Raw genomic sequence first — 97,839 nt, 5'->3', positions numbered from 1 at the left:
TTATCGTGAATATTAAAGATACTCGATTACTGCTTTTTCATTGATGCTAAAAACAATGCTTAAATCAGTCTCAAATCGAAACATCGTGCTCGCTTGCATAGCGGATTGTCCTGCGGACAATCACGCTCGCCAGCTCGCACAGTTTTTATACGAGACGTTGGCAACAAACCTCACATAATTTTTGAGAAATAAAAAATAAAAAAAATGGAGAAAAAACTACAACTAATTGAAAATCTAAATAAATACAATGAAGATTTTACCGAAAAGGAAAACATTATTACTATAAAAACTGTTGAACCTCTTATTTTTTATGTTGATTTTTCTAATAACAAAATTCAAATTGATGCAGAAGTAAAACCTTTTAATTTATTGACAGGTATTATTCGAATGAAATTCGAAAATGTCATAGGCTATATTTCAATAATGCTTATTATTTTCATGATAATATTTCTACCTCCATTACTCAACCAGGGTGGAGATGTAGGTAAAATACGGGTCATCCTTTCACTAATACCAATAATAACAGTTGTTGGATGGACTATCCTGCCAGGTGTTTTAAGTTGCTGAAACGTCTCAGATCTCCGAGTTCTGATAGAATACCAACTGCTACAATACCCCCTATTCCCGGAATGCTCCTTAACAGGTAATAATCTTTTTTGAAATGTTTCCGACAATAAGCTCTTAGTTGGCTGGAGATATCCCGAAGTTCTTTATCGATAAACCGGAAAGTTCTCATTTTACTGGCCATGGTCTCCCGCGCAGTAGGATAATTAAATTCCTGACTATCCACCCAATGACGAAAATCGTGGCTCCAGTGATCATTATCAAACTCCGCTGGAACTTTTACGCCAAAGTAGAGCAACTGCATTTTAATAACAGATTTGATTCGCCGAAGATCTTTCACCAATTCGTTACGACGGCGGAAAAGACTTCGTAGTTCTTCCCGTTCTATATCTGGAACAGTTATGCCTTCCAGGCGTCCGTCTTTAAGTTCCCGACTGATGAGTTGCGCATCGATCCGGTCGGTTTTGGTATAACGCGCCTTTCCTTTGCGATAGATGTCGGCTGGATTCACCACTAAGGATTCCCAGCCATAGCTTTTAAAGCTGCGATGGGCCGAATACCCACAACAACCCGCTTCATAAGCCGTGCTGACTTGATGGTCGGGAAAATGTTTTTGAACGTATTCATACAATTTCTCAGGCTCTGGTGGCATGGTAAAAGATTTGCCTGCAAAAAGATCGGTGCTGCAGTGTATTTTCCAGCTTCTCTTGTGAATGTCGATTCCTATGAATAACTTTGGTAAAGCAGTAACCCGGGATTCCATATCTTTAGTTTTTATCGTGAATATTAAAGATACTCGATTACTGCTTTTTCATTGATGCTATAATTTATTGCTAGTTCACTGCCGACTTACGAAAATCACTGCGTGATTTTCTACTTGTGATTTATTTGCTAAATTAGGTGCTTAAACACGCAACAAATCATAGCCAAACCGTTGGCTGTAAGGGGGAAAAATAGAACTCTAAATAGAATAACGCGAGCAATTTAATTTGTAACAAAACTTTTCCCGATATGAAATCCATAAAAATATTATTTATTATTCTGGTTAGTATTTTTTTAAATTCCTGTGATTCCGGAGATCCACTTCCTACCAGCGGTGAAAATTCTTTTGTGGCCACCTTGAATGGGGAACGCTTTGTTGCAGAAAATAGAATAAATTTTTCCAACGGTGGTACTCGATATGGGTTACAGGTTTATGTCCGAGAAAATTCCTGGGAATTATCTGTCTCAAATACTTCAGGAAAAACCATTTACTTCTATATTCATAATGTATTTGAACCAAATCTTTATTTAATAGAAGAAGGAGAAAGAAATATAATAGGGCCTAATCCGGCTGAGACACCCACTTCAGTAGTGATCCGTAATGGTAGTCTTGATCTATTATTTATATCTGATTCCCAAATTGAAAATGAATATATTCGAATAACGCGAGTTCAGGGAGATAGTATCCTTATTGGGGAATTTGAAAAAATTACATTAATAGATCCGGAAAACCCAAACAATAAAGCCATTCTTAGGGAGGGGAAGTTTAATATTAATATCGCCACCCTTAATAAAGACTGATCCAGTCTTTATTAATTGAAATTACGGTAATAAAAAAGATTAACCCTTCAATTACAGATTCCCTTAAAGGAATATAAAAACCTACAGCCAACAACATATCCTATGAAAAGAAAGCTCATATCCCGGTTCATACTAACATACGAGGCGCTTCTGCATATAAATAATATCCACTAATTAAATTTAAAAATGATGAACAACAATCAAACTATTGAAAAATTAAAATCAATGAGATTGGGCGCTATGGCCCAATTACACCTCCAGCAAATCAAAGACAACCGGTTAGATGGAATGACCTGTGATGAATACCTGGCACTGCTTACAGATCACCAGTGGGAAGACCGGGAGAACAAGAAAATAGATCGCCTTTTAAAGCAGGCAAGCTTCCGTCAAAATGCAAATCTTGCAGATATTAATTACTCCCCCGACAGGAACCTGGACAAGAATATGTTTGCCCGCTTGAGTACGCTTGATTTTATAGCCCGGAAGGAGGGTCTTATTATCTGTGGAGCATCAGGAGTCGGTAAAAGTTATCTCGCCCAGGCATTAGGCCATCAGGCCTGTCTCTCTGGTTATAAGACCTTATATACTATTACGGCGAGGATCTTTAAGAAATTAAAACTCAGCAAAGTGGATGGAACCTATTTAAAAGAATTAGAAAAATTAACCAGAACCGATCTACTTATTCTTGATGATTTTGGGCTGCAGGCTTTTGATAATCAGGACAGAGAAACACTTATGGATATCATTGATGACCGTCACAGTAAAAAAACAACTATAATATCATCACAAATACCTGTCTCCGCCTGGTATGAAATTATTGGAGGGGAAGGGACCTTGGCTGATGCAATATTGGATAGAATTGTAAACTCTTCTCATCGTATCGATTTAAAGAAAGAATCTTTAAGAAAAGGAATCCTAAAGAAGGAATAACATTAATTTTTTATATAATTGCAGTATCTTTTAAAGTGGCACTGTTTGACCGAAATCAGTGGCATGGTCCCTCCGAAATACCCAACCAATAATCTAAATTCAAAATGATATGATTTATCAAAAAATAAGAGTTATTATTATCTTAATTATTCTACTACAGACTTCTTTAGTCTATTCACAAGAAACATATAAAGATATTTTAGGAAGAACCTATACGCCTGCTGACCAAGAGTTGTATGAAACTATTGTGTCATTGGATAAAAGATTATTTGATGCATACAATTCCTGTGATATGGATACGCAAGCCGCTCTTTATTCGGAAGATTTGGAATTTTTTCACGATGAAGGAGGCTTGTCCACCTCAAAAGAAAAACTTTTAATAGCCCTCAAAAATAATATTTGCGACAAGACTACGAGAACACTAATTAAAGGTAGTATAGAAGTGTACCCTATAAAAGATTACGGAGCTGTCGAAATAGGGTATCATACTTTCAATGATAAAAAAACACCAGAAAATAAATCAAAAGCAAGTAGATTTATTTTGGTTTGGAAAAAAACGGATGAAAATTGGACCGTTACAAGAGTTATCAGTCTTCATTAAGACAAGAAATTCCAGCAGCCAATCGAGTAGACGGCTCCGCCAGTAAATGTCGGAGTGCGCCTCTCACACCACCCAGCGTACGGGTCTCGTACTGGGCGGTTCGCAATTCATCTTCCCAATCGCTCTTTACACCAATTGGAACTATTCCATACCTTGTAATTAGGCTACATAGTTTCTAGGGAATCGGTCACCCAATAATGAAAATCAATGCTCCTAATCAAATTTCAGGAAGAATTGCGTTCAGTCCTTCCCTAATTGTGAGACCTCTGTGCTTAGCACAGCTCGTTGCTTTAGGTACTATGACTTCTGCTGACTTCTCCAACAAGCCATCTCGTGGCTATGGAGACCTCCCCAGGTAAGAACATCTTCTTTCCCCTGATCCCTGCCGGATCTACTACTTCGGTATTCATTTCAAAAGAAATGTTTAGGACATCACAATGATGTGCTTGCTCATCCAACCTTGTAGCCTCATATCCGATTCCTGTTGGTCAGTACCAGGGTTTGTAGTCCCGCTTCCTTCAGTCCCAACTTCACAGTTGGCAACCTTGCGGCTTACTAATGGTTCAAGGCGTCACCCCTGCCCATAAGGGATTTGCACCCTCTAGATTAAAAATATATCTTCGATATATTAAAAGATGCCCATGCTGGGCACACACAACATATAAAAACAATGCTTAATTTGTTCTCGAATCCAAACACCCTGCTCGCTTGCTCAGCGAATTATGCTGCGGACAATCACGCTCGCCAGCTCTCACAGTTTTTATACGGGACGTTGCACTTAATGCTGAAAAAAATACAAGTTATCATTTTGGTAACTTTTTTGTATATTTGCGACAAACTATTTGACGTGAAAATATTTTCGAGAGGGACAATACGTGATTTTTGGGAAAAGCACGGCGATTGCGAACTTCAGCTAAAAACGTGGTATCGTGAAACCGAGAAATCCAATTGGTCATCGATTAACGAACTTAAAAATGAATATCCAAGCGCAAGTATTTTAAAAGATAACCGGATTGTTTTCAACATCAAAGGAAACGACTATCGGCTAATTGTTAAATTTAATTTTGAGTATCAACTTGCGTGGATAAGATTTATCGGAACGCACGCAGAATACGATAAGATTAACGCAAACGAAATTTAGGATGAAAATAAAACCGATTAGAAATGAAGCGGACTACCAAAAAGCACTCGAGCGTTTGGAAGTTATTTTTGATGCAAAAAGAGGAACTGATGAAGGCGACGAACTGGAAATTTTAGCAATCGTTATCGACAATTATGAAAACGATAATTTTCCAATCGGGATGCCCGATCCAATTTCTGCAATCAATTTTAGAATGGAGCAAATGGGCTTGAAACAAAAGGATTTGGTCGAGATGATTGGATTCAAAAGTCGCGTCAGTGAAATAATGAACAAAAAGCGCAAACTGACTTTGGAAATGATTAGAAAACTGAACGCTAAATTGCATATCCCAACCGAGGTTTTGATCCAAGATTATTGAGCAACATTGCGGATAGCACTAAGGGCAAACGTATAAAAACAATGCTTTAATTAGTCTTGAATCGAAGTTCCGTGCTTGCTTCTTAGCGGATTGTGCTGCCGCTGTTCCCTTCGGTCGGAACCTGCGGCAGCACAATCACGCTCGCCCGCTCTCACAGTTTTTATAGGAAACGTTAGCGGTCAGGCTAAAAACGACACCATACGAAATATGGAACAAGCAATAAAAATATCACGTATTCTCAGCAAAACGACATCTCAGCAAAACGATAATTGTTATGCAGTTTTCTGGATTCAAAATGAAGTGGGGGGAATAGAAATAAATAAGACCCTCTACAAGAACGTATCAAATGCGGTCTTTTTCTTAAACCCCACTTTTAATTGGAAAATCTTAAAAAAAAACACTTCTACATCATCAGGATACGTGCTATTAATCCCAAAACAAATTTTAGATCATCCCACTTTCAAAAACCTTCACATTACCGAAGTTCGTCTTTTTAGTGCCAATGAAATACCCAAAATAAACCTTTCTCCAGGTATCGAAATTCGCATACAATCTATTCTTGAGATGCTTGACGAGCTGCTTAGCACTAACCTGAAACATCGGGAAGATGCTATACTTGCCCTACTGAACACCTTTTTTGTTTACTGTGACGGTAAGTGTAATATCAAATCTGTCATCACAGACAACAATGCAAAATCGGCTTTGGTGTATAAATTCAAAAAAAGCATTAACCAGCACATAACTCAATATCACGAGGTGGGAAATTATGCCAACATCCTCAATGTATCAGACAAATACTTAAATGAATGTGCAAAGGGTGTTTTGGGTGTAAACGCAAAGCACCTTATAGACGAACAACTGGTTATGCGTTCCCGCCACAACTTGAAATTCACTGACAAAACCATTAAAGAAGTGGGGTACGAGTTGGGGTTTTCCTCTCCTGATTATTTCAGCTATTTCATCAAAAAACATACAGGTTACACCCCCTCGCAACTACGAAAGAGTTGATTTTTCCTAAATTCTAAGGAATTACTGTATTTTTCGCAATATCCGAAACTTACTCCACCTCTACCTTTGTCCAAACAATAAATGAGTAAGTTATGGACCGAAAAAAATTTATACAAACATCGGGATTAGGCCTTGGGCTTGCATTAGTTCCCGGAATAGCCAACAGTAAGCAATTGTTTGTGAAAACAGAACCTGCGGGCAATCTAAATCCTAAAATCATTAAGAACAAAGAGGGTAAAGTCCTGAACGTTCTTGGTGACGTACAGACCCACAAGCTGGCTGGTAGTGAAACTAATAATCAAATCGTGGAATGGGTTGATGATGTAGAACCGGGAGTTGGTATTCCTCCTCACATCCACACCATGGAGGATGAGATTTTCAGGGTTATTAAAGGCCATGTTGAAATCATAGTAGATGGCAAATCCACCGTTTTAGAAGCCGGAGATACAGCTTTTGCTCCCAAAAATATACCCCATTCCTGGAAAGTGATAGGAACAGAAAAGGCAAAAATGATTACAAGTGCTTTCCCGGCTGGGATTGAAGTAATGTTTAAAGAATTAGCAGAGTTACCGCCCGGACCACCCGATTTTGAAAAGGTGGCAAAAATATGCGGAAACCACGGAATCTCATTTCTGAAATAATAAAAAACAAGTATGGAAAAAGCAGTACTAATTGGTGCCACAGGTACCATAGGAAAAGCTGTTAATCAACAGCTTACTGAAAAAGGTTATGATGTGATTGCAACATCTAGAAAATTAACCCCATCCATAGATATTGAGAATAAAGAATCGATAGACAATTTTTTTGCTGACAAAAAAGATGTGGATGCCATAATTTGTGCGGCAGGAGATGCCAGTTTTGGTGCATTTTCTAACCTTACAGACGAGCAAATTAACATCGAATTAAACAGCAAGTTGATGGGTCAGGTAAATATTTGCCGAAAAGCATTGAAAGCATTGAAACCCAGTGGAGCTATTATCCTTACTGGAGGTATTTTTGCTCACAACCCTTGGCCTGAAACTACCAACATTGCTATGGTAAATGCTGCATTGGAAGGATTTGTTAAAGCACTCGCTTTAGAATTGAGCGAAGGACACAGGATTTTGGTGGTACACCCGCCATTTGTCAAAGAGACCGCCCAAGCTATGGGAATGGATGGCAGTAATTGCCCACCAGCAATGGAAATTGCCCGTGTGTATGTACAGGGTTTGGAAGGCAAAGAATCCGGAAAAGCAGTTTATGTAGATGAATATAGCCCAAACCGCCAATCGAATAGACGGCTCCGCCAGTAAATGACGGAGTGCGCCTCTCACACCACCCAGCGTACGGGTCTCGTACTGGGCGGTTCGCAATTCATCTTCCCAATCGCTCTTTACACCAATTGGAACTATTCCATACCTTGTAATTAGGCTACATAGTTTCTAGGGAATCGGTCACCCAATAATGAAAATCAATGCTCCTAATCAAATTTCAGGAAGAATTGCGTTCAGTCCTTCCCTAATTGTGAGACCTCTGTGCTTAGCACAGCTCGTTGCTTTAGGTACTATGACTTCTGCTGACTTCTCCAACAAGCCATCTCGTGGCTATGGAGACCTCCCCAGGTAAGAACATCTTCTTTCCCCTGATCCCTGCCGGATCTACTACTTCGGTATTCATTTCAAAAGAAATGTTTAGGACATCACAATGATGTGCTTGCTCATCCAACCTTGTAGCCTCATATCCGATTCCTGTTGGTCAGTACCAGGGTTTGTAGTCCCGCTTCCTTCAGTCCCAACTTCACAGTTGGCAACCTTGCGGCTTACTAATGGTTCAAGGCGTCACCCCTGCCCATAAGGGATTTGCACCCTCTAGATTAATAATATATCTTCGATATATTAAAAGATGCCCATGCTGGGCACACACACTGTATAAAAGCAATAGCGGGGGACAAGGTTATTGAAAGGTCAGAGCAATTAAGTAACTTAGTAGCGGTTTGAAAGTGGAATACTTTCGAGCCGCTACTGCTTTTATACTTGACCGTTACCCTTTATTATAAAAAAAAGCATGAATAGTTCAATATTAGAGAACTTTTCTTATATTTGTTTCATAATCGATTGAATGAAACGAATAATTGCAAAAAGTACGCTTCGGAAATATTGTGAAAAAGACGCAGATTCCGAACAGTATTTGAAAACTTGGTATGACACGGCTAAAAGTGCCAAATGGTTATCGCCTAACGATGTCAAACAAACTTATATCAACGCAAGTATTCTTAAAAACGGTCGGGTAGTTTTCAACATCAAAGGAAATTCCTACCGATTGATAGTGAAATTCAACTATGAAAAACAATGGGCATTTATTCGTTTTATAGGCACACACGCTGAATATAACAAAATAGATGCGGACACGATTTAAATAAAACATTATGGAATTAAAGCCTATTAAATCTGAAAGCGATTACCGAAATGGACTTAAACGCTTGGAGGTAATTTTCGATGCGCCAATCGACTCAAAAGAAGGAGATGAAGCGGAGATACTCTCATTGCTCATAGAAAACTATGAAAACGAGCATTATCCGATTGAATCGCCAGACCCTATCGAAGCGATAAAAATACGAATGGAGGAACTGAATATGCGCCAAAAGGACTTGGTCGGAATAATCGGTGGAAAAAGTCGCGTATCAGAAATATTAAATAGAAAGAAAAAATTAACCGTAGAAATGATAAGGGAACTGGAAAGAATACTTCAGATTTCGGCTTCTGTTTTAGTCAATAATTATCAACTCACGAAAGAATAATAAAGGGTAGCAATACCTATAGTAAATAGGGCGATAAGTGCATAATCCAAAGGCTTGGGCGTGTTTGTAAAGTCCGCCAAATCTTTTGATTTGGCTTTTAGATATTAAAAAGTAAAAACAAAATACAAAAGCTTTGGCTACGGGCTTTGGGGAATGTTCGGTGCGTGTCCGCCGCCCTACTTGCCATAACCGTACCGTTGTACAGCTTTAAAACAAACGAGATGAACAGAACAATACATATAAATCGGAATCTTATCAATTTTGGAATTCCTCTTGCGCTTTTAGGAACTCTAATTTTGCTAATAAAATCTTCATTTCTCAATGGGAATGATACTTTGAACTTTGCAATAACGGCTGACCTGCTTTTGATAGTTCCACTAGTTTACTTTCTGCTAATACGAAAATCCGAAATACCAAATACAACGGTTATTCCTGTTTTGATAATTGGACTTTTAGTCGGTTCATTTTTTTTACCGCAACAAAGCCAAACATATTTATCAATCTTCAAAACTTGGGCTTTGCCGGTAATTGAAATCTCAGCATTGATTTTTGTCATAATTAAAGTTCAGGGCGCAATCAGAAAATACAAAGCATTAAAAGGTTCTACACCGGACTTCTTTAACGCCCTTATAAATACTTGCCAGGAAATTCTACCGAAAAGACTTGTGCTACCATTTGCGACAGAAGTTGCGGTTTTCTATTATGGTTTCATAAATTGGAAAACAAGAGAAATTCGTGAGAATGAATTTACTTATCATAAAAAAAGTGGAACACCTGCTCTTTTTTATGCGGTCATTTTAATTATTGCTATTGAAACAGTTGCAATTCATTTTTTACTTACTCAGTGGAGTTCAGTTGCCGCTTGGATTTTAACAGCATTGAGTATTTATACTGCTATTCAAGTATTTGGATTTGCAAAATCACTTTCTAAAAGACCTATTTCAATTAACAAAGACAGTTTAACTTTAAGATATGGAATTTTAAACGAAGTTGAAATTCCCTTATCAGACATTGACAAAGTAGAACTATCAAGAAAATCATTAGAAAAAAACGAATTAACCAGAACGCTATCACCATTAGAAGAAACTGAGAGCCATAACGTAATAATTAGTCTGAAAGAAGAGAATGAATTGATTGGTCTTTACGGTATGAAAAAGAAATTTAATCTGCTTGGTTTACATATTGATGAACCGAACGAATTTAAAGAAAAAATCGAGAACGCCTTACAACAATGTATTCTATGAAAAATAGGCGAGATAGCAATAAATTCAGTATTTTAGCTCGTATCAAAGTTTGTGCCTAACAGAAAGTTTCGTGCTACGAAATCGCCTGCTTTTCATATACCAAACGTTGTAAAACATTCTGCAAGATGAAAATAAATTACTCGGACAAAAGGCTAAAATCAAATCTTAAACTCGGACTTCTTTTCATTTTCGTAGGCATTTTATTTACGTTGGTATCTACTTTTGTTACTGACAAATTACCATTGAACTCTGCCGGAGTGGGATTAATTGCAGGTGGCGTTTTCACTCTATTTCTTTATTTTTATGAAAGGAAAATGCAGTATCTGACCATAAAAAACGGAATGCTTATAAAGCATACTCTTTTTCCTGTAAAAATCTCTTTAGAGGAAATCTGGATGGTTAATAAATATGCGGGAGATTACATTCTAAAAACGGATAAAAAGAAAATAGTTATCGACACCCAAATAATTGATCAGGATTCCCTAAAAAACTTAGATAGCGAATTGGAAAAACTCCGAGTAAACTGGGGATGAAAACGTTTTACAACAACAGTAACCGTTGCACAAGCCCTAATTCTCATCTTTGATTTAGATATTCAATAGCATTAAAGGCTTTTTAACAATTCTTGTTTTGGGATCGGGAAATTTAAAACCCAAAAAAAGAACCTTTAGATTGGCTTGTAAGGCTAATAATTCGGCACTTATAATAGAAGCAGCGGCGGTTTTGCAATCCTTCAGAGCATTGGCCCCGGTTTTTACCTTCTTTGTTGTAAACTTCAGGTATTTCTTAAGGTTAAAAGCTATTGCGGCCAGGTGCATACATTTATTGGCCTGGCGAATTCCGATGGTGTTTACTTTTCTTAAGCCCAGGAATTCTTTGAGGGTACCAAAAACAGGTTCCACCGTGCTTTGGACACAAATAGTTCAGTTTCCTTGCTTTACCGGGTTTGACACTGATCCTTGCATCGGGATCTGTAGGGCTGTAATGCGTTTTATTACTGGTGCACCTGCTCCCTTTGTTTTTTGGCACCCGGACGCATATCCTGATCCTTGCTCCATTTCTCGTTTCGGCTTTTAATTTCCTGAAGTTCACTGTTAGTTGCTGTAATCTTCTGTTGTTCTTTAGGGGCTTTGTTCTCTTTGGCTTTTCGGTCCCTGCTGCTTTGCACACGCAGCCTGGAAAGATGCTCTTCAAGATCTTCTGCCGGGACTTTAAGCTCCAGGCTATCCATAGAAGCATTGGCCTTTACCGGGGCTGAATCAATCGCCTGAGTATGCCCGCTTACCAATCCTGCTTCTACACATAATTTAAAAATGCGGGTGAACACCTGCTCAAAAACATCATCGGTAAACAATTTACGGGTACGGCTTATGGTACTATGCCAGGGAAGCTCTTCATCTACATCGTATCCCAGGAAATAAAGAATGTCCAGCCGCATTGCGCAATGGTCCATCTCGCCATGATCTGAAGTAATATTTTCAAGGTAGCCCACCAGGCAGATCTTGAAATATACCACCAGATCAATGCTTTTCTGTCCGCTCTCCCCATAAAACTTCTGGGTGAGTGGATAGAGGAAATCAAGGTCGAGGGCCTCTTTTAATCTGCGATAAAAATTTTCTTTTGGGACCCGGTCACTTAACCTAAAGGAAGTGAAGAGTTTTTCCTGATAGTCTTTTTTGCCCTGCATACCATGAAATTAACTAATTTCGGTAACTTGTGCAACAAACACAATGGCTATAAGTAATTGCTTGTTCTTGCCTACTTTTGAAAATCCGCGAGGATTTTCAGTTTGGTGAGTACTTGCAAAGTTTGTTGCCAAACCACGCCACTTGCCTTAACCGAGACCGTTGGCTGCAACCCTGATAAAAACACAAAAATTCTAAAAAATGGAGTTTGACAAAAGAATATTATCTTTTTTAAAGCCTGATTTAGTTGATAAGATTCTGAATGAATCGACTATTATGGAATTCCCAAAAGGAACCGAAATTTTAAGGGAACAACAGTATGTTAAAGTATTGCCTATTGTTATTAATGGCCTTATAAAAGTATATTCAAGATTTGATGAGAAAGAATTATTACTTTATTACATAGAATCTGCTCAAAGCTGTGTTATGACATTCTATGCCGCACTAAAAAACACCCAAAGCAAAGTATTTGCAACAACAGAGGAAGATTCAAAAGTTCTTTTATTGCCAGTTCAACATTTACCAAATTGGTTAAAAGAATATCCTGACTTCAACGAACTATTTTATAATCAGTTCAATTTAAGGTATTCAGAACTTCTGGATACAATCGGAAGCTTGCTATTGGACAGAATGGACAAGAGACTTTATGACCATTTGAAAAAGAAATCAGAATTGATAAATCATAATTCAATTATAATGAGTCATAACCAGATAGCGAATGAGTTGGGAACTGCTCGTGAAGTGATTACAAGAGTTTTGAAAAAACTTGAAACCGATGGTAAAGTTTTACAAAAATCAGGTGAAATAAGAATTATTGGTGAGTGGTGACCACAGTCACTGCAAAATGATGAAACACTACATACCTTTGTATTGCAATAATGCAATAAATTAAAATTCTAAAAAAATGAAAAAAAATATGGGTATTGCAGACAGAATTATTAGAGTAATAATCGCTGCAGTTGTAGGAGTTCTTTATTTTACAGGAACTATTTCAGGAACTTTAGGAATAGTGCTATTAGTACTTGCAGTTGTTTTTGTTTTAACTAGCTTGATAAGCTTTTGTCCACTTTATGCATTATTTGGAATTAAAACTTGTCCGATTACAGATAAAAAATAAAACTATGAAAGCAATTAGATTAACATCAATGGTATTAGGTTTATTTAGTTTGCTATTTGTTATGTCTTGTAGTAAAGATGACGACAGCCCGAGCAACAATACTCAAACTACCTTACAAAGTAATGTCCAAAGTGGAACTTGGCGAATAACTAAATTTATAGATTCGGGTACAGACGAAACAAATCATTTCACAGGTTACAACTTAACCTTTAAGAGTTCAGGTGTCTTGAATGCAAACAATGGAACTAATAACTATGATGGTACTTGGAGTATAACAGACAGCAATAGCGATGATGATGATCAAGATGATTTGGACTTTAACATCAATTTCAACTTAACAAATGACTTTGAAGATTTAAATGACGATTGGGATTTTATTTCTCAATCATCCACAAAAATTGAACTTATTGATGTTAGTGGTGGAAACGGTGGAACTGATTATCTAACATTCGAGAAGAATTAAAGGCAGTAGACAAAAAGGAATAACACAAATTGCGGAATACCTCCCGAAAATGTCACTTTTGACTACCTTTTAAAAATAGTGCTTAACTGATAAATTTGAGACTCTCAAGCCGCATCTTGCGTTATTCGAGACCTTGTAAAACATTTGACCCAACCTTTTCCTCAATTTTGCACTTAGGTTTTAAAAAGAAAAATTATGTTTAAGAAAACTTTAAAATTTGTACTTGTGGCACCTTTACTAATGGCTTTTCAATGCGAAGACGAATTTGAAGAAAGCACTCTAGTTTTTAATTTATATAAAGTAAATGTTACAGCTCAATCAAATTTTTCACTTAATGATACTATATGGATAACTGGTAGCATATCAAGTAAGGCGTTTGATTTAACATTAAATGATTCTGTTTTTGCCGAAAATCCTCAAAGCGATATTTTTTCAATTTATAAATTTATTGAACCTACTGAAGTATCCAATTGTAAAGACGCTATTGATAAATTTGATTTAACGTATGACATGGGTCAGTTTTCGACTCTTCCAAGGTGTGAAAATGCACAATTACAAGTTATTCCCGAATTAGAAAGTGGTAATATGTTTTACACTTATAAAATAGGATTAAAACCAAACTCAACAGGTGATTATGTAATTAGCTGGCAAGATGGAGTAATTCGGAACGTAGAGAGAAATGAATTCATCATAAATAATTATCCGATTGAAAATCATCCTAATCAAATTGGTTTTAATAGATGTGATAATGTTTCGTGGAGATTTTTAAATGAATCTGAAAGAGAATATTACTTCACGGTTGAATAAAAACGTTTTACAACAATGTATCCAATGAAAAGCAACTTTAGTTTTTATAGTGAATATTAAAGATACTCGATTACTGCTTTTTCATTGATGCTATAACAAATAGCTGCTAAGTACCAACCCCAAAGTTTTTGTATATTTAAAAACTTAAAAGCAAATGGAAATGGCCTACGATTATTTGCACGCTACTTGCCATACCAGAGAACCTTGACCTTCATTGTTTCTCATACTCGAATTAATAAAATTAATAAAATAAATCAATCGAAACATGGAGTTTTTCCGAATAATTAAAGTTAAAGTACAGGAAAGTGATATTCAAAAAATTTTAACTTTAAGCAATCTTGATTCAATGAGTAATGAAATTTTCGTAATAGGCAACCAAATCAAAGACAAAGCCAGTATAGGCGGTATTTGGGGAGAGTTTACTCTAACTCGATCTGAAATAAAGGGCGGCTTACGGTTTGCATTATCAGAATGTCCAAATGCGTTATCCTGGACAATTACAACAGGCTTTCCTCCAGATCCAAACTCTATAGTAATCCATTTAACAATTAATCGTCAACAAAAAGACTCGTCATTCATTGAAGAGGTAGAGGAGTTCCTGGATGATCATAAAGATTGTTTATTGGAAACATACTCCTAAAATACAACGCAAGGCCAATAAAATAAAAAAATTATGGCGGCATCCAGCCATAAGGATTACTCCCCTTATTTTAATTAACTTAGTTCTGGTGGAAAAAAACGCAACGCTCCAGGCCGCCACATATTTTTATACATGACCGTTGCCCACAATTGCTCCTACTGAATAATATGAAAGTTCTAAATATCATTTAAAGTATAACTATTTGATAAAAAGTGCACTTATAGTTCATAAAACAAAACTAATCTCAAATAATTTTAAAAAATGGATTATTTCTTCTGAGGTTTAATTGCAATAATAGCATTCTACAGGATAAAAAATGTGGAGAAAAAAAATGAAAAAATTTATATAGGAATATATAGTTCTATTTTATAATTGGATTGGCTTATTTGTCTGGAAATCAAGCAGGGAAGTGATCAATTATTTAAGTCTTAAAACTAATAGATTAAGCCTTTTAGCGATAAAATAACGGACAATAGTACGTGCCCACTCGAATGTGTCACAAAAGTGGGTAACAATATATCAAAACAATGCTAACCAGTCTCAAATCGAAACTCCCTGCTCGCTTGCAATAGCTTAATTGTCCTGCTCGCCGGCTCGCACAGTAGTAGATTTAGTGTACCTAAAAAAGGAGAAATCAAATACTCTTATTGGTTTTTGCAATTGTGAGAAAAATATTGAACAAAATACACTGATAATTCAACCGAGAATAGAATTTCCAAGTAAAAGCGAATTAAAAAAAGGAAATAAAACATCGACATATTTTTTCCCTGGTCCCCCCAGACAATATAGATTTCAAACTATTTACCTAAAAGATTCTACAATTCAGAAAATTGAATTTTTAAAAGTGTCTGAGGAAAAGCAATTTGATAAAAATAAAATTGATTCTGTTTCTATAATAAAATACAAAATCCACATCAATACATTTAATTATAAAATTGCTCAAAATGTATGGGGAACTTATGAGCTTATTTTACCTGATGAATTTGGCTATTCAGAAAATGACACGATTATTTCGGGCACTTTTCATTGTAATAATTGGAAAGCTGTTAGATATGAAAATCTTGAGGATTGGACGGACCATCAGCCATTTATCGAGAATCAAACTTTGCCTAACAACATGAATAGGCGGTAGCATTAGAAAGAAAATAATTAACTTAACCAACAAAACTAGTCTTAATCCGACAAGAACGTGTCCCCTACTCCGCCAACTTGCGTTAACCGGTACCGTTGTAGCCAATGCTAACACACACATTTTTAACACATGAGCTCTAATATGAAAATAAAAATAAAAAATAATAGCGCCGAAGGAATTCATTATGCATTAAACGCACCTTTGAAATCAAAATTTGAAAAAGAAGGCTTTGAGTATCAAAGTGTTTTTTCAAAAGCTACAGGGAATTTAACCCTTAAAAGTTATGAGTTTGACAAAGGTTTTAATTTTAATATCCTCAGGGGAGATATTTCTTCATCATTTCAACTTGAGTTTAATGAAGACCAAAACAACTACCTGCGATTTTTCTTTATAAAAAAGGGAGAATTGATACATACAGTATCTCCCACTATAATATATCGTTTAACAGATAACTTTTCTTGCATGGTTGCCGCAAAAGGCAATAAAAATCAACTCTTTACATTTCCTGTTCAAAACAATCTTGAAATCTTCTTCCTGCAAATTGAGACAAAAAGCTTTTCGATTGATTTAAAATCAGATTTCTTCGAACTCCCAAAAGAAATCGGAACAGTGTTGAAGAACAAACACATGGAAAATCATTTTATTTATCACGGAAATTATAGCCTAAATATTTGTGATACCATAAATGAAATTTTAAATACAGAAAAGGCGGGAATTATAAAGCGTTTTTTTTTAGAATCCAAAGCATTAGAACTTTTATGGTTACAAGCTGAACAGTATAAGCAAGAAAAAAATAAAGGGCGTACTCCAAAAGTGTTAAAGGTGCACGATGTAACAATAATTAAAAAAGCAAAAGAACACATACTCGATAATCTTGATAAAAAACTCACACTCAAATCTGTCTCAAGAGCAATAGCAACAAATGAAACAAAACTTAAAATTGGCTTTAAAAAAATGTATGGCAAAACATTTACTGAAATTCTTAGAACAGAGCGATTAAATAAAGCAAAAGTACTTCTTGAAGATGACCAAATGAGTGTTAAGGAGGTTGCCAATTTTTGTGGATATAAAAGCCCTTCCATGTTCAGTGTTAGGTTTAAAGAAAGATTTGGAAAAACTCCTGGTAACTATATTAACTCTTGAAAAGGTTTAATTAACTCTCAATTAGTTCTTTTCTTTTAAAGTATTTGAAAATGAAGGGATTTCTTACGAAATTTGTACCTGGCGTCATCCGAAAAGCCTTATGAGTAGGAATTTAACATTACAGATATAAAAAAATGAAAACACTTAAGAATTTAATAATCATTGCAATTGTTGCGATAATGACCTCCTGTGCGTCAACCGCAAAATTTCCAATTTCCAGTACGGTACCTGCTGCTGAAATTACTGCCAAGAAAAAACAAGACAAGAACAATAATTATATTATTGAATTAACCGCAAGAAATTTAGCTGAAGCAAGTAGATTAAATCCTCCAAAAAACAATTATAGTGTTTGGGTTGTAATTGATAACGGTTCAATCAAAAATTTAGGCCAGTTATCCAATAAGAATGCTAAAAAGGCAGTTTTGGAAACAACAACACCTTACGATGTTAAGGAAATTTTTATTACAGCAGAAGACCAGGGTAATTTAAGTTATCCTGCAGGTCTTGAAATTTCAAGAACCTCTTTTAATGAATAAAAAATGAAATTTCTCAAATCATTAGTCTTACTGCTCTTCCTGGGAGCAGTAATACTTTTCACTTTTCAAAATTTAGAAACGGTGAGGTTAAGTTTTATCAGCTGGCATATGGAGTTGCCGCTTGCCTTTGTTAGTGCAATTCTCTATATTTTAGGTGCAGTTTCAGGTGGTTTGTTGTTTTCAATGCTTAGAAGTTTAACAATTTCAGAAAAAAAATAAACCAGGATACTAACCAGACTATTATTTTGAATCCAGTAAAAGAAATAGAACCAAAGAAGACTTTTGGCACTTTTGCAGGTGTTTTTACACCAACTACGCTTACTATTTTACCAGAATTGATGTTATGAAAGGTGAATTGCCAGGACATGTTACCCGGGAACGCAGCTCTGACATTAAAATCTCTAGCACCTTCGATAATATGAAGGTTGAGGAAATGGCTGAAATTATCAAAAAATCACGAATTTCTGGACTGTTTTGTTTAGACTCAAAACAAATTAATACAATGGTTTAATAAGTTTAATCACAATTTAAAAGAGCGGAATCCGAAAAGCTTTACGAGTAGGAAATTAAAGTATAAAAAGAATGAATAGAATAATATTATTTATCATTATTATGGCTCAAGTTTTCACAGGAGCTGTTGCACAAGAAAGAATTGTTAAAATAGATTTTGAATCAGGAACCTTTCTCAACAATCCCCAAATCCCCTTTGATGAACCACTTGTAATTATTGGTGAAACAGGAAAGGATATTGAGTTCGTTAAAGTAAATGTTTTTTACGAAGGAAAAGATTATATTTTGCATTCGTATGTTTGGAACAGATTTGAAAGCAACTTGTCTGAAACATTTAATATTGTAATTCCGCCAGTTTTAAAATCAAATACTAAATACGATTTTGAAATCATTACTTACAAGCTTATAACAAATGCACAAAAAGAACAACTTTCAAAAAATTTAGAGAATAGAATCCGGTTTCTATTAATGAACAACATATATTTTGACGGAAAAAATGTTGTTGTAAATAAGCCTAAAAACGTTTACGATCAATTAGAAGACCTTATAAGTGAGTCTTTAAAATACCAGGAATCGAAAAATTTAATACCAATTGAAGCTCCTTCTTCTCTAGTATTGCAGGAGTTAAAAAAACAGAGTGATTTCAAATTCAGCAGGTTTTTTAAAAAAGTGAACAGAACTGAAAAAAATGAGATTGCAAACCAGCTTATTGATCAAAAGGTGGGTCATCTTGTAAAATTAATCAACTCTGAACTTGCGCCCTTCTTTAATAGTGACTTGGTACAACACCACAAGCAGGTTAATATTAAATCTGTTAAAACAGATAAAGAGCCATTTACATTACCCGTAAACGTAGGTATGTACGGCTGGAACAAAACCGTAGATATCAATAACACTTCTGTAGAAAACATCAATTTTACCCCAGGAATAGGTTTAACAATACCATTTAATAACAAAGGGGAATTCGCCTCAAAATCTCGTATGTTTGATTCGTTTGGTTTTTCTGCAGGAATATTATTACAACCTATTGTAGATGCTAACGGCACTGAATATGTAACACCGGGGGTCAATCTACCCGTTTATACCGGGCTTGGTTTCAGATTATTTAAAGTTGCCCGCTTCAATGCGGGTGTGCTGATAATAGGAAAAGAAGGGTCCCAAAACTTTGATAATTTAACTCTTTTACCAACGGCTGGATTAGCCTTAGAACTCAATCTATGGATGGGAATAAAAAAATAGGGATCATTGGTTTTGCTTTTATCCTTGCAATTAGCATAAGTGCCTGCAAAGTTCAAAAACCAGCCTATGCCGGTTTGTTTGTTGACAACTCATATTCATTTAGAGACACAGTGGCACCTGTTGCCTCTCAATTAAATTTGAAGGATCCTGAAATGGTTATTGCAGCAGATTCATTAATTACTCCATCCACATACGACGTAGTATATAAAAGTACGTCGGATAGTGCATACAAGAGAGAGGTTAAGAAATTGCTTATGGGAATTTCTGATTCAATACATTTGATGAGACTTCAAATTGTTAGCTACCAGAAACAACTGGAATATGGTACAGACACGACTTTTACAAGATTTAAACCACAAGTTTTACATGCTTTAGATAGCTTGGAATCAAAAAAAGATACCATACCGCAACCTAAGAACCAACCCAAATCTCAGAAAAAACCGTTACACGAAACAGACACACTGCATTTTTTAAAAGAAGTTTCAAAATCACAGTCAACCGAAAATAATCCTGAAAATAGTGAAACTATTTATCAGACGTCTATGGTTAAAACAGATACGGTACAACAACTAAAAGAGGAATTGCAATCCCAACAAAATTTGCGACGGGAACCGGATACTGTATACATACTTAAGGAAGTGCCGGTAAGGCAAGCAGAAGGCATTCAAGATGAAAATTCTGAAGCAATCTATAAAGAGCTTAAAGTCAAAAACGATTCCATACAGCAGCTAAAAGATCGGCTGAAACTTCAACAAAACAGGAGACAGGATACAGAGATTGTTCAGGTAATTAAAGAGGTTCCTGTACCACAAGAATCAAACTATAAGGATAGGCGGGTTGAAGCTATGAATGAGGAGCTCAATGTTAAAAATAATACTATTCGGCAGCTTAAAAATCAACTAAAGACCCAACAAAACCTTCAGCCGCAAACGGATTCTGATAACGCAGTCAAAGAAGCTTTGGTAATGCAAGAAGAAAATAAGAATGTTGACGCCATTTTACAAGAGCTTAATGCTAAAACCGATTCCATTCAGCAATTAAAAAATCGATTAAAATCGGAAAAAAACACAATTCAGGAAACAGATACTGTTTTCCAGATTATTGAAAAACCCGTATTGCAACCTAAGGAGGTTGACACTGTTTTAATTACTGCGTATTATAGCTTGGGTAAAACAATACCTGACAATGATGTAATAAGCGAATTAGCAAAAATCGCGCAAAACAAATCGATTGATAAAGCAATACTGTCCGGATATACGGACGTTTCGGGCAATGCAATAATTAACAAAAGACTAACGAATTCCCGACTGGAATATCTTAAAAATCAAGTAGCAACGTTCATACCTGCCAACAAAATTTATTTACAAAACTTTGGTGATGCTTTTGCCTCCAAAAATATTGTGCAAAGCGAACGTAGGGTTGAAATTAAATTTTTTATTTCTTTAACAGGAGAATAAACAGATCTTAACAATTAAAAGGAAATGAATAAAGAAGAATTTAAAGCAAAAGCAAATCAAAAAATTGATGAAGTTTCAGCTAAAATCAACGAATTAAAGGCAAAAAGAGAGTCTGCCAAAGAAGATGCAAAAGCACAATACGATGAAGCTCTTGAAGATTTAAAAGTTAAAAAAACCGATTTGGAGCGTAAATATTCCGAGCTTGAAAATGCAGCGGACGACAAGTGGGAAGAAGTAAAAGATGCATTTTCAGCTGCATCTGATTCATTTAAAGAGGGTTTTGATAAATTAAAAACCTTATTTACAATTTTGGTGTTGGGAATATTACTGACATCTTGTGGATCATCTGACAAAGACAAGAAAACAACTTTGGAAGATGTTCAGGAAGAAGTAAATAAAGCTGTAGATGTATCTAAAGATTATATCGCTGAAAACTGGGAAGAAATTAAAGGAGATATCGAATCAAAAACAAACCAGGCAGAGGAAAAATACAACAGTTTAAGCAATGATCTTCAGGACAAATTGAAGGATCAAAAACAAAAGATGAAGGAGCAAAAAGCTGAATTAAACAAAAAGCTTGAAGAATACAATACTGCAGCCTATGAGCGAAAGGAAGCATTAAAAGCTGAAATTGATCAACTGAAAACTGCTTTAGATAAAAGTGTGTCTGTCTTTGAAAAAGAAATGAAGGAAACTAAAAAGTAAGACCTTAAATACCAAATCCAATATGAAATATTTACCTACGTTTTTTTTACTTATTCTGTCAAATTTCTGTTTTGGGCAATTCAACGAGACTATCAGAACAGGAAGGCCTGGACAGGCTATTGGTGCTTTTACAGTAGGTAAGAATGTACTGCAATTTCAGCAAGGATTAGATTATTACTCAACAGCAGAAACAAATCTTCCTGAAAGGTTTATCTTCAATAACGTAGTTAGATACGGAATTTCAGAAACCGTAGAGCTAAGTGCCCTGGTTGATTATCAATATGAAGATTCCGGGGTTGATACTGCGGCTACTACCTTGAAGGGAATAAGTAATTTGCATTTTGGGTTTAGGGTACATCTCAACGATCAAAAAGAATGGCTGCCTGCTACCGGGTTTCAAATGCGATTGAAAATGCCCGATGTGTCCGAAGATTTTGAAGCAAATCATTTAGCGCCGGCAATGGTTTTTATAGCCAACTGGTCACTACCAAAAAATATGAGCCTTGCAACAAACTGGATTTTATCCTATAACGGCAACGATCCAAATCCTACCGGGAAATATATAGTCAATTTTGGCTTTCCTATTTATAATAAATTTAGCGGTTTTGTAGAAAATTATGGTCACGTAAACCAATCAGTTTTTCAAACAAGGTTTGATGGTGGTTTTGCCTATTTGGTAAACAATAACGTCTCTGTAGACCTTTTTGGAGGATATGGACACAACCAAAATGTAACCGACTACTTTGTGAGTACAGGGATAAGTTGGAGAATAATCAGCTTTAAAAAGAATTAATTTGGAAAACGCAATTGAATTCTACGATAATGTGACTCTTTACTTTAGATTAAATTATATCAATCTGGGTATTATCCTTCTCTTCTTGGTTATAGGCTTTATTTTATCCAATTTCATACAACGCAGAATCAAATTGCGTTTAGCAAATAAATCGCCTAACCACATTACGGCTAATTTCACCTCTCAAATAGTCGGTTTTATTCTTAAAACACTGGTTGTTTTTATGACACTGTATTTGCTTGGGCTTAGTTCGTTTACCAACAAATTATTAGCGGGTGCTGGTTTATTGACCTTTGTAATCGGTTTTGCACTAAAAGATATAGGCGAAAACTTTTTGGCAGGAATTATTCTCGCATTTAAAAGCCCATTTAGATTAGACGATTTGATTGAAGTTAATGGTATTATTGGTCACGTACAAGATATTAGTATTCGTGAAACATTGATAAAAACGCCCGATGGAAAAGATGTGTTTTTACCAAATTCCATAATTCTTAAAAATCCCTTGTATAATTATACTCTCGATGGATTTTTACGATACGAATTTACCTTGGGTATTGCTTATGAGAATGATCCAACAGCAGCGATAAAGCTTATACTTGAAACGATAAATAACGTGGATGGGGTTTTAAAAGGTGATAGAAAACCAAATATATCAATTAGTGAATTAGCTACTAATACCATAAATATTAAAGTGATGTTTTGGATAGATACCTTTAAAACTACCAGACGTTCGGTTCACAATAGCATCCGTTCACAAGTGATGAATGATGTTGTTGCGATATTGGTTACAAATGGATTTAGTCTGCCCGCATCAATTGTTGAATTAAAAAATTATGAAGCATCCAATTCCTTACATCTTAAAATAGAAAGTAACGAAAAAGTCTAACTGCATATTTTCTTAAAAACAAATAAAAACCATACAAATGAAAAATTAGAAAAAATTAGGTTGCGATAGTGACCAGGCTAAAGAACTTGTGGGTTCGTTAAACACATTAATGGCAAATTACCATGTTCATTATCAAAAGTTAAGAAATTATCACTGGAACGTAGAAGGACATTTTTTTTTTGAGCTTCATGAGTTTTTTGAATTAGAGTACAACGCTGTAAAACTTCAAATTGATGAAATTGCTGAAAGAATTCGTGTTTTTGGAAAAAAGCCGGTAAGTACATTAAAAGAGTACCTGGAAATGTCTATTATTAAAGAAACAGACACTTCTTTAAACTCGAAAGAAATGGCAAAAGAGATCTTAAACGATTTTGAAACGCTTATTTCTTTGTGTATTGAAGCACACGAAACCATTGCAAATGAAGGAGATTTAGCAACATCAGATTTATTGATAGCATACATTAAAAGAACAGAAAAAAGCCATTGGATGTTAAGTTCATTTGTCAATAATTCTCAAAAAGCACCAATGCCATTGAGCTGAAAATTGAAAAATAAAATTTCAAAACGAGTACATTTAATTATAATAAATATGAAATTCATAAAATTATTATCAATCGCTGTTATCCTGTCAGTAATGACTTCCTGCTCTGAAACTATTAAGTTTCCTGTGTCTAAAATTGCACCTGCAGCAGATATCACCGCGGAAGTGAAGAAACAGGGAGAACCAAACTATTTGGTTACCCTGGAAGCAAATAACCTTGCTTCACCCGAGAGACTGGAGCCACCCAAAAAAATCTATGTTATTTGGGCTGTTTCAGCAGCTGGTGTGGTACGAAATGTAGGGCATTTCACTCAAGAGAATGCTGAGAAATCAACCTACAAGGCTTCGTTTCCCTATCAACCTGTTGAAGTTTTTATCACAGCTGAAGATGAGGAAGGAAATTGCTTTCCTGCAGGAGTAGAAATATCAAGAGCGATCCTTGTAAAGCCCAACAGAGACTAATAAACTTATAAGAAAGCGAAATCTGGAAAGCTATATGAGTAGGAATAATTAATAACACTTAAATCTTCAATAAAATGAACAAAGAAGAATTCAAAGCGAAAGCAAAACAATCAATTGATGAAGTTTCAGCTAAAATCAATGAATTGAAAGCAAAAAGAGAATCTGCAAAAGAAGAAACAAAATCCCAGTACGGTGAAGCTCTTGACGATTTAGAAACCAAAAAAGCCGACTTAGAAGCTAAATATGATGATTTGGAAAATGCAGCAGAAGACAAATGGGAGGAAGCGAAAGATGCATTTTCAGATGTTTCTGATTCCTTCACAGAAGGATGGGATAAATTCAAGTCTTTATTCTCATAAAAAAACGAGTGCGGCCTGCACAATAATTTGCAAGCCGTGCTTTTTAAAATTCTTTACATGACGAAAAAACTATTCGCTGTTTTAATTTGCTCTTTATCTGTTTTTTCTCAGCAAAAGTTGTTTTCACAAGTTTTGCATACAGAAAACTTCAACGTTATAGTTGATTCAACAAAAATTTTTAAAGGAAATTTTACGCCAAGCTTCAGGTTCAGAAATTTAAAAGAAGAATTTCTTGAAATAGAAAATACAGCTGATATTTCAATACGCATAAAAAATCATGCCTTTACAATCGCTAACAAAATTGAATACAGCTTTTTTGGTGATAAAAGTATAATGAGTGGTGGTTTTCTATATTTAGAGTATGTTAACTTATATAACAAAAAAATTGCATTTGAACCCTTCTATCAAATGCATTGGAATGAAATAAGAGGCCTGGATAGAAAATATGCAGGCGGAATGAATTTAAGATGGCGAGCATTGGTGAAAGAAAATACGGGTTTATATTTTGGTATTGGTAGTTTGTATGAATTTGAAAGATGGAATTACTCGGGAGTTCCTGATAATTTATTGCCAACAAACCTATCCTCTATTGAAGTAAACCGGATAAGAAGTAATTCTTACGTAAGCTATAAACAACAACTCGGAGATTTATTTGACTTAGATATAAGCGGATATTACCAACCCACTTTTTCGGAACCATTTAGTAATTACCGACTGGCAAGCAGTTTTGAACTGACCTACAATTTTACCGAATATTTAGGATTAAGGCTATTGTATCAAAACATCTACGATTCGTCTCCCCTTGTGCCAATAGATAAATTATATCACGATGTTAACTTTGGAGTAACTATATCATTCTAGCATGAAAAAACTACTTTTCCTTTGGAAGGAATTAATGGCCACGTTCTGGTTTGTACCGGTACTCACTATTGGTTTTGCAATTTTAATATCCATTGGTCTGGTATCATTAGACAATTCTATTTCGATTGAACGGAAAGGCTGGGTTCGTTTTTTTCTGGTAAACAGCTCTGATTCTGCAAGAAGTATATTATCCACTATATCAGGCGCAATGATAGGTGTGGCGGGAACAGTTTTCTCAGTCACACTCGTAGCTTTGACATTGGCTTCCTCACAGTTTGGCCCCAGACTTATCAAAAATTTTATGTATGTGAGACTCAATCAAATAGTACTGGGCTCTTATATTTCCACCTATTTGTATTGCCTGCTTGTATTGAATGCAATAAGAGACATTGATGACTTTAGGTTTATTCCATCCATTTCAATTTTAGTCGCAATTTTTGCTGCAGTAGCAAATATTATTTTACTCATCATATTTATTCATCAAATTGCCGTTAGCATACAGGCTGACCGGGTAATTTCAGATATTTCAGACCTTATCTCCAGGCAGGTAGAAACACTATTTCCGGAAAAAATGGGAGATGAATTGAAAGATGAAAAAGATTTTGATGAATCTGCTGCAATTTCAGCATTTCAAAATAGCACCTCTATCAAGTCTCCCAAAAGCGGATATCTCCAATACATAGACAGTGAAACTTTAAAAGAAATTGTAACCAAACATAATTCCTTGCTGGAGCTAAATCACAGACCTGGTAGTTTTCTGGTAAAAGGCGGTGAGATTGGCATTCTTTATTCAAGCACAAATTGGGAAGAAGATACTTTGGAAGACCTGTTAGATCAATTTGTAATAGGAAAAACAAAAACATCCCAACAGGATCTGGAATTTTCCATTCACCAGATGGTGGAAATCGCGGCAAGAGCGCTATCCCCCGGTGTAAATGATCCTTACACTGCAATTGCATGCATTGATAACCTGACTGCGACAATGTGCTACTTAGCTGAAGCCAAATTCCCATCCAAATATCGAGTTGACGAAGAGGGCAACCTTAGAGTTATTGCCGATGTTTTAGAATTTGAGGGAGTTTTAGATGCAGCCTTTAACCAGATACGTCAATTTTCAGAAGGCAGCACAGCAGTAATCATAAGGCTGATGGAAGCACTTACAACTATACTTTACTTTACGAAAAAAGAAAGCAACAGAAATGCTGTACTGAAGCATGCTGAAATGGTGTTAACCTTAGGTAAAACAACCATAAAAGAAATGAATGATATGAATGATTTAACCAAAAGAACAGAAAAGATATTAAAAAAGTAAAGAACCACGTGCTACAAGGCAGCCAGGTGGCCAATAAGACCTTACAGTATTAAAAAGGGGGCTTTTTTCCTTAACAAAACAGAATTTAAAATTCCCTGTAATTTGAGAATGCTGATTTAATTGACCCTGGTATAAAAACCCGTAGATACTTACCTGCTCCATTTAAACTAAAGCCTAACAGGCATTTTTCTGGCACTTTAATCAGGAAAAGACTGGCAGTATACAATATGCTCCATAAAAGCTTATAGAGGTATGCATCAAAAGAAATGACTCCACAGAATTTGAAATCTGTGAAGTCATTGTCTATGAAATGTATCTCTTACTTGGCTATGTTAACCGCTCTGGTTTCCCTTATAACTGTAACTTTAACCTGTCCGGGATAGGTCATATCGGTTTGTATTTTTTGAGAGATCTCAAAAGAAAGATTCGCCGCTTTTTCATCGGTCACCCTTTCGCTCTCCACGATCACACGAAGTTCCCTTCCTGCCTGGATTGCGTAAGCCTTTTTAACACCTCCAAAACCAAATGCAATTTCTTCAAGATCTTTTAATCGCTGTATGTAGGAATCCAGTATCTGTCTTCTTGCTCCGGGTCTTGCTCCACTTATTGCATCACAAACCTGAACCAAAGGAGAAAGTAAGGACGTCATTTCAATTTCATCGTGATGCGCTCCAATCGCATTGCATACTTCGGGTTTTTCACCGTATTTCTCCGCCCATTGCATTCCTAAAAGGGCGTGAGGCATTTCTGTTTCAGTATCCGGAACTTTTCCTATATCGTGTAATAAACCGGCACGTTTTGCAAGTTTAGGATTCAATCCTAATTCTGATGCCATTACGCCACATAATTTAGCAACTTCCCGGGAGTGTTGTAATAAGTTTTGACCGTAGGAAGATCTGTATTTCATCCTACCGACGATCTTGATCAATTCCGGGTTTAATCCGTGGATACCAAGATCTATCACGGTACGCTTTCCAATATCAATGATCTCCTCATCGATTTGTTTTTTGGTCTTCTTAACCACCTCTTCAATCCTTGCCGGGTGAATTCTTCCATCTGTAACCAATTTGTGCAATGAAAGCCTTGCGATTTCCCTTCTCACGGTATCAAAACAGGAAAGAATAATCGCCTCGGGAGTATCATCAACAATAATTTCTACACCGGTAGCAGCTTCAATAGCACGTATATTCCGTCCTTCCCTTCCAATAATTCTACCTTTTACATCATCACTCTCGAGATTAAATACCGATACGCAATTTTCTATTGCCTCTTCCGTACCAATCCTTTGTATAGTGGTAATAATGATCTTTTTTGCTTCCTGTTGTGCGGTAAGTTTTGCTTCCTCAATAGTATCCTGAATAAGGGCCATTGCATCGGCTTTTGCTGTATCTCTTAGGGATTCTGTGAGTTGTTCTTTTGCCTCTTCTGCGGAAAGTCCCGAGATCACTTCCAGTTGCATTACCTTACTGGCCTGTAGCTTATCGATTTCACTTTGCTTTTTCTCAAGATATTCATTTCGGTCTGAATAATCCTGAATCTTATCTTCAAGGTCTTTATTCAGATTCTTGTTTTTTGCAAGTTCACTGGATAGTATGGATTCTTTATCCCGAATGCGTTTTTCTGCATCGCCAATTTTTTTATCCCTACCCAGGATCACTTTTTCATGTTCCGACTTTAATTCTATAAATTTTTCCTTTGCCTGAAGGATCTTATCCTTTTTAATGCTTTCTGCCTCGGTTTTAGCCTCTCTAAGGATAGTTCCTGCCGATTTTTTAGCCCGCTGTACTATCCTGGAAGCATTTTTCTTCTCCAGAACTTTAGCGATTGCAAATCCTATGGCCAGTCCTAAAAGAACAGCGACAATTATAAAAACTATTGTATTTGTTGTATCCATATTTGTTTAAGTATTAAAATAAAAAAAGCCTGTATTAGCATTGATTTTGCATAAACTCCTTAAAATAAGTATAGGGCTAACAAGCTGATCAAGTATCCGCTCTAAGACGGCCCGCTTTTACAACTAAAACTCACCCTTTTTAAAGAATCCGTGTTGAGTTTATCAAAAATAAAATCACTAATACAGGCAGTAAACCTTTGTGTTATTTAAAAGAACTATGTTGTAAGATGATTTTGAAGCAAATCATTAAGCGCCCTTAATTTATCTTCGGCAAGTTGAACATCATTATTGGTATCTAACGATTTTTGCTCGGTTTGGGCGGCAAATTGTAAAGCGCACATCGCCAAAACATCCTGCTTATCCCTTACGGCATAACTTTGTTCAAATTGTTTGATCATCGCTTCTATTTTCTTTGCAGCTATACGCAGCCCCTCTTCCTGATGAGCCTTTATAGTTAAGGGGTAAACCCTGTCTGCAATACTAATTTTTATTTTAAGCTGATCTGACATCTAAATATTTTATTCTGATAGTTGAACAATGCATTGATCAATTTCTCGTATTAAGCCGTTTATTTTCAGCTTAGTTTCCTTTTTGTAATCGTTACTGCCTAGCATTGCGTTGGCGGATTTGAGTGTTTGAACGCGATCCTCTGAAGTCTTTAAATCTTCCAGAATTCGGATGTTCTCTTCTTTAACAGCTTTCAATTCATCTTCAACAGAATGCTGGGATTGCCTAAGAACCTCATATTTATGAAGCAACTTACTAATTCTATTTTCAAGATTATCAACTATTTCTGTCAAATCACTCATAAAAGCTCAACGTGCTACTTATTCCTACAAAGTTAACATACCGCTTGAAATTTCCCAATACTTTTAAATCTATTTTCAAAATCCCTTTAAACTAGGGTTAATGAACACCAAAACAGGGACTTATTTTCCGCAAAACTTTGTTTATATTTATCCCCCCGGAAATTAACCCTATTTTTAATTTACCTATGAAGAATTTTTTGATCATATTTTTTACCCTAACAGCCTTTTTTGTTAAGGCGCAGGCTCCTGTTCCTGCAGAATATTTCAGCAGTCCATTGGAAGTGGGCTTAGTGCTTTCCGGAACCTTTGGAGAATTGAGATCCAACCACTTTCACAGCGGACTTGATATAAAAACCCAGCAAAGGGAAGGCTTGAATGTTCTTGCATCTGCAGAAGGTTATGTAAGCAGGATCAATATTCAGCATTACGGGTACGGCAAGGCGCTTTATATTCAACATCCTAATGGATTCACTACTGTTTACGGACATTTAAAAAAGTTCTCCCCCGCAATTGAAGCCTATATCAAAAAACAGCAATATGCTAAAGAAACCTATGAAATCGAACTTTTCCCTTCTGCTTCAGAATTAAAAGTAGAAAATGGGGAATTGGTTGCATTTAGTGGCAATACCGGCGGAAGCGGCGGACCTCATTTACATTTTGAGATCAGGGATGGGCAGCAGCGTCCTATGAACCCTAAATTATTTGGTGTAGACGTAAAGGACAGCCAGGCTCCTGTTATTAATAGCCTTTTTGTTTATCCCTTGGACGAAGATGCACACGTTAACGGATCGGCTCAACGCCAAAGAATTAAATTAACCCAGCTAAATGACGGTTCTTTTAAATCTGAAGAGCTCAATGCCTGCGGAACTATTGCCTTCGGAATTTCTGCCGTAGACAAACAGGATGGCGCTTCAAACAACAACGGCATCTATAAAATAGAAGCCAATTTAAACGGGGAAACTGTTTTTGAACTGAATATGGACAGGTTTTCATTTAATGAAACCAGGCATCTAAACCAATTGATAGATTACGAATACTTCAGTTCCAATAAAAGCAGGGTCACCAAATTATTTGTTGAACCAAACAATCCGTTAAGTGTCTACAACAACGTTATAGACCAGGGAGTTATAAATGTTGAAGATAGCCTAACGTATTTATACAATATTAAAGTCCTGGATTTTGCTGGCAACCAAAGAATTGTCAGAATTCCAATCAAAGGAAAAAGGCCAGATAATGTAACTCCCAGAAATATCTTGAAAACACCTTATTTCGCTCAGGCAAATCAGGCTTTTTCAGCAGAAGAAAACGGGATAGATGTTTATATTCCAAAAGGAAGTTTATACCAGGATACCTATCTGGACATAAAATTTATGGGAGATACCATTTATTTCCATAATGATAACACCCCAATACATACCAATATCACTTTAGGCTTTGATGTAAGCAAATATAAACCTGAAACGCTTGAAAAAATGTTCATCGCACAGTTGGGATATAAAGACAGGCCCTCCTACTCCAATACCTATCTAAAAGGGAACCGGATGACCACCGGGATAAGAACTTTTGGAAAATACACGTTGGCATCGGACACGAAACCTCCATCCATAAGCCCTTTAAATTTTAAGTCCGGACAGTGGATCTCAGGAAATTCAGAATTAAAACTTCGTATTTCTGATGATCTTTCAGGAATTAAAAGTTACCGTGCTACCGTAAACGGTAAGTTTATACTCATGGAATATGAATATAAGAACAATACCATCACCCATGATTTTAGCGATGGCGTTGTAACCGAAACAGAAAATAAACTGAAGGTGATTGTGACAGATAACGTAGGAAACAGCCAAACTTTTGAAACTACTTTTTTCAGAAAGTAGAGGATGTCCAAAAAGTCATTATATTCGACATCCTGAACCTGCCCGTTCGTTCAGGCGGGTTTATTTCAGAATATAACTTATTGAAAATCATAACATTTTAGAAGCTGAAACATCCCGATAGCTATCGAGACAGCTTGACGAAAGTCGGACTTTTTAGACAGCCACTATATTCTATACAACAACATATCGGTTACAGATATGTCTGATTGCAGTTCTTAAGATTCTATAAATTCTTTTAAAACAGAAACCACGTAATCTATTTCTTCCTTTGTATTGTATTTTGAAAAAGAAAATCTGATAGATGGTTTTTTAAGATCATCCTCGTTTAAAAAAGCATTCAGGACGTGAGAACCTTTATCGCTTCCACTTTGGCAGGCACTCCCTTTTGAACAGGCTATGCCTTTCAGGTCCAGTTGAAACAACAGCATTAATGCCTTTTCCTGGGTTACCGGAAGACAAACGTTTAGTAATGTATAAGTGCTTTTGAAGGAATTCCGGCAATCCCCATTGAATTTAATATCAGGAATATTGAGTTCCAGCTGGTCAGCAAAGTAATTTTTAAGGGAAAATATGTACTCTTTTTCCTCTGGCATGTTTTCATGAGCGATTTTAAGCGCCTCTTCCAAACCTACAATATTATGAACGCTCTCGGTACCTGCCCGATGGCCCCGCTCCTGCTCTCCCCCAAAAATAAGGGGCTTAAGACCGCTGTTTTTTCTAACGAATGCAAATCCCACTCCTTTGGGCCCGTGAAACTTATGAGCGCTCACCGCGGTAAAATCTACCGGAATTTCAGCAAGATCAATTTCATAATGACCAACAGATTGTACCATGTCACAATGAAACAGCGCATTGTGTTCTTTACACATTTTTCCCACCACCTTTACATCCAGCATATTGCCAATTTCATTATTCACGTGCATAAGGCTGACGAGGGTTTTAGTGTCACTGGAATTTAGCAATTCCTCCAAATGTGTTGTGTCTACAGATCCACATTTATCAAGATGCACATATTCCACATCAATCTTAAAACAGGCTTTTAACTGATCTATGGTATATAAAACGGCATGATGTTCAATCTTTGATGTGATTATACGCTTCACACCCAAATCCCTAACGGCAGAGTTTAATGCAAGGTTATCGGCCTCGGTTCCTCCCGATGTGAATATTATTTCGGAGGCAGCCACATTTAAAAACCCGGCTACGGTCTTTCGTGCGTTTTCTATTAAAGATTTAGATGACCTCCCGTAACTATGAGCAGATGATGGATTTCCGTAAAAATCTTTCATCACAAAAGTCATTTTTTCAATAACTTCATCACGCATTTGCGTGGTAGCGGCACTGTCTAGGTATACTTTTTTCATGGGTCACAAAAATAAAAGAAATAAAATTATTAGAGCGATGCTCTCCTATAAAATCCTAAAGGTTTATTTTTGTTGAAAATTAACTTTATGCGTACTTGCTTTGCATTCGTTCTCATGCTACTTTTTCTTAGCTCCTGTGATGATGGAGACATTATCGTAACTACCCTGGATTTTGATAATCCTGAATTGAAAATGTGTGGAGTCGAAAGAAACAAAGTCTTGTATTTTATAAAGAATGAAGAGGTATTTGAAACTATTTCTTTAAAATTCAGCAATCCCAGGGTATCTCCTCAGGATGGAATATTGACAACCGATTCTACCCAAACCATTACTTTTGAATTAAATGAGACTAACCAGGTTATCTATCGAACCTATGATGGGGCTGTTCCACAAAATTACTTTTGCAACGATATTCCACCGGGATCTCCAAGAGTTCTGAAGGAGTTAAAAAGTGTTGGCGGAACCGTTACCATTACCACTATTTCTAAGCCGGTTAATGAATTGGATCATGACGGGGATGGGATTCCTTCTTTAAGGGAAGGAATGTCTACAGAACAGGATACCGATGGCGATGGAATTCCTGATTATTTAGATATAGACGATGATGGTGACAATGTTCCTACCAAAACAGAAATCGCAAATTCAGGTGGTAGTCCTACAAATCCAGAGTATCCGGATACCGATGGGGATGGAATTCCCGATTATCTTGATCCCGATGATGACGGGGATGGAATTCCAACGAAGTTTGAAGTTACTGCAGAATATCAAAATCCACGGGCGCCTCAAAATCAAAATGAGGCAGGTGTATTCCATTATTTAAATCCATTGGTTTCCGAGCGGTTTGAAGGTACACTTGACTTTACTGTGGTCAATACAATTTCCAGGAGATACTTATCTGCAATTGTGATCACGAATTTACAACTGCAAAACCAGGGAGGAAACAACGAGGAGGTCTCTTTCGCTATATATCGTATAGGTACCTTTACCTCAAGCACGGTAAACATAAACCTTCCCGCTAATACAGAGGATTAAATTAATTATTCTGGAAAAAATAGACTTCAGTGGCGCCAATACCATATTTTTGATAATCGGCATCATAAAATTTCAGGGTATCATACCTGCCCAATAAATAGTCGAGTTCGGCTTTTAAAACGCCTTCTCCTACTCCGTGAATAAAAACAATTTTTTGTATCCGTTTCCGGGAAGCGAATTCAATTTGCCTTTTGGCTGTTTCCATCTGAAGGTTGAGAATATCAAAATTACTCATACCCCTGAATGAATTAACAAGTTTTTCAATATGCAAATCCACTTCCATAGGAGGTAAATTACGATCTTTAGGTTTCACACGTAAAGATTTTGGCTTTATCGGAATTTGTTTTTCTTTGATGATATCAGACATTGAAACATCGTGCGTAGCAATCATTCTGTTTTGTTCCTCACTGGTCTTCACCAATTCCGATTGATGAAAATCGAGCATAAAACCTTCAGAAGTTTCAATAGAAACAATTTCTCCCGTAATTTTAACAACTTTTCCTTCCAGGACATCATCCAGGACTTCTACCCTATCATTTATTTCAAAACTCATTATTCCTGCCCGGTTTTATCAATATTAGTATCTTCATTTTCATCCTTATGATCATCTTTTGTTTCCACCCAATGATTGGTAGCTCTGTATAATCCAAACATAATGATCACCAAACCCAGTATTTGAAGATAACGGTTTTTATCTTCTCCTGAAATTGTGTAAATCAGAATTCCACCACCAATTACAATAAAGGCTGTATTTATTATTTGACCGTATTTTTTATTCATATGTAGCTATTTATTGTTTTTTATTGGTTCCCGATGATCCCAATACCTTTTAAGGGAGCAGGTTGCATAGTATTCATTTAAATATAACCAATTCCCGTTATGCTAATTCATTTGTGCATTTTACGGGTTTCCGGGTATTTTTTATTCCTTTTTTTATTACCAGCTTTATTTCAAAATAACCCTATTAAAAGTTCGCAGAAATCTGACTATCAAATTATGAAGACAGCCTAAGCTCACCTTTACTAAAGAACTATGCTTTTCATTTTAAATAAGCAAATCATTCATGAAGCAAATATACATCATCGTGAGCTTTTTAATGTCTATTCCTGTTTTTTCCCAACTTCACATTAAACCTTATGGAAGTCAGGATAGCTATGTATATGTAGAAAGCGGTTTTTTATTTGTTGAAAAACAAATAGATCTCAGCATCAATCCTTCCGAAGTAAAAAAAGCAAGTTTATACTTAAGAGACGAAGCCCAATTGCTTCAGGGGACCTCCAGTTCATCCAATACAGGAAACGGCATGCTATCTGTTTTTCAGGAAGGAAATGCCAGTGCCTACACCTACAATTACTGGAGCGCTCCGGTACAGGATGTTTCGGGTTCTTCTGCTTTTGGAAGTATCCTGTATGACCCATTAGATGAATTGAACAGCAAAAAAGCACTTATCACCAGTGATTTAAACGGAACTTCAAATCCGTTAAAAATATCCGATCGATGGATCTATAAATTTACTGGCGGTACTTATTCCGATTGGATCTATGTTGGGAAAAATTTTGATCTTATTCCGGGAGAAGGATTTACAATGAAGGGGGTTGATGGAACCAATACCGGGGTGAATATTTATGGTATCCCTAATAATCCAGGGAACAAACAGCGTTATGATTTCAGGGGAAAACCAAACAATGGAACCATAAGTTTAGCAGTAGAAAAAGATAAAAACAAGCTGGTAGGAAACCCATACCCTTCGGCATTAGATCTTAAAAAATTTTTAGAAGAAAACCTGAGCATTACAGGAGTAGCTTATTTCTGGGATTCAAGCCCGGTCGCATCGCATTACTTAAGCGATTATGAAGGTGGTTACGGCGTATACTCCCCGGCAGGTGGAAATAATGGATATGTCCCGCCTGTTTTCAGCAAATTTGATGATACGGGAAACCAACTGCACACAACAGGAGAAACAGGGAAGCACATAGCCAGGCGTTTCGCTCCCATTGGACAAGGATTTTTGATTGAAGGAAAACAGCAAGAAAGCCTAATTTTCAAAAATGAGTACAGGACCTATGAAAAGGAGAATTCTGTGAATTCTGAATTTAAATTAAACAGCAGTAATTCCCTGGAAACTTCCATGATAAGATTAAATGTGGAGTTCAATAAAAAATACATAAGGCAGCTTTTGCTTGTCCATCACCCGGATGCAACCAGGGGAATAGATCATGCGATGGATGCTAAAAACATTTCGGTATTGGAATCAGATTCAGGCTTTTTAATTAATGAAATGAGCTATTTGATCAATGTTCGGCCTTTTGAAAAGCTGGAAGAAATCCCTTTATTTCTAAAAGTTGCCATACCTTCTGAAGTGGTTTTTCATAAAACACTTACAGCTTTCCCAAACCGGATTTATTTATTGGACCATGAAACAAAAAATTATTATGATCTCTCGGAAAATAAATTCAGCATCTGGTTGGAACCTGGAGAATATCATCAACGTTTCAGGCTCACCTTTAACAATGGAATCGATGAAAACATGCCGGAAATCACCCCTCCTGCCATTAATGAATCCTGGATATTTCAAAATAACCTTTTTAATCGTCTGGAGATAATTTTCCCGGAAGGAAAAAGTATAAATACCGTTTTTTTATTTGATAGTTTAGGCAAAAAAATGTTTGAAACCAGGACTTTTGGTTACCAAACTTCCTACCAATTCTCCACCCAAAATTTAAGCAAAGGAATTTATCTTGTAAAAATAATAGCTATGGATGGGCGTGTAATTTCAAAAAAAGTGATAATTTCAAATTAAATAAGCTTTTTGTATTTATGGAAGAATTCCTGCTTCCTTGTTTAAATAAACATTTTTTTGGCCTTGAATGCTACGGATGTGGCGGTCAGCGGGCAATGATTTTGCTGTTAGAAGGTGAATTTATTGGCGCCTTTAAATTGTTCCCTGCAATCTACCCACTTGTTATTTTATTAATTTTTGTACTGATTAACATATTTATTAAATTTAAATTCGATTTTAGCATAAAAATTGGCCTTATAATTTTAACAGCAGGTACAATTCTATTAAATTATCTAATTAAAATGTTCTATTTATTCAACTAAACACTAACCAATCAAATTCACTTACTAATTATGGAAATTGAAAGACAACAATTACCTAACTCAACCTTGATCCTTATTTTCGGAATTTTATCTATCATAGGATGCTGCTGTTATGGCCTTGTAGGCTTAATATTTGGTGTAATTACATTGGTATTGGCTAAAAAAGCAAGCGATACTTATGCGGAAAATCCGGAAATGTATAATGGATATCAGAATGTGAAAAGTGGAAAAATTTTGGCAATTATAGGCGTATCCTTAAGTGTAATCTATATAGTTATTCTAATAGTAGGGCTAATAATGTATGGCGGTATTGAAGGGATTCAGGAATTGCAAAAAGAAATGATGGAGCAATACGGAGGATAAAAAAATCCAAAATTCAGAATAGAAAATGGTCGTTGATACTCTCAACGACCATTTTTTTATTACAAAATTCTTATTTTAAAATTTCCATTAACTTATCCAGGGAAACCTTCTCCTGCTCCCCGGTATTCATATTTTTAAATCCATAAAGTTGAAGCTCCATTTCTTCGGGACCTGTTAAAATCACGAACGGAATCTCGCGTTTATTGGCATAAATCATTTGTTTTTTCATTTTTGCAGCATCGGGATAAAGTTCTGCAGCTATTCCTGCTTCTCTTAATTTCTGAACAGCTTTTAAGCCATATAAAGCTTCCTGCTCCCCAAAATTGATAAACAGGACTTTGGTATTTAAAGTTACGGTTTTAGGGAAAAGCTCCAATTCCTCCAGGACCAGAAAGATCCTGTCTAAACCAAACGAAATTCCAACCCCGCTAATATCCTTCAACCCAAAAATCCCGGTAAGGTCGTCATACCTGCCTCCCCCTCCAATGGAACCCAGTTTTACTTCCGGAGGCGCGGCCACTTCAAAAATTGCCCCGGTATAATAATTTAATCCGCGTGCCAGGGTAATATCCAGATCTAAATGAGCGGTTTTTAAAGGCATTTCTGAAATGGCATGTTGTATAAATTCCAATTCTTCAATTCCTTTTTTACCAATTTCTGAAGTATTTAAAATTTTCTTCAGAATGTTTATTTTTTCAGAAAAGCTTCCTTTAAGACCGAAAATTGGTTGGATTTTTTTCAAAGCTTCTTCAGAAATACCTTTTTCCAGCATTTCCTTTTTTACACCTTTCTCTCCAATTTTATCCAGTTTGTCGAGCGCTACTGTAAAATCTATCAATTTTTCCTGTTCTCCGATGACTTCTGTAAAACCGGATAATATCTTCCTGTTATTTATTTTTATTTGTACTCCTGCAAGTCCAAGACCCGTGAAAACCGCATCATATAGCTGTATAAATTCTACCTCCTGCCAAAGACTATCGCTTCCAACTACATCTGCATCACATTGAAAAAATTCACGGAACCTTCCTTTTTGAGGGCGATCTGCTCTCCAAACCGGCTGAATTTGATAGCGTTTAAATGGAAATTCCAATTCGTTTTGGTGTTGCACAACATAACGTGCAAAAGGAACCGTAAGATCGTATCTAAGCGCCTTTTCGCTTATGGAAGCTGTTAATTTTAAACTGTCTTTTTCCTGAAAGGCTTTTTCATTTGCTTTGGCCAGGAAATCTCCGGAATTCAGGATCTTAAATATGAGCCGGTCCCCTTCTTCCCCGTATTTCCCCATCAAAGTTTCAGAATTTTCAAAGCTGGGTGTTTCTATCGGTTGAAAACCAAATTTTTCAAATTGATCTTTAATTTTATTTATTATGTACGTGCGTTTCGCAACTTCCAAAGGGGTAAAATCTCTTGTTCCTTTGGGGATTGAAGGTTTTTGTGCCATATTATATAGTTTGCTGTCCTGAAATTTTAGTGAGAATCCAGCTTATTACAAAGTCCTAAGCCCGGTAGCCTATCAATAGCGATAGAATTCTCCGGGTGCAAATATCTTAATTTTTGATAAGGTTCAAACAAATTTCGGTTTTTAAGTAACATTTAAGTCCTTTATGAGTCTAACCTATGTGCCAGAAATTATAAATTATGTTCCCACTCTTTAAGGAAAATATAAGAATCGCTTTTGAGTCGATTAAAAGTCAGCTTCTTAGGACCATACTCACAGTAATGATCATCGCCATAGGGATAACAGCTCTGGTTGGTATTTTAAGTGCGGTTAGCGCACTGGAAAATACGATAAGCAGCGATTTTGCCTCGATGGGCGCAAACACCTTTAATTTACAGCGCTATGAATTTACAACCCAAACCCGCGGCGGAGGGCAACGTGAAAAAGTAAATCCTATTATTACCTACAGGGAAGTTAAAAATTTTAAGGAAACGTACAGTTATCCGCTTACTCAAACCTCCATTTCCTTTACGGGAACTTCTAATGCCGAAGTGAAATATGAAAATGAAAAAACAGATCCTGAAGTTAGCATTGTAGGTGTGAATGAAAATTATCTTTCCAATTCCGGATTGGTTCTTGAGGAAGGCCGGGAATTTACTTATTTCGATATTCAAAACAATAATAATGTGGCTGTTTTGGGTGCCGATTTTGCTGATGGTTTATTCAAGAACACTTCTCCAATAGATAAAACCATCAGTGTGCGCGGGGTTAAATTTCAAGTGATAGGAATTCTGGAATCCAAAGGTTCTACCTTCGGAAACAATCAGGATCTCAGGGTATTGATTCCTGTTGAAAAAGCACGATCCATGTTCACCCAGCCAAATATCAACTATAATATTAGTGTAAGAGTAGGTGATAAGGAAATGATGGAGGGCGCTCAAAGCGAAGCGATTATCACCTTCAGAAATATCAGAGGACTTAACCCTGTAGAGGAAAATAATTTTGGACTGGAACGCAGTGATGATCTTTTAAACAGGATCTTTTCTATTACGAGCTATTTAAACATTGCAGCCTGGATTATTTCCATCATCACAATTTTTGGATCGTCCATAGCACTTATGAATATTATGCTGGTTTCGGTTACTGAGAGAACCCGTGAAATAGGAATTCGCAAGGCCTTAGGTGCAAAAAAGGGAACTATTGCCACCCAGTTTTTTATGGAAACCCTTATAATTGGTCAAATTGGGGGAATTCTGGGAATTTTACTGGGGATATTAATTGGTTATGGAGTTTCCAGTGCTGCCGATTTCAATTTTGTAACTCCCTGGAAAGCGATTTTATGGGCAACCGGGATTACTATTTTAGTTGCGGTTTTAGCCGGAAGTTATCCTGCAAATAAAGCAGCCAAGCAAGATCCTATCGATTCCCTGCACTACGAATAGTCATCAGGAATTAACAACCTTATCAAAATATTGGAACAAATCCCCTTTCGTGATCACTGCGCCTTGCTGGATTAATGCAAAGATGTCTTTGTTTCTGTCCTCGCTTAAAACCTTGGAAGATGTATAAAGGTTTACCGTATCGTCCATTAAATTCTTTTGAAGCCATTGATAACCTTCCCGTCTGGTTATATCGATCGCTTCATTTTCAATTTTAATTCCTATTAAGTGAATCTCCACCTGGGTTATCTGGAATAAAAACATTTGTTGAGTAGAGAAATGCTCTAAATAGGTGACTTTATCAAGCACACCTTCCCATATCAAATCGCTGAAAACATCCATTTCATCTTCGGCTACTTCAGGTTTATCCCTCTTTATCTCGTCCCACTCCTTAGCGGTGATGGATTGAGAAGCTAAAAAGTTGATGAATTCCTGGTGCAATTCTTCAAACTGCTCTTTTGTAAGTCGGCTGTACTTCATTTTTCAAAATATTGGTATGGTGAAACTTCTTCCTTTTAGCTTATAACCTCCATTTCAGGAATGAGAACCTTTTGGTTGAATAGTGTTTCAGCTAAAAAAATTAAAAAACCCTCAATGAGGGAAACAGAAAAGCCTACTCAATTTGAGCAGGCTTTTCTTGATATAAAATTATTTATTAGGATGCTTCAGAAACAACATCAAAACTGAATGTTGCTACTACTTCACGGTGAAAACGCAAAGTTGCCTCATATTGTCCCAATCGCTTGATAATACCACCTGCGATAGTGATAAATTTTTTGTCAAGCTCAATTCCTTCTTTTGCCAGGGCATCAGAAAGATCTGAATCAGAGATAGAACCAAACATTTTATCTCCTGCACCTGCCTTGGCATTAAGCTTAAGCTCAAGACCATTTAATTTGGCTGCTTGTTTCTTAGCTTCATCAATATTCTTTTGCTCCTTGTAAGCGCGTTGCTTAAGGTTTTCAGCCAACACTTTTCTTGCGGAAGGTGTTGCCAACTGTGCTATTCCCTGAGGAATTAAAAAATTTCTACCATAACCGTGCTTTACAGTTACAACATCATCTTTAAAACCTAATTTTTCTACGTCTTGTTTAAGTATCAATTCCATAATTGCCTCTTTCTTATTTTAATAAATCGCCAACATACGGCATTAATGCTAAATGACGTGCACGTTTAACCGCTACAGCTGTTTTACGCTGATATTTCAAAGAAGTACCAGTTAAACGACGAGGTAATAATTTCCCCTGTTCGTTTACAAAGCTCATCAACCAGTCTGCATCTTTATAATCGATATATTTAATACCTGATCTTTTAAACCTGCAATACTTTTTAGCTTTGTTGGTTTCTATATTAAGAGGAGTTAGGTACCTGATCTCTCCGTCTTTTTTTCCTTTTGCTTGTTGTTCAATTGATGACATAACTACGCTTTTTCTTTGTTTCTGTTTCTTCTCTTTTCTGCCCAGGCAATAGCATGTTTATCTAACCTTACAGTAAGATAACGCATCATACGCTCTTCTCTTCTAAATTCTACTTCCAATGGGTTAATAACCTCACCAGGAGCCTGGAATTCAAATAAGTGATAAAAGCCACTTTTTTTGTGTTGAATTGGGTAGGCTAGCTTTTTTAGCCCCCAATCTTCTTTGGCTACCATCTCAGCACCTCTAGAAACAAGAAAATCTTCGTATTTCTTTACTGTTTCCTTTATCTGGTCTTCAGATAAAACGGGATTCAAGATGAAAACAGTTTCATAATGATTCATAAAATATGATTTAAATTAAATTGGATGCAAAAGTAACATGTTTTTTCCTATTCACAAAGCCTTTATCTCAAGGTAAAGTACAATTTTCACCGATGAAAACAAGTTTTATCTTGTATTAATAAACTTTTATGATTAATATTGTTTAGAACTAACCTTTGTACTGTGGAAGAAATTTTACTTAAATGTGCGGTTGTTGATGATTCGAGCCTACAGCGTTTATCGATTGTGAAATTGATAAAGGATCATCCCAACTTAAAATTAGTGGCCGAGTATACCAATGCCATCGAAACCAAGAACGGTCTGCTGGACACCGAAGTCGATCTTATCTTTCTGGATATTGAAATGCCTATTTTATCCGGTTTTGATTTGTTGGATGATCTCCCCAACAAACCTCAAATAATTTTTGTTACCGGAAAAACCAAATATGCCTTTAAAGCCTTTGATTATGATGCGGTAGACTATATTCACAAACCTGTTAATAAGGAACGGTTTAACAATGCCGTTGCAAAAGCGCTCAATCTTTTCCAGTTAAAGACCAATGGGGTTCCAATGGAGGATGAGAATTTTATTTTTGTGAAGAGCAATTTAAAAAACCGAAAAGTTTTTTTGAACAAACTAAAATATATAGAAGCACTTGGAGATTATGTGAAATTCGTAACCGAAAAGGATACCTTTGTGGTACTTTCCACAATGAAATCCTTTGAAAAACAATTACCTAATGACAAGTTTTTACGTATCCACAAATCCTATATTGTCAATCTGGAAAAAGTAGAACGTTATAACAGCAAAAATATCGAGATCGACAAGCAAAAAATTCCGTTAAGCCGACATAAAAAAACCGATCTTATTGAGGCTTTATCAGCAATGCAATAAGAATACCCTCCTTCTCCTTCAGAAAAATCCCTACATTTTCCTGATATTTTCCAACAATCAACCCCCCTTTTTTTAATAAGGATCTACATTTATTATTAGCCTTACACTTCTCCACCCTCCTATTGACCTGAAACTGGTTAGTATCTTATTTATATATCCTTTTGTTTTCCTTAGGGATTGCTGTGGTGGGATCTTAATAAGTATATTTTTATAATACTCATTTCTTATTCGTGCTACCGGTGGGAATTCTGGCCCTAAAACATTTTCTCTAAAAACATTTTGCAAAGCACGCGCAACCCAATCGGCAGCATCATTTGTTTTAGAATAATCCCTGGATTTTAAGGTCAGTTTAATCAGTTTATAATAAGGAGGATATTTATAATTATAGCGTTCCTCCAGCTGTTCCTTGTACATTCCTTCATAATCATTTACAGAAACCTGTTGTACTATTTTGTGATATGGATTGTAGGTTTGTATCAGCACTTTTCCCCTTTTCAGGGTTCGACCGGCTCTTCCCGCAACCTGAAGCATTAATTGAAAACTTCGTTCATGCGCCCTGAAATCGGGAAAATTAAGAAGATTATCAGCATTTAAAATCCCCACCAATCTTACATTTCGAAAATCCAGCCCCTTGGTAAGCATTTGCGTTCCAACCAGAATATCGATAGTTTCCTGCTCAAAAGCGGTGATTATTTTTTGGTGCCCGTGCTTCCCCCGTGTGGTATCCAGATCCATTCTGCCAATTTTGGCCTCCGGCAGCAGCGCCTTTAATTCGGTTTCAATCTGTTCTGTCCCAAATCCTTTTGTGGTAAGATCCGGACTGTCACAGGCCATACATTTTTTTTGCATCGCAATATGATATCCGCAATAATGACAACGTAATTGTTTACTGTTGTTGTGAAAAGTTAAACTCACATCACAATTGGGACATTGGGGGGAATGACCACAGGTAGTACATTCCAGGATTGGAGAAAATCCCCTTCTGTTCTGAAAAAGAATTACCTGTTCCCCTTCCTTCAGGGTTATTTTTATTTCCTCCAGTAATCTATCTGAAAAGTGCCCGGTCATTTGCTTTTTCCGGTATTTTTCCTTGATATCCACGATCTCAATTTCAGGCATCAGAACATCTCCAAATCTCCGGTCAAGCGATACCTTAGTATATTTATTATGCGTTGAATTATAGTAGGATTCCAGCGAAGGCGTTGCCGATCCCAATAAGATTTTAGCCTGTTGAAAATTTGCCAGAACCACCGCTGCATCCCTGGCATTATAACGAGGGGCCGGATCGTACTGCTTGAAAGTAGACTCATGTTCTTCATCTACAACGATTAACCCTAAATTCTGAAAAGGTAGAAATATAGAAGATCGTGCCCCCAAAATTACTTTAGCCTTTTCATTGGACTGAAGTACGTGATTATAGATCTCCATGCGTTCATTTACAGAATATTTACTGTGATATACCAGCACCTGTTCTCCAAAATATGTCTGAAGCCTTTGAACCAACTGAGAAGTAAGTGCTATCTCCGGAAGTAAATATAAAACCTGCTCACCTTTGGCAATAACAGCTTCTATTAATTTTATATAAATTTCCGTTTTTCCGGAAGAAGTTACTCCGTGAAGCAAACAAACTTCTCCACTATCTAAATTTATATCGACCTCTTTAAATGCCGCTTCCTGCCATTCATTCAAGGTTAACAACTTATTTGATTCCTCAATATCAAATTTCACCCTGTCCGTTTTCAGAAAATATTCTGAAAAAATCTTTTTGTCTATAAGAGCTTTAATTGTGGCAGAAGAAGCCCCGCTTACTTTGGAAAGCACTTTTAATTCCAATGGTTTTTTGCTTTTTGACTGAAGCTGGAACCAGGTTAAAATAATATCTCTTTGTTTGGGAGCATTGCTAAGATCATCTAAAAGCCGCTGCATTTCCTCTTCTGAATCAAACTTTTGATCCAGTTTCACATATCGAATTAATTTAGGTTTGTATTGTTCAAATAGTTCCTGATTTACCACCACCAGGTTTTTTGAAACCAGCTTATTTATTACCGGTAATACCGTTTTCTTATCCAGCAATTGCATGATTTCCTGGATTTTTAAAGAAGATTGTTTCTGAAGAGCTTCATATATAAGGTATTCTTCATCGGTTAAAACAGATTCATCAATTTCCTGATCCGGTGAAAGCTGAACCAGCGTCTCACTTTCCAACAAAAAGCCACTGGGAAGTGCAGCTTTTAAAACCTCTCCTTCGGCACACATATAATAACCGGACAGCCAGTTCCAAAATTTTAACTGATGCGCGGTTACAACGGGAGATTCATCCAGAATTTGCTCTATAGGCTTGGCTTCATACCTTTCGGGGGCATTTTCATGAACACTTGCAACAATTCCCGTATAAATCTTTGTTTTTCCAAAAGGAACGGCAACCCGCATTCCCGCTTTCAAGAAATCTGCTTCCTGCGGACTCACTTCGTAGGTAAACTGTTTTTCTAAAGGAAGGGGAAGGATAACATTTATATAGAAACTCATCAAAAGGGGTTCTGTTTAAAGCAAATTTAAGCTTCTTTTTGTACCAAATAAAAAAACCACTTTAAAAAATGGTATTATAATGATGTCATCCTCACTTCAGAAAAATGATTGGGAACAAACAAGCGATTAGTTAGGATTAATTATCTTTAGCTTTTTGAATTCATTATTAATTTCAAAATAACCCCATGCAAATAAAAGTTCTTAGCCTGATAACACTTTTGGCCGGAAATGTAGTTTTTTCCCAAACTCAGCAGGATGCTGAACTGCTGTCCAAAGCAAAAACAATTCACGAAAAAGCAATAACCATTGATACCCACGCCGATATCAATATAAACAATTTCACCGATTCGCAAAATTACACCATGGATTTGGATACCCAGGTGAATTTGCCTAAAATGGAAGCCGGAGGCCTTGATGTTGCCTGGTTTATAGTTTATACGGGACAGGATGAGCTTACCCCTGAAGGTTATAAGGCAGCATACGAAAATGCTATGTCAAAATTTGACGCCATCCATAAACTTGTAAATGATATCGCACCAGATAAAATAGCATTGGCAACAACTTCTGATGAGGTTAGAAACCTGGTAAATGCAGGAAAACTTGTAGGAATGATAGGTGTAGAAAATGCATATCCTGTAGGTGAAGATTTAAGCAAAATTGAAAAATTCTATAATCTTGGTGCCCGTTATATGTCCCTTTCCCATAATGGGCATAGTCAGTTAAGCGACTCCAACACAGGAGAAACAGACGATATATGGCTGCACAATGGGTTAAGTGATTTAGGGAAAGAAGCGGTAAAAGAAATGAACCGGGTAGGAATGATGATAGATGTATCCCATCCTTCCAAAAAGGCTATCAAGCAAATGTTTGAACTTTCCAAAGCTCCGTTAATCGCTTCACATTCCTCTGCGCGTGCATTATGTAATCACAGCAGGAATCTGGATGATGAACTTTTACTTCTGTTTAAGGAACATGGCGGTGTGGTACAAACGGTTGCTTTCAGCGCCTATGTACATACAGAAAAGCACAATGCTTTTAATGATGTCCAAAGAGAGTTATACAAGGCTGAAGGTGCTAAAATGGGAATTACTGTGCTGGACAGAGACAGCATTCGTAATTTGAACCACGAAGAGCGTACCGCCTATTATGAGGATCTAAAAAAAGTAAGCCTTACGGCTGAACCCAAACTTGAGGAATTAAAAAAGGAGATTTCCCCCGTGAATGTTGAAGATTTTATAGATCATATAGATTATATGGTAGAACTTATTGGAATCGAACACGTTGGAATAAGCTCCGATTTTGATGGCGGCGGCGGAATTGAAGGTTGGAATGATGCTTCCGAAACCTTGAACGTTACCGTGGAACTAGTGAAAAGGGGGTATTCTGAAGAAGATATAGAAAAACTTTGGGGCGGAAATCTGCTCAGGGTTATGGATGAAGTTCAAGCCGTTGCAAAGGACTTACAGAAATCTTAATCGTTTCTATTTATTATCATGAAACAGGTCCTGGAGGCCTGTTTTTTATTTCTCCCTTTTTTTGTCCCACCATACATAACCAATAAACAGTATCAAACTTATTACAGATCCCCATATTAATCCTATTTTAAGGCCATCGGTACTTTCTCCCAATACAGCGATAAAAAGGATGAGCGGGCTTATTCCTGCCATGGTAGCCCCAATAAACCGCCAATAACTCATCTTCAAAACCCCGGCAACAAAACTAATGGCATCATTGGATAATATTGGATTTAATCTCGTAATAATTACCGCCCAAAAACCATAGTCTTCAAGGAAATCACCAATCTTTTTCTCAGTTTTATCTCCTATAAGTTTCTTGACCATCACCGATCCCAAAGATCGCCCAATTGCATATCCCACTGAAGAAGCCGTAAAAATGGACACAAGGACAAGCAAACTTCCCCATACCGGACCATAAGCCAGAATTGATACTACCATTAGGCCCAAAGATGGCAGGACCAATAAAAACATTTGAATGGCCATCGCCAGAATGATTACCAACGGTCCCATCCATCCAAACTGGTCTACCCATGTTTTTATCCGTTCTTCATCGTTGCTGCTTAAAGCGTTCCATGCTTCGTTTAAAAAACCTTGAGCTTCCGGTATGAAGAAATATGCCAGAATTAAACCTGCAATTATTATTACAGAAATAATTAATGGGGCTTTACTTTTTTTTACGGAAGAAGATTTATTGCGTTTATCCACTTAAGTTTCTAATTTATGGAGATAGAAAGAATATTTCCACAGCCTCCACTTCCCTCATTGGAAATAAATAATTCCCCGGAAGGACCAAATGTAAGACCTTCGGCCTGGTGGAATTGTTTCTTTTTGAAAACATATAAATTTTCAGGAATCCCTGACGAATCCAGGATCAGTAGCTTTGGATTTTCTGCTTCCAGAATGAAAATTTTACCATTATCAGGATGGATAGTGATCTCTGAAAGTTGAAGCATTTTATTGGATGGTTTCATATCCAGTTTTTCAAAAACAGGATGTTTGAAATAAATTTTATAAACCGGTTCATCGATTATTTTTTTGGTTTCCAGATCAAAGGCATAAATAGATTTAAAATCATCATCTGTTTCATCTTTAATTCCTAAAAGAAGCCGGTTTTTTCTTTGGTCATACGCTAAACCTTCAAAGTTATAATTTTCTGAAAAATCAAAAGAATATTCAACGGTTTTCAAACGATCATTTTCAAAATTGATTACTTCAAACAGGGTCCCGTCACTTTTTAAAACATAGGCTGTAGTACCTACCAAAGCTATCCCCTCATAATCTCCAGGTTCAGCGAATTCTATTTTTCGTTCCAGGGATGCGTTTTCAAGGTTATAAATAAAAATAAATCCATCTTCATCCTGAACACAAGCCATTTTACCATTTGGCATATATGCGATCCCGGAAACCTCTTTCAAAGTATCGGGTAAATCCCATTGGTTAATAATTTCAACAAGCTGAGCTCCCTGGCGTGAAGTCTCCGGAGAAAATCCATCAAAACTTAAATAAACTAAACCAACCAGGGATACAACTCCAAATACTATTAATAAAGCTGCCTTATGCATCTACTTTTAAATTTTAAACAAATATCACATCTAGAACCAAGAATAACTGCAATTTTCAGATTTAATGCTTTATGATTAATAAATAATTAACACGATGAAAGAATGATTTAATTCAACTGTTTGATTACTAGTAATTTATGCCAGAATCGTTAATAATCTGTTAAATACTACTATTTTATACATAGTACTGTAACAAAACCCTTTTTATGAAGTCTATTAAGTATAACATTAAAACAATAAATCATGGCAACTTTAGAAAGCACAATCGGAAAAGAAGGAAAATCAACTGTTAGAAGAAATTTCCTGAACACCAATCAAAGTAAACGTGGAACCTGGTTCAACAGGAGACGTTACGATTTTTAAATCCAATAACTCGATGTAAACCTCGGGAAATTAAAACCTCAATGAGGGATCTAACCTTAAAAATTTAAATCATGGCAATCTTAGAAAGAATAATCGGAAAAGAAGGAAAATCAGTAATCAAAAGAAATTTCCTAAACACTAAACAAAGCAGCAGGGCAAACTGGCACAACAGCAGACGTTACGAATTTTAATCATAAATTTTTAGAACATGACACCTAAAGCATTCAAAATTTCGCACAAAGGAAGCTTAATCGAAAGGAAATATTTTAAAAATATTAAGCAGACACGAAGAGGAACCTGGCAAGAAAATCAGGATAGTATACTAATGACAATAATTCTCAATTAATTTGATGAAGGCAATTATTAAAAATATATTTCAAAGCCAATATGAAAATTAACCCCCGATAACATATAAATTATGGATAGAATTTTAATCGAATAGCCGTAAACTTAGAGAGTTTACGGCTATTCTTTTTTGGAAGCCTTACAGAAATAGAATTTCACAGATTTTCCAATCGAGGAATAAATCTTAAAATTAACCAAACCGGATACTATAATTTTACCAGTATTCGTTTATTTGCAGGCATTATTACCAATTATGATAGAACGAATAAAAAAATCTCCTAAATTAAAGTGGGTCATTGGTGTTTTTGGGGGTTTACTTGCATTAATTTTCCTGTTTTATGGAAGTATTTATTTTGGGCTTTTTGGTACAATACCTTCTTCAAAAGAACTGAGTGAGCTAAAACAGAATGAAGCAACGCAAATTCTAGCTTCCAACGGGAACCTTATTGGAAAATATTACATTTTTGACAGGCAGCCAATAAACTATGATCAACTTCCTGAACATCTTATAAATGCTTTAGTAGCAACGGAAGATGCGCGCTTTTTTGAACATAGCGGTATAGATGGCAGAAGTTTGTTCAGGGTTTTCTTTAAATCCATTTTACTTCAGGATAAATCTTCAGGTGGCGGCAGTACCCTTACGTTACAACTCGCCAAAAATTTATATGGCAGAAAGAATTACGGATATTTTGGGATAGTTGTAAATAAATTACAGGAATCCATCATCGCCCAACGACTGGAGGACATCTACAATAAAAACGAGATACTCCTTCTATACCTTAATACTGTTCCGTTTAGCGATAACACCTTCGGAATAGAGAGTGCTTCCATGAAATTTTTTGATAAACATACTCGTGAGCTTTCCCTGGAAGAAGCTGCTGTTTTGGTTGGGATGTTAAAAGCATCTCATTATTTTAATCCCAGAATATTCCCCGAAAGAAGCAGGTTGCGAAGGGATGTAGTCCTGGTTCAAATGGAAAAGTACGGATATTTAACCGGGGAAGAGATGGAGCGGGCCAAGCAAAGGGATTTGGTGCTGGATTATCATTTTTACAGTCATGACCAGGGTCTTGCACCCTATTTTAGGGAACAACTTCGCAAAGATGTCACTTCGATTCTGGATACTTTAAAAAACAAGGATGGGGAAAGCTTTAATATTTACCGTGATGGTTTGATCATACATACTTCACTGGATTTTGAAATGCAGGAATATGCTGAAGAGGCTGTACAGGATCATTTAAATGAATTGCAACAAACCCATGAAAAATCTTATGGGAAAAATGCCCCGTGGGAGAAAGACAAGGAGATCATCTTAGATGCGGTAAAACGCACTGCAGTTTATAAAAAACTCAATAAGGAAGGTTTATCGGATGCGGAAATCCTTATAAAACTGGATGAGGAACACCGGGAAATGGAACTGTTTAATTATAAAAAGGAAGAAGTTAGCAAGGCGAGTACGCTGGACAGTATTAAACATTATTTAAAATTTCTGAATGCTGGATTTCTTGCCGTGGAACCTTCAACCGGGGCGGTAAAAGCCTGGGTTGGAGGTGTAAATTATGAGTATTTTAAATATGACCATGTATCACAAAGCAAACGTCAGGTTGGTTCTACATTTAAGCCTATCGTATACACCGCAGCACTGGAAAGTGGGATAGAACCCTGCTCCTATTTCTCTGTGGATGAGGTGACCTATGAGGATGGATGGACCCCGTCCAACTCAGGATCTTATGGGGATGACCCTTTTATGAATTACAATTTAAAAACCGCACTTAGCCAATCTATTAATACCATTGCTGTAAAGGTACTTTTAGAAACAGGGATTTCAAATGTGATCAATCAGGCCAAAAAAATGGGAATAGAATCCACGCTGCCTAAAGTTCCATCAATAGCCTTAGGAACAGCAGAATTAAGTGTGAACGAGCTCGCAAAGGCCTATACTAGCTATGTAAATCAAGGGAAATCAAGCAATCCGTACTATATTAATAGAATTAAAGACGGGGAAGGAAACCTTTTAGCCGAATTTAAACCCGAAGTGGCAAAAACCCGGGCCTATTCAGAAACGACCAGGGAGATCATGATCGACATCATGCAAGCCACCGTAAATGAAGGAACTGCTCAAAGACTTCGAAGCACTTACGGATTAAAAAATGATATCGCAGGAAAAACCGGAACCACACAATCCAATAAGGATGGCTGGTTTGTTGGAATCCTTCCAAAGTTGGTAACAGTAACCTGGGTAGGCTTTGATGATCACAGGATAGGTTTCAAAAATACCGCTATTGGCCAGGGAGCTAATTCGGCACTACCCGTTTTTGCGCATTTTATGCAGAAATTAAATTCAGACAACACTTTTGATGAGATAACTTCTGCGAAATTTAAGGCTCCCTCTGCAGAAGTTCTTGAATTGATGGATTGTGAATCAAAAACCCGAGATGGATTCTTCAAACGTTTATTCTCAAATCCCGATAAAAAGGAACGGGTAGAAAAGGATGAAAGCAAAAAGAAAAAAGGATTTTTTAAACGTTTGTTCGGCAAAAAAGATAAAAATTAAAAAGTTGGTTTCTTATTATGCCTTAGCTTTTTTATTTTAAAACCGTATAGATACGATGTAGCAGGCATCAGGTTTGGACTCACGCAGGAATTAATAGGTCAGCGAGATTCAAATTATAATTGAGCCGCGAACGGATTAACGTCTAAAACTATTTAAACATTTTTCAGGAAAGACAGTTAACCTCTGTTAGGAAAAAAACTCTCCGCCCACCCAATTGCATCTTCCAGGTTATCGAAAAAGGCAAAAGATTGATCAAAATGCGTTTGTTCTACAATGGCTTTTTCTCTCATAAGTCCGTCTTCAGATACAATTGCCAATGCCCGAACCTTTTTCATGAGTCTGCTGTTATATGCTCCTGATTTAACGGTATACCTGTTTTTCCTGTGGCTTATCAAAATAAAATCCTTACCATCAAAATGATTGAAAATAATTTTTAAATTTCGTTCCACAATTTTATTGTCCACTTCGACGTCTTCTTTAGCCTCCACGATAACATAATTATCGAAGAATTGAAATAGATAGTGATCACTGGATTGAGTTATCATACTAATAATTAAAAAACAAAAATAAACTTTATTAATCTTTAAAGGATATATTATTTATAAAACGTTAAATAAATACAGTCCTGTCCTTTTAAGAGTCAAGATCGTTCCGCCTTCGGCCTAACTGCAAGAACCAAGAAAAAAAACTTGATTTTAATTAACTGATAACCATTAGTTAAAACCCTGATTTTTTCTAAAAAACTTTAATGATTAGTACAATTTAAAAAAAAAATATAAAAGCAAGGTCTGTTTTTAAAAATCTCCTTCGAATACCTACAGGAGTCGTGGTTTCAGCTTTAACAATAAAGTTTACCGGAAACAATGAATTAAATAATGAAAAAATTAAAAATTAATAGAAAAAAATGAAACAGGAAATTAAATGTAGAACCCCCATTATTTTTTCTTAAGAAATTCAATCATGGAAAAAAATGTTAAGTGATTCCTATCATAAATTTTCCATAAGATGCCTTAATTATTTGTAGATTGAAGGAAAATAAGTTTTATTGCCGTTAAATAAATATAAAAGTTATGGAAGCATTATTTCAATTTGTTCAAATCGAAAGAAGTGAACGTTTAGAGCAGTTTATATCAGAAAAATTAGATAAACTGGAAAATAAATATGATTGGATAGTTAAAGCACAGGTTTATTTTAAGAAACAGGAAGGACAGGACCCCAAAGGTTTTATTTGTAACATAAAGCTGAGTGTTCCCGGCCCTCTAATCTTTGCTGAGTCGAATGAAGAATCTTTTGAAGCAGCAGGTGCCGAAACAATTCGTGATCTTGAAAAACAACTCGCAAAGAAAAAAGGGCAAATGAAGACCTATTAAATCTTATGAAAAATATTTAGTTTAAAGCCCTTCAGAAAGAATTCTGAAGGGCTTTTTTTTTGAATTATTTCAAATAATAAAATGGATATAAATACCACTGCTTCCTAAAGCACTTTATCAATAGGATAGGAATTCACAGCGTTTAAAGTTTTTTACTGACCAATTATATATAGTAGAAAAATTCATTTAATCCCGCAATGCCTCTATCTCCCCTAATCTGTGCCTATCCCGTTCGGACGGGATTTCATCGAAATCCCCGATACTTGTTTGCTCCGGAGTGCCTGATTAAAAACCAGCGTTTAAACAACTGGTTTGCATTAATTTACATCAGTTTTTAACAGTAAGTTGGATATATAAAAATCGAAAAATTCGTAATTTCAGATAAAATAGTTGAATTCATTAATTTTTTCTGAAATCAGGATTATGAAACATTTTAGTTTTAGGAGACCCGTATTAGGAGGGATAATCTTTGCATTGGCTATGGGTTTTGCCACCTATACCTTTGGAGAAATCTCTGGATTTCAGGCCTGGGAATTGCTTGCTACTTCCTCCTCTGGAATAAGCACTCTCTGCTATATAATCATTTTAGGCTCGATCTACATTTTGGTAATGTTGCTTCACCTTTTAAGTATAAAAGTTTTAAAAATCAATCATTTAAGACTTAAATATTATAACGAGCTTTTAAATATTGCACGACTTGCTACCCTATTGATAATAAGTTCTATAACTGTTCTCTTATTACTTAACATTCCATTTACCGAAACAAAAATATTCTCCTATTCAGAATATTTTAAGATCTATTATACCATACTTACAGTAGCATCTATTTTAGCAGGTGGATTTATAGCTGAAATAACCATGATCTACCAAAGCATTCGAAATATCATTCACGATAAAAAGGGAGAGCAAAATAATAACGGGGCCGAATTATCATTGGAAGAAACTATGGAAGAATAATTTAAACTGAAAAATAAATAGAAGGCTATTTGAAAAATAAATTTTTCTGCGTTAATCGAAAATCAATAGTGCTTCATAAAAGAAAAGCATACTATTAAAATGGGAATGACGTGAAAAACCTTTAGAAATAGCCCCCTTTTTAATCAAATAATTCAGAATTAATTACCTCGCACCAAGTTCACGAGCTATGTAAAAGGAAAAAATTCCAGTTTTATATTACTGAATACGACTTAATTTATTAAGAATATCCAAACGCTGGCCATCTTCAATATTAAAAGCCGGTTTTCCTTTCAATGGGAATAAATAAGTAAATTCCTCAGGATATGCTCCCCAACTTTCTGCCAACCCAAATTCGTCATTCTTACTCTGCATGGCCGGACGTGTGAAGGTATTTAAATCACTGTTATAAGGAGATCCCTCTGCATCGTCACCGGTGAATAACATTCCTTCATTAAATTCGCAAAAAATCAAAACAGATCCCCCCCCATTTCCGGGAAGATCTTGGATCTTTAATTTAAAAGGTTTTAGGATTTCATCTTTTTTTGTTATGTCTTTAGTTTTAAAATTATCTTTAAGTGTAGTTCGTGGATGTATAAATATTTGAGCATCTCCGGCATCTTCGGAAATTGTTTTTAAATCTGCATACGCTCTTTTATATACATCGGAATTTGAGAGCAGGATAGCATTTATGTTATACCCCTCTTTTACCAGTTTTTTGACTGCTTCCCGCGTAGCCTCCTCCACCACATCAATCAAAATAATATCTTTCAGGTTTAAATGACGAATGGCATAACCCTGATTGAATCCTTTTTCGGCCTCTTCTCCTTTAATAATAAAGGTATCCGGAATAAGTTTTAGAAACTTTCCTGTTTCACTTTTTTGAATAAACTCAGCGGATTGGCTGTTTAAAATTTCCATTTTATCTACTGTCTTCATATTGCTAATAGGTTTTAATTTGTTGGATCAATTTACAAACGGAACTTATTTCGGCAAGCTGTATTAGTATTGTTTAACTGGAATTTATTAGTTCCTTAACTCCATAATAAATGCCGAAAAATCCCCATGATGTGTCATTGAAAAATTACAAAATAATTTTTGATTTTCGAAAATTAGAAAAGGAATAAATTGAGATGTTTTTTTTATTGAAATTTTTTCCTTCGGAAGATTTTGTTGTTTAGAAACCGCATTAATAAGTTGCAATTTAAGATCTGTAGGTTTAAAATAAATTTTTTGAAAAAGAGTAGCATTGCTCAAGGTTGCAATACAATAGATATACTCTTTGGAAATTGAAGCTTTTGTAAGGTATGAGTTCTTATCAATACTCACTTTCCCGGAAACAGAAGCTATTTTATCTTCGGTGATCTCGCACCTAAAAGCTTTTGGATTGTAACTTCTGGGTAGTTCAAACCTTCGCTGATGTGCTTTGTAAGCAGATTCTTTCATAGACCATAGCAACCAGATATTAAGTTCCGGAGCCTTCGAATTTAAAATCCAATCCTGTTCTTCTTCAGAAAAAAGCTTGTTCAGAAACCCCTTCCGTTTCCAGTTGTTTTTGCCTAAACTAATCTTGAGATCTATGATATCATTCCCGATCATTTTTAACCGATTTTCTTCAGAATTATATTTTTCGCATCGCCTGCTGTTAACATGCCGTTCATAGATTCTGTATCTATCTCAATATTAAATTCATCTTCCACATCCAGCACCACATCCACAAGGTTTGCGGAATTTATTTTCAGATCATTTAAAAAATCGGTTTTTTCATTAAAATGTTCCAGCCCCACTTTATTCTGAACATAGGGCGTTACAATTGCTTTTAATTTGTCAAGTATATCTTTTTCCGGCATTTTATATATTTAGATAATTGGTTTTAGTTATTGTCTTATTCGGTCATTTTTCTAAAAATCACAACCCCGTTAACATCCCCAAAACCAAAACTAGCTTTGGCGATAATATTCAGAGGAACTTCCATTGTTTTAGGTGGAACTTTTTCTGAAGCTATTCGGTTACTTATTTCAGGATGAAGTTTTTCACAGTTAACATTACCGAAGATAAAATTTTTATACAACTGCAGCACAGATGCTACACATTCAATACTTCCCGAAGCACTTAAACAATGTCCTGTCATCCCTTTAAGGGAATTAATATATGGAAAATTTTCTTTTTTTCGATTCAGACCCAGCATCCAGTTCTCTATTTCAACAGGATCCCCGGAAGTTCCTGTTAAATGACCATTGATTGCATCGATCTCATTTGCTGAAATACCGGAATTTTTCAGGGCGCCTTTAATACAACGCTGTACTGCCTGGCTATTTGCTGCGGTCATACTGCCACCACCGCGCTGTCCACCGCTGTTCACTTCCCCTCCCAGTACTTCTGCGTAGATTTTGGCGCCACGCGCCTTAGCCGAGGAATATTCCTCCAGCAGGAGCGCTCCTGCACCACTTCCCGGGATAAATCCTGCCACCGAGGCATTCATAGGTCCCGGAGCTTCCTGAGGGTTCTCATTATAATTCCCAGGTAATATTCGCATCGCATCAAAACCTCCCCAAACATAAGGGCCATGATCGCTGCAACTTCCTACCAACATCCTTTTTGCTTTCCCGGCCTGTATGCGTTCAAATCCCATTAAAAGAGCTTCCGTTCCCGTAGTGCAGGCAGAGGAATTGGTGGTAACCTGATTTCCGCAACCTAAAATCCCACCTAAATATGCACTTATTCCGCTTGCCATAGTTTGAAGTACGCTGGTACTTCCCAGTCTTCGTGTATTTCCGGCATCTATTAAATGAATGGCCTCCCTAAATTTATCCACGCCAAGAATTCCTGTACCAAATATAATTCCGCTGTCCCAATCTGGTGTTTCCTCACCCGTTTTAACAAAGCCCGCGTCTGCCCAGGCATCTGTCCCTGCAATTACACCGTAAATAATTCCGCTGCTTTTTAGTCCGCGCAATTGAAGATCGGTAAAATAATTTTTTAATTTTTCTGAAGAAATATCCGGCTTCCCGCCTATCTGGCAGGAAAAATTAAGATCGGCTAATTCCTGATAGAATTCTATCCCGCTTTTCCCGGTTCGAATGGCTGTTTCAAATTCCTCCAAACCAACAGCGTTTGGGGCAACAACACCCATCCCGGTAATTACGACCCGATTTTTCATTCCGCATTATTTTTAGCGATCTCCCCGGAAATCATACCCGCAATTTTTCCCCTGCAAATAAGATTTTCTTCCATATCAAACATCTCAACCTTACATTTCAATTTATTGAATCGGAAATATTCTTTTGTAGAAACCACTTTTACACATTCCCCGGGAAAAACAGGTTTATAGAAATCTATTTCAGTGGAACTCAATCCTATTTTCCGCTTGCTTTCTACATTCTCATTATTTTCCGAAGAGATAAGAAATACACCCAAACTAACCACCCCAATTTGTGCCATACATTCTGTAAGAATTACTCCCGGGGTTATGGGATTATCCTTAAAATGTCCGGAATAGAAAAAAGAATCTTCGGGGAATTTATAAAGGCCCGTAACCCCCCGATCATTGATTTGCAGGATTTCATCTACAAACAAAAACGGAGGAGCATAAGGTAATTTTGAAATAATATCGACTGAAGTCAAACAGATAGAATTTTAGGTTTTATTTCAGATGTTCCCCACCGTTTACAGGGATTATAGTCCCGGTAATCCAGCTTGCTTCATCTTTTGAAAGCAAATAGACCACATTGGCAATATCCTTTGGAATCGTAAGTCGTTTAAATGGATTATGTTTTAAAGCATGTTCGCGCAGGGTATCGCTTCCAGGGATCATTTGAAAAGACCTGGTAACAGTAACTCCTGCCTGAATGCAATTCGCGCGAATTCCAAAAGGAGCGAATTCCAGAGCCATACTTCTGGTAATGGATTCCAGTGCAGCTTTTGCTACGGACACAGCGCCATAATTGGGCCACGCTTTCTGACTTCCTTCGCTGGTAAAGGAAATTACACGCGCATCTTTTGCGAAAAGTTGGGCTTTAAAAACAGCCTGCGTCCAATCGTATAAACTCAGTGCCATCGCATCCAGGGTTAACTGAAAATCAATGTTTTCAAGAACCGGATCTTCCCCGTTCATAGGTTTTAAATTTCCTTTTGCAATACTGTGAACCAAAGTTCTGATTTTTCCATGTTCTCCAAGAACTTTCTTGATCTCTTCAATAAGGCTTTCCCTTTTTTCCTTTTGAATAGCATCTACATTAAAACTTTCCAGGCGGACATCGCTGTTCCTGATATCCTCAAAGGCTTCCTCTATATCGGATAATTCCGATTTTCGGTCGCGGTGGATTATGATGATATTCATCCCATGCTTTGCCAGTTTGCGGGCAGTTGCAAGACCAAGTCCGCTACTGCCGCCTAAAATAAGGGCCCAATAATTACTGTCTTTAAATTCTGTTACCATTTTAATAAAATTCTTTGAGCAGAAAACCCCGGACCGAAACTTAACATTAAACCCTGCTCGCCTTTGGGGAGTTCCTTGTTTAAAAATCTTTCCAATACATAAAGAACGGTTACGCTGCTCATATTTCCATAAAGCCTGAGAACTTCGCGCGTATCGTCGATATTCTTTCCTAAGATACCAAAAAGATCAGAAACGGTTTGAACAATTTTTTTACCGCCAGGATGAAATATCAAATGCTGCACTTCTTCAATATTGGTATTGTTCTGTTCAAGAAAAGGGTGAATGATCGCTGGGAAATGTTCAGCGATCGTTTCAGGAACTGTTTCATCCAGGATCATTTGTAATCCATTATTAGACAGGTGAAAGCCCATTAAATGTGTGGCATCAAAAAAGTGATACATCTCTTCTGCAATTATTTTGGGGCCTTCAATATTTTCTTCAGAAGAAAGAAGAACACAGGCAGCGCCGTCTCCAAAAATCGCTGCACTCACCATATTTGCCATACTGAAATCATCCAGTTGAAAAGTGGCCGTAGGGCTTTCTACCGCCACTACAGCTGCTCTTTTACCCGGATTTGCTTTCAAAAAATTAAAAGCATAAATCATCCCCGAAATCCCGGCAGCACACCCCATTTCGGTTACGGGAAGTCTTGTGATAGTTTGTTTTAATTCAAGTTCATTGATCAAATACGCATCCAGAGAAGGGATCATTATACCGGTGCAACTTACCGTGATGATATAATCCAGGGATTTTGGTTCCCAGCTGGCTTTTTTTAAGGAATTTTCAAGTACAGTTGTTCCCAGTTTTTTAATCTCACGAACATAAATATTATTTTTTTCCTCAAAGGAAGTTGAAACAAAAACCTCTTCAGGAGACATAATAGAATAACGTTTATCTACCGCAGCACCTTCAAAGATCTTTAAAATTTTTCTTCGGAAGCGCTCATCTTTATCACCAAGCCAATTTTCTACCAGCGGTAAAATATCTTTGGTTTCCCGGAAATATTGAGGTAGTTCTTTTTCCACATGTACGATAGTAACACTCATATTTTTTTATTTCTGAATTATCCATTGATAGCGGAACGCCCATTTCCAGCTTATTTTTTGTTTTTTAACCAAAATCTTATTTGAAAAAACCTGTAGATCACTTTTTTTAAATCCACGTAAAATAGAGGTGAGACCATCTTTTCGTGCAATTTCATTTCTAATAAAAACGGCACAAAAGGCCTGAAAAAGCCTGTAGGCAATTTCACTTCGCTGCAGGTCATTTATCACAATCCCAAATTTAGACTGCCTGATGAATAATTTGATAAGCTCCTCAATTTCTGAATCTCTAAAATGATGCAAGGTTAAAGTGCAAAGCAAAATATCGAAGTTCATCTTTTCAAATTCATCCTGAAAAATATCGATGGAATAATATTTAATTTCCGGATAATAATAAGATAGTTTTTCTGCAATTTCAATGGTATATGGATTTGCGTCTATCCCCGTGAGCTCCAGTGTATAGTTCTCTTTCCTTCCCCATTTCGCTATCTCCCTAAGAATTGATCCATTCCCGCAACCAATATCTGCAATATGCACAGGTTCAGACTTAGGCTGATCCCTGAGCAATATTTTAATGCCCTGAAGTGTAATTTTGTTTCCGCCAAGCCATTTATTGATGTTATCAAGATCAGATAGGGTTTTTTCCAAATCGGTTCCCTTCAACTCGAAATCATCCATGATTTCGCTTTCATCGGTTCTTTTTAGAGTGCTTATTTTACTCATATAACAGGTTTTCCGTGAGTTTTAGCTATAATAAAGGGCAGTAATGAAGGAATTATTTTTATTATATTCTGTGAAGCCTCGGCTAAAAAAGGCTTCAGGAGAATTTTTTGAAGTGCGCTCCCTATTTTCATTCGGGATTTAAATTGTTGATCCCATTTTTTAATATACTCTTTTTCAATATCGGTTCTGCTGAAAGCGTTTGGATTATAATACTTTAAAATGCTTTCTGAGGCCAGTTTTGCGCTGTGAAAAGCCATAGCCATCCCATTTCCGCAAAGTGGGTGTATCAAACCGGCAGCATCTCCCAACATAAGTATATGATCTTCTACCAAGGATTTTTTCTCAAAAGAAATCTGAGCTATGCTGAGGTCCGTTTCAAATAATGGGACTGCTTCATGAAAAAATGTTTTTAGCTGGGGATTTCTGCAGAGTACTTCTTCTTTATAGGAATCAATGCTTTTATAATTTTTAAAACTCTCATAAGATGCAAGATAGCATACATTTACGGAATCTGTTTCGGTTTTGGAAAGACCGCAATAACCTCCCTTAAAATTATGAAGTGAAACCCTGTTGTTGGGATAATCATCAAGTTTATAATGGGCCTTTACCGCAAGCCAGCCTGATTTTTTTTCAATAAATTGTCTGTTTAATTTTTTATCAAGGCCGGAGCGTTTCCCAAAGGCTCCAAGCACTATTTTGGTCGGAAAGGCCTGGTTTTCAAAAGTCCTAATCTCAAAAAATTCATTTTCGAAGGTGGTATTAGTAACCGTTTGATGAATTATATCAACATTTTGTTCCTTAGCCTTTTCATACAAATAATTATCCAGGGCATATCGGCTAATACCAAAACCTCCTGATTTAAGATCTGTTTTTATGGTTTTTCCTGAAGGGGTGCTGTATAGAAGTTGATCGATTATTTTAGGTTGTAGACTTTCTAAAGAGATATTTAGGGACTTCAGATAAGGAAGGATTTCCCGGGAAAGATACTCCCCACATACTTTGTGGTGCGGGTACTTCTCTTTTTCAAACAGCAAAACCTTTAAACCGCAGGAAGCCAAATGTATGGCAGCGGTAAGACCGGCTATTCCTCCACCCACGATTCCTATATCGGCTTTTTTCACCAGTGGAAGGTAATTAAAAGAATAAAAAAATCCCGGAAATTTCCGGGATTTAATATATGTTTAAGGAGCATATTTTAATTTTCCTTGGCAGCTTCTTCCGCTTCTTTCTTTAGGTCTTCATTAGCAACAATAGCTAATTCTACCCTACGGTTTTTAGCTCTTCCTTCAGCGGTATTATTATCATACTTTGGCTGAGATTCTCCGTACCACTTAGTGTCAAACCTATTCTTGGGAACACCGTTGGTTACCAGGTAGTTTGTTACTGCCTGTGCTCGGTTCTTGGATAAAGTCAGGTTATAAGAATCGCTTCCTGAACTATCTGTATGTCCTTCTACCAAAATATTGGTATCCGGATACTCCTTGAAGATTCCAGCCAGTTTGTTAAGCGTTTCCTGAGATGCGGAATTTATATTAAACTTTTCTGTATCAAAATAAATTCCACTGCTTTCATCAAATGTAACATTGATTCCTTCACCAACGCGCTCTACTTCAGCTCCAGGGATTTCCTGTTCAATTTTTTGAGCTTGTTTATCCATCCTGTTGCCGATATATGCACCTGCTGCACCACCAACAACACCTCCAATAATAGCACCAAGCGCGGTATTTCCGTCTCCGGTATTATTGCCTATTACTCCGCCTATAACAGCACCACTACCTGCACCAATTACGGTACCTTTTTGCTTATTGCTGGCATTCCTTGTCGCATCACAACTAATTAACATGGTAGCAGCAAATAATAAGGCTACATATTTATTCATTCCTATTTTCATAATTGTTTAATTTTAAAGTTTAGTAAAGTTCATTCTAATAACAAAAGGCTTTCCTTCTAAATTAACTGTTTGTTGCCAAACCATGGAAGTCTCGGTTAATGCTACCAAATTCAATCTGAATCCCTGATCTCCAGTGGTGGATTTATATCTGTTATCTGTTGGTTTTAATAGAAAATCAAACATTCCAGAAGGTGTGTTTTCTTCGTCTATAGACCATCTAAAATAACGCTCACCGGCAGTACAATCTACTCCCTGGGCAGTATAGGTTCCGGTGTTATTGTTTGAAACAAAACTCCAGGTACTTCCCCTGAAACAAGCTGTTGATGCATCATTAAACAGGGTTACATTATATATCCCTGTATTATTGGGGTAGGTGACATCATTCAATACCCAATCCCCTTTAAAGGTTTTTCGGGCTTCAGTAGCAACTTTAGTGGGACCACAGGATACCGTTAGTACTACTGTGGCAAGAATAAATAACAATTTTCTCATATTTTAAGGTTTAGGGTTGGTATTAAAAAATCCAATCAGGCAATATTAATACCATGATTGGATTTTTTATAAGATAATTTATTTTAACGTCTGAAAAGTCGGCTTATTAATGAGATTACAAGTAAGATTATAAAGATGTAAAATATAATTTTTGCAATATCTGCAAAACCTTCAGCAATCCCACCAAATCCGAAGATGGCAGCCACTAAGGCGATGATTAAGAAAATAACAATAAGTCGTACCATAATGATAGTTTTAATTGATTAGCTAGGACGAAATTACTCTTCCCATACTGCACAAACAAAAGATTATTAATAATTTAACAGATCTATTATTAGATCACAATTATTGTTGCCAATAAAAGCGAAGTCAGAATAAATGTTCGTAAGCGATCGTATAATAAAAGTACAAAAATGAGCACAATTGCTAAAAGCAATAGGTTTCACCTAAACCTGTTTTTCGGTCAGCTTATTTCTTAGTTTGAGAATAAACTTATGGATGACCGAAATCACCCAATAAATTGAATTTTTCGATTGCCCGGTACGGAACTTTCAACAATTTATTTAACGGACCTTCACAAATTTAATTCCCAGTTCTTTCTCAAGTTCATAGATTTTTCGAACTTCTTTGCTATTTATTAAAACAAGGGAAATACCTGTTTTACCGGCTCTGGCAGTCCTTCCGCTTCGGTGTGTATAGTATTCGGTTTGATCCGGCAACTGGTAATGCACCACAAAAGCAAGATTATCCACATCAATTCCACGTGCTGCAACATCGGTAGAAACCAAAAGCCGGAGCGTCTCTTTCCTGAATGCTCTCATCACCTTATCCCTGTCTTTTTGGTGCATGTCACCTTCCAGAAGTCCAACTTCATAATTCTTAGCCTCCAGTTGTTTTGACAGCAGTTTTGCAGCAGCCTTGGTTTTGGTAAAGATTATACCGCGGTTTTTACCCTGGGATTTTAGGAATAATGAAAGAGTATCCAGTTTATTGTTATCGTCCCCGGTAACATAGTGATGTTCGATTCCGGAATTTACAGTTTCAGATTTATCAACTGAAACCCTGATGGCATTTTTGGCGACGAAATTATTGATGATCTCATTTAACCCGGAAGGCATGGTAGCCGAAAACAACCAGATATTGCGGTCTCCTTTTGTATGCTTAAGGATGGTTGTGAGTTCCTCCTTAAAACCCATACTCAACATTTCATCGGCTTCATCCAGCACAAGGGTACTTATTTTTGAAACATCGATCGCTTTTTTATTTAAAAGATCTATAAGTCTTCCCGGGGTTGCCACGACTATATGCGTTGGACGATTTAACCTGGAGATTTGGATGTCTATTTTTTCTCCACCATAAACAGCTTCCGTAAAAACCTGCTCCGTATACTTGGTGAATTTAAAAAGTTGTTTGGCAATTTGTTGTCCAAGTTCCCTTGTAGGAGCAAGAATAAGAGCCTGGATATAATCTTTATTTGTATCAACTTTGCTAAGCAACGGTAAACCAAAGGCGGCAGTTTTCCCGGTACCGGTTTGTGCTTGTCCTATAAAATCAAAATTTTGAGTGGACAAAACAGGTATGGCCTCCGTTTGGATTTTAGTAGGAGTATAAATCCCCATTTCATTTAATCCCTTTTCAATTTCTATTGAAACTCCTAATTCTGTAAATCCCATTTTTTTTATTTTAAAGACGCAAAGATACTTTTTTAAGATTGGTTCCCTGAAATTATAAAATGAAGTTAAAAATTAGCCAAACAAGGCGCCTAACTTTCCTGCTCCTCTTGTTGTTGGCTACATTTGTGCTCACCAAAAAAATATTTATGTCTGTACTAACAATCATTTTAAACATTTTATTACCTCCTCTTGCTGTTTTTTTAAAACACGGATTGGGAGGAACTTTTTTGATTAGCATTTTACTAACCCTTTTAGGCTGGATTCCGGGAATGATTCATGCGTTTATAGTTAATGGCACAAAATAAAATATAAGAGGCCTGGAATTAATTTCAGGCCTTCTTATTATTTTATAATATTTTATTTACCAGAAGCTGGTTCTAATGCTTCTTTTCAATTTTCATTACCTTTTCCTCCCATTTCCATGCACTTTTTAGGGCTTCATCCAGGCTATGCACTGCTTTCCAGTTAAGAACTGAATTTGCTTTATTCGTATCGGCATAGGCGGCTATAACATCTCCTTCCCTCCTGTCGGCGATTTTGTAGGCTAGTTTCTTACCAGTAGATTTCTGAAAAGATTCTATTACTTCAAGTACTGTATTTCCGTTTCCGGTCCCTAAATTAAAAACATCATAATTTTTTTCAGAAGAATTATCGAGCAATCGTTTTAAGGCAACCACATGAGCCTTTGCAAGATCCATCACGTGAATATAATCCCGAATACAGGTTCCGTCCTTGGTTGGGTAATCATCACCAAAAACCGAAAGTTGTTCCCTTTTGCCAATAGCCGTTTGGGTGATAAAGGGAACAAGATTTTGAGGAGTTCCTATTGGTAATTCCCCTATTTCTGCTGAAGGATGCGCACCAATGGGATTGAAATATCTTAAGGAGATCGCTTTGAACGCAGGATGAACCTTACAGGTATCTTCAATAATTTCCTCTCCTATTTGTTTGGTGTTTCCGTAAGGCGACATCGCTTTTTTAATTGGTGCATTTTCCTTTATTGGTAAAGTATCTGCCTGGCCATATACTGTACAGGACGAACTGAATATAAAGCTTGCCTGTTCCTTTTGACTTAAATGTTGCAGAATATAAATTAAACTGGACAAATTATTTTCATAATAAAGCAAAGGATTTTCTACACTTTCCCCAACTGCTTTTGAAGCTGCAAAATGGATCACCCCATTTATATCCGGATATTTCTCAAAAAAACCGGCTACAGCATCTTTATCCCTAAGATCCATATTCTCGAATTCGGGGGTTATTTGAGTTATTTTCGTAATTCCGGCAAGTACATCCAGTGAGGAATTTGATAAATTATCGATTATCACTACTTCATAGCCTTGTTCCTGTAAAGCTACCACAGTATGAGAGCCAATAAAACCAAGTCCTCCGGTTACTAATATTTTTGATTTCATGAATTTATTTTCTATTTACGTGCAAATTAGGAAAAATGCCAAACCCGGGAACATTTTTTTTCTCTATTGGCACCAGAATACTATCTTTTAACATTATTTCACAAAACAACTTTTAATTTTAAATTTGGAATTTCACTTAAAACACGCGGTATAAAATTTACCTTTGCACAAAATTGTATACTATGAGTTTAAAGACAAAAATTAGCACATTTAGATGGATAAGTATCCTGGAAGGGATCTCATTTCTTGTGCTTTTATTTTTGGCCATGCCTTTAAAATATTTTTTTGATTTACCACAGATGGTCCAAATAGTTGGAATGGCTCACGGAGTTCTTTTTCTTGCATACATTGCAGGAGCTGTTTTCATGTATTCTCCTTTAAACTGGAGACCACAAACACTTTTAGTAGCCATTGTATGCTCTGTGATCCCTTTTGGGCCATTTTACATAGAAAAGAAATATTTATAGCATGAAAGAATTTATGGATTTCAAGGATATCAGTTGTTTATTGGAGAATTATTTCCTCCAGATTGGTATGGACCCGGTAATGGCAAGTTATCTTAACCTGTTCATCAATATCGCTTTATTGGTCCTGCTTATTTACCTAATCAACTATGTACTTAGGAGGTTTGTAATTGAAAGTTTTAAAGCCTTTACCAACAGGACAAAGACCACATTTGATGATTTTTTGATCAAAAGTAATTTTCCGAGGTATATAGCGCAAATTGTTCCAATAGTACTTGTTTATTATACCGCTCCATATATCCTTGTGGATCATCTATACTCTTTGAAAGTAGTTCTCTTTGTCCTTAATATCTATGTTATTATTCTCATAGTTTGGATTTTTAGAAGTTTATTACGCACAACAAAAAATTACCTGAAAACCCGGGAAGAATTTCACGATAAGCCAATTGACAGCTATATCCAGGTACTTATGATTATTATTTGGGTGATTGGCTTGATGTTTATTTTTTCTGAAATGACAGGGAAATCGGTTATTAGCTTCGCAATATCTTTGGGTGCTGCTTCGGCTATTTTATTGTTGATTTTTAAGGATACCATTTTAGGTTTTGTGGCTTCCATTCAGGTTTCAGTAAATGACATTGTGAGAATTGGAGACTGGATAACCTTCAGCAAATTTGGAGCAGATGGTACAGTAACCGAAATTAATCTTGCTACCGTAAAGGTTCAAAACTTTGATAATACGTACACCAACATTCCTACCTACAGCCTTATTTCAGATTCATTTCAAAACTGGAGAGGTATGCAGGAATCTCCGGGAAGAAGGATTAAACGTGCTATATTCATCAAACAAAATTCAGTTAAATTCCTGAATACAGATGAATTGGAAGGATTAAAAAAAATAAGTTTAATTGCCCCTTATCTCAACCACCGCCAAAAGGAGATTGATGGTTATAATAAAAATAACAACGTTGATAAAACCCTGCCTATAAATGGAAGGAATCAAACAAATTTAGGGGTTTTCAGAAAATATATAGATAGTTATTTACACGAACATTCTGCCGTGCACAAGGAAATGTATATTATTGTTCGCCACCAGGCGCCTACCCCGCAGGGAATTCCTCTTGAAATCTTATGCTTTAGCAGGGATAAGCGATGGGAAAATTTTGAGTATATAAGCGCCGATATTTTTGATCATATAATTTCTGCCGTGCCCTATTTTAATCTTCAATTATTTGAAGCTCCATCTGGTGATGATCTTAGAAATTATCTGGCTTCAGAATTTCAGGAAAACTAAATCAGCCTCACAAAGATTTTTAAAGAAATAGATTTTCAAAAATTAAAAGTATGTTTGTGGTTTTAAATTTTAACCAAAAACTTGCTGTTTGAATTTTATTTGAAGCTTTATGAAACTTAAAACCTTTTTACAAATATTTGGTATTATTGCGGTAGTTGCCACCCTGGTTCCGTTATTTGCGGCCGATTTCTGGTGGATACGTATTTATGATTATTTCCATATTCAGTTAACCTTGCTTACACTCGCCGCGCTTGCTGCCTATTTTATAAGATTCGATATAAAAAGTAAAAAGGATTACATTTTCATAGGAGTTCTTTTAACCTGTTTTATTTATCAGCTGGTAGGGATCTACCCTTATTTACCACATAAAAATTATTTAGTCGGGGAAGCCTCTTCAGGCCAATCTGAAAATAATTTAATACATTTTTATGCTGCCAATGTCCTTCAAAAAAATACAGATCCAAACCTACTGATTAAGGAAATTGAACAAAAGAATCCGGATATTTTATTATTTACCGAAACAGACCTAAAATGGAGGGACAACCTCTCACAAGCAGTGTCTGATTATCCATATAAAGTAGAAGTCCCACTTGATAATACCTATGGAATGTTATTGTATTCCAAACTGGAAATGCTGGATCCACAAATAAGATATCTCGTAGACGATAGTATCCCATCCATACATACTGTGCTAAGATTGAGATCGGGAGATTTGGTGAAATTTCACGCAATACACCCTACACCGCCTATGCCACAGCACAATCCCTCTTCTTCAGATAGGGATGCAGAAATGATGCTAATTGCAAAAATGGCAATGGATTCTGAATTACCGGTAATTGTAGCAGGAGATTTTAATGATGTTGCCTGGAGCGGAACTACCTCTTTATTTTCGAATGTTGGCGGATTACTCGACACGCGGGTAGGTCGCGGATTTTATAATTCCTTTGATGCTACCAGTTTTTTAATGCGCTGGCCATTGGATCATTTTTTTGTCACCGAAGAGTTTAGAGTTAAAAAATTTAGTTTAGGAAACGATATAGGCTCCGATCATTTTCCTGTAGAAATCATCTTAAGTCTGGAACCTGAAAGAGCCGAAAAACAAAGACCTGATCCGGCAACACAGGATCAAATCGAACAGGCAAATGAACAAATAAAAGTTGCAAGGGAAAAACAGCAAGAAAAGAAAAAGAATGGGGAATGATTGGCTTTGATATCTTGTGGATTAAAACATCCAATGAATACCAGGGTTTGGAATTTAATTATCCAATGTTGTCCGGTAAAAAATTTTGTGAAAACTGAAACCACTCATTGGGCATTCCAGGGAAATTTTTAATAGAGCACCCTTACTTTCTGAATTTATCAATAATACCAATAACTAAAGTGTTCTGAAAAAATAGAAATCATACCTAAATGTTTATCAGTTATATCAAAAACCTCGGGCAAGCCCACGAGGTATGAATTCAAAAATACTTTTGAAAATTCGAGACAAGCCTCTGGTAATCAAACCATCAATGAGGGATTAAAATCAAATCTTGATTCTTGCAGTTGCGCCAAAGACGGAACGATCTTGACTCTTTACCGGACATTACTTTTTAATTATAATAAATTTGTTGCTGCCTTAATAATTTCGGAATGATCAAAGGCCAATTCAGGAAGATCATCTAAGGAGAACCACTCGGCGTCTTTGGCATCATCACCCCCTTTTACTTCCCTGGAATTATTTATTTTTCCGGCAAAAGCTACTGAAATCGTTCTTCCGCGTGGATCTCTTCCCAAAGCCCCAAAAGCGCCAACTTGTTGAAGCTTTTCCATGTTAAGTCCAGTTTCTTCCTTAAGTTCACGCAGTGCTCCTGTTTCTAAAGGTTCGTCCAATTCCAGAAAACCTCCCGGAAGAGACCACTGGTTTTTAAAAGGCTCGTTTATCCGCCGAATCAATAATAATTCATATCCGTTTTTAACTTCCTTAAAAATGACCGAATCTACCGTAACTGCTATATTTTGATCTTTCATTTATTTTATTATTTTAATCCTACCAGGAGATTTAAATCCCCAGCACCCGCCCGTAGTATTTGGCCGGAAATTATTGAAATTTCTCTTTTTGATTTGACCGATGAACTTTCTTCAAAGAATTGAATATAGACCTTTTCTTTTTGAACTTCAAAATATTACTTGAAATAGACCGTTTTTATATTTACAAATTCCCTAATTCCATGAATTGAAAGTTCCCTACCATATCCAGACGTTTTAGTTCCTCCAAAGGGCAACCTGGGATCACTTTTTACCAATTCGTTTATAAAAACCGCTCCGTCTTCAAATTCCGGTATCAAACCTTCCACATGTTCAATATCTTGAGTAAAAACAGAAACGCCTAATCCAAAACTGGAGGTATTTACCAGCTGAATGGCTTCCTTTTCATCGTTAAAAGTAGTTACCGATATTACCGGACCAAAAGTCTCTTCTTTAAAAACAGGCATATCTGGTGTAACTCCTGTAATGATGGTGGGTTCAAAGTAAGCTCCCTTTCGCTTTCCTCCTAAAATAATTTTGGCTCCTGCTTTCACCGATTGCTGAACCTGATCTTCCAAATCTTTTGCCAGATCTTCCCGGGCCATCACGCCTATATACGTAGCTTCATCCAATGGATCGCCACTTTTAAGTTCTCCTGCCTGTTGAACAAATAGTTCTAAAAACTTATCGGCAATAGATTCGTCCAGAATAAGCCGTTTTCCGGCGATACAACTTTGTCCTGTATTTTGGAAACGCGCCTGAATACAGGTTTTTACCGTTTCTTCAATATTTGCATCTTTAAAAACAACGAGCGCATTACTTCCACCCAATTCCAGAACCGATTTCTTAATCTCTTCTCCAGCAACCGATGCTACTGCACTACCCGCCGCGTTGCTTCCGGTTAGCGTTACTGCCTTCACCCTTTTATCGCGAATAATCGATTCCACTTTATCACTCCCCACGGGAATATTCTGGAAACATCCTTCTGGAAATCCGGCTTTTTCAAAAATTTTTTGAATGTTGTTTGCAGATTGCATCACATTGCTGGCGTGTTTTAAAACACCAATATTTCCGGCCATTAGTGCAGGGGCTGCAAACCTGAATACCTGCCAAAAAGGATAATTCCAGGGCATTACCGCCAGTACAACCCCAATAGGTTCATAAGAAATATAGCTTTTTTGTGCGTCGGTTTTCACACTTTCATCTGTCAGCTGTTTCTCTGCATTTTCGGCATAATATTCACAAACCCATGCGCATTTTTCAACCTCTGCAATAGCCTGGGAAATTGGTTTTCCCATTTCTTTTGTAATCGTTTCGGCATATTCCTGTTTATTGCTAATCAATTCCTTAGCTGCATTTTTCATCAGCCCGGCACGATGCTTAAAATCTGTCTTTTTCCAGGTTTTAAATCTTTTTGAGGCCTCCTCTAGGATTGTATCTATTTCGGTTTTAGTCGATTCCTTAAGGTGTCCAACTTCTTCACCGGTATAGGGGTTTCTTGATATGATCATACTTTAATTGCTATTTTTCTGTAAGATAAAAAGATAAGTATAAAGGCATCGGGCGATTAAGACGACTTTAACGCTATAAAAAAATGTTTATAATTGGTTTAAAAGTTGTGAGCTGACTTTTAATTATCGACTGAATTATTACTTAAATTTAAGAAAACCCAACGTTATGAACCAGCGAGATAAAGATTTAGTTTGCCTAAGACCCGAAATTCCTTCGGCTAAAGTTTCAGAAGATATGAGCAGGGATGAGCAATTTCAAAACAAAACGCTTCGTCCTGTTGCCAAACTTCAAAATGATCTTTTGATAGAAGTATTCAAAAATTATATCAAAAAACATAAAAATGCATTTCACGCATTTTCAATAGAGAAAAAATTGATGTTTGTGGAAAATGCGATTCAAAAGGATATAAAATTCAGGAATAGCCTGAAAGGAATCATCATTGGTCAGTTTTCTATTGAAGAATATCTTGTTTATGTTGAAAATTCTTCAGCATTGAACAAACGAATGATGAATATTGTAAAAGAACGAATGTTCGGCAATATTCAGTTATTGGAAAATGAAATGGCGTACTAAAAACCCCAGGAGTATTGTTATTGCAAAGCTCATAAGTGTTCCTATAAGCACATATTCGGTTTGTTTTCGGGCCCCGGTTTCAGATTTATCACTGAATCTTAAGATAGATTTTGCGGCGATAAGAAATCCTATTGCTGAAAAATTATTAGTAAGTATAAAAGTAAGTACCAGGATGCGCTCAAAAACCCCTATATATCTTCCTGCTGCTTCCAGGCTGTTATTTTGATTGGAAGGTTCAATCTGGGTATGCCAGCGTTTTGTGGCTTTTCCTATTAAAAATCCAACCGGGAATATCACTATTAGATATGCTCCTATTATCAATAGAAAAAATGGGGAATTAATCATCCCACTGAGCACTGGAAATATCATTCCAAATCCCTGAATTAAATATAACCAGGCTACCAAAATAATGATTAGGTGAAATAATTGATCCAGTAAAAAGGATTTTAGATTATCATTTGCCAGGTTCACCTTCCATAGATCTATAAGGTAGTGTGTGATACTTATAAATAAGGCTACATACCACCATTTTAATTCCTGCAGGAACAAATAGGTAAGTATTCCGGCGATTAAAGCGTGAAGGACGAGATAAAGGGACTTTCCACGGTGTTTTTGTTTATGTTGAATCCAACGGGATGGCTGGAGCACAAAATCTGTAAGGATGTGTGCCAGTAAAAGCTGTAATAAAACAAGAAAATTAGTGTCCATTAAAATGAGTTTTTATTACTTGATGATACCTTTGTAACAATCCCGAAACTGCTTCCCATCCGGCGGCTTTTTTGCGCTGGTTTACAGCAGATTGACTAATCTCTAGGATTTCGGCTACTTCCCGTTCTTTTAACCCTCTTAGCAAATAATAAACAACTTCAGCGGAAGCGGTGCTCCATTTATCGGTAATAGTGTCTAAAAGAAGAAAAGCTGTATTAAATTCCTGATTGATGTTTCCATCTATTGTTTTTAAACGGGTCTTTCTGTTCTCCGTTTTCATTTCATCCAGGGTTCGGCCTGAAAATTGAAAAGCCTGACCATTGGATTCCTCAATTGCTTCCCGCTCAAGTTCCTGCATTCCTATTCCAATTGCTATTTTGAAATCGGCTATTTTTGAATACGCCTTGTTTTTTCTGGTTTCTTTTAAATGGATCCGGTTTATGGCAGCCTTTATTTGAATGGCTATTTTTAATGCTTCCTCTGGCTGATGTACCACTCCCTGAAAACTATCTCCCCTGTAAATTTTGAAACGTATGTTTTGTTCCCCATACTCAAGGGTTAAGGTTTCAAATTCTACTTTTAAAGAGTTTAAAACTTTTTCCAAAATCTCCTCTTTATATAAGGAAGAATCCACAAGATCTGCCGTTAATACTGCTACCATATTTCAAATATAATAAATTATATTAGTCTAAAACCTTATAAAATAATAAAATTAGTCTGTAGACTTATATTTATACTTTATAAGCCTATGGACTTATAATTATATTTTATAATTCCATAGACCTATAAAGTGATTTTTCAAAAATACAGCTAATTATTAAAAATTTGCAAAATCTTCTTTTAACCGAAACCAGAAAAGTACCTTTAAGTTAAAACAGGAAAGGAACCTTAAAATAAAATATACTATGATACCGAACCGGAAAACGCTCTTCATAAAATGCCTTGAAGAAATAGATAAAAAAATAAAAGCATACAGGGATAACATGGATGCTGTTAAGGAATCCATGGAAGCCAATGATGTACATACAGATTATGATGAGGAAGGAAACAAAGGCCAGTTGCTGGGTGATTTTGAAAAATATGCCAGATACCTTGATAATGCCCAAAAAATGAAAGAAAAGCTTAGCAGTGTGGACCGAGAACATTTTAGTGAGCACGTACAATTTGGGAGTGTTGTGGAAACCAAAGACAGTTATTATTTTATCGCCACAGCCCTGGGAGATATTGTTTTGGAGGATGGAAGCAAAGTTCATGTGATATCCACAGAAGCCCCTATTTATACTGAACTGGAAAGTAAAAAGAAAGGGGAGACTTTTAGATTAAACGAAAAAGATGTTGAGATCCTTAATATTCATTAAATAATTTGTGTTTTTAGTGCTGATCTTTATCAAGTTTATAAGATTTGACCTTCAGGAATACTCGATTTTAAGGATTTCCAGCTGCTGAATTTCTCCCCCCATATTAACTTGTGTAATCTCTCCAATCTTTTTTCCCGTAAGGGCGATTGCTATGGGCGCCACAAATGCGATTTTATTCTCTTTAATAGTTGCTTCATCTACTCCAACCAGCTGGAATTTCCGGGTGGATCCTTTTTGTTTTCCGTCTATAAATTTAAAACTGACTTTTGCGCCAAAGCGAACTTCGTCCCTGGATTGTTCCAAAGGTTTTAAAATACGGGCCGACCCAATTCTTTCATTCAACAAGTTTAAACTTCCGGTAAAGGTTGCCCTGGCATGCCTCCGTTCCTTATCATTTTCGATATTAAGCTTAGAAAGTTTTTCTTCAAGCCTTTCGCGTTCGTTTTTAAGTTGCTGGTAACCTTCGGGAGTAACATAATTGATCACTCCGGCTGGTAGAGCTGCTCTTGGAGGAATAAAAGGCGCTTCCTCCTGGTCATCTTCTTTTACAAATCCTCTGCTCATTGCTCCTGATTTTAGTCAATTTCAAAATAGGAAAAAATTTGCGGTTCAGTTAAATATTAAGAATTATTTATATATTTTTTTGAGCTAAAAACACCTTGTTTTGCTGCCAATTAAAGTAAGTTCAACGGTAAAAACAGCGGGGTTATAATTAAAGGTTAAAAATCTTAAATCACCAAAAAATTTGATGATTTCTTGTAAATTACAACCGAATTTACAGCAGGTTAATTTTCAATTAAAATGAGAGTTATCAGGCTGATTTCCGAATTACCAAATGCCTTTCAAAAACCTAAGATTAATAAAACAACCAGCATGGCTTTCAATTTTCTAAAAAGACTAAGCAGGTCTAACATTGTTTCCTTAACCTATGATCATTGCATAGATTTTTTGGAAAATACACGTTGTAAATCCTTGCCATTTCATAGTGTTGATCACACCAAGGATGTTTACGAATATGTAAAAACCATCGCGAATTATGAAGAAGTTTTTGGATCAGATCTGGAGCCTATTTTAATTGCTGCACTGTTTCACGATACAGGAATGGCGCAAACCTATGCAGACCACGAAGAGCAAAGTGTGAAATATGCGATGGAATTTTTAAAGGAGCAAGAGTATCCCGAGGATAAATTAAATATTGTTACTTCCTGTATTCTTGCAACCAAAATGCCACAAAATCCTCAAACCCTGGCTGAAAAAATCATTTGTGACGCCGACCTTTATCATTTAGGACTGGAAAGTTATATCTTCAAAAATGAACGACTTAGGGCGGAATGGGAAGAGTATTTCAATTTAGCATATTCTGACGAAGATTGGTATGCCGTTAATGTGGAATTCCTCGAAAATCAGAAGTATCATACATGGTTTGGTAAAACCGTTTTGAAAAACAGAAAAGATCTCAATTGTACCATGTTAATGGAAAGGCACGCAAAATATCAAGGTTAAAAACCAGGAGTTGACAATTTGATTTCTTTAGTTGACTTTTATAAACCTTCATTTATAGTCCTGGCAAGATGATAATTATTTCCTACTTTTAAGAAATGACATCGGATATCCTTATATTATTGGCCATTATAATCGTGGCCATGATTTTCTTTGCACTGGAAGTATTCCCGGTGGATAAGGTCGCGTTTTTCATTTTGGTGAGTTTACTTGTAACTGATTTGGTAAGTCCCGAAGAAGCTATTTCCGGGTTCTCCAGCCCTGCCACTATTGCCGTTTTGGCGCTGATGATAATAGCAATTGGCCTTGAGAATAACGGGGTGATTGATCTTCTTGCAGATGGATTAAAAAAACTGAAAAACCTTCCGGTATTCTTAATGATCCCTGTATTTATGATTATTGCAGGCGGAATTTCAGCCTTTATAAATACTACTGCTGTAGTGATAGTTTTTGTAAAAATAATCTCTGAGCTTTCTGCAAAGCATGATATTCCAATGTCAAAACTTTTAATGCCTGTTTCATTTGCGGCTATCATTGGTGGTAGTTGCACCTTAATGGGCACCTCTACAAACCTTATCGTAAATGCTATCGCTGTAAACCGTGGTTTGGAACGTTTTACATTTTTCGAATTTACGTGGTATGGGGTAATTTTCATGATTATAACTATAGCAATTGTAACCTTAATGCATAACTTCCTTCCTTCCGGAAAAAAAACAACCATTGATGAGGATTATAACCTTGATGAATTCATAACCAAAATAATTATCAATAAAAATGCACTAATCATTGGGAAACCCATTGGAGAAACCTTTCTTTTTAATAATGAGGATGTTGAAATTCTTCGGTTAAAACGGGATGGAATTATAAATGACAAACCGGGAAAGTATATTCCGTTAAAGGAAGGGGATCAACTATTACTGAGGTGTAATCTGGAAAACCTCATTAAATTAAAAGATCTAAAAGATTTTACTGTAATTAAAAATAAAGATACTAAAAAACTAACCTTTCCTATAACTCAGGATGAGCCTCTGGAAGAGAACATTCAGGTAGTTGAAATTCTTATGCTTCCCAATTCTCCTTTGATAGGTAAAAGTCTGAAATCTTTAAAAAGGCAGGACTTAAGTGGTGCAATTCCATTGGCAATAAGAAAGAGAAGAAGTTTAAGGAATCCTCATACAAGGATTTTTGGTAATAAGAGAGATCAAATAGAATTAAGGGTTGGAGACCGGCTATTGGTGGAAGTTTCAGAAAGTGTTCTCGAGGAATTAAGCAAAGTTGAAAATGTAACAATACTGCAGGTCCATAAGGAAATTAGACCTGTAAAAAAGTCCAAGCGAACAATCTCTTTTGCAATCCTGCTGCTGGTGATTGGGTTATCGGCATTTTCTATTTTTCCTATTCTAAAAAGCGCACTTATTGGGTGCTTTCTTATGATATTCTTAAAATGTATAGATCTTGGGAAAATCTATTCCCAGGTGAATTGGCAAATCATCTTTTTATTGGCAGGAATGATCCCTCTGGGAGTAGCTATGAGCAATACGGGTGCCGATGTATGGATTGCCAATCATTTACTGGTTATTTTTCAGGATCAAACAGAAACCGTGATTATTGGAATACTTTTCCTCATTACCATGATCCTAAGTGGATTTGTGTCAAATAATGCCACAGCAATTATCATTGCTCCTATTGCAATTACCATTGCCTTATCTATGAAGCTGGATCCAAAACCATTTATACTGGCGGTTTTGTTTGCCTCCAATTTTAGTTTTTTCACTCCGATAGGATATCAAACAAACACCATTATTTACGGAATGGGAATCTATAGATTTCGACATTTTTTTATCATAGGTGGCGTGATTTCCCTGGCTCTTTGGATTACCGGATCCCTCCTCCTGGCAGGGAGTTTTTAAACCGGCCTCTTGTTTGGTGAAATTCAGGTATTTTTGAAAAAATATTTAGATAAAATATTCATAACTGGGTATCGATACAGAGGCTAATATTATATGGATGTTACATATGACCCCCTCTTAACAATGATATAAAAATAGGAAATGAGCATAACTGCTACGATAAAAAGATCTATGAAGATTTATGCTAATTACTCCCGGGCTATCGGGAGACAATAAAAAACAATAAGAATCTATATATGACACCAGTATTAGTGATAGGTTATGTTTGGCCAGAACCAAATTCCACCGCTGCGGGCTCCAGGATGATGCAGCTCCTGGAATTTTTCATTTCTGAAGGGTTTTCCGTCACCTTTGCAACAACAGCCTCAGAATCTATTCACAGGGCAAATCTTGAATCCTTAAATATTTCGATTATACCGATTAAATTGAACGATTCAAGTTTTGACGTGTTTCTAAAAGATCTTCAGCCACAAATGGTGGTTTTTGACAGGTTTATGATGGAGGAACAGTTTGGATGGCGAGTGCATGCTATTTGTCCGGATGCCCTAAAAATACTGGATACTGAAGATCTTCATTTTTTAAGAAATTTCCGGGAACTGGAATTCATTGGTAAAAATCCCTTATCGACAAAAGAATCAGAACTGGCTAAAAGAGAGATCGCAAGTATCTACCGATGTGATCTAAGTTTGATCATTTCAGAAGTTGAAAAAAAACTACTGAATGATGATTTTAATATCCCAGAAAATCTGTTGCTATACCTCCCGTTTCTTATTAAGAAAATCACTTCAGAAGAAATTGCTTTTTTGCCCAAATTTGAGGAGCGGGAGCATTTTGTAAGTATTGGGAATTTCAGGCATGCACCCAACGCAGATGCAATTATGCACCTTAAAAGAGAAATATGGCCCATTATCCGGAAAAAACTGCCCGATGTACAGATGCATATTTATGGAGCTTATCCCGCTGCAAAGATCACCCAGCTGCATGACCCAAAAAATGGATTCCTTATCCAGGGTTGGGCAAAAGATGCCGCAGAAATAGTTAAAAAAGCACGAATAAGCCTGGCTCCTTTAAGATTTGGTGCCGGGTTAAAAGGTAAACTCATTGAAGCCATGCAATGCGGCACTCCAAATATCACCACTTCTGTAGGTGCCGAGGGAATACCGGGAAGCCTTGACTGGAATGGATTTATTGAAGATAGTCCTGAAGGATTTGCTGCATGTGCAGTAGAACTTTACACCTCTAAAACACCATGGAAACAAGCACAGGAAAACGGTTTTAAGATCCTTGATTACAGGTTTTCCAGCGCTGAATTTCACAACGTATTTCATAACCGTTTAGCAGATCTTAAGAAGAACCTTAAGCAACACAGAATGGAAAATTTCACCGGTGCTATGTTACTGCATCATCGGGTTAAAAGCACCTACTATTTATCCAGATACATCGAGGTTAAAAACGAGCTTTTGAATCTAAAAAAATCTGAAGAATTTTAAATTTATCAGTAAAATTACCCTATAAAAAAGATCACTTCTTGGTGGCAAGAAGTGATCCTAACAAACAAACAAATAAACAAAAGGTTTAAACCATATTATACTCAATAGGCTACCAGGCGATCTTGTACCTGGAACAAATTTTTATGCAGCGCCTGCAATGCAGGGATTTTATTTTTTGTTGCTACCAAAAGGGAAACATTGTTAATACTCCCGCCGTAAGAGATCATTCTCACTGGAATATCATTTAAAATCTCAAATAACCGGTACGTTTCTTTATCCTCTATCAAACCTTCCCCAACAACACAAATAATGCTGTGATCCATTTCCACGGTAATCTCACCATACGCCTTAAGATCTTCCAGGATAGGATCAAGATTTCTGGTATCGTCTATTGTAAGGGAAATCGCGATTTCAGAAGTGGTGATCATATCTATCGCTGTTTCGTGCTTATCAAAGACCTCAAAAATTTTCTTTAGAAATCCATGCGCCATCAACATTCTGTTGGATTTAATTTTAATGGCGGTAATACCGTCTTTTGCCGAAATTGCCTTAAGTCCGCGATTGGTTATTTCTGAAGATATTTTAGTTCCGGGAGCTTCGGGAGTAAAGGTGTTTTTTAGAAAAATAGGAATATTCCTGTGTATTACTGGTGAAACCGTTTGTGGATGAAGAATTTTTGCGCCAAAATATGCAAGCTCTGCAGCTTCTTCAAAAGTGAGATGAGAAAGCCGGTGCGTATTTTCAACATATCTGGGGTCATTATTGTGAAACCCATCTATATCTGTCCAAATTTGAATTTCCTCGGCGTATAGTGCCGCTCCCAAAATGGTAGCTGTAAAATCACTTCCCCCACGGTTTAGGGTATTAACCCTGTTGAACTTATCAATTCGAACAAATCCCTGGGTGATATAAGTTAAATCTACATTAGTAGTATTAAGAAAAGGAGCTAATAAACGCCCTACTTTTTCCGTATCAGGATTTTCAAGATTTGAAACATACATGAACTTTTTAGCATCCAGCAAACAGGTTTTCATTCCTGAAACCTTCAAAAATTCAGAGAAAATAAAGGTCATAAGGGTTTCTCCAAAAGTGAGAATCTGGGGAACGATGCTTTCTGAAAAATCCTGCTGGGTAAGCCTTGTTAATCCCTCAAATAATAGTGAAATATGCTTTTTAACCGAAAGATTTTCTTTTTCAGAAGTTATTAATTCATCTGTAATATTAAAATGTTTCTGCTTTAAACTTTCAATAGTTTCTGCTATGACCGAAGAATTACCTGTTCGGAAATTATCACAAATTTCAACAAGGTAATTTGTTACCCCGGACATTGCCGAAAGCACTATAAGCTTGCTGCCATCCTGGCTTGCAATTATACTTTTTACATTCTGAATACTTTCCGCAGAACCTACAGAAGTACCCCCGAATTTTAAAACCTTCATATTCATCCTTTTTACAGTGCATAAATAATCATATAGCTGCAGCAGATAAAAAACAACGTATATTTTATATACATTTGTACAAAATGTATATTATTTAACAAATGAAAACCATTACTTCCTGCGTAAACGATATTTTGAGGCATCAACCCTTCCTGGATGATGCATTGGGAAAAGACCTTATCAACTTTAGTTCCCTGGCTGCGCATTTACAACCGGAAATAGAGAAAGAATTAAGGAAACCTGTTAAACAAGGTTCTATAATAATGTCCTTAAGGCGTTATGCACCCCAGAAAAACTTAGCTAAAAAAACGAATTTACGGGATATGGGAGACATCGTTGTGCGCTCCGGGATCACAGAATATACTTTCCTGAATTCTAAAAGTATTATGGCGAGCCAGGCAGAATTGCTTAATCATGTTAAAAATCAACTGGAGGTTTATTTGAACTATTCCAGCAACTATCAGGAAAGCAATATTCTGGTCTCTTCAGATTTGAAGGAAACGGTTTCAGAGTGTTTTAGGAATGAAAATCTGGTTTCGGTAAAAAGCGATTTGTCCAGCATCACGATCGCCTTGCCAAAAAACAGTTCCAAAACAGTTGGCTTGTATTTCTATATATTTAAGTTGCTGGCCTATGAAGGAATACCGGTTTTTGAAATTATCTCCACTTCAAATTATTTCGCATTATTTTTGGAAAAAGAGTATATCAACCAGGCCTTTTTACTGCTAAATGAGATTAAAATTTCCTGAAAAGATCAATTTAATCCTACCAGTAGTCCATGTAAACTCCTGTCATCGCCACAAGAGTAGCAAGAATGATTAAAACAATGATTATAAAGGTGGCTCCAAACCGGGTCTTTTTATTATCCTGAAGAATATAATCTTCAGATTCTTTATCATCTCTATCTTTAATTTGCATTTCAATTATTTTATTTGAATGAATCAAAGTTAAAAATATTAACTCTGAATTTTTATAACAGAATCTTAAAGTTATTTAAATACAAGAAAGGGTTTAAGGTAATTTTTATGAAAAAAGAGAATATCTTAATCATTTAACTCGTGTCTTAACCGCTTTCGTCTTCGAAAAATATCCATCACCTGAAATAAAATAACACAAAAGATAATCCAAATGAATCCGGCTATAAAACCTCCAACAATATCTGATGGATAATGAACCCCCAAATAAACCCTGCTAACTCCAATTGCCAGAATTAGGAAGCTAAAAATTAATATTATTCCGGTTTTAAGCAAGGTATTCATTTTAAAATTATAGAATAAATAAATTAAAAAACCATAAAATGCAATGGCACTCATAGCATGTCCACTAGGGTAACTTAAAGTCTCCACCGCAACCAAATGAGCAGCATCCGGACGAGCCCGGTTAATCACTTGTTTTAAAGCCAAATTGGAAAGTCCTGCAATAATCAATACAAATAACATTTCCAGAACATACTGCCAGTTTTTAAATTTCAAATAGAATCCAATCCCACAGAATGCAGCTAATATTATATATCCATATAAATCTCCCAAATTTGTAATAAATTGAAACACCTTATTAAGTTGCGGAGAACGAAAGGAAATTATAAAATCGGTTACTTTTCGGTCGAGGCTGGTAATTAACTTGCTATTTAAAATTTCTGTAAGATCTATAAATACATTAATCCCTACTATCACTAAAATAAGCGCTGCAAAAATAGCGATCATAAAAGGCAATTGGTCATTGTATTGATGAAACTTCTCCTGAAGAATTTTTTTGAGTTCAATTAAAACCTGAATAATTTGTTTCCTCATTTTATCTTTTCTGAATTTTTAGACCAACAAATTTTAAATGGTTTTTTAAAGAACGCTGTCCTGAAGGATCAAATAATGAATAAATACCCGTTTTCGGCCCCAATTCCTGGCTTTTTGAATATCCTCACCCATATAAATATCGATTTTATTTTTCCAGCGATGATGCATTTTATCTTTAACAAAAAATATCCCTTCCAAACCTTCTATCCTAACAGGGGTATTATTATCAAGTCCTTTACGTATTAAATCCCGGGAAACGGCAATTACTTTCATGCCTGGTTTTAAAGTGTCTCCCCAGGCGGTAATTTTAGGATTTCCTTCTGTTTGCGCCGATGTGGAGTTATAGGCAGATGCGCTTACCCTTAAGGTCTGCCATGCTGCTTTCGGAATTTTCTTTGTTTTTGTATTTGATTCACAGCCTGAAAAACCAAAAATCGCATAAAGAAATATACCAATTAGCGAAAACTTTTTTGAATTGAGCTTTATCATAAAATGTATTTCTGCTTATACACTCGAATTGGATATCGATTGTTTATCACAAGGTCCAACCTTCCCTATATTCCCTTTTCACAAATTGGTTGGCCTCTTCAAAATTGGTAACTCTCATATTTTCTGCATCCCAAAGCATTTTGATATCCCTTCCCGGATATTCAAAAACTGTTCTCCCCTGTTGGTTTGTGCCGGTGTTCCTGATATCCTGCCCACGAATTGCCAAATTGGCAATTAATAGAGTTTCGGTTAAAGGACCTGCGATCTCGAATGGCGAGCTCAATTCTTTTTTGCCATATCCGGCAATAGCTCCTTCTACCCATTGTGCATAATGGCCAGCTGCACCTCCGGGAACGCGTTCAAATTGTTCCGGAATATTTACTTCCTCTGTCCTGGTAGTTGGAAGTAATCTTGGATTTTCACCATAAGTTCCACACATCATTTTTCCTTTAGATCCTATAAACAGGACTCCGTTTCCTCCATCACCAAAAGTTTCATTAGCCCCAAGTTCTTCAGGTCTCTTAGGCTTAATTCCGCCATCCATCCAATGCAAAGTAACATCTCCGGCAGATTTCTTAGTTCCGGGGAAGGTCATGATCACATGACTTGAGGGAGGACAACTTTCAGGAAAATACCCTCTTTTAAATTCGTCTACATAAACACTTCCTACACTGCACTGTACATCTTTGGGATATGTTAAATCAAGGACTCTGTATGGGGCCTCTATCAAATGACATCCCATATCGCCTATTGCTCCGGTGCCGTAATCCCACCAGCCACGCCAGTTAAAGGGTACCAGCCCATCTATATAATTCTTTTGTGGGGCAGTTCCCAGCCATAAATTCCAGTCCAATTCTTCCGGAATAGTTGCGCCATTTTCCGGCCACGGAATTCCCTGAGGCCAAACCGGACGGTCTGTCCAAACATACACCTCATTTACATCACCTATAAGCCCTGCATTAAACCATTCCCTTAATTTTCTTACACCGTCTCCTGATGCGCCCTGGTTTCCCATTTGGGTAACTACTTTATATTTTTTAGCAGCATCGGTAAGTGCTCTTGCCTCAAAAATATCATGTGTTAAAGGTTTTTGAACATATACATGTTTTCCCAATTCCATCGCAGCCATAGTTTGTACTGCGTGATTATGATCTGGTGTGGAAATCGAGACTGCATCAAAATTTTTGTGTTCTTTATCCAGCATCTCGCGATAGTCCTTATAATATTTAGCTTTTGGGAAACGCGCAATAGAAGCAGCAGCCCTTCTGTCATCCACATCACATAGAAACGCGATATCTGCTTTGCCTGATTCTGCAAAACTGTTAATATCGCTTTGCCCTTTCCCTCCTACTCCTATTCCTGCTATAATCAACCGGTCACTGGGAGCCAAAAATCCAGGGCCACCCATCACGTGCCGTGGAATAATCATTACACCTGTTGCTGCAAGGGCGGTTTTTTTAATAAAATCTCTTCTGGAAGCTGGAGTAGTGTTTTTTTTACTTAACATAATAAGGTTTTGAGATTAAAAATTTACAAAAGGAAAAAGTATGAAATTTTCCTTAAACTTTAGGAGCACTTAAAATAATTTTTTAAAACATGATTGATTTTTACTTTCTCAGACTTCAAAAATGACAAAAATGCAAAAACTGACAAATTTTCAGATATCGAATTCTTAAAAGTGAATTTATTGGTAGTTATGGCTGAATTATCGGTATTGACCAGTATTACTGCGGCTGTCTTCTGAAAAAACCGGTTAATTTAACTTCAAAATCCCTGAAAACAGTCTTCACATTCAATCTCCGGACTTTGGCTTGGTTTTGGCACACCTGGTTATAACAGAGTAAAAATTAAAAAAAGAGTCCTGTTATCATTAATGATAAAGGGTCTGTTTTTAAAATTGAAAAACAATATTATGAGTCAAGTAAAACAAAACGACACAGTAAAAGTACATTACACAGGAAAACTTGCAGACGGACAGGTTTTTGACACTTCTGAAGGAAAAGAACCAATTGAGTTCACTTTAGGACAGGGTCAATTGATCCCGGGATTTGAAAAAGGCCTTCTCGATATGAAAATAAACGAGAAAAAAACGGTTAATATTCCTAAAGAAGAGGCATATGGTGAACCACGGGCAGAATTGGTACAGGAAGTAGAAAAAAGTCAACTTCCCGAAGAGATCAAACCAGAAGTTGGAATGGGTCTTGTTTCCAAAACTCCAGATGGACAGGAAATGAATCTTGTAGTCTCTGAGGTTAAAGAAGACACTATTGTAGTAGATGGCAACCATCCTTTAGCAGGAAAAGATCTGGTTTTTGATCTTGAAGTGGTTGAGATCAAATAAGAAATTTATAGAATACAGGTTTAACACAGCCTAAAGTTCTTTTTTCAGAAAAGGTCGGAAAGTAATTTCCGGCCTTTTTACATGCCCGAAATTTGATAGTTGTTGCGATTGCTTCATCCCAATTAACTTGTTTAAAAACAATGGGTTAATATTATTATAAAAATTTTAATTACCTAGATATCTTTGGTACTTTTATTTTGGCTGCATTGTAATGATATAAGCCTTAATTATTATAATAAAAAAAATGAAAAGAAAAGCAACCGCCGTTTGGAACGGAACAATCAAGGAAGGACAGGGAATTATAAGTACCGAAAGCGGAGTTTTAAAAAGTGCACAATATTCCTACAAAACCAGATTTGAAAATGGAATTGGTACAAATCCTGAAGAACTTATAGGTGCTGCGCATTCTGGATGTTTCACCATGCAATTATCTGCATACTTAACCGAAGAAGATTTTAGTCCTGAAAGACTTGAAACAACCTGCGAAATAACGTTTGAAGATGGTGCTATAACAAAATCCCATTTAAATCTCAAGGCAACTGTCCCCAATATTGAAAAGGATGCATTTGACACTTTGGTGAAAAAAGCAAAAGAAAATTGCCCGATTTCCAAACTGCTAAAAGCAGAAATAACTGTCGAGGCTGTATTAAACAAGCAATAAAAATTATTTAAAAGCCATATTCAAAGTGCCTATCATTTTCGGAAGATTATATTTAATCTACTATTAATAGATTGGTTAACTTCAAAGGAAATCAATTCGAAGCGTACGGTCTCAATCTTATGCTGTCGGGAGTGTTATATTTTTAAGGAATTTTTAAGGGCAAGAAATATCCCATCTTTTAGTGCTACATCCATTTGATTTTTATCTGAAAAGTTTTGATTGATTTCCAGTTCAATACCTGCATAATTATGAGGGAACTTTTTACGCAAATAGGTAGTAAACCCATCTGCTTTTCCCAAATAAGGATAATTAAATCGCACCTTAAATTGAGGTCTTGCAAGGAGAAGTTGCTTTTTTAAAATTTTACAGAATTTTTTCTCTTCTGTCTTGGAAGGATCAAATAGCAACCCAACATCGGCATTCCGCACAATTCCATCCACTTCCGGTGAAAAACTATGTACTGAAACATGAATCACCTTCTCCCCTTTCTCCAGAATTTCAGAGATCCAAGCTTCAACTGAATTTCGATACGGAAGATAAAACAGGTCTACAAGGCTGTTTTTTTCTTCTGAAGAAATGTTTTTAGTGAATTCTGAAAATAACTTGGGATGATGTAACGAGCGGTTGAGTTCTATGAGTAAGCGGCTTGTCGTACTGTAATGACCAACATCTGCCAGGTCTTTAAGGAAACAAAAGAGATTCAGGGCACTGGGATCATATCCGCGATGAGAATTGAGAACATTACCGGCATTTTTAAAATATTTCTGATATTCCAGCGGAATCTCATTCCCGCCATGTTCACAGGTTAGCAGGATTTTCATGGTTTAAAAAGCTTATTTTCCAGTAAGCATTTTCCTAAATTGGAATATAGTTTATGAAATTTTCCTTCAGAAAAATCGCCGTCCAAAGAATTCAGAATCCGGGTAGCCAAACTTCCATTTTTCAGAATAAACTCAAGCGTATTCCGGTGTTTTTGAGAAATGCCATCCTTTACCCGCTCGTACAAAATTCCCCAAAGCTTTCCTGCAGAACAATTTTTGTCCACATCAAATAAATTAAGATAGGAAGCATTGGTGATAAGAGTGGTTTCAGCATCCCGAATCACCTCATTGAAAATCTCATACAAGTCATCTTCCTGCCAGGTTTTTTGATCTTCAAAAGAAACGAGTTCCTGACTTACCAGAAGTTTGAGAACTTCAATAACCAAAATAGCTAAAGCAATATCGGCTTTTGGACATTCCTGAATATCCATAACCCTAATTTCTATGGCATTTCTGTCGAACCTGGCAATGGCTCCGCGGGAATTCAGGAAATGATGATCCAGAATACCTTCTGTATCGTGAGGTTTGATGGCATTATTTATAGGCTCAAAAATCTTTTTGAAATAGTCTTCTCTATTGAAAACCTGTTCTGGAATAACTTTTCCGGTCATTTCAGGAATTTCCTTCTGGTTGGTTTTATAAACATGCATCCGTGCATCTCTAAAGCCAGTATTTTTTCCTTCAAATATTGGGGAACTTGCACATAGGGCAGGAAGTATTGGCAGTAAAATGCGTATTGCTGCATGTAGTTTTCCAAATTCCAGGTCATCGTAAAACGGCAAATTCAAATGCATACTTTGTACATTGCTCCACCCATGACCGCGGCAATCGAAGATGCGGTTATAGAGCGCATAAATCTTGCTATAGCTATGCTGCCATAATTTCATTTCCGTTTCCGGATTCATTAGAGGGTGTGATGCGGTAGGCCATAAAGTAGTATTCAGCGGCTCCAGTAAATCATTTATCTCACGGATATTTTCTGAAAAAAGCGAATCCAGATTTTCTAGATCTGCCGTAGGGCCATTCGTCTTTATTTCAACTACATGAGCCACCAGCTCGTTGCTCCAGCCTATCTTTCCATTATCAACATCTGAAGTGATCGCCCCTGCTTTGGCGACCAAAAGCTCATCTACAATAGGCGTTACTTTTAAGCTGGTTTTATTTACCAGCATATATTCCAGTTCGATCCCGAAAACTTCAAAAAGGTGATAGCTCATACTTATTTTCTTTCAAGGCGGTTTTTCAATGCAGTTAAAATTGCGATATAAATTTGGTCTCCATAATACAAATCTTCAACCCCAAAATCTATATTGGGATTATCATTGATCTCAATAACCAATGGTTTTCCATCTACTTCCTTCACATCTATCCCATACAAGCCTTTCCCCATAAGTTTAGCCGACTTTAATGCTGCATTTAGAATTTTATCCGGAACTTTTTCAATGGGGAAACAATCTGCATTTCCATCCTGATCGTCTTTTTTGGAAGCATCCCAGTTATAGATCTGCCAATGCCCTTTTGCCATAAAATACCTGCAGGCAAAAATAGGTACGTCATCCAGGATCCCTATTCGCCAGTCATATTCTGAAAAAGTGTATTCCTGGGCGATTATCAAATCAGATTTTTTTAGCATAAAATTCACCAATTCCTGAAACTCCTCTTCGGTATTGGCTTTTTTTACCCCGAAGGAAAAGGTAGAATCAGGAGATTTGAGCACACAAGGTAATCCTGTCACTTTTAAAACATCATTTTTATTATCCTTATGGACAATAATGGTTTTAGGAGTAGGAATATTTGCGTTTTCCAGGGCTTCAGCCATATAAACCTTATTACAGCATTTAAGGATCGCATCCGGATAATCCACCAAGGCGATACCTTCCTGTTGGGCTTTACGGGCAAAAGAATAGGCTTCATTATTCACTTCGGTACTTTGCCGGATAAAAAGTGCGTCGAATGCAGAAAGTCGGGAAAGGTCTTTTGGGGAGATCACCTCCACATAAAAGTTCATTTTTTCTGCCAATTCTATAAATTTCTTGATCGCTTTTGGGTTGCTTGGAGGCGCAGGATCATTAGGCTGAACGAGGATTGCAAGATCATAATCTGCCTGATGTGACTTTGGGGTGTCATAACGTTTTTTAGCAAAATACTGCGCTGCAAAATGATACATACTTTCTTTATGCTCTGCCGGAATTTCAGATTCTGAAATAGCCCGAACACTTTTTATATTCCATTTTGTGGTGAAATTAAATTTAACCCTTAAAAATGGAATTTGAAAATGCCTGTAAAACATGGCGCTTAGCTCTTTATATTTTTGGGCAACATTCTGTCCGAAGTAAATACTCAGCGTAAATTCCTGGGATTTTAGATTTTTTAAACTGTTTTGAATAAGATCATCAAATTCTTCAGAAACTATCTTTACCAATTTTGGTTCCCGAAGATCCACGATGTTCATTACGGTAGGTATTGCTATATGACCCCGTGCTTCGGCTAAAAGCGAAACGTAATAACCCTTGGACTGATAAGAATAATCCTTACACAAATTAAAAATCCTGGCATTTTTCAGCTTGGCGAATTCAGGATTTGTAAGATAATCCTGAGCGGAAATAATGCTAATATTTTCAACCGGAAGCTGCCACTTTTCAGGATGATTAACAACAATTATTTTGTTCATATAGCGATTTTAAGATTATCAAATTTAGCAGAATAATCGATCAGAATTTAAAAATTCTCAAATAGAACTGAAAAGTTATTTAATTATTTGACAACCTGTTTCAGGCAAAAAATATTCTAATTTTTAAAGTATAATTTAAGGCCTTTTACGCTATGATCCTTTTTGAATTAGCTTTCATTTATCACTTTCAATTTAACCGTGAAAGTTTCGGGTACATCCTTAGACCAACCATTTCAAATTTGACTAAATTACTATTCCCACAATTCAATATTTAAATTTCAAAATGCAACAAAAAAACATTCCCTTTTCCATATTAGAATTAGCAACTATTTCCAAAGGAATTACCCCGGGAAAAACTTTTAAAAACAGCCTGGATCTGGCCCAAAAAGCAGAGGGTTTAGGTTATAAACGTTTCTGGCTGGCAGAACACCACAATATGATAAGTATTGCCAGTTCAGCCACCTCTGTGCTAATTGGATATATCGCAGGAGGAACAAAAAAAATAAGCGTGGGTTCCGGCGGGATTATGCTTCCCAACCACTCCCCTTTAATTGTCGCCGAACAATTTGGAACCCTGGGATCCCTTTATCCGGACAGGATTGACCTCGGACTTGGAAGAGCTCCGGGTACAGATCAGGTAACGGCACATGCTATTCGATCGGACAGGATGCAGGCTGTTCATAAATTCCCCGATGACATCGATGAAATTCAAAAATATTTTTCTCCTGAAAATAGCGAAAGCAACGTTAGAGCCGGTATAGCCGAAGGAGTTGATGTTCCAATTTACATTTTAGGTTCCAGCACAGACAGCGCGCACCTTGCGGCTAAAAAAGGATTGCCATATGTTTTTGCGAGTCATTTTGCTCCCACCCAGCTTTTTGAAGCCCTTAACATTTACTACAATAATTTTCAACCTTCTAAATTTTTAGAAAAACCATATACTATTGCCTGTATAAATGTGATCGCGGCAGAAACCGATAATGAAGCAAAAATTATTTCCACATCGCTTATCCGGATGATGCTGGGAGTTCTAACCGGGAAAATTGACTACTTACAGTCACCTACCGAAATGACGCCAGACTTACAGGAACTATCCAAAAACCCGGCATTTGAACGCATGTTGAAATATTCTTTCGTTGGAAGTAAGGAGACAGTAAAACATCAAACCGAAGATTTTCTTCAGAAAACAGGGGTAAATGAAGTAATGGTGGCCTCCCATATTTTTGATCACCAAAGCAGGCTTAATTCTTTCAGGATTTTTTCAGAAATTATGCAGGAAGTATAAAGCAATCAACTTAGATTAAGTCATTTAACTACCCTCCCAAAAATTCCAGGCAAACTGGAGTTTTGATTTCAAGAGGTGCAAGTTTTGTTGTTAATTTTCCATTTTTGGGGTCAACATTGAAAATGCTGATATTATTGGAATCCTGATTTGCCACATATAGAAATTTTCCATTTTCCGAAATCGCAAAATTCCTGGGTGCTTTCCCAAAAGTTGGGGTATACTCAATGTTTTTCAGGGTTCCTGTATTTTTGTCTATTTTATAAGATGCAATCGTATTATGACCCCGGTTTGATACATAAAGGAATTTTCCGGAAGGGTGAATGTGAATGTCTGCTGCCGAATTCTTTTCGGTGAAATCTTCAGGCAGCGAAGTTATATTCTGAATAAGCTTTAAACCACCATCCTTCAATACACTAAAAACACTCACGCTGCTGTTGATCTCATTGATGGAATAAGCAAACTTATTATTTGCAGAAAGGCTAAAATGCCTTGGGCCAGATCCATTAGGTAAAGCAACATAAGCCTGAGAATTTAACCTTAGCTTTCCTGTGTGCAGATCAAAATTGTAGATCCATATTTTATCATTGCCCAAATCTGCAATATAGGCCCGTTTGTTATCTGAAGATAAAGTTACCGAATGTGCATTGGAATCGCTCCTATTTTCAAGGTCGATCCGTTGTACCTTTTTTAGACCTCCATCTGGTTTAATTTTATAAACCATCACAACTCCACCCACATAATTAGACACAAAAACAAAATTCCCCGATTGATCCAATGCGATATGGCAGGGCGCAAAACTCTCGGTAGAAACTTTGTTGATCATTTCCAGGTTGTAATCTTCATCAATCTTATAGGAATATACAAATCCACTGGGAGCATCTTTACTTCCCAACTCGCTTACAGCAAATAAATACTGTTTGTTTTTTGAAACTTTTACATAGGAAGGATTGATGATATTTGCTGCGGTTTCCTTAAATAGCAACTTTCCGGTTTCCGGATCCTGCATCACGCTGTAAATTCCATTAGCCTGGCCGTTCACGTGGCCTTCTTTTTTTGTGTAGGTACCAACAAACATCACATTTAAAGAATCTTCAGCCTTTTCATTTGGAATCGTGTTTTGCCCTTTTGAATTTGTAGGAAGAATGGCAAAAGCCAATAAAAGTATCAGGTTCGGTTTCATTTTTAAATAAAGTATCGATTAAATAATTTGGTGAATTTCGGTTATATCCATCTTTTTTTTCGGAAATAATAAATCATCATTACAAAAATGAAGATCATAATTCCCCAAAGCACAAAATAGCTGTATTCCCAATCAAGTTCCGGCATATGTTCAAAATTCATTCCATAAATTCCGGCTATAAATGTTAAAGGGATGAAAATAGTCGCGATTATGGTAAGTACTTTCATCACCTCGTTCATTTTATTGCTGATGGTGGTCATGTACATATCCATTAAACCCCAGGTCATTTCCCGGTAAATATCAATGTTTTCTGAAACCTGGATAATATGATCGTAGAGGTCCCGAAAATAGTTTCCTGTTTTATCATCAATTAGATCATTATCAAGCTTTTCAAGTCTGCTCAATACTTCCCTAAGCGGAAAAACAGCCCTTCTTATTCGAAGAATAGTACGCTTAAGCTCCTGGATTTCAAAAGTTATATCGTCACTGGGCTGAACCTGGAACAGGTTATCCTCCAGGACTTCGATTTTATCCCCAATACTATCAATCACCTCAAAATACTGATCTATGATCGCATCCAGTAAGCTAAATAAAAGGTAATCTGTCCCATGATTCCTTATTCTTCCTTTGGCATTTGCAAGCCGGTCCCTAATACCTTCAAAAACATCTCCATCTGCTTCCTGAAATGTAAGCACATAATCTTTTCCAACAACAATGCTAATATGCTCATTTACAAGTGTTCCATTGGTTTTTTGAGCTGCATCCTTCGGATAATAAAGCATTTTTACAACCAGGAAGATATAATCCTGAAATTCATCCACTTTTGGCCGCTGATTGGTATTTACAATATCTTCAAGGATAAGAGGATGCAAATCATAATATTTACCCAGTTTTTCAATTTCCCGGGTATTGTTTAATCCATTGATGTTTATCCACGTATTTTTGTCATCATCCTCAAAATTAAAAGCGTCTTCAGGATTTGTGGAAATGTAGCGCTCAAAACTTTCCTTGTTATAATCTATCACCTCCAGCCTGGTTTCCACAGATTCTTTTCTCCCTATGTAGGTTACCGTTCCCGGAACCTGGTTCAGTGCTTTGGTGGATTTTGGCCTCCTTAAAAAAAGTTGTTTACGTTTTAACATGAAAAATTTATTTGCATAAAAGTATAAAAGTTTTTCTTGCTATTAACTTCCCTTCACAATAATTGAATTTGATTGTAGTACAAAGCATTCCAAAACCCGGGAAAAAATATTCCTAACTTTGACAAAATCCCATTTTCATGAAAAACAGACTAACCCGGCAGCTTCAGGGATTTGTGAGAACTCCTCCGCTTTGGAAAAACCAGGATATGTTTGGTTTGCAACAGTTCGAATTTCCTAAATATTCCATTCCTGAAGATATAGATCTTCAAAAAGCGCTTCCGGATTTGGAAACAAATTATGTTTTGGGAAAAAGAATGGAGCGGTTTTTTGAATTTCTTTTGAAAAATTCCAGAAACATAAAAGTTTTGAAAAGCAATATTCAAATTCAGCGGGATAGAATCACGCTTGGAGAGATCGATTTTTTAGCTGAAGATATATTACAGGATCAAAAACATCATATTGAACTGGTTTATAAATTCTATGTGTACGATCCATCCTATGAAAATGAACTGGAACGCTGGATTGGACCAAACCGGAAAGACAGCTTACTTCAAAAAATAGAAAAACTAAAACAACGACAATTTCCCATTCTCTTTAAACCCGAAACAAATGAGGTACTTTCTTTATTAGATTTGAAAGCTGAAGAATTGGCGCAAAGCGTATGTTTTAAAGCAATTTTATTTATTCCGAAGGGAATTGAGTATACTCACTCATTGCAGCTTAATAAACACTGTATTTCAGGATTCTGGTTGCATTTTGAAGAATTTACTTCAGAAGAATATAGCGGTTACAACTTTTATATTCCGATTAAACAGGATTGGCCTGTTCACCCTGAATTTTCTGAAAAATGGTTTCCATATTCAGAGATTAAAAAAGAGATCCTTTTCCAGCATCTGAAAAAAAGATCACCACTTGTTTGGATAAAGAAAAACAACAGGGAATTTGAAAGAATATTTATTGTTTGGTGGTAGTATGTTTTTAGCTGCCTAAAATCAGCATTTTTCATTTAAAAATTCTCTCACTTGTTCCATCCTAAAAATTAACTTTGCACATTCAGAGGGAAAAAAGAAATATGAATTTAAACACTAAAAAGGCAATTAGGGCTACCTATTTCAGTATTTTGGGGAACGCACTTTTAGCCATTGCAAAAGGTATTACAGGGATTTTTGGAAATTCCTATGCCCTTATTGCAGATGCGATAGAATCAACCACCGATGTGTTTTCTTCCCTGCTGGTTTTATTAGGTCTCAAATATTCCAGCAAACCTCCGGATTACAATCATCCTTATGGCCATGGAAAAGCTGAACCTTTAATTACATTTACAGTTGTTGGTTTTCTTGTAATCTCAGCAACTGTAATCGCCTATGAAAGCATTCAGCATATCCAGACTCCACATAGCACTCCCAAACCTTATACGCTTATTGTTCTGGCTGTTATCATCATTATAAAGGAAGTTTTTTATCGGTTTATATCCAAAAAAGGCGTTGAAACCAAAAGCAGTTCGTTAAAGGCAGATGCCTGGCATCACCGCAGTGATGCGATAACATCTTTAATGGCTTTTATCGGGATTTCCGTGGCTTTATTTATGGGGCCGGGATATGAAACTGCCGATGACTGGGCTGCGCTTTTTGCTTCAGGATTCATTCTATATAATGCATATCTCATCCTCCGACCAGCCCTGGGGGAAGTTATGGATGAGCACATGTACGATGATATGGTTTCCGATATTCGTAAAATTGCTGAAGATGTTCCCGGAGTGATTGAAACAGAAAAATGTTTTGTCCGGAAAACAGGAATGACATTCCACATTGATCTTCATATTGCCGTTGCTGCAGAAATCACCGTTAAAGAAGGTCACAATATTGCCCATGAGGTGAAAAATGAACTTTTAGCAGAATTGCCTGAAATTGCCGACGTCCTTATTCACGTGGAACCGGATGATGAAATGGAATAGCTAAAAATGCTTCAGGCGTTAATTCTCCTTAATTTTTAGGTTAATCATCCCCAACCAGCTCTCAAAAGGCGTTAAAACATTAAAAAACAAAGATCTTATTATATATATTATGAAACTTTTAATAAAAATGCCTTCACGTGATGTTTGAAATTAGGTCTTATAACCTTACCTTAAAGCTAATTTTAATCCAGGAAAAACATTTTAAATATCACTAAACTCAATTGAACTGTTTTTCTCTAAAAAGCAAAGAAAATGTCAATAATAGCGCAGGAACAATTTGAGAAATTAGCAAATTTTAAGGATGAACTTTGTGTCTCAATCTTCATACCTACTCAACGGGGAGGAAAGGAAGTTTTAGAAGAACAAAGCAAAACTCATTTGAAATCCAAAATGGATGAGATAAAAAGGAGACTTAATAAATCCGGGGTTTCTGAAGAAAAGATAACACAGGTTATATCACCAATCAGGGAATTAATAGAAGATAGAGATTTTTGGAGACATCAGTCAGATGGTTTGGCCATATTTGCCTCTCCGAAATTTTTTGAAAAGTATACAGTACCTGTTAATTTTGAGGCCTATGAGCATATTTCAAATGAATTTTATATAAAACCCCTTGTTCCATTGCTTTCCGGGGACGGAAGGTATTATTTACTTGCAATTCAGGTAAAAGAGGTTTCTTTCTACGAAGCAAGCAAGTATAGCATAACCAAAATTGATATTGAAGACCTTACCCCCTCCAATTTAAGGGAACGTGTAGGTTTTGATTATGAAGAAAAGGCCCTTCAGTTTAGTGCATCCTCTCAGGGAGAAAAAAACATGCATGGACATGCCGGTGCAGACAGGGAGCGAAAAGATGAAATTTTAAGATATTTCAGGGCAGTCGACGAAGGTTTGCAACCTATCCTAAATAAAGGGAAATTACCTTTGGTGGTAGCATGCCAGGATTATTTTTATCCGATTTACAAGGATGCAAACACTTACAACAAGCTATATGAAGAAGCAGCTCCCGGTAATCCTTCAGATACCGATAAGTTAGGGCTTCATGAAAAATCCTGGAAAGTAATTGAACCCTTTTTCGAAAAAACCAGGAAGGAAAAATTAAAAAAATATGAAGATTGGTGCAATACAGAACATACCTCCTCTTTGGTTCATGATATCATTCCTTCAGCATTGGAAGGAAAAATAGATACCTTGTTTTTGGAAAACAGGGAAGAAATCTGGGGGAATTATGATCCACAAAACAGAAAAGTAACTATTGATGATCAACAAACCAATGGAAATATGTCCCTGATGAATTTAGCTGCTAAAAAAGTTCTGGAAAATGGAGGAAATGTATTTTTAGTTGACGCTGCTTTTATGCCTGAAAAAGAATCGAAAATGAATGCACTTTTTAGGTATAGCTAAACATCAAACTTATAAATTTTTAATAAAAAGGCTGCTTATGCAGCCTTTTATCATTCAAAAAAAGTAATTTTATAAATCATAAACCTCGGGGCAAGCCCACGAGGTATGAATTGGAAAATACTTTTAAAAATTCGAGGCAGGCTCGCATGAATGTTTCGGACAGGCCTCGGGGAATTAATTATAAATTCGTTTTATGGATTCAAAACTTGCAGTATTAATAGACGGGGACAATATCCCTTCAGCTTATATTAAAGAAATGATGGAAGAGATTGCAAAATATGGCAATCCAACCATCAAACGTATTTACGGAGACTGGACCAAACCCCATTTGGTGAAATGGAAAAATGTTCTTTTGGAAAATGCAATTAATCCTATTCAGCAATATGGATATACCCAGGGTAAAAATTCTACCGATTCTGCGATGATCATCGACGCCATGGACATTCTTTATTCAGACAGGGTAGATGGGTTTTGCCTGGTATCCAGCGACAGCGATTTCACCCGACTGGCAACAAGATTGAGGGAAGCAGGAAAGAATGTGATTGGGATTGGAGAAAAGAAAACACCGGAACCATTTATTGTTGCCTGTGATAAATTCATTTACATTGAAATCCTGAAAAATCCAATAAAAGAAGGAGAACCAGAAGGTGTAGAAAAAACAGCTAAAAAGGCCGAAGTGGATAAAATCACTCCAAAAGTCATCCGACTTATTTCCAGTACCATTTCTGATCTGGCCGATGAGGATGGTTGGGCATTTTTGGGTGATGTTGGAGGCTTGCTTCAAAAAAAACAACCAAATTTCGATTCCCGGAATTATGGATTTCAAAAACTAACTCCAATGATCCATTCGATCAATAAATTTGAAATTGAATCCAGGGAAAACCAAAAAGGAAGGTTTAAACTGATCTATGTTAGGAACAAAGATTGATTTTTTCATTACCTAAATAACCATCCGTTAGATTCAATTATTTCCTGTAACCCTGTCTAAAATATCATTAAATGTAGCTGTTTGATTTTCTTTGTCTCCAGTAGTGAAAATGCGCAGGTCTAATCTTGTATAGACGTGAAGATCTGAATCAATCATTTCAACATCTATATTACCTCCTGAATTGGTCTTAACACCTTTATATATCAAAACAGCACTTACGGGATCTGCAGTAGGATCTTTTTTTGATTTGTAAACTTTTAATGAAGTACCCTGTGGAAGAACTATCCCTTTTTCCAGGTCTTTTCTTACGATATTGAGTAAATTTTGCAATTCTCTTAAAGTTTCCTCGGGCCTGAAATGATAATATACTTTATCTTCTTCTGCAGATTGATCTGTTTCAAGATACCCAAGCATTGGACCAAATACAGGGATCATCGAAAGGCTTTTATTAGACGGAATCACAATTGGATCAACCAGAAGCACCTGTTGTGGAGCAGGCTGATTTTTAAAATAACTTCCCGCTAGTAATTCAAAAAAAAGAGCTCCACTGGTTGAGGAGCCCAGAAAATGAATGTTTTTATATCCTGCCCTCACAAGATCTTCATATTCCTTTATTATAGCTGTTTGCCAATCTTTCCATCCTGAATTTTTAAAATCCTCATAACTTCTACCATGGCCTCCCAGTAAAATCTGCGATATTAAAACATTATCGCCAATTTCTGCAAAATCCCGAAATTCGTCCCATTCAAATGTGGTAGCTGTATATCCATGGCTTGCAATTATAACCGGTTTTAAAGCCTCCTGGGGAGTAGGATTAGGAAAGGCAACAGAAACAAGATATTTTTCAGGCTCGTATAAAGAAGGATCAAAAATTTCTTCACCATCAAGCATAGTTTCATTTATATCGGGTTCTGTTCCACAACCGACAAAAATTGAAAGCAGAATTAATAATTTTACTTTATTTTTCATTTTGATCTGTATTATTTAGAATACTCCAGGTAATGCTGGATTGAATAAAAACAGGATATAAAGTTCCTGGCCCCTTTCGTCCATCCCCTATTATTAAATTGTACCCAAAAGAGGCACCAACTTTTAAAGGAGAATTAGTTTTTAATCTTATACCTGCTTCCGGAGAAAGCAATATTGAAGAGTTTGGAAGATCATCAAAAATTTCTTCTTCAAGATCTGAATGAAAATATCCGGTATTAAGCCTTAAAAAAGGTTGTAAGTTTCTATCCGGCCTAAAAAAATAGGTTGTGGAAAGAAATATAT

109 protein-coding genes and 1 other RNA gene (1 of these 110 only partly in view) are annotated in these 97,839 nt (G+C 36.4%); 60 read left to right on the top strand and 50 right to left on the bottom strand.

What is annotated here, in order from left to right; all coding sequences use genetic code 11:
* Window positions 1-204 precede the first annotated feature (204 nt).
* Entirely contained in the window at window positions 205-567 is a 363-nt protein-coding gene (locus tag ACKGJN_RS11090; RefSeq protein ID WP_409539562.1) for a hypothetical protein, read from the top strand.
* Here the strand turns inward: ACKGJN_RS11090 and ACKGJN_RS11085 are convergent.
* Complete coding sequence (locus ACKGJN_RS11085; RefSeq protein ID WP_409539561.1) at window positions 539-1,327, bottom strand: IS110 family RNA-guided transposase; 789 nt, start codon at window positions 1,325-1,327, stop codon at window positions 539-541. The genes ACKGJN_RS11090 and ACKGJN_RS11085 overlap by 29 nt on opposite strands.
* Window positions 1,328-1,575: 248 nt before the next feature.
* Here ACKGJN_RS11085 and ACKGJN_RS11080 point away from each other — a divergent pair, with 248 nt between their 5' ends.
* The 12 genes from ACKGJN_RS11080 to ACKGJN_RS11025 all read left to right on the top strand — a co-directional run bounded on the left by ACKGJN_RS11080 (window position 1,576) and on the right by ACKGJN_RS11025 (window position 10,718).
* A complete protein-coding gene (locus ACKGJN_RS11080) occupies window positions 1,576-2,127 on the top strand; it encodes a hypothetical protein (RefSeq protein WP_409539560.1) in 552 nt (183 codons plus the stop codon).
* Window positions 2,128-2,316: 189 nt separating this feature from the next.
* Complete coding sequence (gene istB, locus ACKGJN_RS11075; protein WP_458250432.1) at window positions 2,317-3,057, top strand: IS21-like element helper ATPase IstB; 741 nt, start codon at window positions 2,317-2,319, stop codon at window positions 3,055-3,057.
* Between the two features lie 109 nt (window positions 3,058-3,166).
* Complete coding sequence (locus tag ACKGJN_RS11070) at window positions 3,167-3,658, top strand: nuclear transport factor 2 family protein (RefSeq protein WP_409539558.1); 492 nt, start codon at window positions 3,167-3,169, stop codon at window positions 3,656-3,658.
* Between the two features lie 847 nt (window positions 3,659-4,505).
* Window positions 4,506-4,799 carry a type II toxin-antitoxin system HigB family toxin gene (locus ACKGJN_RS11065; RefSeq protein ID WP_235330413.1) on the top strand — a complete coding sequence of 98 codons (294 nt, stop codon included), beginning with the start codon at window positions 4,506-4,508 and terminating at the stop codon, window positions 4,797-4,799.
* Between the two features lies 1 nt (window position 4,800).
* Window positions 4,801-5,157, top strand: coding sequence for a helix-turn-helix domain-containing protein (locus ACKGJN_RS11060; protein ID WP_409539557.1), 357 nt, complete (start codon window positions 4,801-4,803; stop codon window positions 5,155-5,157).
* Window positions 5,158-5,364: 207 nt separating this feature from the next.
* Window positions 5,365-6,165, top strand: coding sequence for a helix-turn-helix domain-containing protein (locus ACKGJN_RS11055; RefSeq protein ID WP_409539556.1), 801 nt, complete (start codon window positions 5,365-5,367; stop codon window positions 6,163-6,165).
* Between the two features lie 92 nt (window positions 6,166-6,257).
* Entirely contained in the window at window positions 6,258-6,806 is a 549-nt protein-coding gene (locus ACKGJN_RS11050; protein WP_409539555.1) for a cupin domain-containing protein, read from the top strand.
* A gap of 12 nt (window positions 6,807-6,818) precedes the next feature.
* A complete protein-coding gene (locus ACKGJN_RS11045) occupies window positions 6,819-7,457 on the top strand; it encodes a short chain dehydrogenase (protein WP_409539554.1) in 639 nt (212 codons plus the stop codon).
* Window positions 7,458-8,262: 805 nt separating this feature from the next.
* A complete protein-coding gene (locus ACKGJN_RS11040) occupies window positions 8,263-8,559 on the top strand; it encodes a type II toxin-antitoxin system HigB family toxin (RefSeq protein WP_409539553.1) in 297 nt (98 codons plus the stop codon).
* Window positions 8,560-8,569: 10 nt separating this feature from the next.
* Complete coding sequence (locus ACKGJN_RS11035) at window positions 8,570-8,941, top strand: helix-turn-helix domain-containing protein (RefSeq protein WP_409539552.1); 372 nt, start codon at window positions 8,570-8,572, stop codon at window positions 8,939-8,941.
* Between the two features lie 221 nt (window positions 8,942-9,162).
* Window positions 9,163-10,185, top strand: a complete 1,023-nt coding sequence (locus tag ACKGJN_RS11030; protein WP_409539551.1) for a hypothetical protein — start codon at window positions 9,163-9,165, stop codon at window positions 10,183-10,185.
* Between the two features lie 125 nt (window positions 10,186-10,310).
* Window positions 10,311-10,718: a hypothetical protein gene (locus tag ACKGJN_RS11025; protein ID WP_409539550.1), complete on the top strand. Its 408-nt coding sequence runs from the start codon at window positions 10,311-10,313 to the stop codon at window positions 10,716-10,718.
* A gap of 54 nt (window positions 10,719-10,772) precedes the next feature.
* On the opposite strand, the gene ACKGJN_RS11020 is transcribed toward ACKGJN_RS11025, so the two are convergent.
* Together ACKGJN_RS11020 and ACKGJN_RS11015 are read right to left on the bottom strand one after the other, a co-directional pair.
* Window positions 10,773-11,087: a transposase gene (locus ACKGJN_RS11020; RefSeq protein WP_409539549.1), complete on the bottom strand. Its 315-nt coding sequence runs from the start codon at window positions 11,085-11,087 to the stop codon at window positions 10,773-10,775.
* Between the two features lie 92 nt (window positions 11,088-11,179).
* Window positions 11,180-11,872, bottom strand: a complete 693-nt coding sequence (locus ACKGJN_RS11015; protein WP_409539548.1) for a transposase — start codon at window positions 11,870-11,872, stop codon at window positions 11,180-11,182.
* Between the two features lie 199 nt (window positions 11,873-12,071).
* Here ACKGJN_RS11015 and ACKGJN_RS11010 point away from each other — a divergent pair, with 199 nt between their 5' ends.
* From ACKGJN_RS11010 to ACKGJN_RS10920, 19 genes are all read left to right on the top strand, one after another.
* Window positions 12,072-12,698, top strand: coding sequence for a Crp/Fnr family transcriptional regulator (locus ACKGJN_RS11010; protein WP_409539547.1), 627 nt, complete (start codon window positions 12,072-12,074; stop codon window positions 12,696-12,698).
* Between the two features lie 76 nt (window positions 12,699-12,774).
* Window positions 12,775-12,987 (top strand): YgaP family membrane protein, encoded by a 213-nt coding sequence (locus ACKGJN_RS11005; RefSeq protein ID WP_409539546.1) that lies wholly within the window; start codon window positions 12,775-12,777, stop codon window positions 12,985-12,987.
* Window positions 12,988-12,991: 4 nt separating this feature from the next.
* A complete protein-coding gene (locus ACKGJN_RS11000; RefSeq protein ID WP_409539545.1) occupies window positions 12,992-13,450 on the top strand; it encodes a hypothetical protein in 459 nt (152 codons plus the stop codon).
* 195 nt (window positions 13,451-13,645) lie between these two features.
* On the top strand, window positions 13,646-14,257 hold the full coding sequence (locus ACKGJN_RS10995) for a hypothetical protein (RefSeq protein ID WP_409539544.1): 612 nt from the start codon (window positions 13,646-13,648) through the stop codon (window positions 14,255-14,257).
* A 265-nt stretch (window positions 14,258-14,522) separates the two neighbouring features.
* Window positions 14,523-14,897: a hypothetical protein gene (locus ACKGJN_RS10990; protein ID WP_409539543.1), complete on the top strand. Its 375-nt coding sequence runs from the start codon at window positions 14,523-14,525 to the stop codon at window positions 14,895-14,897.
* A 613-nt stretch (window positions 14,898-15,510) separates the two neighbouring features.
* Window positions 15,511-16,029 carry a hypothetical protein gene (locus ACKGJN_RS10985; RefSeq protein ID WP_409539542.1) on the top strand — a complete coding sequence of 173 codons (519 nt, stop codon included), beginning with the start codon at window positions 15,511-15,513 and terminating at the stop codon, window positions 16,027-16,029.
* A gap of 141 nt (window positions 16,030-16,170) precedes the next feature.
* Window positions 16,171-17,172 carry a helix-turn-helix transcriptional regulator gene (locus tag ACKGJN_RS10980; RefSeq protein ID WP_409539541.1) on the top strand — a complete coding sequence of 334 codons (1,002 nt, stop codon included), beginning with the start codon at window positions 16,171-16,173 and terminating at the stop codon, window positions 17,170-17,172.
* A 134-nt stretch (window positions 17,173-17,306) separates the two neighbouring features.
* Complete coding sequence (locus ACKGJN_RS10975) at window positions 17,307-17,708, top strand: hypothetical protein (RefSeq protein WP_409539540.1); 402 nt, start codon at window positions 17,307-17,309, stop codon at window positions 17,706-17,708.
* A gap of 3 nt (window positions 17,709-17,711) precedes the next feature.
* Entirely contained in the window at window positions 17,712-17,927 is a 216-nt protein-coding gene (locus ACKGJN_RS10970; protein ID WP_409539539.1) for a LapA family protein, read from the top strand.
* A 363-nt stretch (window positions 17,928-18,290) separates the two neighbouring features.
* On the top strand, window positions 18,291-19,457 hold the full coding sequence (locus tag ACKGJN_RS10965; protein WP_409539538.1) for a hypothetical protein: 1,167 nt from the start codon (window positions 18,291-18,293) through the stop codon (window positions 19,455-19,457).
* Complete coding sequence (locus ACKGJN_RS10960) at window positions 19,436-20,914, top strand: hypothetical protein (RefSeq protein ID WP_409539537.1); 1,479 nt, start codon at window positions 19,436-19,438, stop codon at window positions 20,912-20,914. The genes ACKGJN_RS10965 and ACKGJN_RS10960 overlap by 22 nt, the downstream gene beginning before the upstream one ends.
* A 24-nt stretch (window positions 20,915-20,938) precedes the next feature.
* On the top strand, window positions 20,939-21,619 hold the full coding sequence (locus ACKGJN_RS10955; RefSeq protein WP_409539536.1) for a sll1863 family stress response protein: 681 nt from the start codon (window positions 20,939-20,941) through the stop codon (window positions 21,617-21,619).
* 22 nt (window positions 21,620-21,641) lie between these two features.
* On the top strand, window positions 21,642-22,412 hold the full coding sequence (locus tag ACKGJN_RS10950) for a transporter (RefSeq protein ID WP_409539535.1): 771 nt from the start codon (window positions 21,642-21,644) through the stop codon (window positions 22,410-22,412).
* A gap of 1 nt (window position 22,413) precedes the next feature.
* Window positions 22,414-23,298 carry a mechanosensitive ion channel family protein gene (locus ACKGJN_RS10945; protein ID WP_409539534.1) on the top strand — a complete coding sequence of 295 codons (885 nt, stop codon included), beginning with the start codon at window positions 22,414-22,416 and terminating at the stop codon, window positions 23,296-23,298.
* Between the two features lie 109 nt (window positions 23,299-23,407).
* Window positions 23,408-23,839 (top strand): Dps family protein, encoded by a 432-nt coding sequence (locus tag ACKGJN_RS10940; protein WP_409539533.1) that lies wholly within the window; start codon window positions 23,408-23,410, stop codon window positions 23,837-23,839.
* A gap of 48 nt (window positions 23,840-23,887) precedes the next feature.
* Complete coding sequence (locus tag ACKGJN_RS10935) at window positions 23,888-24,301, top strand: hypothetical protein (RefSeq protein WP_409539532.1); 414 nt, start codon at window positions 23,888-23,890, stop codon at window positions 24,299-24,301.
* Between the two features lie 74 nt (window positions 24,302-24,375).
* On the top strand, window positions 24,376-24,660 hold the full coding sequence (locus tag ACKGJN_RS10930) for a sll1863 family stress response protein (protein WP_409539531.1): 285 nt from the start codon (window positions 24,376-24,378) through the stop codon (window positions 24,658-24,660).
* Between the two features lie 57 nt (window positions 24,661-24,717).
* Complete coding sequence (locus ACKGJN_RS10925; protein ID WP_409539530.1) at window positions 24,718-25,521, top strand: DUF481 domain-containing protein; 804 nt, start codon at window positions 24,718-24,720, stop codon at window positions 25,519-25,521.
* Window position 25,522: 1 nt separating this feature from the next.
* Complete coding sequence (locus ACKGJN_RS10920; RefSeq protein ID WP_409539529.1) at window positions 25,523-26,833, top strand: DUF2254 domain-containing protein; 1,311 nt, start codon at window positions 25,523-25,525, stop codon at window positions 26,831-26,833.
* A gap of 319 nt (window positions 26,834-27,152) precedes the next feature.
* Here the strand turns inward: ACKGJN_RS10920 and rny are convergent, their stop codons facing one another.
* From rny to ACKGJN_RS10900, 4 genes are all read right to left on the bottom strand, one after another.
* Complete coding sequence (gene rny / locus ACKGJN_RS10915) at window positions 27,153-28,727, bottom strand: ribonuclease Y (protein WP_409539528.1); 1,575 nt, start codon at window positions 28,725-28,727, stop codon at window positions 27,153-27,155.
* 52 nt (window positions 28,728-28,779) lie between these two features.
* A non-coding RNA gene (gene ssrS, locus ACKGJN_RS10910) (6S RNA) lies at window positions 28,780-28,886 on the bottom strand.
* Between the two features lie 56 nt (window positions 28,887-28,942).
* Entirely contained in the window at window positions 28,943-29,236 is a 294-nt protein-coding gene (locus ACKGJN_RS10905) for a cell division protein ZapA (protein WP_409539527.1), read from the bottom strand.
* A 9-nt stretch (window positions 29,237-29,245) separates the two neighbouring features.
* Complete coding sequence (locus ACKGJN_RS10900; protein ID WP_409539526.1) at window positions 29,246-29,536, bottom strand: hypothetical protein; 291 nt, start codon at window positions 29,534-29,536, stop codon at window positions 29,246-29,248.
* A 185-nt stretch (window positions 29,537-29,721) separates the two neighbouring features.
* Between ACKGJN_RS10900 and ACKGJN_RS10895 the strand changes: the two genes are divergently transcribed.
* Window positions 29,722-31,410, top strand: a complete 1,689-nt coding sequence (locus ACKGJN_RS10895; RefSeq protein WP_409539525.1) for a M23 family metallopeptidase — start codon at window positions 29,722-29,724, stop codon at window positions 31,408-31,410.
* 215 nt (window positions 31,411-31,625) lie between these two features.
* On the opposite strand, the gene ACKGJN_RS10890 is transcribed toward ACKGJN_RS10895, so the two are convergent.
* A complete protein-coding gene (locus ACKGJN_RS10890) occupies window positions 31,626-32,774 on the bottom strand; it encodes a cysteine desulfurase family protein (RefSeq protein WP_409539524.1) in 1,149 nt (382 codons plus the stop codon).
* An 87-nt stretch (window positions 32,775-32,861) separates the two neighbouring features.
* Here ACKGJN_RS10890 and ACKGJN_RS10885 point away from each other — a divergent pair, with 87 nt between their 5' ends.
* Window positions 32,862-33,806: a hypothetical protein gene (locus ACKGJN_RS10885; protein ID WP_409539523.1), complete on the top strand. Its 945-nt coding sequence runs from the start codon at window positions 32,862-32,864 to the stop codon at window positions 33,804-33,806.
* 1 nt (window position 33,807) lies between these two features.
* Here the strand turns inward: ACKGJN_RS10885 and ACKGJN_RS10880 are convergent, their stop codons facing one another.
* Window positions 33,808-34,359 (bottom strand): Smr/MutS family protein, encoded by a 552-nt coding sequence (locus tag ACKGJN_RS10880; RefSeq protein WP_409539522.1) that lies wholly within the window; start codon window positions 34,357-34,359, stop codon window positions 33,808-33,810.
* Complete coding sequence (locus ACKGJN_RS10875; protein WP_409539521.1) at window positions 34,359-34,586, bottom strand: hypothetical protein; 228 nt, start codon at window positions 34,584-34,586, stop codon at window positions 34,359-34,361. Before ACKGJN_RS10875 ends, ACKGJN_RS10880 begins: the two co-directional genes overlap by 1 nt.
* A gap of 283 nt (window positions 34,587-34,869) precedes the next feature.
* Here ACKGJN_RS10875 and ACKGJN_RS10870 point away from each other — a divergent pair, with 283 nt between their 5' ends.
* Genes ACKGJN_RS10870 through ACKGJN_RS10860 form a run of 3 tightly spaced genes read left to right on the top strand, consistent with a single transcriptional unit; the run spans window position 34,870 to window position 37,271 of the window.
* Window positions 34,870-36,606, top strand: coding sequence for a T9SS type A sorting domain-containing protein (locus ACKGJN_RS10870; protein ID WP_409539520.1), 1,737 nt, complete (start codon window positions 34,870-34,872; stop codon window positions 36,604-36,606).
* A 17-nt stretch (window positions 36,607-36,623) separates the two neighbouring features.
* Window positions 36,624-36,908 carry a DUF2752 domain-containing protein gene (locus ACKGJN_RS10865; RefSeq protein WP_409539519.1) on the top strand — a complete coding sequence of 95 codons (285 nt, stop codon included), beginning with the start codon at window positions 36,624-36,626 and terminating at the stop codon, window positions 36,906-36,908.
* 30 nt (window positions 36,909-36,938) lie between these two features.
* Window positions 36,939-37,271, top strand: a complete 333-nt coding sequence (locus ACKGJN_RS10860) for a CCC motif membrane protein (protein WP_409539518.1) — start codon at window positions 36,939-36,941, stop codon at window positions 37,269-37,271.
* 70 nt (window positions 37,272-37,341) lie between these two features.
* Here the strand turns inward: ACKGJN_RS10860 and hisS are convergent, their stop codons facing one another.
* Entirely contained in the window at window positions 37,342-38,712 is a 1,371-nt protein-coding gene (hisS, locus tag ACKGJN_RS10855; protein ID WP_409539517.1) for a histidine--tRNA ligase, read from the bottom strand.
* Window positions 38,713-38,909: 197 nt separating this feature from the next.
* Between hisS and ACKGJN_RS10850 the strand changes: the two genes are divergently transcribed.
* Complete coding sequence (locus tag ACKGJN_RS10850; protein WP_409539516.1) at window positions 38,910-40,151, top strand: ABC transporter permease; 1,242 nt, start codon at window positions 38,910-38,912, stop codon at window positions 40,149-40,151.
* A gap of 3 nt (window positions 40,152-40,154) precedes the next feature.
* Here ACKGJN_RS10850 and ACKGJN_RS10845 read toward each other — a convergent pair whose 3' ends face one another.
* From ACKGJN_RS10845 to rpsF, 4 genes are all read right to left on the bottom strand, one after another.
* Window positions 40,155-40,628 carry a DUF6495 family protein gene (locus ACKGJN_RS10845; RefSeq protein WP_409539515.1) on the bottom strand — a complete coding sequence of 158 codons (474 nt, stop codon included), beginning with the start codon at window positions 40,626-40,628 and terminating at the stop codon, window positions 40,155-40,157.
* Window positions 40,629-40,803: 175 nt separating this feature from the next.
* Window positions 40,804-41,256 (bottom strand): 50S ribosomal protein L9, encoded by a 453-nt coding sequence (rplI, locus tag ACKGJN_RS10840; protein WP_409539514.1) that lies wholly within the window; start codon window positions 41,254-41,256, stop codon window positions 40,804-40,806.
* 13 nt (window positions 41,257-41,269) lie between these two features.
* Entirely contained in the window at window positions 41,270-41,566 is a 297-nt protein-coding gene (gene rpsR, locus ACKGJN_RS10835) for a 30S ribosomal protein S18 (protein ID WP_006987092.1), read from the bottom strand.
* A 2-nt stretch (window positions 41,567-41,568) separates the two neighbouring features.
* On the bottom strand, window positions 41,569-41,907 hold the full coding sequence (gene rpsF / locus ACKGJN_RS10830) for a 30S ribosomal protein S6 (RefSeq protein ID WP_409539513.1): 339 nt from the start codon (window positions 41,905-41,907) through the stop codon (window positions 41,569-41,571).
* A 162-nt stretch (window positions 41,908-42,069) separates the two neighbouring features.
* Between rpsF and ACKGJN_RS10825 the strand changes: the two genes are divergently transcribed.
* Window positions 42,070-42,780, top strand: coding sequence for a LytR/AlgR family response regulator transcription factor (locus ACKGJN_RS10825; RefSeq protein ID WP_409539512.1), 711 nt, complete (start codon window positions 42,070-42,072; stop codon window positions 42,778-42,780).
* Between the two features lie 72 nt (window positions 42,781-42,852).
* Here the strand turns inward: ACKGJN_RS10825 and priA are convergent, their stop codons facing one another.
* Complete coding sequence (gene priA, locus ACKGJN_RS10820; RefSeq protein ID WP_409539511.1) at window positions 42,853-45,306, bottom strand: replication restart helicase PriA; 2,454 nt, start codon at window positions 45,304-45,306, stop codon at window positions 42,853-42,855.
* 185 nt (window positions 45,307-45,491) lie between these two features.
* Here priA and ACKGJN_RS10815 point away from each other — a divergent pair, with 185 nt between their 5' ends.
* Window positions 45,492-46,781, top strand: coding sequence for a dipeptidase (locus ACKGJN_RS10815; RefSeq protein WP_409539510.1), 1,290 nt, complete (start codon window positions 45,492-45,494; stop codon window positions 46,779-46,781).
* A 45-nt stretch (window positions 46,782-46,826) separates the two neighbouring features.
* Here the strand turns inward: ACKGJN_RS10815 and ACKGJN_RS10810 are convergent, their stop codons facing one another.
* Both ACKGJN_RS10810 and ACKGJN_RS10805 read right to left on the bottom strand, forming a co-directional pair.
* Complete coding sequence (locus tag ACKGJN_RS10810; protein ID WP_409539509.1) at window positions 46,827-47,528, bottom strand: TVP38/TMEM64 family protein; 702 nt, start codon at window positions 47,526-47,528, stop codon at window positions 46,827-46,829.
* 8 nt (window positions 47,529-47,536) lie between these two features.
* On the bottom strand, window positions 47,537-48,385 hold the full coding sequence (locus ACKGJN_RS10805; RefSeq protein WP_409539508.1) for an SdiA-regulated domain-containing protein: 849 nt from the start codon (window positions 48,383-48,385) through the stop codon (window positions 47,537-47,539).
* Window positions 48,386-49,346: 961 nt separating this feature from the next.
* Between ACKGJN_RS10805 and ACKGJN_RS10800 the strand changes: the two genes are divergently transcribed.
* A complete protein-coding gene (locus tag ACKGJN_RS10800) occupies window positions 49,347-51,647 on the top strand; it encodes a penicillin-binding protein 1A (protein WP_409539507.1) in 2,301 nt (766 codons plus the stop codon).
* Window positions 51,648-51,823: 176 nt separating this feature from the next.
* Here ACKGJN_RS10800 and ACKGJN_RS10795 read toward each other — a convergent pair whose 3' ends face one another.
* On the bottom strand, window positions 51,824-52,192 hold the full coding sequence (locus ACKGJN_RS10795) for a hypothetical protein (protein WP_409539506.1): 369 nt from the start codon (window positions 52,190-52,192) through the stop codon (window positions 51,824-51,826).
* Window positions 52,193-52,717: 525 nt separating this feature from the next.
* Between ACKGJN_RS10795 and hpf the strand changes: the two genes are divergently transcribed.
* Together hpf and ACKGJN_RS10785 are read left to right on the top strand one after the other, a co-directional pair.
* Window positions 52,718-53,017 carry a ribosome hibernation-promoting factor, HPF/YfiA family gene (gene hpf / locus ACKGJN_RS10790; RefSeq protein WP_409539505.1) on the top strand — a complete coding sequence of 100 codons (300 nt, stop codon included), beginning with the start codon at window positions 52,718-52,720 and terminating at the stop codon, window positions 53,015-53,017.
* Window positions 53,018-53,440: 423 nt separating this feature from the next.
* Entirely contained in the window at window positions 53,441-53,974 is a 534-nt protein-coding gene (locus ACKGJN_RS10785; RefSeq protein WP_409539504.1) for a hypothetical protein, read from the top strand.
* A 216-nt stretch (window positions 53,975-54,190) separates the two neighbouring features.
* Here the strand turns inward: ACKGJN_RS10785 and ACKGJN_RS10780 are convergent, their stop codons facing one another.
* The 13 genes from ACKGJN_RS10780 to ACKGJN_RS10720 all read right to left on the bottom strand — a co-directional run bounded on the left by ACKGJN_RS10780 (window position 54,191) and on the right by ACKGJN_RS10720 (window position 64,231).
* A complete protein-coding gene (locus ACKGJN_RS10780) occupies window positions 54,191-54,910 on the bottom strand; it encodes an MBL fold metallo-hydrolase (RefSeq protein ID WP_409539503.1) in 720 nt (239 codons plus the stop codon).
* A gap of 87 nt (window positions 54,911-54,997) precedes the next feature.
* Window positions 54,998-55,570 (bottom strand): 4'-phosphopantetheinyl transferase family protein, encoded by a 573-nt coding sequence (locus ACKGJN_RS10775; protein WP_409539502.1) that lies wholly within the window; start codon window positions 55,568-55,570, stop codon window positions 54,998-55,000.
* 2 nt (window positions 55,571-55,572) lie between these two features.
* The gene (locus tag ACKGJN_RS10770; protein ID WP_409539501.1) at window positions 55,573-55,821 is read right to left on the bottom strand and encodes an acyl carrier protein; all 249 of its coding nucleotides are present in this window, start codon (window positions 55,819-55,821) and stop codon (window positions 55,573-55,575) included.
* 35 nt (window positions 55,822-55,856) lie between these two features.
* Window positions 55,857-57,131 carry a beta-ketoacyl-[acyl-carrier-protein] synthase family protein gene (locus ACKGJN_RS10765; RefSeq protein WP_409539500.1) on the bottom strand — a complete coding sequence of 425 codons (1,275 nt, stop codon included), beginning with the start codon at window positions 57,129-57,131 and terminating at the stop codon, window positions 55,857-55,859.
* Window positions 57,128-57,595, bottom strand: coding sequence for a 3-hydroxyacyl-ACP dehydratase FabZ family protein (locus ACKGJN_RS10760; RefSeq protein WP_409539499.1), 468 nt, complete (start codon window positions 57,593-57,595; stop codon window positions 57,128-57,130). The genes ACKGJN_RS10765 and ACKGJN_RS10760 overlap by 4 nt, the downstream gene beginning before the upstream one ends.
* 19 nt (window positions 57,596-57,614) lie before the next feature.
* Window positions 57,615-58,409 carry an enoyl-ACP reductase FabI gene (locus ACKGJN_RS10755; RefSeq protein ID WP_409539498.1) on the bottom strand — a complete coding sequence of 265 codons (795 nt, stop codon included), beginning with the start codon at window positions 58,407-58,409 and terminating at the stop codon, window positions 57,615-57,617.
* Entirely contained in the window at window positions 58,403-59,455 is a 1,053-nt protein-coding gene (locus tag ACKGJN_RS10750) for a type III polyketide synthase (protein WP_409539497.1), read from the bottom strand. Before ACKGJN_RS10750 ends, ACKGJN_RS10755 begins: the two co-directional genes overlap by 7 nt.
* Window positions 59,456-59,461: 6 nt before the next feature.
* Window positions 59,462-60,175 (bottom strand): methyltransferase domain-containing protein, encoded by a 714-nt coding sequence (locus ACKGJN_RS10745; RefSeq protein ID WP_409539496.1) that lies wholly within the window; start codon window positions 60,173-60,175, stop codon window positions 59,462-59,464.
* Window positions 60,172-61,296: an NAD(P)/FAD-dependent oxidoreductase gene (locus ACKGJN_RS10740; RefSeq protein WP_409539495.1), complete on the bottom strand. Its 1,125-nt coding sequence runs from the start codon at window positions 61,294-61,296 to the stop codon at window positions 60,172-60,174. The genes ACKGJN_RS10745 and ACKGJN_RS10740 overlap by 4 nt, the downstream gene beginning before the upstream one ends.
* A 74-nt stretch (window positions 61,297-61,370) precedes the next feature.
* The gene (locus ACKGJN_RS10735) at window positions 61,371-62,066 is read right to left on the bottom strand and encodes an OmpA family protein (RefSeq protein WP_409539494.1); all 696 of its coding nucleotides are present in this window, start codon (window positions 62,064-62,066) and stop codon (window positions 61,371-61,373) included.
* A 12-nt stretch (window positions 62,067-62,078) separates the two neighbouring features.
* Window positions 62,079-62,558 (bottom strand): lipocalin family protein, encoded by a 480-nt coding sequence (locus ACKGJN_RS10730; RefSeq protein ID WP_409539493.1) that lies wholly within the window; start codon window positions 62,556-62,558, stop codon window positions 62,079-62,081.
* An 83-nt stretch (window positions 62,559-62,641) separates the two neighbouring features.
* Window positions 62,642-62,803: a DUF1328 domain-containing protein gene (locus ACKGJN_RS10725; RefSeq protein WP_006987117.1), complete on the bottom strand. Its 162-nt coding sequence runs from the start codon at window positions 62,801-62,803 to the stop codon at window positions 62,642-62,644.
* Between the two features lie 318 nt (window positions 62,804-63,121).
* Window positions 63,122-64,231, bottom strand: a complete 1,110-nt coding sequence (locus ACKGJN_RS10720) for a DEAD/DEAH box helicase (protein ID WP_409539492.1) — start codon at window positions 64,229-64,231, stop codon at window positions 63,122-63,124.
* 146 nt (window positions 64,232-64,377) lie between these two features.
* Between ACKGJN_RS10720 and ACKGJN_RS10715 the strand changes: the two genes are divergently transcribed.
* Window positions 64,378-64,536 (top strand): YqaE/Pmp3 family membrane protein, encoded by a 159-nt coding sequence (locus ACKGJN_RS10715; protein WP_409539491.1) that lies wholly within the window; start codon window positions 64,378-64,380, stop codon window positions 64,534-64,536.
* A 72-nt stretch (window positions 64,537-64,608) separates the two neighbouring features.
* On the opposite strand, the gene galE is transcribed toward ACKGJN_RS10715, so the two are convergent.
* Window positions 64,609-65,646 carry a UDP-glucose 4-epimerase GalE gene (gene galE / locus ACKGJN_RS10710; RefSeq protein WP_409539490.1) on the bottom strand — a complete coding sequence of 346 codons (1,038 nt, stop codon included), beginning with the start codon at window positions 65,644-65,646 and terminating at the stop codon, window positions 64,609-64,611.
* A 182-nt stretch (window positions 65,647-65,828) separates the two neighbouring features.
* Between galE and ACKGJN_RS10705 the strand changes: the two genes are divergently transcribed.
* The 3 genes from ACKGJN_RS10705 to ACKGJN_RS10695 all read left to right on the top strand — a co-directional run bounded on the left by ACKGJN_RS10705 (window position 65,829) and on the right by ACKGJN_RS10695 (window position 68,605).
* On the top strand, window positions 65,829-66,113 hold the full coding sequence (locus ACKGJN_RS10705; protein WP_409539489.1) for a DUF3817 domain-containing protein: 285 nt from the start codon (window positions 65,829-65,831) through the stop codon (window positions 66,111-66,113).
* Between the two features lies 1 nt (window position 66,114).
* The gene (locus ACKGJN_RS10700; RefSeq protein ID WP_409539488.1) at window positions 66,115-67,404 is read left to right on the top strand and encodes a mechanosensitive ion channel family protein; all 1,290 of its coding nucleotides are present in this window, start codon (window positions 66,115-66,117) and stop codon (window positions 67,402-67,404) included.
* A 109-nt stretch (window positions 67,405-67,513) separates the two neighbouring features.
* Window positions 67,514-68,605 carry an endonuclease/exonuclease/phosphatase family protein gene (locus ACKGJN_RS10695; RefSeq protein WP_409539487.1) on the top strand — a complete coding sequence of 364 codons (1,092 nt, stop codon included), beginning with the start codon at window positions 67,514-67,516 and terminating at the stop codon, window positions 68,603-68,605.
* A gap of 395 nt (window positions 68,606-69,000) precedes the next feature.
* Here the strand turns inward: ACKGJN_RS10695 and ACKGJN_RS10690 are convergent, their stop codons facing one another.
* A complete protein-coding gene (locus tag ACKGJN_RS10690) occupies window positions 69,001-69,414 on the bottom strand; it encodes an NUDIX domain-containing protein (RefSeq protein WP_409539486.1) in 414 nt (137 codons plus the stop codon).
* Between the two features lie 155 nt (window positions 69,415-69,569).
* A complete protein-coding gene (locus ACKGJN_RS10685) occupies window positions 69,570-70,922 on the bottom strand; it encodes an NAD-dependent succinate-semialdehyde dehydrogenase (protein ID WP_409539485.1) in 1,353 nt (450 codons plus the stop codon).
* A 166-nt stretch (window positions 70,923-71,088) separates the two neighbouring features.
* On the opposite strand from ACKGJN_RS10685, the gene ACKGJN_RS10680 reads away from it, so the two are divergent.
* Window positions 71,089-71,496 carry a glyoxalase gene (locus tag ACKGJN_RS10680; protein WP_409539484.1) on the top strand — a complete coding sequence of 136 codons (408 nt, stop codon included), beginning with the start codon at window positions 71,089-71,091 and terminating at the stop codon, window positions 71,494-71,496.
* Here the strand turns inward: ACKGJN_RS10680 and ACKGJN_RS10675 are convergent.
* Window positions 71,470-72,204, bottom strand: coding sequence for a DUF3307 domain-containing protein (locus tag ACKGJN_RS10675; RefSeq protein ID WP_409539483.1), 735 nt, complete (start codon window positions 72,202-72,204; stop codon window positions 71,470-71,472). The genes ACKGJN_RS10680 and ACKGJN_RS10675 overlap by 27 nt on opposite strands.
* Window positions 72,194-72,865 (bottom strand): hypothetical protein, encoded by a 672-nt coding sequence (locus ACKGJN_RS10670; RefSeq protein WP_409539482.1) that lies wholly within the window; start codon window positions 72,863-72,865, stop codon window positions 72,194-72,196. Before ACKGJN_RS10670 ends, ACKGJN_RS10675 begins: the two co-directional genes overlap by 11 nt.
* A gap of 244 nt (window positions 72,866-73,109) precedes the next feature.
* Here ACKGJN_RS10670 and ACKGJN_RS10665 point away from each other — a divergent pair, with 244 nt between their 5' ends.
* A complete protein-coding gene (locus ACKGJN_RS10665) occupies window positions 73,110-73,562 on the top strand; it encodes a transcription elongation factor (RefSeq protein WP_409539481.1) in 453 nt (150 codons plus the stop codon).
* 51 nt (window positions 73,563-73,613) lie between these two features.
* On the opposite strand, the gene ACKGJN_RS10660 is transcribed toward ACKGJN_RS10665, so the two are convergent.
* Window positions 73,614-74,126 (bottom strand): GreA/GreB family elongation factor, encoded by a 513-nt coding sequence (locus ACKGJN_RS10660; protein WP_409539480.1) that lies wholly within the window; start codon window positions 74,124-74,126, stop codon window positions 73,614-73,616.
* Window positions 74,127-74,435: 309 nt separating this feature from the next.
* Between ACKGJN_RS10660 and ACKGJN_RS10655 the strand changes: the two genes are divergently transcribed.
* The 3 genes from ACKGJN_RS10655 (at window position 74,436) to ACKGJN_RS10645 (ending at window position 78,462) form a co-directional block, all read left to right on the top strand.
* On the top strand, window positions 74,436-75,065 hold the full coding sequence (locus ACKGJN_RS10655; protein ID WP_409539479.1) for an HD domain-containing protein: 630 nt from the start codon (window positions 74,436-74,438) through the stop codon (window positions 75,063-75,065).
* Between the two features lie 95 nt (window positions 75,066-75,160).
* Window positions 75,161-76,972 carry a sodium:proton antiporter gene (locus tag ACKGJN_RS10650; RefSeq protein ID WP_409539478.1) on the top strand — a complete coding sequence of 604 codons (1,812 nt, stop codon included), beginning with the start codon at window positions 75,161-75,163 and terminating at the stop codon, window positions 76,970-76,972.
* 236 nt (window positions 76,973-77,208) lie between these two features.
* Window positions 77,209-78,462: a glycosyltransferase gene (locus ACKGJN_RS10645; RefSeq protein ID WP_409539477.1), complete on the top strand. Its 1,254-nt coding sequence runs from the start codon at window positions 77,209-77,211 to the stop codon at window positions 78,460-78,462.
* A 101-nt stretch (window positions 78,463-78,563) separates the two neighbouring features.
* On the opposite strand, the gene ACKGJN_RS10640 is transcribed toward ACKGJN_RS10645, so the two are convergent.
* A complete protein-coding gene (locus ACKGJN_RS10640) occupies window positions 78,564-79,901 on the bottom strand; it encodes an aspartate kinase (protein WP_409539476.1) in 1,338 nt (445 codons plus the stop codon).
* Between the two features lie 101 nt (window positions 79,902-80,002).
* On the opposite strand from ACKGJN_RS10640, the gene ACKGJN_RS10635 reads away from it, so the two are divergent.
* Window positions 80,003-80,650 (top strand): hypothetical protein, encoded by a 648-nt coding sequence (locus ACKGJN_RS10635; RefSeq protein ID WP_409539475.1) that lies wholly within the window; start codon window positions 80,003-80,005, stop codon window positions 80,648-80,650.
* Window positions 80,651-80,666: 16 nt separating this feature from the next.
* On the opposite strand, the gene ACKGJN_RS10630 is transcribed toward ACKGJN_RS10635, so the two are convergent.
* The 4 genes from ACKGJN_RS10630 to ACKGJN_RS10615 all read right to left on the bottom strand — a co-directional run bounded on the left by ACKGJN_RS10630 (window position 80,667) and on the right by ACKGJN_RS10615 (window position 83,687).
* Complete coding sequence (locus tag ACKGJN_RS10630; RefSeq protein ID WP_409539474.1) at window positions 80,667-80,819, bottom strand: hypothetical protein; 153 nt, start codon at window positions 80,817-80,819, stop codon at window positions 80,667-80,669.
* A gap of 125 nt (window positions 80,820-80,944) precedes the next feature.
* Window positions 80,945-81,691, bottom strand: a complete 747-nt coding sequence (locus ACKGJN_RS10625) for a phosphatase PAP2 family protein (protein WP_409539473.1) — start codon at window positions 81,689-81,691, stop codon at window positions 80,945-80,947.
* Between the two features lie 45 nt (window positions 81,692-81,736).
* Complete coding sequence (locus ACKGJN_RS10620; protein WP_409539472.1) at window positions 81,737-82,180, bottom strand: 3D domain-containing protein; 444 nt, start codon at window positions 82,178-82,180, stop codon at window positions 81,737-81,739.
* Between the two features lie 46 nt (window positions 82,181-82,226).
* A complete protein-coding gene (locus ACKGJN_RS10615) occupies window positions 82,227-83,687 on the bottom strand; it encodes a Gfo/Idh/MocA family protein (protein ID WP_409539471.1) in 1,461 nt (486 codons plus the stop codon).
* Between the two features lie 405 nt (window positions 83,688-84,092).
* Between ACKGJN_RS10615 and ACKGJN_RS10610 the strand changes: the two genes are divergently transcribed.
* Together ACKGJN_RS10610 and ACKGJN_RS10605 are read left to right on the top strand one after the other, a co-directional pair.
* Window positions 84,093-84,521, top strand: coding sequence for an FKBP-type peptidyl-prolyl cis-trans isomerase (locus ACKGJN_RS10610; RefSeq protein ID WP_409539470.1), 429 nt, complete (start codon window positions 84,093-84,095; stop codon window positions 84,519-84,521).
* 244 nt (window positions 84,522-84,765) lie between these two features.
* Window positions 84,766-85,182 carry an OsmC family protein gene (locus ACKGJN_RS10605; RefSeq protein WP_409539469.1) on the top strand — a complete coding sequence of 139 codons (417 nt, stop codon included), beginning with the start codon at window positions 84,766-84,768 and terminating at the stop codon, window positions 85,180-85,182.
* 134 nt (window positions 85,183-85,316) lie between these two features.
* Here the strand turns inward: ACKGJN_RS10605 and ACKGJN_RS10600 are convergent, their stop codons facing one another.
* Genes ACKGJN_RS10600 through ACKGJN_RS10590 form a run of 3 tightly spaced genes read right to left on the bottom strand, consistent with a single transcriptional unit; the run spans window position 85,317 to window position 88,674 of the window.
* Window positions 85,317-86,003 (bottom strand): N-formylglutamate amidohydrolase, encoded by a 687-nt coding sequence (locus ACKGJN_RS10600; RefSeq protein WP_409539468.1) that lies wholly within the window; start codon window positions 86,001-86,003, stop codon window positions 85,317-85,319.
* Window positions 86,000-87,220, bottom strand: coding sequence for a carboxylate-amine ligase (locus ACKGJN_RS10595; RefSeq protein WP_409539467.1), 1,221 nt, complete (start codon window positions 87,218-87,220; stop codon window positions 86,000-86,002). The genes ACKGJN_RS10600 and ACKGJN_RS10595 overlap by 4 nt, the downstream gene beginning before the upstream one ends.
* Window positions 87,221-87,222: 2 nt before the next feature.
* Complete coding sequence (locus tag ACKGJN_RS10590) at window positions 87,223-88,674, bottom strand: RimK family protein (protein ID WP_409539466.1); 1,452 nt, start codon at window positions 88,672-88,674, stop codon at window positions 87,223-87,225.
* Window positions 88,675-88,957: 283 nt separating this feature from the next.
* Between ACKGJN_RS10590 and ACKGJN_RS10585 the strand changes: the two genes are divergently transcribed.
* Window positions 88,958-89,959 (top strand): LLM class flavin-dependent oxidoreductase, encoded by a 1,002-nt coding sequence (locus ACKGJN_RS10585; protein WP_409539465.1) that lies wholly within the window; start codon window positions 88,958-88,960, stop codon window positions 89,957-89,959.
* 28 nt (window positions 89,960-89,987) lie between these two features.
* Here the strand turns inward: ACKGJN_RS10585 and ACKGJN_RS10580 are convergent, their stop codons facing one another.
* Entirely contained in the window at window positions 89,988-91,139 is a 1,152-nt protein-coding gene (locus tag ACKGJN_RS10580; protein ID WP_409539464.1) for a lactonase family protein, read from the bottom strand.
* Between the two features lie 41 nt (window positions 91,140-91,180).
* A complete protein-coding gene (gene corA, locus ACKGJN_RS10575; RefSeq protein WP_409539463.1) occupies window positions 91,181-92,281 on the bottom strand; it encodes a magnesium/cobalt transporter CorA in 1,101 nt (366 codons plus the stop codon).
* A gap of 137 nt (window positions 92,282-92,418) precedes the next feature.
* Between corA and ACKGJN_RS10570 the strand changes: the two genes are divergently transcribed.
* From ACKGJN_RS10570 to ACKGJN_RS10555, 4 genes are all read left to right on the top strand, one after another.
* Window positions 92,419-93,252 (top strand): DUF1853 family protein, encoded by an 834-nt coding sequence (locus ACKGJN_RS10570; protein ID WP_409539462.1) that lies wholly within the window; start codon window positions 92,419-92,421, stop codon window positions 93,250-93,252.
* A 101-nt stretch (window positions 93,253-93,353) separates the two neighbouring features.
* Complete coding sequence (locus tag ACKGJN_RS10565; RefSeq protein ID WP_409539461.1) at window positions 93,354-94,235, top strand: cation diffusion facilitator family transporter; 882 nt, start codon at window positions 93,354-93,356, stop codon at window positions 94,233-94,235.
* A 252-nt stretch (window positions 94,236-94,487) separates the two neighbouring features.
* Window positions 94,488-95,639: a baeRF7 domain-containing protein gene (locus ACKGJN_RS10560; protein WP_409539460.1), complete on the top strand. Its 1,152-nt coding sequence runs from the start codon at window positions 94,488-94,490 to the stop codon at window positions 95,637-95,639.
* Window positions 95,640-95,832: 193 nt separating this feature from the next.
* Window positions 95,833-96,567 carry an NYN domain-containing protein gene (locus ACKGJN_RS10555; protein WP_409539459.1) on the top strand — a complete coding sequence of 245 codons (735 nt, stop codon included), beginning with the start codon at window positions 95,833-95,835 and terminating at the stop codon, window positions 96,565-96,567.
* Window positions 96,568-96,600: 33 nt separating this feature from the next.
* Here the strand turns inward: ACKGJN_RS10555 and ACKGJN_RS10550 are convergent, their stop codons facing one another.
* Window positions 96,601-97,536 carry an alpha/beta hydrolase gene (locus ACKGJN_RS10550; protein WP_409539458.1) on the bottom strand — a complete coding sequence of 312 codons (936 nt, stop codon included), beginning with the start codon at window positions 97,534-97,536 and terminating at the stop codon, window positions 96,601-96,603.
* Window positions 97,526-97,839, bottom strand: partial view of a hypothetical protein gene (locus ACKGJN_RS10545; protein WP_409539457.1) — the 3' portion only. It continues 169 nt past the right edge of the window; the window shows 314 of its 483 coding nt (coding positions 170-483); its start codon lies beyond the right edge, outside the window — the gene reads right to left on this strand; it ends in the stop codon at window positions 97,526-97,528. Before ACKGJN_RS10545 ends, ACKGJN_RS10550 begins: the two co-directional genes overlap by 11 nt.

Source organism: Gillisia xinjiangensis (assembly GCF_046298265.1).
Taxonomy (GTDB): domain Bacteria; phylum Bacteroidota; class Bacteroidia; order Flavobacteriales; family Flavobacteriaceae; genus Gillisia; species Gillisia xinjiangensis.
The sequence above is the reverse complement of the archived record's forward strand: the minus strand, read 5'-3'. Positions and strand labels throughout refer to the sequence as shown.

Bases quoted from the DNA above. Each gene is read 5' to 3' on its own strand.
- ACKGJN_RS11090 (WP_409539562.1), top strand. From the start codon at position 205: ATGGAGAAAAAACTACAACTAATTGAAAATCTAAATAAATACAATGAA.
- ACKGJN_RS11085 (WP_409539561.1), bottom strand. From the start codon at position 1,327: ATGGAATCCCGGGTTACTGCTTTACCAAAGTTATTCATAGGAATCGAC.
- ACKGJN_RS11080 (WP_409539560.1), top strand. From the start codon at position 1,576: ATGAAATCCATAAAAATATTATTTATTATTCTGGTTAGTATTTTTTTA.
- istB (WP_458250432.1), top strand. From the start codon at position 2,317: ATGAACAACAATCAAACTATTGAAAAATTAAAATCAATGAGATTGGGC.
- ACKGJN_RS11070 (WP_409539558.1), top strand. From the start codon at position 3,167: ATGATTTATCAAAAAATAAGAGTTATTATTATCTTAATTATTCTACTA.
- ACKGJN_RS11060 (WP_409539557.1), top strand. From the start codon at position 4,801: ATGAAAATAAAACCGATTAGAAATGAAGCGGACTACCAAAAAGCACTC.
- ACKGJN_RS11055 (WP_409539556.1), top strand. From the start codon at position 5,365: ATGGAACAAGCAATAAAAATATCACGTATTCTCAGCAAAACGACATCT.
- ACKGJN_RS11050 (WP_409539555.1), top strand. From the start codon at position 6,258: ATGGACCGAAAAAAATTTATACAAACATCGGGATTAGGCCTTGGGCTT.
- ACKGJN_RS11045 (WP_409539554.1), top strand. From the start codon at position 6,819: ATGGAAAAAGCAGTACTAATTGGTGCCACAGGTACCATAGGAAAAGCT.
- ACKGJN_RS11040 (WP_409539553.1), top strand. From the start codon at position 8,263: ATGAAACGAATAATTGCAAAAAGTACGCTTCGGAAATATTGTGAAAAA.
- ACKGJN_RS11035 (WP_409539552.1), top strand. From the start codon at position 8,570: ATGGAATTAAAGCCTATTAAATCTGAAAGCGATTACCGAAATGGACTT.
- ACKGJN_RS11030 (WP_409539551.1), top strand. From the start codon at position 9,163: ATGAACAGAACAATACATATAAATCGGAATCTTATCAATTTTGGAATT.
- ACKGJN_RS11025 (WP_409539550.1), top strand. From the start codon at position 10,311: ATGAAAATAAATTACTCGGACAAAAGGCTAAAATCAAATCTTAAACTC.
- ACKGJN_RS11015 (WP_409539548.1), bottom strand. From the start codon at position 11,872: ATGCAGGGCAAAAAAGACTATCAGGAAAAACTCTTCACTTCCTTTAGG.
- ACKGJN_RS11010 (WP_409539547.1), top strand. From the start codon at position 12,072: ATGGAGTTTGACAAAAGAATATTATCTTTTTTAAAGCCTGATTTAGTT.
- ACKGJN_RS11005 (WP_409539546.1), top strand. From the start codon at position 12,775: ATGAAAAAAAATATGGGTATTGCAGACAGAATTATTAGAGTAATAATC.
- ACKGJN_RS11000 (WP_409539545.1), top strand. From the start codon at position 12,992: ATGAAAGCAATTAGATTAACATCAATGGTATTAGGTTTATTTAGTTTG.
- ACKGJN_RS10995 (WP_409539544.1), top strand. From the start codon at position 13,646: ATGTTTAAGAAAACTTTAAAATTTGTACTTGTGGCACCTTTACTAATG.
- ACKGJN_RS10990 (WP_409539543.1), top strand. From the start codon at position 14,523: ATGGAGTTTTTCCGAATAATTAAAGTTAAAGTACAGGAAAGTGATATT.
- ACKGJN_RS10980 (WP_409539541.1), top strand. From the start codon at position 16,171: ATGAAAATAAAAATAAAAAATAATAGCGCCGAAGGAATTCATTATGCA.
- ACKGJN_RS10975 (WP_409539540.1), top strand. From the start codon at position 17,307: ATGAAAACACTTAAGAATTTAATAATCATTGCAATTGTTGCGATAATG.
- ACKGJN_RS10970 (WP_409539539.1), top strand. From the start codon at position 17,712: ATGAAATTTCTCAAATCATTAGTCTTACTGCTCTTCCTGGGAGCAGTA.
- ACKGJN_RS10965 (WP_409539538.1), top strand. From the start codon at position 18,291: ATGAATAGAATAATATTATTTATCATTATTATGGCTCAAGTTTTCACA.
- ACKGJN_RS10960 (WP_409539537.1), top strand. From the start codon at position 19,436: ATGGATGGGAATAAAAAAATAGGGATCATTGGTTTTGCTTTTATCCTT.
- ACKGJN_RS10955 (WP_409539536.1), top strand. From the start codon at position 20,939: ATGAATAAAGAAGAATTTAAAGCAAAAGCAAATCAAAAAATTGATGAA.
- ACKGJN_RS10950 (WP_409539535.1), top strand. From the start codon at position 21,642: ATGAAATATTTACCTACGTTTTTTTTACTTATTCTGTCAAATTTCTGT.
- ACKGJN_RS10940 (WP_409539533.1), top strand. From the start codon at position 23,408: ATGGCAAATTACCATGTTCATTATCAAAAGTTAAGAAATTATCACTGG.
- ACKGJN_RS10935 (WP_409539532.1), top strand. From the start codon at position 23,888: ATGAAATTCATAAAATTATTATCAATCGCTGTTATCCTGTCAGTAATG.
- ACKGJN_RS10930 (WP_409539531.1), top strand. From the start codon at position 24,376: ATGAACAAAGAAGAATTCAAAGCGAAAGCAAAACAATCAATTGATGAA.
- ACKGJN_RS10925 (WP_409539530.1), top strand. From the start codon at position 24,718: ATGACGAAAAAACTATTCGCTGTTTTAATTTGCTCTTTATCTGTTTTT.
- ACKGJN_RS10920 (WP_409539529.1), top strand. From the start codon at position 25,523: ATGAAAAAACTACTTTTCCTTTGGAAGGAATTAATGGCCACGTTCTGG.
- rny (WP_409539528.1), bottom strand. From the start codon at position 28,727: ATGGATACAACAAATACAATAGTTTTTATAATTGTCGCTGTTCTTTTA.
- ACKGJN_RS10905 (WP_409539527.1), bottom strand. From the start codon at position 29,236: ATGTCAGATCAGCTTAAAATAAAAATTAGTATTGCAGACAGGGTTTAC.
- ACKGJN_RS10900 (WP_409539526.1), bottom strand. From the start codon at position 29,536: ATGAGTGATTTGACAGAAATAGTTGATAATCTTGAAAATAGAATTAGT.
- ACKGJN_RS10895 (WP_409539525.1), top strand. From the start codon at position 29,722: ATGAAGAATTTTTTGATCATATTTTTTACCCTAACAGCCTTTTTTGTT.
- ACKGJN_RS10890 (WP_409539524.1), bottom strand. From the start codon at position 32,774: ATGAAAAAAGTATACCTAGACAGTGCCGCTACCACGCAAATGCGTGAT.
- ACKGJN_RS10885 (WP_409539523.1), top strand. From the start codon at position 32,862: ATGCGTACTTGCTTTGCATTCGTTCTCATGCTACTTTTTCTTAGCTCC.
- ACKGJN_RS10880 (WP_409539522.1), bottom strand. From the start codon at position 34,359: ATGAGTTTTGAAATAAATGATAGGGTAGAAGTCCTGGATGATGTCCTG.
- ACKGJN_RS10875 (WP_409539521.1), bottom strand. From the start codon at position 34,586: ATGAATAAAAAATACGGTCAAATAATAAATACAGCCTTTATTGTAATT.
- ACKGJN_RS10870 (WP_409539520.1), top strand. From the start codon at position 34,870: ATGAAGCAAATATACATCATCGTGAGCTTTTTAATGTCTATTCCTGTT.
- ACKGJN_RS10865 (WP_409539519.1), top strand. From the start codon at position 36,624: ATGGAAGAATTCCTGCTTCCTTGTTTAAATAAACATTTTTTTGGCCTT.
- ACKGJN_RS10860 (WP_409539518.1), top strand. From the start codon at position 36,939: ATGGAAATTGAAAGACAACAATTACCTAACTCAACCTTGATCCTTATT.
- hisS (WP_409539517.1), bottom strand. From the start codon at position 38,712: ATGGCACAAAAACCTTCAATCCCCAAAGGAACAAGAGATTTTACCCCT.
- ACKGJN_RS10850 (WP_409539516.1), top strand. From the start codon at position 38,910: ATGTTCCCACTCTTTAAGGAAAATATAAGAATCGCTTTTGAGTCGATT.
- ACKGJN_RS10845 (WP_409539515.1), bottom strand. From the start codon at position 40,628: ATGAAGTACAGCCGACTTACAAAAGAGCAGTTTGAAGAATTGCACCAG.
- rplI (WP_409539514.1), bottom strand. From the start codon at position 41,256: ATGGAATTGATACTTAAACAAGACGTAGAAAAATTAGGTTTTAAAGAT.
- rpsR (WP_006987092.1), bottom strand. From the start codon at position 41,566: ATGTCATCAATTGAACAACAAGCAAAAGGAAAAAAAGACGGAGAGATC.
- rpsF (WP_409539513.1), bottom strand. From the start codon at position 41,907: ATGAATCATTATGAAACTGTTTTCATCTTGAATCCCGTTTTATCTGAA.
- priA (WP_409539511.1), bottom strand. From the start codon at position 45,306: ATGAGTTTCTATATAAATGTTATCCTTCCCCTTCCTTTAGAAAAACAG.
- ACKGJN_RS10815 (WP_409539510.1), top strand. From the start codon at position 45,492: ATGCAAATAAAAGTTCTTAGCCTGATAACACTTTTGGCCGGAAATGTA.
- ACKGJN_RS10805 (WP_409539508.1), bottom strand. From the start codon at position 48,385: ATGCATAAGGCAGCTTTATTAATAGTATTTGGAGTTGTATCCCTGGTT.
- ACKGJN_RS10800 (WP_409539507.1), top strand. From the start codon at position 49,347: ATGATAGAACGAATAAAAAAATCTCCTAAATTAAAGTGGGTCATTGGT.
- ACKGJN_RS10795 (WP_409539506.1), bottom strand. From the start codon at position 52,192: ATGATAACTCAATCCAGTGATCACTATCTATTTCAATTCTTCGATAAT.
- hpf (WP_409539505.1), top strand. From the start codon at position 52,718: ATGGAAGCATTATTTCAATTTGTTCAAATCGAAAGAAGTGAACGTTTA.
- ACKGJN_RS10785 (WP_409539504.1), top strand. From the start codon at position 53,441: ATGAAACATTTTAGTTTTAGGAGACCCGTATTAGGAGGGATAATCTTT.
- ACKGJN_RS10780 (WP_409539503.1), bottom strand. From the start codon at position 54,910: ATGAAGACAGTAGATAAAATGGAAATTTTAAACAGCCAATCCGCTGAG.
- ACKGJN_RS10775 (WP_409539502.1), bottom strand. From the start codon at position 55,570: ATGATCGGGAATGATATCATAGATCTCAAGATTAGTTTAGGCAAAAAC.
- ACKGJN_RS10770 (WP_409539501.1), bottom strand. From the start codon at position 55,821: ATGCCGGAAAAAGATATACTTGACAAATTAAAAGCAATTGTAACGCCC.
- ACKGJN_RS10765 (WP_409539500.1), bottom strand. From the start codon at position 57,131: ATGAAAAATCGGGTCGTAATTACCGGGATGGGTGTTGTTGCCCCAAAC.
- ACKGJN_RS10755 (WP_409539498.1), bottom strand. From the start codon at position 58,409: ATGGTAACAGAATTTAAAGACAGTAATTATTGGGCCCTTATTTTAGGC.
- ACKGJN_RS10750 (WP_409539497.1), bottom strand. From the start codon at position 59,455: ATGAGTGTTACTATCGTACATGTGGAAAAAGAACTACCTCAATATTTC.
- ACKGJN_RS10745 (WP_409539496.1), bottom strand. From the start codon at position 60,175: ATGAGTAAAATAAGCACTCTAAAAAGAACCGATGAAAGCGAAATCATG.
- ACKGJN_RS10735 (WP_409539494.1), bottom strand. From the start codon at position 62,066: ATGAAAATAGGAATGAATAAATATGTAGCCTTATTATTTGCTGCTACC.
- ACKGJN_RS10730 (WP_409539493.1), bottom strand. From the start codon at position 62,558: ATGAGAAAATTGTTATTTATTCTTGCCACAGTAGTACTAACGGTATCC.
- ACKGJN_RS10725 (WP_006987117.1), bottom strand. From the start codon at position 62,803: ATGGTACGACTTATTGTTATTTTCTTAATCATCGCCTTAGTGGCTGCC.
- ACKGJN_RS10720 (WP_409539492.1), bottom strand. From the start codon at position 64,231: ATGGGATTTACAGAATTAGGAGTTTCAATAGAAATTGAAAAGGGATTA.
- ACKGJN_RS10715 (WP_409539491.1), top strand. From the start codon at position 64,378: ATGTCTGTACTAACAATCATTTTAAACATTTTATTACCTCCTCTTGCT.
- galE (WP_409539490.1), bottom strand. From the start codon at position 65,646: ATGAAATCAAAAATATTAGTAACCGGAGGACTTGGTTTTATTGGCTCT.
- ACKGJN_RS10705 (WP_409539489.1), top strand. From the start codon at position 65,829: ATGAGTTTAAAGACAAAAATTAGCACATTTAGATGGATAAGTATCCTG.
- ACKGJN_RS10700 (WP_409539488.1), top strand. From the start codon at position 66,115: ATGAAAGAATTTATGGATTTCAAGGATATCAGTTGTTTATTGGAGAAT.
- ACKGJN_RS10695 (WP_409539487.1), top strand. From the start codon at position 67,514: ATGAAACTTAAAACCTTTTTACAAATATTTGGTATTATTGCGGTAGTT.
- ACKGJN_RS10690 (WP_409539486.1), bottom strand. From the start codon at position 69,414: ATGAAAGATCAAAATATAGCAGTTACGGTAGATTCGGTCATTTTTAAG.
- ACKGJN_RS10685 (WP_409539485.1), bottom strand. From the start codon at position 70,922: ATGATCATATCAAGAAACCCCTATACCGGTGAAGAAGTTGGACACCTT.
- ACKGJN_RS10680 (WP_409539484.1), top strand. From the start codon at position 71,089: ATGAACCAGCGAGATAAAGATTTAGTTTGCCTAAGACCCGAAATTCCT.
- ACKGJN_RS10675 (WP_409539483.1), bottom strand. From the start codon at position 72,204: ATGGACACTAATTTTCTTGTTTTATTACAGCTTTTACTGGCACACATC.
- ACKGJN_RS10670 (WP_409539482.1), bottom strand. From the start codon at position 72,865: ATGGTAGCAGTATTAACGGCAGATCTTGTGGATTCTTCCTTATATAAA.
- ACKGJN_RS10665 (WP_409539481.1), top strand. From the start codon at position 73,110: ATGATACCGAACCGGAAAACGCTCTTCATAAAATGCCTTGAAGAAATA.
- ACKGJN_RS10660 (WP_409539480.1), bottom strand. From the start codon at position 74,126: ATGAGCAGAGGATTTGTAAAAGAAGATGACCAGGAGGAAGCGCCTTTT.
- ACKGJN_RS10655 (WP_409539479.1), top strand. From the start codon at position 74,436: ATGGCTTTCAATTTTCTAAAAAGACTAAGCAGGTCTAACATTGTTTCC.
- ACKGJN_RS10650 (WP_409539478.1), top strand. From the start codon at position 75,161: ATGACATCGGATATCCTTATATTATTGGCCATTATAATCGTGGCCATG.
- ACKGJN_RS10645 (WP_409539477.1), top strand. From the start codon at position 77,209: ATGACACCAGTATTAGTGATAGGTTATGTTTGGCCAGAACCAAATTCC.
- ACKGJN_RS10640 (WP_409539476.1), bottom strand. From the start codon at position 79,901: ATGAAGGTTTTAAAATTCGGGGGTACTTCTGTAGGTTCTGCGGAAAGT.
- ACKGJN_RS10635 (WP_409539475.1), top strand. From the start codon at position 80,003: ATGAAAACCATTACTTCCTGCGTAAACGATATTTTGAGGCATCAACCC.
- ACKGJN_RS10630 (WP_409539474.1), bottom strand. From the start codon at position 80,819: ATGCAAATTAAAGATAGAGATGATAAAGAATCTGAAGATTATATTCTT.
- ACKGJN_RS10625 (WP_409539473.1), bottom strand. From the start codon at position 81,691: ATGAGGAAACAAATTATTCAGGTTTTAATTGAACTCAAAAAAATTCTT.
- ACKGJN_RS10620 (WP_409539472.1), bottom strand. From the start codon at position 82,180: ATGATAAAGCTCAATTCAAAAAAGTTTTCGCTAATTGGTATATTTCTT.
- ACKGJN_RS10615 (WP_409539471.1), bottom strand. From the start codon at position 83,687: ATGTTAAGTAAAAAAAACACTACTCCAGCTTCCAGAAGAGATTTTATT.
- ACKGJN_RS10610 (WP_409539470.1), top strand. From the start codon at position 84,093: ATGAGTCAAGTAAAACAAAACGACACAGTAAAAGTACATTACACAGGA.
- ACKGJN_RS10605 (WP_409539469.1), top strand. From the start codon at position 84,766: ATGAAAAGAAAAGCAACCGCCGTTTGGAACGGAACAATCAAGGAAGGA.
- ACKGJN_RS10600 (WP_409539468.1), bottom strand. From the start codon at position 86,003: ATGAAAATCCTGCTAACCTGTGAACATGGCGGGAATGAGATTCCGCTG.
- ACKGJN_RS10595 (WP_409539467.1), bottom strand. From the start codon at position 87,220: ATGAGCTATCACCTTTTTGAAGTTTTCGGGATCGAACTGGAATATATG.
- ACKGJN_RS10590 (WP_409539466.1), bottom strand. From the start codon at position 88,674: ATGAACAAAATAATTGTTGTTAATCATCCTGAAAAGTGGCAGCTTCCG.
- ACKGJN_RS10585 (WP_409539465.1), top strand. From the start codon at position 88,958: ATGCAACAAAAAAACATTCCCTTTTCCATATTAGAATTAGCAACTATT.
- ACKGJN_RS10580 (WP_409539464.1), bottom strand. From the start codon at position 91,139: ATGAAACCGAACCTGATACTTTTATTGGCTTTTGCCATTCTTCCTACA.
- corA (WP_409539463.1), bottom strand. From the start codon at position 92,281: ATGTTAAAACGTAAACAACTTTTTTTAAGGAGGCCAAAATCCACCAAA.
- ACKGJN_RS10570 (WP_409539462.1), top strand. From the start codon at position 92,419: ATGAAAAACAGACTAACCCGGCAGCTTCAGGGATTTGTGAGAACTCCT.
- ACKGJN_RS10565 (WP_409539461.1), top strand. From the start codon at position 93,354: ATGAATTTAAACACTAAAAAGGCAATTAGGGCTACCTATTTCAGTATT.
- ACKGJN_RS10560 (WP_409539460.1), top strand. From the start codon at position 94,488: ATGTCAATAATAGCGCAGGAACAATTTGAGAAATTAGCAAATTTTAAG.
- ACKGJN_RS10555 (WP_409539459.1), top strand. From the start codon at position 95,833: ATGGATTCAAAACTTGCAGTATTAATAGACGGGGACAATATCCCTTCA.
- ACKGJN_RS10550 (WP_409539458.1), bottom strand. From the start codon at position 97,536: ATGAAAAATAAAGTAAAATTATTAATTCTGCTTTCAATTTTTGTCGGT.